Origin of the sequence: Pseudomonas sp. GL-R-19 (assembly GCF_019956375.1) — a bacterium.
Taxonomy (GTDB): Bacteria; Pseudomonadota; Gammaproteobacteria; order Pseudomonadales; family Pseudomonadaceae; genus Aquipseudomonas.
Genome location: NZ_JAHBDJ010000018.1, coordinates 1 through 94,157 on the forward strand (window position 1 = coordinate 1; position 94,157 = coordinate 94,157).

The window sequence follows — 94,157 nt, forward strand, 5'->3', positions numbered from 1 at the left end:
CCATCATCGTCAACAAGCGCTCGATGGCCAGCGGCTATGCCGGTCTGGACAACGAGCTGTTCTACCTGGACAAGACCATGATGGTGTTCGGTGACGCCAAGAAGGTCATCGAAGACATGGTCAAGGCTGTCGAGTAACCCTCTGCGGTACACAGAACGCCCCGACTCGTCGGGGCGTTTTTGTTTGCGCAAATCGTCGGACAAACCATTCTTTTGTTACCGATCCGGTAACGGTGTTTTGCTTGAAAGGCCCGAAATAGACGCCTCGATTGCGACCTTGGTAGCGGGACAGAACTCAGCGCAATTCACTAGACTGCACGTCCTGCTACCTGCTGCCCGAGATAATAATCCATGTACCGTGACCGTATTCGCCTGCCTTCGTTGTTGGACAAAGTGATGAGCGCTGCCGACGCTGCCGCTCTGATTGAGGACGGCATGACCGTCGGCATGAGTGGCTTCACTCGCGCAGGCGAAGCCAAGGCCGTCCCCCAGGCGCTGGCCGAGCGCGCCAAGGTCACGCCGCTGAAGATCAGCCTGATGACCGGCGCAAGCCTGGGCAACGACCTCGACAAGCAGCTGACCGAAGCCGGTGTGTTGTCGCGACGCATGCCGTTTCAGGTCGACAGCACCCTGCGCAAGGCGATCAATGCCGGCGAGGTCATGTTCATCGACCAACACTTGTCGGAAACCGTGGAGCAATTGCGCAACCAGCAATTGAAACTGCCGGACATTGCCGTGATTGAAGCCGTAGCGATCACCGAGCAAGGGCATATCGTGCCAACCACCTCGGTCGGCAACTCGGCCAGCTTCGCGATTTTCGCCAAGCACGTGATCGTCGAGATCAATATGGCACACAACCCGAACCTCGAAGGTCTGCACGACATCTATATTCCGACCTACCGTCCGACCCGCACGCCGATTCCACTGGTCAAGGTCGACGACCGCATTGGCAGCACCGCCATCCCGATTCCAGCGGAAAAGATCGTCGCCATCGTGGTCACCAACCAGGCTGACTCACCCTCCACTGTGCTGGCACCGGACGCCGAGACTCAGGCCATTGCCGACCACCTCATCGACTTCTTCAAACAGGAAGTGGCAGCCGGGCGCATGACCAACAAGCTCGGCCCGCTACAAGCCGGTATCGGCACCATCGCCAACTCGGTGATGTGTGGCCTGATCGACTCGCCGTTCGAAGACCTGACGATGTATTCCGAGGTACTGCAGGATTCGACCTTCGACCTGATCGATGCGGGCAAGCTGAGTTTTGCTTCGGGCAGTTCGATCACCCTGTCGAGCCGGCGCAATGCCGACGTGTTCGGCAATCTGGAGCGCTACAAAGACAAACTGGTCCTGCGCCCGCAGGAGATCTCCAACCACCCTGAAGTCGTGCGCCGCCTCGGCATCATCGGCATCAACACCGCCCTGGAGTTCGACATCTATGGCAACGTCAACTCCACCCATGTCTGCGGTACACGGATGATGAACGGCATCGGTGGCTCGGGCGACTTCGCGCGCAACGCGCACCTGTCCGTGTTCGTGACCAAGTCGATCGCCAAGGGCGGTGCGATCTCCAGCGTGGTGCCGATGGTCAGCCACGTTGACCATACCGAACATGACGTCGACATCCTCGTGACCGAAGTCGGTCTGGCAGACCTGCGAGGCCTGGCACCGCGGGAGCGTGCCCGGATCATCATCGACAAATGCGTGCACCCGGATTACCGCCAGGCGCTGAATGATTACTTCACCGCCGCATGCGCCATCGGCGGGCACACCCCGCACATTCTGCGTGACGCCCTGAGCTGGCACATAAACCTGGAAGAAACCGGGCAAATGCTGGAGAAGTAATTGGTACAGATAGCAGCTGGCGCAAACACAGTTTCGTCAGCTTGCTCTTGCCTCTTCGCAATATGAAAAAAACTGTACTGCTGTACCGGTCATTTCCTAGGGAAAATTCCTACCTCATCGAGCAAAAACAGCAATTTTGCACCTTAATAGTGCGGACAGGTACAGTTGCCTCAAATTAGACCAGTACACCCCCTATAAACAGTTAACTGAGCCCTCACAATACAGATGAACTGTATCTACAGAGACTAGGCAAACGAGAGGATCATGGGCACCAGTTAAACCACTACCTAATCCCGCCATAAGCGGAAGGATGACCACCATGGAACGTACACTCAGTTCCGATCTGTTCTTTCAAGACACTGCTGCAAAAACCCAGGCCTCCCTGCCTCTGCGCGTTATCGCCAACCTGATGCTGTGGCAGCGCCGCATCACCAGCCGCCATCAACTGGCTCGCCTGGATTCGCGTCTGCTGGCTGACGCCGGGATTAGCGAAGCACAACGCTACGAAGAGCTGAGCAAGCCGTTCTGGCGCTAAGTTAGCGTCGCTGGCTCTGACCTGAAGGTCCACCGCCAGCAACCCGAATTGAAAAAACAAGACCCGTCGTGGGAAACCACGACGGGTTTTGTCGTTTTGGCCTGGCAAATCTGCTTTTACAGTAGGGAACCATGAACACCAGTACAGTTTGAAAAAACAACTAACTGGATGAGTACAATATCGTTGTGGTGTGTCTGTAGTGGATTTTCGACCGGTGTCAGCATGATGCTTTCCACTTATCGGCAGAGGGACCGCAGCATGAGTTCTTTACAGGATGTTTCCACCCCATCAACTCAATCGAGACCTTGCTTGCGCTGGGCCAGACACCTGCTGACAGAACTCTTCGCCAGCCTGGAAAGGGCGAGAACACGACGTTTACTGGCTCAACTCGATGATCATCAGCTATCGGATCTTGGCATCAGCCACGCTGAGCGCGTCAATGAACTGGATAAACCGTTCTGGCGTTGACTGCCTGTTTGCATGACGGGCTGTTCGAACTGACACACTCAGGCCTAATATCAAACCAGAACGTGGCGAGCGCCAAGCGCCTGGCGTCTGACTTTGCAGACACTGCGCCATTTTTCAATTGGTTTACCCTAAGGAGTTACCCCATGTCCCGTCTTCGCCTGCTTAGCGCTGCGGCCCTGTTTGCCGTGGCTGCCAGTGCTCAAGCCAGCAGCTTCATCGTGACCACCGACGCTGTTGTCAACGCGCTCAAAGCCACGTCCGATGCGACCTCCGACGTCATCTCGTCTTCGTTCAAGGATGACAAGATCGTCCTCGCGGCCCGTGACGACGCTGCCAGCTTCGTCGCCAGTGAAGGTTCCATCCGCGGCGTGAAGCTGGAAAGCGCCATCGACCACATTCACCGCCAGGCGCCACAGCTGAACGCAACCGACGCCCAACTGGCGCAAGCGATCCTGACAATCTAAACGACTGCACAGACATGGGGCACGCCCGACGTGTCCCAATGTTTCGGCGCTGGCTCTAGAACGGGCCTTGCGCTAGGCTTGGGACTCACGCTCAATTGTCGAGTCTCATGCGTTTCCCTTCAGTTTTATTGATCGCTCCAGTCTTTCTTACCCTTGGCTGCTGCGGATCAGCCCACGCTTATGACGCCTTCAACCTGTCTACCCAAGGCATCGTCGCCAGCGGTTACGCCACAAGTTTGGTGACCAGCGCCCCCTTCGACCATAAACTGCTGCTCGCCGCCCAGGACGACGCGGCGGCATTCATTGCCAGCGACGGCCAACTGAGAGGCGCACGACTGGAGTCGGCCCTGCGGTATCTGCGCCGAACCCAGGCAAAACTTCATGCCAGCGACCTTGAACTGGCACAAGCAATTCTCGTCCAATAGCTATCCCTGTTTTTCTGGAGTCATTCCATGCGTAACCCGCTGATTGCTGCCACCTTAGGCCTGTTACTTTTGGCCGATGTGGCCCAGGCACATACTCTGGTTGCCACCAGTAATATTCTGATCCGTGCTACCCAGCGCACCCTCGATTTCACCTCCGACACCACCACGTCCATTCGCGATTCGAAAATCGTGCGCGAAGCCCAGGACGACGCCGCCAGTTTCGTTGCCAGCAATGGCGACATTCGTGGCGCTCACCTGGAATCCGCTTTCGACTTGCTGCGCACCCGCGTGCCGGAAGCGCGCGACGCCAGTGATCAGGATCTCGCCGAAGCCATCCTCGCACTGTGAAGCGTCCACGCGCCTGGCTGCTGGCCGGGGCCCTGTTGCTGCTCGCCAACACGGCCCACGCAGGCCTTCAGTTACAGCTCAAGACCGAAGGTCTGACGCCCGCACAACAGCAAGCCAGCCAGGCGTTGCTCGATGAAGCCATGCAGGCGCTGCCGCCACGCTTTATCGAGCAACTCGATCGACGCATCGACGTTGGCTGGACCGATGACATGCCACGCAACGCCTACGGTCAGGCATCACTGGTGTCCGAGCTCGATCTGAACCGCAACCTGCTGGCCGGCCTCACCGATGGCAGCGCCGCGACGAGGAAAACCCATCGCCCCCATGGCACCGTGCGCCGGGAAATGCTGGCCACGGTGTTGCACGAGCTGACTCACATCTACGATCGCTCGCGCCTGTGGCCGGATGCCGAACGCAAGCTGATTCAACGCTGCACCCAGCGCAACAACAGCTCAGGGCTGGTTGGCATTCCCGACCAGTGCCGGGGCGAGTCGGATCGGCGTTTTACCCTCAGTGACGATCCACGCCTGCTCGACCTCGCCGGTTGGCAGCAATACGTAGGCCGTCGCGGTGAACGCGAACAGCACAACCGCCAGATTGCCCGCAGTCCGGATATCTACGAGACAAGCAGTCCAAAGGAATTCGTCGCGGTCAACATGGAGTATTTCCTCCTCGACCCGAGCTACGCCTGCCGCCGACCCGCACTGTACCGCTACTACAAGGAACATTTCGGTTGGGCGCCCGCCACCAAAAACACCTGCAGTAAAACCTTCGCGTTCCTCAATGCCGGCAACGACTTCGCCAAGACACCTTTGGGCCAGGTCGATCCGGAGCGGGTGTATGCCGTTGACTATCTGCTGGCCGAAGCTAACCAGAACCTGTTCAGCCGCTGGGGCCACAGCATGTTGCGCCTGGTGATCTGCGCGCCGGGCCGACCACGCGGACCGGATTGTCGACTGGACCTGGACCAGCATCTGGTGCTGTCGTACCGCGCCTTCGTCGGCGACGTACAGCTGTCGAGCTGGGATGGCCTGGTCGGTAAATACCCGTCGCGGCTGTTTATCCTGCCGCTGTCCCAGGTCATTGACGAATACACCAAGACCGAACTGCGCAGCTTGGCCTCCGTACCCCTGAACCTGTCGCGCAGAGAGATTGAAGACGTGGTCGGACGTGCCGCCGAGATGCACTGGAGCTACGACGGCAACTACTTCTTCCTGTCGAACAACTGCGCAGTGGAAGAACTGAAATTGCTGCGCGGCGGGACCAACAACCCACAGTTGGTTGGACTCGACAACATCATGCCCAACGGTTTGCTGGAAGTGCTGAAGGGACGAGGACTGGCGGACACCAGCGTGCTGGACGATCCACGGGAAGCCCTGCGCCTGGGTTATCGTTTCGACTCCTTCCGCGATCGCTATCAAGCCATGTTCGAAGTGCTGAAAAAGCGCTTGCCGATCAAACAGGAAACCGTCGAAGACTGGCTCGACTTGAAAGCCGCGCAGCGTCGGCAATGGTTCGAGCAGGCTGATTTGCGCACCAGTGCGGCGTTGCTTCTGCTGGAGCAAGCGAGTTTCCGCCGGCAGTTGCTGTTGGCCCAGGATGAAGTGAAACAGCGTTATCTGGGCGCCCGAGAACTGAAGAATGGCGGCATGGACAAGGCCAACGAGACGCTCAAGGACATTCTCGCCAACAGTGGCTTCCTCAGCCGGCCGGCGGAGCTGCTGGGCACCAACGGTTATGGCTTGCCACAGTCGAGCGAGTGGGAGCACCTGGAATCGGAAAGCAGCCAGCGCCAGAAGCAGCTCCTGGCGCTGTCCGGGGACCTGGACAAGGAAGTGAGAGCGTTGCTTGAACCGGGCCGTGCCGCCGAAATGGCTGCCAATGAGGCCAACGTGAAACAGATTGGCGAGCACCTGCGCAAATTGCACAAGGCGTCAGGCGGGATAGAGTTGCCTTGATACCGCAACCTTGTGGGAGCGAGCTTGCTCCCACAAGGTTTACAGCGTTTAGGAGCTTCACCCTCAGCTGACGCGGGCCTTACGCACGCCGTCCGCCAACGCCGAGCACAGGCTCAATACACCGTCGACTGCCTGATCCGCTGTTGCCGCATTGGCGATCTGGTCGATCAATGCCGAACCCACCACCACACCGTCAGCCAAGCGAGCGATGGACGCCGCCTGCTCTGGGGTACGGATACCGAAACCGATACTGATCGGCAGGTCGGTATGGCGGCGCAGACGGGCGACCGCTTCCTCGACGTGTTCCAGCGTGGCGGCACCGGCACCGGTCACACCGGCCACCGAGACGTAGTAGACGAAACCGGAGCTGCCGTTGAGAACGGTCGGCAGGCGCACATCGTCGGTGGTTGGCGTGGTCAAGCGGATAAAATCCAGGCCCGCGGCCTGCGCCGGGTCGCACAGCTCGCCGTTATGCTCCGGCGGCAGGTCGACCACGATCAGGCCGTCAACGCCGGCCTCTTTGGCTTCGGCAATGAAGCGCGGTACGCCGTACATGTGGATCGGGTTGAAGTACCCCATCAGCACCAGCGGCGTATCGTTGTTGTCCTGGCGGAACTCGCGAACCATTTGCAGGGTTTTTGCCAGATTCTGCTTGGCACCCAACGCACGGATGTTGGCGAGCTGGATGGCCGGGCCGTCAGCCATCGGGTCGGTGAAGGGCATGCCCAGCTCGATCACGTCGGCACCAGCCGCCGGCAAGCCCTTGAGGATGGCCAGGGACGTGTCGTAGCCCGGGTCGCCGGCGGTCACGAAAGTCACCAGGGCGGCGCGGTTCTGTTCCTTGAGTTCGGCAAAACGCGTTTGCAGGCGGCTCATCAGTGTTTCTCCTGCTTGGATTGCTCGTGTTGAGAGTGTTCCATGTGGTGCATCACGGTCTGCATGTCTTTGTCGCCACGACCGGACAGGTTGACCACCATCAGGTGATCCTTTGGCAGGCTCGGTGCGCGCTTAAATACTTCAGCCAAGGCGTGGGCGCTCTCCAGGGCAGGGATGATCCCTTCCAGGCGGCAGCACTGGTGAAACGCGGCGAGGGCTTCGTCATCGGTCACCGAGGTGTACTGAACGCGGCCAATGTCGTGCAACCAGGCGTGTTCCGGACCGATGCCCGGGTAGTCGAGGCCGGCAGAGATCGAGTGGGCGTCGATGATCTGGCCATCGTCGTCCTGCAGCAGGAAGGTGCGGTTGCCGTGCAACACACCCGGTACGCCGCCGTTCAGGCTGGCCGCATGCTTGCCGGTCTCGATGCCGTAACCGGCAGCTTCAACGCCGATGATTTCGACGCTCTTGTCGTCGAGGAACGGGTGGAACAGGCCCATGGCGTTGGAACCACCGCCAATGCACGCCACCAGGCTATCTGGCAGACGGCCCTCCTGGGCTTGCAGTTGCTCACGGGTTTCCTTGCCGATCACGGCCTGGAAGTCGCGAACCATTGCCGGGTAAGGGTGCGGACCGGCCACGGTGCCGATCAGGTAGAAGGTGCTGTCGACGTTGGTCACCCAGTCACGCAGGGCTTCGTTCATCGCATCCTTCAGCGTGCCGGTGCCGGCCACCACCGGGATAACCTCGGCACCCAGCAGCTTCATGCGAAACACGTTGGCCTGCTGACGTTCGATGTCAGTAGTGCCCATGTAAATCACGCAATCCAGACCGAAACGCGCAGCAACGGTGGCAGTGGCCACACCGTGCATGCCGGCGCCGGTCTCGGCGATGATGCGCTTTTTGCCCATGCGTCGCGCCAGCAGGATCTGGCCGATGCAGTTGTTGATCTTGTGCGCGCCGGTGTGGTTCAGCTCTTCACGCTTGAGGTAGATCTTCGCGCCGCCACAGAATTCGGTCAGGCGCTCGGCGAAGTACAGTGGGCTTGGACGTCCGACGTAGTCGCGCTGGAAGTAGGCCAGTTCCTCCTTGAATGCAGGATCTTCCTTGGCCAGCTCATATTCACGGGCCAGGTCGAGGATCAACGGCATCAGGGTTTCGGCAACGTAGCGACCGCCGAACGCGCCAAACAGGCCGTTGGCATCAGGGCCGTTGCGCAGATTAGTCTGGGTCATTTGGCGCTCCAGTTGAATGCGTGAAGTGATGCATAAAGAGATAGTGGGCTTCACTCTACCCCTGACGCCCCGGCCTGAAAACCGATAAGATCGCCACAACCTGTCAGGAAAACTCACAGATCCCATGAGCCATGACCTTCCTCCGCTGAACGCGCTTCGCGCCTTCGAAGCCACTGCCCGCTTGAACAGCGTCAGTCAGGCGGCCGAACAGTTGCACGTCACCCATGGGGCCGTCAGCCGGCAACTCAAGGTGCTTGAAGAACACCTCGGCGTAAGCTTGTTCGTCAAGGACGGTCGCGGCCTGAAACTCACAGATGCCGGGTTGCGCCTGCGTGATGCCAGCAGCGAGGCCTTCGAGCGTCTGCGCAGCGTTTGCGCTGAACTCACACAAAGCACGGCCGATGCTCCATTCGTGCTCGGTTGCTCGGGAAGCCTGCTGGCGCGCTGGTTTATCCCGCGACTGGGGAGACTCAATGCCGACCTGCCGGACTTGCGCCTGCACCTGTCGGCCGGAGAAGGCGATCTGGATCCGCGAAGACCGGGGCTGGATGCCTTGCTGGTCTTTGCCGAGCCACCATGGCCGGCGGACATGCAGGTTTTTGAGCTGGCCAGCGAACGCATCGGCCCGGTCATGAGCCCGCGGTTCGCCGGCTATGAACGGCTCAAGCAGGCGCCGGAAACCGCGCTGCTGAGCGAACCCTTGCTACACACCACCTCACGCCCACAAGCCTGGCCGAACTGGGCGCAACCACGCGGACTCGACGCCAGGGCGCTGAAGTACGGTCAGGGATTTGAACATTTGTATTACTTGCTGGAAGCCGCCGTCGCGGGTCTGGGCGTGGCGATTGCCCCCGAACCCCTGGTGGCGGAGGACTTGAAGGCCGGTCGCCTGGTTGCACCATGGGGCTTCAGTGAAACCCCGGCAAACCTGGCGTTGTGGCTCCCCAAGCGCGCCGCGGACGGGCGCGCCCGGCAACTGGCGCAGTGGCTCAAGAACGAACTGCGTCGAACGGATTAATCACGCTTGCACAACAGATAAGCGGCCAGCAGGCCTAATGCGCCCACGGCGACACCGGCTGTTGTCCAGGGGTGTTCCTGGGCGTAGTCCCGGGTGGCAATCCCGGTTTCGCGGGTTTTGACCTTGACCTCTTCATAGGCGTCGGCCAGCAAATGGCGCGAGTGCTTCAAGGCATTCTCGGCGTTGCTTTTCAGGGTCTTGAGTGTTTTACGCGACTCGTCCGAGGCGTCGTCCTTCAAGCTTTCCAAAGACTTGAGCAGACTCTCGATCTCGGCTTCCATGCTTTGCAATGAGGCTTTGCGTAACGAGGTGTTGGCCATGGTGACTCTCCTGCATTGGTGATGAGTGGCATGTGTTGGTTGGGACTTCAGGGGTTCGAGAAAGTGCAGAAAACCTGAACTTCATCCACAGAGCGACCAACAGAAAAAATAGGAAAAATCACTGCTAGGCTGTAATTCACACGCCGAGGAGAACGCCATGTCTGACCATCACACCTACAAGAAAGTCGAGCTGGTTGGCTCGTCCACCAGCAGTATCGAAGATGCAATCAACAACGCTCTGACCGAAGCCAGCAAGAGCATCAAGTACATGGAATGGTTTGAAGTGACCGAGACCCGTGGGCACATCAGGGACGGTAAGGCTGCGCACTTTCAGGTGACCTTGAAAGTCGGGTTCCGGATTGCCAGCAGCTGACTTTGGGCTAGTCTTCTGAACTTGCACGCCAGCCGAATGCCATAGGGAATGGCAAAGCACTCCATGAGCGCGTCCGGCTGACGGCTGGTTACCCCTATGATCCGACCAGGGAAAATGCAACCGATGAAGAAGTTTATGTTGGCAGTAGGTTTGTTGAGCCTTGCAGGGACCGCATTGGCGGGCGGCAAGCCATGCGAAGAGCTGAAAGCCGAAATCGCAGCGAAACTTGATGCCAAGGGCGTTTCCGGATATTCGCTGGAGATTGTCGATAAAGGTGCCGCTGCCGGCGGGCAAGTAGTTGGCAAATGCGAAGCAGGCGCCAAAGTGATCGTCTATAAAAAGTAGGCCGATTCCCGCCTGAATGAAAAAGCCGACGCCATGGCGCCGGCTTTTTTATGCCTGCCATTTGAGTATCAGCCTCGCATGACCTGCGCCAGCAACTCGTAGGAATGCACGCGATCCGAATGTTCGTACAGGTCACTGGTGAAAATCAGCTCGTCAGCCTGGGTCTGTTCGATCAGGACCTCGAGTTTGGCGCGGATTTTCTGCGGGCTGCCGATCATGGCCAGGCCAAGGAAATCGTGCACGGCCTCTTTCTCATGGGGCAGCCACAGGCCGTCCATGGTCTTCACCGGTGGACGCTGTACCAGGCTTTGGCCACGCATCAGGGCGAGAATCCGCTGGAACACCGAAGTCGCCAGGTAATCGGCCTGCTCGTCGGTATCGGCTGCCACTAAAGGCACGCCGAGCATCACGTAGGGTTTGTCCAAAACGGCTGACGGCTTGAAGTGATTGCGGTAGACCCGGATCGCTTCATGCATGTAGCGCGGCGCGAAATGCGATGCGAAGGCGTAGGGCAAACCGCGTTCACCGGCCAGCTGAGCGCTGAACAGGCTCGAACCCAACAACCAGACTGGCACATTGGTCCCGGTGCCCGGCATGGCGATGATGCGCTGGTCCGGAGTACGCGGCCCGAGATAGCGCACCAGCTCCGCCACATCTTCCGGGAAATCGTCGGCGCTGCCGGAGCGTTCACGGCGCAGCGCACGTGCGGTCATCTGGTCGGAACCGGGCGCGCGCCCCAGGCCCAGGTCAATGCGGCCCGGATAAAGACTTTCCAGGGTGCCAAACTGCTCGGCAATCACCAACGGTGCGTGGTTGGGCAACATCACCCCACCCGAACCGACTCGAATGGTCGACGTGCCACCGGCCAGGTAACCGAGCAGCACCGACGTCGCGGAACTGGCGATGCCGTCCATATTGTGGTGCTCAGCCACCCAGAAGCGGTTGTAACCGAATTTCTCGACGTGCTGCGCCAGGTCCAGCGAATTGCGCAGCGACTGGGCCGCGCTGCCGTTCTCGCGCACCGGCACCAGATCGAGGGTCGAGAACTTGATATCGGACAGTCGTTTCATAAACCTGCTTCTCCAATTGAGGGCGCAGGTTTGTTTTTGCGAACGCAAACCTGCCGAATCCAAAAGCGTGTTCATGCAATGTGGGCATATACCCGAGTTTCAATAGCCCGGTAAAAAATCCCTCGAAAAAAGCAGGCTGATCGGACAGGGCTGCCCGGTGTCCAACGTGCTGAATGCGAAGATCAGCCAGCAGGCCACACTGGTCGGCCAGATTTTTGTTGAAAACAAAAGATCGCAGCCTTGCGCAATCTGCCGGGATCATTCGGCAAAAAGTGCTCAAGTCTGCGATCTTTTTTGCGTCGCGACAGATTTGCCCGCTAAAACTGTGGTCGAATAAACGACAGCAGCGAAAACCCACGACTGTGCGCGCTGCGTCAAAGGAGCTTCAACATGAAACGTTTTACCCTGGCGGTTATCTGTTGCGCATTGACCACTTCGGCCCTCGCGGCACCTAAACCCTGCGAAGAACTCAAGGCCGAGATCGAAGCCAAGATCCAGGCCAGTGGCGTCACCGCCTACACGCTTGAAATCGTCACCAACGACGAGGTCCACGACCAGAACATGGTCGTTGGCTCGTGCGAAAACGGCACCAAGAAAATCATCTACCAGAAGAACGACCGCTGACACCTCACATCAAGCAGTAAGACTCCCGATCTTCTGCAACGATCTCCCGCTTGGCGTTGTATAGCCTGGCTTCAGGGATGAAGGCAATCGAGCGTCCTTCAAGCACATAACGTTGGCCGGCTTCGAAATGATCGAAGTTGATGGTCAAGTAACATATGCGTTCAGAAGGGCCGCCCATCATGTTCAAGCCCCCGCCACCAGGTACTTCGAAGTCGAAGCGGACGATCAGCTCATGGCTGCCAGGCATAACCTCAAAAAAACGCCCGTCGGCCAAGCGCTGTTTATCCAGACGCTCGGCCATCAGCAACTTATCGTTAGGGAAGGGCGTGGAAAATTCGACCCAGGCCATCTTTGGATTAGCCGTCGGCATCGGGCTCTGACAGCCAGCGACAATGCTGGCAGCCAGCAACAGCATCAACCTGTACATGATGAATGTCCCAAGGGGTTATACATTCAGCATAACGCCGATCAGGTGTGTTGACAGCCCGCAGGCGTGCCTTGACCAATCACTTTTCGCTGTTCATCGTAGAGTTTCGCCCAAGGCCGAAAACCGATGTTCCCCACCTTTAGCCGATAACGCTCGCCCGCGTTGAAGTCGTTGAATTTCACGTTCAACTGGCAATCGCGCCACAACGGTTCGGCATCAGGGCCGATGTTGGTGGGCTGGACCGAGAATTGGTAGCGGACCGTCAGCTCATGGCTACCGGGCTGGACCTGGAAATAGCGTTTGTCGTCGGTGGCCTTGTCATCGACCTCCAGCGCCTGCAGAGTCGTATCTTCTTGCTTCGAGTCCAGGTCGATCCAGGCTTGCGCAGGATCAGGGCGGGGTAGTCCGAAAAAAGCACAGCCGGCCAGCATCAGCAGGCCTCCTGTCAGTATCAACATGCGCATAGCAGAACTCCAGTCAGGCGGGATAATCTTGCGCAAAGACTCTCCAAGGAAGAATTATTGTGTTCAGGCCGCTTCCTAGCCTTGGATTACTTGATCGCGTATTTCGCGTTTTGTTTCCGGGTGCGATGTTTTTGTTGCTCAACGGTTGCGCCGGCGTCAGCTATTACAATCAACTGGCCAGCGGCCAACTGCAGTTGCTGCGGGCGAGGGAGCCGGTTTCCAGCGTGGTTGCCGACCCGGCGCGCGATCAAAAACTGCGTATACACCTGGAGCAATCGCAAAAAGCCCGAACGTTCGCCAGCCAGCAATTGCACCTGCCGGATAACCAAAGTTACCGCTTGTACGCAGACATTGGGCGCCCCTTCGTCGTCTGGAATGTCTTCGCCACGCCGGAGTTTTCCCTCAAACCCGTAAACCACTGCTTCCCCATCGCCGGTTGCGTGGCTTATCGCGGTTACTACAGCCAGAGTGCAGCCCGCGGCGAAGCAGCTTTGCAACGCTTGCAGGGCATGGACGTGTCGATTGGCGGTGTCGAGGCCTATTCGACACTCGGCTGGTTCAACGATCCGATCATCAGTTCGATGATGGGCTGGGGGGACGAGCGACTGGCCACGCTGATCTTTCACGAGCTGGCCCATCAACGCTTCTATGTGAAGGACGACACAGAGTTCAACGAATCCTTCGCCACCTTCGTCGAGCAGGAAGGTACTCGCCAATGGCGCGCCTACCGCCTCCTGCCACCGGATAACAATGCGCAGGCGCGTCAGCGCAACCAATTCACTGCGTTGGTGCTCAAGACCCGCACCCGACTGGAAAAGCTCTACACATTGCCATTGCCAACCGGACAAATGCGCCAGCGCAAGGCTGCCGAGTTCGAGCGCTTGCGCAGCGAATACCGGCAGTTGCGTGACAGTCAGTGGGCCGCAGACAAACGCTACGACACCTGGATCTATGCCCCGATGAACAATGCCCGGCTGTTGCCGTTTGGTTTATACGACCAATGGGTACCGGCATTTGCCGCGCTGTTCCATCAAGTGGATGGCGATTGGCTCAGGTTTTATGCCGCCGTGGAGAAGCTCGGCGCCTTGCCGGCGGGCGAGCGCAAGGCGGCGCTGAAAACATTGGCTGACAGGGCCGATCAACCAAAGAACCAATAGCAAACCCCGATTGCACCCAACACCCCGGCCAGCTCCGCCAGCAATGCACAACCGACGGCATGGCGCGCGCGCTGGATGCCCACGGCGCCGAAGTACACCGCCAGGACATAGAACGTCGTCTCGGTACTGCCCTGGACCGTTGCCGCCACCAGCGCCGGGAAGCTGTCGACGCCCGAGGTCTTCATGGTTTCGATCAGCATCGCCCGGGCAGCGCTACCGGAGAAGGGTTTGACCATCGCCGTCGGCAGCGCATCGACGAATCGCGTGTCCCAGCCGGCCCACGCGACCAGATGGCGAATCCCTTCCAGGCCGAAGTCCAGCGCACCGGAGGCTCGCAATACGCCCACCGCGCAGAGCATCGCCACCAGATAGGGCAGCAAGTTCTTGGCGACGTCGAACCCCTCTTTGGCACCCTCGATGAAGGCCTCGTAGACCTTCACCTTACGCAGCGCGCCGATCAGCAGAAACAGCATGATCAGGCCAAACAGCGTCAGGTTGCCGAGGATCGATGACAGACCGGCCAGCGCGCTCGCGGAAAGGGTCGCCAGTAACGCCATGAACCCACCAAGGGCGAGGGCACCGGGGATCATGTAAGCCAGCACCACGGGGTCCCAGATGCGCAGGCGCTGCATGAACGCCACCGACAGGAAGCCGACAATGGTCGAGCAACTGGTCGCCAACAGGATCGGCAGGAACACCAGCGTCGGGTCGGGCGCGCCTTGCTGGGCGCGATACATGAAGATGGTCACCGGCAGCAGGGTCAGCGAGGAGGCGTTGAGTACCAGGAACAGGATCTGTGCGTTGCTGGCGGCGGTAGCGCTGGGATTGAGTTCTTGCAGCGCTTTCATGGCCTTGAGACCGATCGGCGTGGCGGCGTTGTCCAGGCCCAGGCCGTTGGCGGCGAAGTTCAGGGTGATCAGGCCGATGGCCGGATGACCAGGCGGGACTTCAGGCATCAGGCGCAAAAACAGTGGCCCCAGGGCCTTGGCCAACCATTCGACGATCCCGGCTTTCTCGGCAATGCGCAGAAAGCCCAGCCAGAGGGTGAGGGTGCCAAACAGCAGCACCATGACTTCGACCGACAGCTTGGCCATGGAAAAAATGCTTTCCACCATTGCCGCGAAAATCCCGGCATTACCGCCGATCAGCCACTGCGCCAGCGCCGATACGGCTGCCACGATGAAGAAGCCAAGCCACAGGCCATTGAGCATCAGTCAAATCCCCCAAAAGATCCGCGAATGATAGCGGGGTGGCCAGAAACGACAAACCCCGGATTTCTCCGGGGTTTGTTGTAGGAGCGAGCTTGCTCGCGATGGACGTCAACGATGACGCGGGCATTCTGGATACGCGCGGTGTTCCTGCCACCATCGCGAGCAAGCTCGCTCCTACAGGGGATTTGTGTCAGTTGCTGGAGGTTTCGCCCGCCGGCAGTTTTTCCTTGCTGCGCCAGTGCGGCAGGGAGTTCCAGTAGCGCTGGCCCTTGGCGTCGTCGTACATCCCTTCCCAACGAGCGATAACCAGAACAGCCAGGGCGTTGCCGATCACGTTCAGTGCGGTACGGGCCATGTCCATGACGCGGTCGACACCGGCGATGAACGCCAGGCCTTCCAGAGGAATACCGACGCTGCCCAGGGTAGCCAGCAGCACCACGAAGGACACGCCCGGTACTCCGGCGATGCCTTTGGAGGTGACCATCAGCGTCAGTACCAGCAACAGTTGCTGACTGATCGACAGGTCGATGCCATACAGCTGGGCAATGAAGATCGCCGCGATGCTTTGGTACAGGGTCGAACCGTCGAGGTTGAACGAGTAACCGGTCGGCACCACGAAGCTGCAAATGGCTTTCGGCGCGCCGTAGGCTTCCATCTTCTCGATCACGCGCGGCAGCACGGTTTCGGAACTGGCGGTGGAGTAGGCCAGTACCAGCTCATCCTTGAAGATGCGCATCAGCTTGATCACCGAGAAGCCGAACAGGCGAGCGATCAGGCCCAGGACCACGAAAGCGAAGAAGGCGATGGCGACGTAAACCAGGATCACCAGTTTGGCCAGCGGTATCAGCGAGGCGAAGCCGAAGTTGGCCACGGTTACCGCGATCAGTGCGAACACGCCGATCGGGGCGTAGTTCATGATCATGTGAGTGACCTTGAACATGCTTTCCGATACGCCCTGGAACATCTTCACCAGCGGTTCGCGCAGGTCCGCCTGCAGGCTCGACAAACCGAGACCGAACAATACAGAGAAGAAGATGATCGGCAGCATTTCGCCGCGAACCATGGCCGCAAAGATGTTCGACGGGATCAGGTTGAGGATGGTTTGGACGAACGCGTGTTCATGCTGAACCTCGGCCGCCGTCGCCTGGTACTTGGAAATGTCCACAGTACCCAGGGTGCTCATGTCGATGCCGGCCCCCGGATGGAACAGGTTGGCCAGCAGCAGACCGACCACGATGGCGATGGTGGTGACGATCTCGAAGTAAATGATGGTCTTGAAGCCGATACGCCCCAGCTTCTTGGCGTCACCGACGCCGGCAATGCCGACAATCAGGGAGGAGATGACGATCGGGATTACGATCATCTTGATCAGACGGATAAAGATATCGCCTGCCGGTTGCAGGACGTTGCTGATCCACCAGGCTTTTTCGGCACTGAAATGGTTGAGCAGCGCACCGATTGCAATCCCTAATACCAGACCGATGAGGATCTGCCAGGCGAGGCTGAGCTTTGCCTTCTTCATATCTTTACCCTTAATTGTTGTTTGACTCAGGGAGATGCGCGAACTGGAACGCTTATGGCGAAAAAGTCTAGTGCATCTTCCCCCTGTATAAGGTGCCCCCGGAACCCGTGTTTACACGCTTTCTGGCAGGCGAAAAAAGGCGCAACTATTCCGATGCAAGGGAGCGCCGTCTAATGCCGTAAACGCCTACCCCATGCCGAATCGGCATGGGGGTTTTTTAGTAAAACGCGCGCCCCAACCGGTTCGAATACGACATTTCGGCAGGCATAAGTGCCGTGAACCGGTCATTACAGAGCAGATTGAATGTTTTTTGAGCAGTGGCCGAGGGTTGATTTTTCAGCAGAATCCCGCAGGACGAAGCGAAAAATCGCGGCCAAAAAAAGGTGATTTTTCTCGATATACGGTCGCCGGTGAAACACCGGGAAAAGTATTTTCCGACGTAACAAGGACAAGGAAGCGAAAACGCTGAAGAAACCGAGACGAGCGCTCTATTTCAATGTGTTGCGTGATCAAGCCCTTCGCAAGCCCGTCGAACCATGGCGGTCCGGCGAACTTGCGCAGCAGCTTTCCTGACCCGGCCCTTGCGCAGGCACTCGCTGTACCCGTAGGTCACTCCGCCCCTGAAACAGGCAGAACGTCCCGACCCCTTGGTCATGCGCCAGCCTTCCTCAGGTGACGCAAGTGGAAAGAGGCGCTGTAGCCTCCCTCATGTGCGTACTTCAATACCCGTTCGGATCTTTCTTCGTTTGCTTCATCGCCAAGGCGGCTGCCAGTGCCTTGAACAAACCGCCGATGTCAGCTTTGACCGCGACGGCCAAAGAAGAAGGAAGCAACGAACATCACCAGGAACACGACAAACAGAATCTTGGCGATACCTGTGGCGGTGCCCGCGATACCGCCGAAACCCAGTACGGCAGCGACGATGGCGATAACCAGGAATGTGATTGCCCAACTCAACATGGTAATTCTCCTTACGCTTCTGTTTAGAGGTGCCGCGTTTCCCGGCGCATTGGGTGCACGGAAGTTTTACCTAGAACACCCAATGCTCCCGATAACGAATCTCACCCACAGGACCGACCTGGTCGACATCCATCATGTGCATCGGGGTGCTATCGGCCTGACCGCTGCTGACTGCGCTGAAATGGGTTTGGGTCGGGCGCTGAATCGACAGACGTGGCGCTTCAGGCTGCTGGCCCTGTTCCCAGCGTTGAAACTGCTGGCCGCCGATCAGGGTGATCAACAGCGCCAGTACAGCAAACAGTCCTTGCTGGATATGCACAGGCGAAAGGCGCCGGTGGGCGGCACGTTGAAGGTTCATCCTGGAGCTCCTGCCACTCGGGTCGGTATTCGATAGCGGGCGCTGGATTCTGAATGCCCTGGTCAACCAGACAATTGCAGCCCGCATGCCAGCTTTAACTCGATTTAATTTCCTTTAATTTCAATATCTTAAGACCATAAAAGAAATCACTTCGCACGCATCCTGCACGATGCCACTTGCGCGGTCGTGCGTATTGCACGATTCGTTTGAAGGAAGGCGTAAATTTTTTGAATTGAGAGGAGGGCGCGGATGTCAGAAATACACGCTGGTTTTTGTAAGAAACCGAGCATCCATTAAAGGACCGGCGAAATCAGGTGGCAATGCGATACATGGGATGAAAGCTACCCTGCCATGACAGGAATGGCTCAGAATCAATCATGCAACTTGCCCGATTTCTCTGAGGCTAAATAAAGATTATTCATTAAGGAGCGTAGGAAAATGGAATCAGCCACTGAGCATCAAGGCCGCATTCTGCTGGTGGATGATGAGTCCGCCATCCTGCGTACTTTCCGTTATTGCCTCGAAGACGAAGGCTACAGCGTGGCCACCGCTACCAGCGCCGCGCAGGCAGAAGCACTGTTGCAGCGACAGGTCTTCGACCTGTGCTTCCTCGATTTGCGTCTGGGTGAAGACAACGGCCTCGATGTGCTGGCCCAGATGCGTATTCAGGCGCCCTGGATGCGGGTGGTGATCGTCACTGCGCACTCTGCCGTCGACACCGCAGTGGATGCGATTCAGGCCGGTGCCGCCGACTATCTGGTCAAACCGTGCAGCCCCGATCAATTGCGGCTGGCAACCGCCAAGCAACTGGAAGTGCGGCAACTGTCGGCGCGACTGGAAGCCCTGGAAGGTGAAGTACGCAAGCCCCAGGATGGTCTGGACTCCCACAGCCCGGCCATGAAAGTGGTACTCGAAACCGCCCGTCAGGTTGCCACGACCGATGCCAATATCCTGATTCTTGGTGAATCCGGTACCGGCAAGGGCGAACTGTCCCAAGCCATTCACGGCTGGAGCAAACGCGCGAAGAAATCCTGCATCACGATCAACTGCCCGTCGCTGAACGCTGAACTCATGGAAAGCGAACTTTTCGGCCACAGCCGTGGCGCCTTCACCGGTGCCAGCGAAAGCACCTTGGGCCGAGTCAACCAGGCTGACGGCGGTACGCTGTTTCTCGACGAGATTGGCGACTTTCCCCTGACATTGCAGCCGAAGTTGCTGCGTTTCATTCAGGACAAGGAATATGAGCGTGTCGGTGATCCGGTAACCCGTCGCGCCGATGTGCGCATCCTTGCGGCCACCAACCTCAACCTTGAGGACATGGCCCGCGACGGTCGTTTCCGTGAAGACCTGCTCTACCGCCTGAATGTCATTACCTTGCACCTGCCACCGCTACGCGAACGCCGCGAAGATATTCTCAACCTCGCCGATCGTTTCCTCGCACGCTTCGTCAAGGAATACGCCCGTCCTGCGCGCGCCTTCAGCGACGAGGCGCGGGAAGCACTGCTGGGCTATCGTTGGCCCGGCAACATCCGTGAGCTACGCAACGTGATCGAGCGGGCGAGCATCATCTGTCCGCAGGAGCGGGTCGAGATCAGTCATCTGGGCATGGCCGAAACCCCGGTCCACAACGCACCGCGTATCGGCGCGGCACTGAGCCTGGATGAGCTGGAGAAAGCTCACATCGGCGCGGTCCTCGCCACCGCCGACACCCTGGATCAAGCGGCGAAAATCCTGGGCATCGACGCCTCGACGCTGTACCGCAAACGCAAACAGTACAACTTGTGAGCAACAGCGGATGAAACTGGCGATGAAATTGCGGACCCGGCTGTTCCTGAGCATTTCCGCACTGATGACCATCGCGTTGCTCGGGCTCTTGCTCGGGCTGGTCAGCGTGATGCAGATGGCCGGCAGCCAGGAAATGCCCACCCGCAACAACTTCGTCACTCTGGACCTGGGGCTCAAGCTGCGTCAGGCCCTGGGTGATCAACTGATCATCATGCTCAGCGAGAATCCTGACTCCGCCGCTTTCGCCGCCTCGAAGCAGCATTACTTCGAACTGCTGGAGGAAGGCATCGCCCAGGAACCAGAACAGTCCGGAGGTGAGTACGGCTTCAGAAAAGCCAAGGCCGACTACGAGCGCTTTATCCAGGCTTATGAAACGTCCCCCGCCCCGTCGAATGCGTTCGGCAGCCACGGCAACCTGACGGAAAAATTCAACGCGCTACGCAATGGCCTGTTCGCCGAGCACAAGCGCGCACTGGATAACATCAACGATACCGAGCGTCAGGCCCGGGAGCAGGCGCTGCTGATTGCCGGGTTGCTTGGCCTGGTGGGGCTGGCGGTGCTGATCGTCGGCTTCGTGACCGCGCAGGCCATCGCCCGGCGCTTCGGCGAGCCCATCGAAGCTTTGGTCAAGGCGGCGGACAATATCGGCCAGGGCAATTACGATGTCACCCTGCCGATCTCTTCGGCGGTGGAGCTGAACCAGCTGACCCGGCGTTTCGGGATCATGGCCCAAGCGTTGCGTGAACATCAGGCCACTAACGTCGATGAACTGCTGGCCGGTCAGCAGCGTTTGCAGGCCGTGCTCGACAGCATTGACGATGGACTACTGATGATCGACCGCCAGGGCCATCTGGAACACCTTAACCCTGTGGCCCAGCGTCAGTTGGGCTGGGAATCCGATCGTCTGGGTCTGGGGTTGGGCACGGCGCTGGAGCGCCCCGAACTCGATGAGCAACTGCAACTGGTGCTGCGCGGCGGTACGCTGGAGCGGGCGCCGGAAGACTTGAGCATCGAAGTCGATGGCGAGTCGCGACTGCTGACCTATAGCCTGACCCCGGTAAGCCATACCCAGGGACATATTCTCGGTGCCGTGATGGTGCTGCATGACGTCACGGAACAGCGTGCCTTCGAACGGGTACGCAGCGAATTTGTATTGCGCGCCTCCCATGAGTTGCGCACACCGGTCACCGGCATGCACATGGCTTTCGGATTGTTCCGCGAGCGCGTTCACTTTGTCCCGGATTCCCGGGAAGCCGACCTGCTCGATACCGTGAATGAAGAGATGCAGCGGCTGATGCAGTTGATCAATGACCTGCTGAACTTCTCCCGTTACCAGAACGGTTTGCAGAAACTCAACCTGGCACCGTGTTCCATCGAGGCATTGCTGGAACGGGCTCAATCGCGCTTTGCCACATCGGCCGAAGAGAAGGAAATCAGCCTGCTGGTGGAAGTGCAGGGGCCTTTGCCGCGGTTACAGGCCGACCAGTCACAACTGGACCGGGTACTCGACAACTTGCTCGACAATGCCTTGCGCCACACCGGCTCCGGCGGGCGGATAAGCCTGCAGGCCCGGCGCCACGGCGACCGGGTCATCATCAGTGTCGAGGACAACGGCGAAGGCATCGCCTACGGTCAACAGGGGCGGATCTTCGAGCCGTTCGTACAGGTCGGACGCAAGAAGGGCGGGGCCGGGCTCGGCCTGGCCTTGTGCAAGGAAATCGTGCAATTGCATGGCGGGCGCATGGGCGTCTACTCCCGGCCGGGGCAAGGTACTCAGTTCTACATGGCGCTGACCGTTTAGCTCACCTTCACGCCTCGTCATCCAGACGTCGGCCAGCGCCGGCCAGGCGCCGGCCCCGGGTTATCAGTTCAATGAACTGCACGGCGCTCAGCGCGCGGGCGAACAGCCACCCCTGGCCGAACTTCACGCCTTCACTGCTTAGGAATTCGACCTGGGCCTCATGTTCGATGCCTTCGGCAATCACCTTCAGGTGCAGCGACTGGGCCATGTGAATGATGTGCGGGGCCACACCACTGCTGGCGGCGTCATGGCCCAATGCATCGATGAACGCCTTGTCGATTTTCAGGCAATCCACCGGCAGGGTTTGCAAATAGGCGAGGCTGCAATAGCCGGTGCCGAAGTCATCGATCAACACCTGGTGCCCGACATCCCGTAACGATTGCAGGTTTTCCCGGGCCACCACCACATCCACCAGCCCGCGCTCGGTGACCTCAAAGGCGATTTGCTGCGCAGCGACACGGTGCAGGGTCAGCAGTCGCGCCATCACCTGACCAATCCGCGGAACCATCACATCACACGCCGCGAGATTGACCGAGATGTACAGTTGCGGGTTGGCACGCAGCAACTGGCCGAGTTGCTCGAGCAGGCGTTGCAGGACGAAGTCCGTCATCTGGCGAATCTGCCCGGTGTTCTCCGCCATCGGGATGAACAGGTCGGGACTGGTCAGAGTACCGTCCGGCCTGCGCCAGCGTAGCAACGCTTCAGCCCCGACACAGTTGCGGCTATCGAGGTCGAAGATCGGTTGATACAGCACCTGCAACTCGCCACGGCGAATCGCGCCGGTCAGTTCGGCGTCCAGCGACTGCCGCTGGCGCACCAACAGAAACACCAGGAACCCAACGCATATGCCCAGTGTGAGGCTGGCCGGCAGCAGCCACCACCAGACCGCCGGGATATGCATGCCGCTACGCGGGCTGATCAACACCAATTGATATTCCGGATTGTCGGTGGGCATGCGGTATATCAGGCGTGTATGGGTTATCTGCAGCGCATCACGGTTTCTCGGTGGCCAGGCCTCGGCCGGCGGCCAGACCTGAGAAGCGCCCAGCACCGGAATCGCGCGCGCGCCATGGTCAAGGACCACCAGCAGACTGCTGCCCGGCGACAGGTCGACCATATCGGTCAAATGCCCGCGAGAGGTCGCGACCCGGAAATTCCCGCGCCCGAGCATAAGCGCGGCGCGGTTTTCGTCGGGTTCGGTGGTGGTGTTGAGCCAATAGCTGTAAGTCGGGCCTTTGATGTCTGGCGATCGACTCAGCGACAGCCCTTCCTGGCGAGGGCGATTGGAGCAGATTCGCGAGGAGTCCATATAGGCGGCTTCGTAGACGAAGCGATAATTGAACGTAACCTGTTGCAGGGTCGCGATCATTTCCGCATCGCAGCCGCGCAACGGCTGCGCTTCAAGGTCGTCAAGGCTTTCACGTAGTTGCCCGAAGAGCTGTTCCAGGCGGGCGAGGAAGCGCTCACCCTGAGCATTCATTTCTTCGCTTTCGTTTTGCTCGATCTGGTGAATGGCGACGAACAGGCTGCCGGCCATCAGTAACGTTGCGCTCAAGACAGCAGACATCAGCCCCAGAAACCAGGGGCGATGGAACCAACTACGGAAGGTCTCTCGAGCAGCAGGCATTGTGTAATATCCGAAGGATTACCAATGAGTTATAGCTGCTGATTGGGAAAATGCCCGTACCGTCGGGCGGCGTCATTATTTTGACTGATTCAACACCAAAAGTAGCGCTGCAGTTTGCGCATCCGGAGTGCCGTCGAAGCGCGCCGGACGGAAATGCATCTGGAATGCCGCTATCACATGCCGTGTCGCGACATCGAGCTCGCCGGTTTGTGGCGAGGCATAACCCAAGCGGGTCAACTGCGCCTGAAACCAGCTGATGCTCGGCAACTGCTCGGCGAACAACATTTGCTGGCGCGCCACCGACTGTTCATTCGGCCAGAGGCCCAAGCCTTCGGCGGCCAGACGCTTCCAGGGGAACAGCGGCCCCGGGTCCAGCTTGCGCAACGGCGCAATATCGCTATGGCCGATGATGTCGCGAGGCTTTATGCCGTGACGTTTGCTGATGTCCTTGAGCAACACGATCAACGACTGGACCTGATCTTCGGTGTAGGGATACCACACGCGTCCAGTCGGTGTGTCCTCGAAGCCCGGGTTGACGATTTCGATACCGATGGAACTGGAGTTCAGCCAGGTCCGGCCATTCCACTCGCTCTCCCCGGCGTGCCAGGCGCGCACATTTTCATCCATCAGCTTGTAGATGGTGGCGCCCTTGTCGTCGCCGATCAGGTAATGGCTGCTGACTTCACCGTGGGTAAGCAGTTGCAACGAACGCTCCAGCGAGGCGTTGGTGTAATGCACCACCACGAACTGCACACGGCTGTCGTAATTGGCTGAAGGATGGCTGGTGTCAATACGGGGACCGCTGGCGCAGCCGGCCAGCAGAATCAGTGACGCGATCAGAGCAAAATATTTCATGGCGAAGGCAGTACACACAAGACAATAATGCAACAGTGTAACGTAATGCCTGACGGACAGACGCCAATCAAACAAAATGGAACAATTGACGATCAGCCCGGCTCCACGCGATTGCGGCCGGCATTTTTTGCGCGATACAGCGCCTGATCGGCTCTTTTAAGCGCTTGATCGCCGTGCTCTCCCTGCCTGAACGCCGTCATTCCGATAGACACGGTGATGGTCACCGGCTCTCCCTTGAAGTGGAACGGACAGGCCTCGATGGAGGCACGCAAGCTTTCCAGCAACTTCAACCCCGCCGCCGACACCGTGGATGGCATTAACAGAACAAACTCTTCGCCGCCAAACCGCGCAATGAAATCCGTCCCGCGCAAACGCTTGCACAACACGCTGGCGATGATTTTCAGCACTTTGTCACCGGCCAGGTGCCCGTAGTTATCATTGATACGCTTGAAATGATCGAGGTCCAGCATGGCCAGCAGCAGCGTGTTGCCATGTTGCTGCCATTGTGTGACCTCATGGTCCAGGCGCTCGCTCCAGGCGGCGCGGTTGGGCAGACTGGTCAACGGGTCGATCAATGCCTTCTGACGCTGCTCTTCAAGGTGCTCACGGTAACCCTGGGCCTCCTGCTCCATATGGGCGACCCGCTCGGCCAGGCTGTGCAAGCGCGCAGCGACCTCTTGCTCGCGCTCATCGCGCTGTTTCTGGTGCTGGTCCATGGTGCCCAGCAAGCCTTCGAGATGGTTTTCCAGGACGTGCTTGAGATCTTCCAGGTCCGCGGCTTCCTGCATGCTGCTTTGCAAGCCATCGACCTGTTCGCGGATTTGCGTGTCCATCTGCCGCGCAGCCGAACGGTTGTCGGCGTGCCCTGCGGTGGCGGCCTGCAAGTTGCTCTGGAACGATTCGAGGCGTTCGTTCAATCGTTGTAGATAGGCTTCGAACTCATGCTGGCCGCTGTCGGTAATGGCCAGCATCAACGTGGCGAAGTCGTCGAGAATCGGCAGCAATTCGTACCAGTTCAAACCGTTTTTCAGACGATCGCGCATGGATTCGGCTTGCGGGCGATAACGTTCGGGCAATGTCAGGTCTTCGAGCAGCCCTAGCAGCGTGTCTTCGATATGACTGGCCACCGAACTGTAGGAGGGCTCGGGGGAGTCCGGGAGTGCGTAGAGAATGTCGTGTTCGGAATGTGCCTGATCGGCGACAGCCACTTCCTCCCTCGGAATCGGAGGCAAGGGCGAGTTATCCGGCGACGCTTGCGCGGTCAGCTCGTCGGGGTTTGGTTCCGACTCCGGAGGCGTCGCGATGGTTTCCGGAGCTGGTTGCTCGGCCGATTCGATTTCTGTCGCGGCTGCACTGGCTGGCTGAGGCTCCGCAGCCGGGGGGGCAAAAGCCACGGCTGGCTCAGTCGGCGCGGACTCGTCCTCAGCTCGCTCAACAGCGGGTACCTCGCAGATTGCTGGCTCGATCACGACCGGGGCCGACGCGATAATCGCCGCAGGGCTCTCGGCTACAGGGGCAGCCAGCGCAGGAGAAGTAGCCGTTGAGGCCGCCGTCTCCTGCGCTTCACGACCGCCGAACAACCGCTGCAGCAAGCCAGGCCGATCGGGTTCCGCCGGGGTATCCAGCTGGCTCAGGGCCTTGCCTTGCAAGCCACTCAACTCGCTGAGCAACAACGGTATCTCACGTGCCTGACTGACCCGCGCCTCCAGTTGCTTGGCGAAACGCTTGAGTGGCCGGCTCACATCCCGTGGCAGCGGCAATGTTTGCAGCTGAGTGACCAGCGCAGTCAGGGCGGCACTGGTCTGGTTGACCCGGGTTTCCCGACGCTGTTCAGAATCGAGCACGGCTTTTTCCAGGCGCGGAATCAGCGCGGCCAGGCCGGCGTCCATGTCGTCGGTACGCACGACCTCACGCATTTCCTTCATGCATTGGTCAACGGCGCGGTCGGTACCTTCCGCCGCCAGGGTGCTGCGCACCAGCCCACGACGCAGCAAGTCGAGCCGTGCGTCCCAGCGACGTTCGAGCTTTTCCTGTTGTTCGATGCTTTTGAGGTATTTCTCTTTCCAGCGCTGTGCTTCGTCGCTCATTCATGGGATCCGCGAGGGGCAGGACTCAACGCGGGCAATGCATCGGCCGTGAGCGAACCCGGCAGACGAATCTCTACCGCGACCGGCAGGTGATCGGAAATGGGCTGTGCCAACACCTCGACCTTTTCCAGGGTCAGGCTCGGGCTCAGCAGGATATGATCCAGGCAGCGCTGCGGGCGCCAGCTGGGAAACGTCGCTTCCAGTTGTGGCGCAAGCAGGCCGAGATCGCGCAACGCGGAGTTTTGCAGCAGGTCACTGGCATGGGTATTCATGTCGCCCATCAGTACCTGGTGTTTGTAATCGCCAATCAGATCGCGGATGTAGGCCAGTTGCAGGCTGCGCGCCCGGGCGCCCAAGGCCAGGTGCATCATGACCACCACCAGCGCTTCCGGGCCTTCGCCGAACCGTACCAGAATGGCTCCGCGACCTTTTGGCCCCGGCAACGGATGATCTTCAATGGCCCACGGGCGCAATCGACTGAGCACGCCATTGCTGTGCTGGGCCAGGCGACCAAGGTTGCGATTGAGTTGTTGATACCAGTACGGGAAGGCGCCGAGCTGGGCCAGGTGTTCGACTTGATTGACGTAGCCTGACCGCAGGCTGCCGCCATCGGCTTCCTGCAAGGCGACCAGATCGAAATCGCCCAGCAGATTGCCGATTTTCTGCAGATTGTCGGCACGCCCGTTGTGCGGCAGCAGATGCTGCCAGCCCCGGGTCAGGTAATGCCGATAACGCTCGGTACTGATGCCGACCTGGATATTGAAGCTGAGCAAGCGCAGACGGCTGTCTACGGGCAGGCCCGTGGACTCCAGATGATGCTCGTTGACCCGCGGATCATGCCGGCCAACGACGCGTTCAGTACCCCATCGGCGCATGGCAGTGACTGCCCTCAGTTGGCGGCAGCCTTGTTAGCCGCCCGCTCTTTGTCGATCAGTTTGTCGGCCAGTTGCAGGGCCTGTTCAGCACCGCCGGCAGAACCCACGTCAAACCGGTACTTGCCGTTGACGATCATGGTTGGAACGCCGGTGATTTCATACTTCTTGGCCAGTTCACGCGCCTTGACGATCTGACCTTTGATAGCGAAAGAGTCGAAGGTCGCGAGGAACTTGTCCTTGTCCACGCCTTGGGTAGCGAGGAAGTCGGCCATGTCATCCTTGTCGGTCAGTTTCTTGTGTTCTTTCTGAATCGCATTGAACACCGCGGCATGAACGTTGTGCTCGACACCCATGGCTTCAAGGGTCAGGAACATCTGACCGTGGGCATCCCACGGGCCACCGAACATCGCTGGAATGCGTACGAAATTCACGTCCGTCGGCAGTTTCTCGACCCAGGGATTGATCACTGGCTCGAAGGCGTAGCAATGCGGGCAGCCGTACCAGAACAGCTCTACCACTTCGATCTTGCCAGGCACAGCGACCGGAACCGGATTGCTCAGTTCCACATAAGGTGCGGCGGGGGCTTCAGCAGCCTGGGCGGTCATGCCGAACAGGCTGGCAGCGGCAAAAACGGCGCTGATGATCAGATTACGCATGCTTTACTCCTGGACAAATTTTATCGCCTCGCGCGACTGTTTTCAGACAGATCCTGGCGGGCTTGAGTTCTGTAGTGTAACGGCAGCGGCCACAAAAAAGGGCGGCCAAGGCCACCCTTTTTATACTTGCTGTCACGGATTAATCGAGCGTTAACGTTGCAGGCGATAAGCACCCCGTTCAACGCCCGATCCGTCGGCCTTAGTGCAGGCCTTGAATGTAGCTGGACACCGCGGCGATGTCTTCGTCGCTCAGCTTCTTGGCAATGGTCTGCATGGTTTTGGCATCGCCGTCGTTGTTGCGGCCGCCTTCTTCCTTGCGGAAGTCGGTCAGTTGCTTGGCGATGTATTGAGCGTGCTGGCCGCCGAGGTGCGGGAAACCGGCAGCCGCGTTACCTGCGCCATTTGGCGAATGGCACCCGGTGCAGGCTGGCATCCCCTTGGCCAGGTCACCGCCACGGAACAGGGCTTCACCGCGAGTGACGACTTTCGGATCGGCGGCGCCGACGCTGCCTTTCTGGCTGGCGAAGTAGGCGGCAATGTCCGCCAGGTCCTGATCGCTCAGGTTGGTCAGCAGACCGGTCATTTCCAGAACGGTGCGCTTGCCCGACTTGATGTCGTGCAATTGCTTGGTCAGGTAGCGTTCACCCTGACCCGCCAGTTTTGGAAAGTTTGGCGCCATGCTGTTGCCATCCGGGCCGTGGCAGGCGCCACAGACGGCGGCTTTGGCCTGGCCGGCTTTTGCATCACCCGGTTGTACTGCCTCACCTGCAGCATGGGCCATGCCGGAGATGCCCACGGTCAACAGCAGACTCACGATCAATTTCTTCATCAGCTAATCCAACTACGGCTAAGGGTTAAGAGTTATGGACCGGGCTTACTCGCTCATCCAAAGGATGATGGCTTGGTAATCCTCGGCACTGCAGTCCATGCACAAACCACGCGGCGGCATCGCCTTGAAACCCTGGGTCACGTGTTGCACCAGCGTCTCCATACCTTTCGCCAACCTCGGCGTCCAGGCTTCCTGATCGCCTTTTTTCGGCGCCATGGGGAGTTGGCCGGAATGACAGGCACCACAAACACGGTTGTACACAGCTTGCGGATCCTGTGTAGCCTGAGCGCTGTAAAGCGGCATCAAGACACCGGCAGCTAGCAGCCATTTCGTCATAAAACGACCTTTTCAGGGTTGAGAGCGTGCTGCGTTCTAGTGCGCAATCAAGGTCTGTCGCTCTCGTGAACTTCATCCTACGCTGGGACAAAGCGCACACAAAATCTGCGGCATTATATACTGGCGTCACTGAAACGGAAGCGACACTGCTTGCCGCCCCCATTCCTGGCGCCGCCCACATCGGAAATCCCATGCAACTCAAGAATCCCATCCTCGGTCTGTGCCAACAGTCCACCTTCATGCTCAGCGCCGCCAAAGTCGACCAATGTCCGGATGACGAGGGCTTCGAAGTCGCCTTCGCCGGGCGTTCCAACGCCGGCAAGTCGAGTGCCTTGAACACCCTGACCCACGCCAGCCTGGCGCGCACCTCGAAAACCCCGGGGCGCACGCAACTGTTGAATTTCTTCAAGCTAGACGATGAACGCCGTCTGGTCGACCTGCCGGGCTACGGTTATGCAAAAGTACCGATCCCGCTCAAGCAACACTGGCAGCGTCACCTGGAGGCATATCTGGGTGGTCGCGAGAGTTTGAAAGGTCTGATCCTGATGATGGACATCCGCCATCCGATGACCGATTTCGACCTGCTGATGCTCGACTGGGCCGTGGCTGCCGGCATGCCGATGCACATTCTGCTGACCAAAGCGGACAAGCTGACCTATGGCGCGGCCAAGAACACGCTGCTCAAGGTACAGGCGGAAATCCGCAAGGGCTGGGGCGATCTGGTGACAATCCAGCTGTTTTCGGCCCCAAAACGCATGGGCCTGGAAGATGCCTACACCGTACTGGCTGGATGGATGGAGCTGGCGGACAAGGGTGCCGAGGTAGAAGCTCAGTAAGTGCCGAGAAAACTGCCTGCGGCGCACGCAGGCAGTTTTCTCGAGGCAAAAAAAGTTCTTCACGGAATTCCGGGGGAACACATATAACGAAATATCTGTAGGGGCTGCCGAAGGTTCGGGCCGCGTTCGGACGATCTTTTTGATCTTGATCAACAATCTCCAGATCGCAAAAGCAAGATCAAAAGATCGCGATAGCGGTGGGGATATGGTTGCTTTTGCCCTGGCGCACGCAAAAAAAACCCCGGACTTCATATGGGGAGGGAGAAGTTCCGGGGTTCAAGCTCTAGACCGCTAGGGCGGGGTCCAGATATCTGCCAACACTTAACACAACATAGGAGCATCGAAGGGCTTCACCAGCCATTCAGTAACTCTGAGTGGTGGCTCACAAGATTAGTTCAGATTTTTTTCAAATAGCTTTGAAATAACTCTAAGCGCCTTCCGGACTAAGCGAGTTGCGCCCTTCCGCCGCGGCACTATGCCGCAGCAGAACACGACAATTTTCTGTAGGAGCGAGCTTGCTCCGGGCGGCGTTCCGACGATGGAATTTCAGTCGAAATCGATGTGTCTGACACTCCATCGCGAGCAAGCTCGCTCCTACAAGAAGGCTCAGTGAGCCTCATCCCAGTTATTTCCGACACCCACTTCGACCAGCAACGGGACATCCAGTTTCGCGGCCTCGCTCATGTGTACGCGAATTTCATCGCGAACCTGGTCGACCAGGTCTTCACGCACCTCAAGCACCAGTTCATCGTGCACCTGCAAAATGACTTTGGCGTCGAGGCCAGACGCGGTCAGCCAGTTATCCACTGCAACCATGGCTTTCTTGATGATGTCCGCAGCGGTGCCTTGCATCGGTGCGTTGATCGCCGTGCGTTCCGCGGCGGCGCGCTCTTGCGGCTTGTTGGAGTTGATGTCCGGCAGGTACAGGCGACGTCCGAAGAGTGTCTCCACGTAACCTTGTTCTGCCGCCTGCGCACGGGTGCGTTCCATGTACTGGCGAACGCCGGGATATCGGGTGAAGTAGGTATCGATGTAGGCCTTGGCGGTCTTGGTGTCGACGCCGATGTCCTTGCCGAGCTTCTGCGCCCCCATGCCATAGATCAGTCCGAAGTTGATCGCCTTGGCGCTACGGCGCTGATCGGAGGTCACGTCCGCCAGTTCGACCTTGAACACTTCGGCGGCGGTCGCGGTGTGCACGTCCAGATTGTGGCGGAAGGCGTTCATCAGCCCTTTGTCCCGGGACAGGTGCGCCATGATCCGCAGTTCGATCTGCGAATAGTCCGCCGCCAGCAGCTTGTAACCTGACGGGGCCACGAAGGCCTGGCGAATGCGACGCCCTTCGGCGGTGCGCACTGGAATGTTCTGCAGGTTCGGATCGCTGGAGGACAGCCGCCCGGTAGACGCCACCGCCTGGTGGTACGAGGTATGGATCCGCCCGGTACGCGGGTTGATCTGCTCCGGCAGACGGTCTGTGTAAGTGCTTTTCAGCTTGCTCATGGAGCGGTATTCCATGAGCACTTTGGGCAATCGATAGTCGTCTTCGGCCAGTTTAGCCAACACTTCTTCGGCGGTGGATGGCTGGCCCTTGGCGGTTTTCTTCAATACCGGCAAGCCAAGCTTTTCGTAAAGGATCACGCCCAGTTGCTTGGGCGAACCGAGGTTGAACTCTTCGCCGGCAATCTCGAAGGCTTCACGCTCCAGCGCCACCATCTTGTTGCCCAGTTCGATGCTTTGCACACCCAGCAGGGCAGCGTCGACGAAAGCGCCTTGGCGCTCAATGCGTGCCAGCACCGGCACCAGCGGGATTTCGATGTCGGTCAGCACGCCGACCAGACTTGGAATGGCCGAAAGTTTTTCGAAGAGAGTCTGGTGCAGACGCAAGGTGATATCCGCATCTTCGGCGGCGTAAGGCCCGGCCTGCTCCAGGGCGATCTGATCGAACGTCAGCTGTTTCACGCCTTTGCCGGCGATGTCCTGGAAACTCACCGTGGTGTGGTCCAGGTACTTCTGCGCCAGGCTGTCCATGTCATGGCGCGTGGCCGTGGAGTTGAGCACGTAGGACTCGAGCATGGTATCGAAGGCGATGCCGCGCACGGTAATGCCGTTGTCCTGATCGCCGCCGATGGCGCAGTTGGCCAGGATGTTCATGTCGAACTTGGCGTGCTGGCCGACCTTGAGTTTGTTCGGGTCCTCCAGAATCGGCTTGAGCGCACGCAGGACCGTGTCGCGGTCCAGCTGTTGCGGCACGCCGATGTAGGAATGGGTCAACGGGATGTAGGCCGCTTCGTTGGCCTGAACCGCGAATGACAGGCCCACCAGTCGTGCCTGCTGCGCATCGATGCCGGTGGTTTCGGTGTCGAAGGCAAACAGTTTGGCGTTTTTCAGTTTTTCCAGCCAGGCATCGAAACGCGTTTGATCGAGGATGGTTTCATAGGCGGCTTCAGCAACGGCGGCCGGTGCTTCGGCCTCTGGTTCGCTGAACAGATCGGCGGCCGGTGCTGGCTCGGCGGCAGCGCTCAGTTCCAGGCGTTTGGCGTCGCGATCAAGGTCGTTCAGCCAGCTCTTGAACTCCAGCAGGGTGTACAACTCGTAGAGTTTCGCCGGATCTTCAGGACCCATTTGCAAGTCGTCGAGCCCAACGTCCAGCGGCACGTCGATCTTGATGGTCGCCAACTGATAGGAAAGGAAAGCCATTTCCTTGTGCTCTTCAAGCTTGGCCGGCAAGGTCTTGGCGCCACGAATCGGCAGGGTCGGCACGATATCGAGTTGCGCATAGAGTTCGGTCAGGCCGCCGTTCACACCCACCAGCAGGCCAGACGCGGTCTTGGGACCGATGCCCGGAACGCCCGGAATGTTGTCGGACGAATCGCCCATGAGCGCCAGATAATCGATGATCTGCTCGGGAGCGACGCCGAATTTCTCCTTCACGCCCTCCACATCCATGCTGCTACCGGTCATGGTGTTGACCAAGGTAATGTGACCGTCGACCAATTGCGCCATGTCCTTGTCACCGGTGGAGATGATCACCGGACGATCCGCCGCCGCGCTACTGCGGGCCAGGGTGCCGATCACGTCATCGGCCTCGACGCCTTCGACGCACAGCAGCGGGAAGCCCAGGGCGATCACGCTCTGGTGCAGCGGCTCGATCTGCACGCGCATGTCGTCAGGCATGCTCGGACGGTTGGCCTTGTATTCGGCGTACATGTCATCGCGAAAAGTCCCACCCTTGGCGTCGAACACCACGGCAAACGGACTGTCCGGATACTGCTTGCGCAGGCTCTTGAGCATGTTCAACACGCCCTTGACCGCGCCGGTCGGCAGGCCTTTGGAGGTGGTCAGCGGCGGCAGCGCGTGAAAGGCGCGGTACAGGTAAGAAGAACCGTCCACCAGGACGAGGGGGGCTTGGCTCATGAGCAGGATCAACCTTTTCGGCGGGTCCGGCGCTAGAATAGCGGGACCGTTGACGACAAAGGGACAAGGTTATCATGCGCACACTAAATCGCCTGTTGCTGGCTGGATTGTTTGCAATCGCACCATTGGCCGTCATGGCGGCGGACGATGCGCCAACGCCGGAACCGGATGTCACCATTCGTACGGAAGGGGACAAGCTCATTCAGGAATATCGCCAAAACGGCTTCCTGTATGCGATCAAAGTCACGCCCAAAGGCGGCAAGCCGTATTTCCTGGTGCGCGCGGACGGCTCGGAAGGAAACTTCATCCGCTCCGACTACCCGGATATGCTTATTCCGGCGTGGGAAATTTTTAAGTGGTAAGTCGTCCCTAACTTTAATCGGCGCTGGCTCAACAGCGGCGCCCGTACTGGCAGCTTAAACATGTCTGTGTTCACCCCCCTGGCTCGGCCCGAGCTGGAAGCTTTTCTCGCCCCTTATGGCCTCGGCCGCCTGCTTGATTTCCAGGGGATTGCCGCCGGTAGCGAAAACACCAATTTCTTTATCAGCCTGGAGCAGGGCGAATTTGTACTGACCCTGGTCGAGCGCGGTCCGGTTCAGGAAATGCCGTTCTTCATCGAACTGCTCGACGTGCTGCACGGCGCCGACCTGCCGGTACCTTACGCCCTGCGTACCACAGACGGCGTGGCCTTGCGCGAACTGGCGGGCAAACCTGCGCTGCTGCAACCACGCCTGGCCGGCAAGCATATCAAGCAAGCCAACGCGCAACATTGCGCACAGGTCGGTGAGTTGCTCGGCCATCTGCACCTGGCGACCCAGGCCAATATGATCAAGCGCAAAACCGATCGCGGCCTGGACTGGATGCTGGAAGAGGGCACGCAGTTCCTCTCGCACCTCGGTGCCGAGCAGAAAGACTTGCTGCAACGGGCGCTGGAAGAAATCACCCGGCAGAAAGAAAAAATCCTGGCATTGCCGCGGGCGAACATTCACGCCGACCTGTTCCGCGACAACGCGATGTTCGAAGGCACGCACCTGACCGGGCTGATCGATTTCTACAACGCCTGCTCCGGGCCGATGCTCTACGACGTGGCGATTGCCTTGAACGACTGGTGCTCGGACGACGATGGCGTGATCGATGGACCGCGAGCGCGGGCCTTGCTGGGCGCTTACGCAGCCTTGCGACCGTTCACCGCTGCCGAAGCCGAGTTGTGGCCGACCATGCTGCGGGTGGCTTGCGTACGGTTCTGGTTGTCACGCTTGATCGCCGCGGAGTCGTTCGCCGGGCAGGATGTGTTGATTCACGATCCGATGGAGTTCCAGTTGCGCCTGGCGCAGCGGCAGACGGTCAATACGCCTCTGCCTTTCGCCCTTTAAAAGCTTCGCGAGCAGGCTCGCTCCCACAGGTACACGGTGATCCTTGTGGGAGCGAGCCTGCTCGCGAATGGGGGCGCCACCTTTTTTCGAATTACAACGACTCCAGACACCCTGCCAAATCATTCCCCAGCTTCTCCAGCACCTGCTCATACCCCTGAGCAGTCGCCGGCGTGTACCCGCCCAACGCATCCAGCTCAGCCAGTTTCACTGGCAAACCCGCCACCAACGTTTCCGCCAGACGCGGGCGCAACGGCGGTTCGCTGAACACGCAAGTCTTGCCGACTTCCTGCAAACGCGCGCGCATCGCCGCGACATGCTGGGCACCGGGTTGCACTTCGGCCGCGACGCTGAACACACCCACGTGCTTGAGACCGTAGGCGTCTTCGAAGTAGTCGAAGGCTTCGTGGAAAACGAAGTAGGGCTTGCCCTGAACATCGGCCAGGCGTTTCTTCAGCCGCGCGTCCAACGCATCGAGGCGCTCATCGAAGGCCTTCAGGTTGCTCTGATACCGCGCGGCATTGTCAGGATCGGCGGCACTCAGGTCGGCCGCCATTTTCGTAGCGATGACTCGGGCGTTGACCGGCGACAGCCACAGGTGCGCATCCAGGCTGCCCGGGCGGTGATCGTGGTCGTGTTCGTCAGCTTCTTCGGCGTGGGAGTGGCTATCTTCGGCGAAGCGGCGCAGTTTCATGCCTGACAAATCCTGCACGGCGACGCTCGGCAGCGTACGACCCTTCAGCACGCGTGGCAGGAAACCTTCCATGTCCGGGCCAATCCAGTACAGCAGGTCCACCGATTGCACCTTGCGCACGTCGGAAGGGCGCAACGCATAGTTATGCGGCGATGCACCAGGTGGCAGCAAAACCTCGGGAATCGCCACACCGTCCTGTACCGCCGCGGCGATCAATTGCAGAGGCTTGATGCTGGTAAGGACCTTGACCTCGGCCTGCGCCGAACCGATCAGCAGAAAACTTGCGACAAATGCGACAAAGATAGAAAAAAGTCGGAACACGATGACCACTCGAAGAGGCGAGAACGGGTAACATAATAACGTCTCTCACAAAACTCGTCGCCGCTCATGCTAAAAACACCGATTGCCAGCCGCCCCCACGACCACTCACATTGCGTTCACAGCGCTTTGTCCGAGGCCGATGCCCTGTGCGCACGTCAAGGCCTGCGCCTGACCGCATTGCGCCGGCGGGTGCTGGAACTGGTGTGGCAAAGCCACAAACCCCTGGGGGCCTACGACATTCTCGCGGTCCTCAGCGAGCAGGACGGTCGCCGCGCCGCGCCACCGACGGTGTACCGCGCGCTGGATTTCCTGCTGGAAAACGGCCTGGTCCATCGAATCTCCTCGCTCAACGCCTTCATCGGCTGCAATCACCCGGAACATGCTCACCAGGGTCAGTTCCTGATCTGCCGTGGGTGCCACGCCGCCATCGAGCTCGAACAAAAATCCATCAGCGACGCGATCATCGCCAGCGCCAGGGATGTCGGGTTTATCGTCGAAGGCCAGACCGTTGAAGTGATCGGTCTCTGCTCGGGTTGCCAGGGGGCTTGATGAGCAACGCGCTGATTCGCCTTGAGCAGGTTGCCGTCACGTTCGCCGGGCAACCGGTGCTGGACAACATCGAGCTGAGCGTCGAACCGGGACAGATCGTTACCCTGATCGGCCCCAACGGCGCCGGCAAGACCACACTGGTGCGTGCCGTGCTCGGCCTGTTGAAACCGGACAGCGGCAGCGTATGGCGCAAGCCGAAACTGCGGGTCGGTTACATGCCGCAAAAACTTCACGTCGATCCAACCCTCCCGCTATCGGTCCTGCGCTTCTTGCGCCTGGTGCCGGGCGTGGACCGTGCGATGGCCTTGGCGGCACTCAAGGAGGTCGGTGCCGAACAGGTGATCGACAGCCCGGTGCAAAGCGTTTCCGGTGGCGAAATGCAGCGCGTGTTGCTGGCCCGGGCCTTGTTGCGCGAGCCGGAACTGCTGGTGCTCGACGAACCGGTGCAGGGTGTCGATGTGGCCGGCCAGGCTGAGTTGTACAGCCTGATCACCCGCCTGCGCGACCGTCACGGTTGCGGCGTGCTGATGGTCTCCCACGATTTGCATTTGGTGATGAGCACCACGGACCAGGTGGTTTGCCTCAATCGTCACGTGTGCTGCTCCGGCCATCCCGAGCAGGTCAGCGGCGATCCGGCTTTCGTCGAGCTGTTCGGAAAAAACGCACAAAGCCTGGCGATTTATCACCACCATCACGACCACGCCCACGACCTGCATGGCTCGGTGGTGAAGGCGCCCGCGTCGGGCCAACCCCATGTTCACGGAGATAGCTGCAAGCATGGCTGATTTTCTGCTCTACGCCCTGCTTGCAGGCCTGGCCCTGGCCGTCGTTGCAGGCCCGCTGGGGTCTTTCGTGGTCTGGCGGCGCATGGCCTATTTTGGCGACACCCTGTCCCACGCGGCACTGCTCGGTGTGGCCCTGGGCTTCCTGCTGGATGTCAGCCCGACCGTAGCCGTCACCGTCGGCTGCTTGCTGTTGGCAGTGTTGCTGGTGACCTTGCAACAACGCCAGCCGCTGGCATCCGACACACTTTTGGGGATTCTCGCACCCAGCACGCTCTCGCTGGGCCTGGTGGTACTAAGCTTCATGCACGAAGTGCGGATTGACCTGATGGCCTATCTGTTCGGCGACCTGCTGGCGATCAGTCCAACCGATCTGGCCTGGATTCTTGGCGGTAGTGCTGCGGTACTGGTCTTGCTGGTTACGTTGTGGCGCCCATTGCTGGCGATCACGGTGCATGAAGAACTGGCCAGGGTCGAAGGCCTGCCGGTGGCGGGATTGCGCCTGGCGTTAATGCTGTTGATCGCCGTAGTGATTGCCGTGGCGATGAAAATCGTCGGCGTGTTGTTGATCACTTCGTTGCTGATCATCCCGGCGGCTGCGGCACAACGTCACGCCCGCTCGCCGGAGCAGATGGCACTGGGCGCGAGCCTGCTGGGCATACTCGCCGTGTGTGGCGGGCTGGCGCTGTCCTGGTTCAAGGACACCCCGGCCGGCCCGTCGATTGTGGTGACGGCCGCCATGCTGTTTCTGCTGAGTTTTGTTCTGCCCCGTCGAGGGGTGTAGACTTGCTCGTTTTTTGCGCAAATAGAGAGTCGCAGGAATGAAGTCGTTCGCCTCCCGTTATCTGCTCCTTGTCGCATTTTCTTTGCTGCTGGGCGCCTGCCAAAGCACGCCACCGGCGGCCACCGAGGCCGCTGATGCGCGGGCCACGGCCATCGTACAGCTGGAACAAAACATCGCCAGCGATGAACTGGCCACCGCCGAAGACCAATTGACAGCCCTGCAGGCCGAATCGCCCAACGATGCTTCCCTTGAGCAATACCAGCGGCAACTGGCCGAAGCCTATCTGCGCCGCAGCCAGATCGTGCTGCAAAAGGGTGATGTAGATGCTGCCGCGACCGCCCTTAGTCGTGCCCGCGCATTGATGCCCAAGGCTCCGGCACTGACCGGCGGAGTCAACGGCTCGATTGCCCAGGCGCGCAAGGCCGAGTTGGAAAAAGCCGAGGCCGCCCTCAAGGCTGCCGAAGCCAAGCCAAAGGCGAAGGTCATCGATCTAACGGCTGAAAGCACCACGGTCGAGCTGAATATCAACGATATGGGCAAACTGCGTCGCCAACTGGATGCCATCGCTGCCGATGTGGTGAACTTTCAGTGCGACGTGAGCATTCAGGCACCGCGCACCAATGATTACCCTTGGCTGGCTAATTTGCTGACCAAACGGGTGAACAAGCTCGATCCTGAGTTTGATCTGAAGCTTGAGCGGCAGATTTTGCGCAGTGTTCCGGCGCAGATGGTTCTTAGCCCTCGCAAACCCTGAAAAGCTTCACGGGCAAGCCCGCTCCTATAGGGTTCCAGACATTGTAGGAGCGGGCTTGCCCGCGAAGGCGTCCTGTCTGGCAATAAAAATGCTCAGGCCGAAATCGCCTTGGCCTTTGCCTCCCCCTCCCAAACCCGATACCGACCAATCGCTGGAGTGAGCCTCTTCAGCTGTTCCTTTTTTCTGACCTTTGATCGCGTTATTTCCAAATGACAGGACAAATGCGAAATAAATGCTAAGAACCTCTATACGGACAGGCTAAAATGCGCGCCCGGCTAACCGCTGATCCTTTTCTAACGCGCCCCACAAGGTTCGCTACGTGATCGAGTTTCAAAACGTCCATAAAACCTACCGCGTCGCCGGTAAGGAAATCCCCGCTCTGCATCCGACCAGTCTGACGATTGAGAACGGGCAGGTTTTCGGCTTGATCGGTCATTCCGGTGCAGGAAAAAGTACCCTGCTGCGTCTGATCAATCGCCTGGAAAACGCCAGTGGCGGCAAGATCACCGTCGACGGTGAAGAAGTCACCGCGCTCGACGCCAATGGCCTGCGCCGCTTCCGTCAGCAGGTCGGGATGATTTTCCAGCACTTCAACCTGCTGGCCTCCAAGACTGTCGCCGACAACGTCGCGCTGCCACTGACCCTGGCCGGCGAGCTGTCGCGCAGCGAGATCGACTCGCGCGTGGCCGAGTTGCTGGCGCGGGTCGGTTTGTCCGACCACGCGAAAAAGTACCCGGCGCAATTGTCCGGCGGACAAAAGCAGCGTGTCGGCATTGCCCGCGCCCTGGCGACCAAGCCAAAAATCCTGCTGTGCGATGAAGCCACCAGCGCCCTTGACCCGCAAACCACCGCATCGGTGTTGCAGTTGCTGGCCGAGATCAATCGCGAGCTGAAACTGACCATCGTGTTGATCACCCACGAGATGGACGTGATCCGCCGGGTCTGCGACCAGGTAGCCGTGATGGACGCTGGCGTGATCGTCGAGCAAGGCTCGGTGGCCGAGGTGTTCCTGCATCCGAAGCACCCGACCACCAAGCGCTTCGTGCAGGAAGACGAGCAGATCGACGAAAGCGAACAGCGTGACGACTTCGCTCACGTGCCGGGGCGCATCCTGCGTCTGACCTTCCAGGGCGAAGCGACCTACGCGCCTCTGCTGGGCACTGTCGCCCGGGAAACCGGTGTCGACTACAGCATCCTGGCCGGTCGTATCGACCGCATCAAAGACATCCCTTACGGGCAACTGACCCTGGCCGTGACCGGTGGTGACATGGAAGCGGCCTTCGCCCGCTTCACCGCAGCCGACGTCCACATGGAGGTGCTGCGCTAATGGAAGCCCTGACAAGTTTCTTCGTCAATATCGACTGGTTCGAAATCTGGCTGGCCACCTGCGACACCCTGCTGATGCTCGGCGGTTCGCTGTTGTTCACTGTCCTGCTCGGCTTGCCGTTGGGTGTGCTGCTGTTTCTGTGCAGCCCGCGCCAGTTGCTGGAAGCCAAAGGCGTCTACGCGATGTTGTCGCTGGTGGTGAACGTTCTGCGTTCGTTGCCGTTCATCATCCTGTTGATCGTGATGATTCCGTTCACCGTGTTGATCACTGGCACATCCCTCGGTGTCGCGGGTGCGATCCCGCCGCTGGTGGTGGGTGCCACGCCGTTCTTCGCCCGTCTGGTGGAAACCGCCCTGCGTGAAGTGGATCGCGGCATCATCGAGGCGACCCAGGCCATGGGCGCGACCACGCGGCAGATCATTACCAACGCGTTGCTGCCTGAGGCCCGTCCAGGCATCTTCGCAGCGATTACTGTAACCGCCATTACACTGGTGTCCTACACGGCAATGGCTGGTGTCGTGGGCGCCGGTGGTCTGGGGGACCTGGCGATCCGCTTCGGTTACCAGCGTTTCCAGACCGATGTGATGGTCGTGACGGTGGTGTTGCTGCTGATACTGGTCCAGGTACTGCAAACCGTTGGCGACAAACTGGTTGTGCATTTCTCCCGTAAATAAGACATGAGCCGGCCATTCGCTGGCAGGCGCCGGAAACCGGTGCCGCACAAGGAGTTAGCTGAATGAAAAAACTACTCGTGGCCTTCGCGGCCGTTGCCGCGTTCTCTGCCCATGCGCAATCCCTGACCGTCGCGGCCACCCCGGTACCACACGCCGAGATCCTCGAATTCGTGAAGCCGGCCCTGGCCAAAGAAGGCGTGGACCTGAAGGTCAAGGTATTCACCGACTACATCCAGCCGAACGTGCAGGTCGCGGAAAAACGCCTGGATGCCAACTTCTTCCAGCACCAGCCGTACCTGGATGAGTTCAACAAGGCCAAGGGCACCCACCTGGTTTCCGTGGCCGGTGTGCACCTGGAGCCCCTGGGCGCTTACTCCAGCAAGTACAAGACCATTGCCGAACTGCCTGGCGGTGCCAACGTGGTGATCCCGAACGATGCCACCAACGGCGGCCGTGCGCTGTTGCTGATGGCCAAGGCCGGCCTGATCAAGTTGAAGGATTCGAACAACATCCTGTCGACCGTCAAGGACATCACCGAGAACACCAAGGACCTGAAAATCCGCGAACTGGAAGCCGCGACCATCCCGCGCGTGCTGACCCAGGTCGACCTGGCGCTGATCAACACCAACTACGCGCTGGAAGCCAAGCTCGATCCGTCCAAGGACGCGCTGTTCATCGAAGGCAGCGACTCGCCGTACGTGAACATCCTGGTGGCCCGTCCGGACGACAAGGACAGCGAAGCGATGAAGAAACTGGTGGCTGCCCTGCACAGCCCGGAAGTGAAGGCCTTCATTCTCGAGAAGTACAAAGGCGCGGTAGTGCCAGCGTTCTGACCGAACGGCTGCAACGAAAAAGGGGCGCATCGAATGCGCCCCTTTTTTGTGCCCGAAACACAGCCCCTTGTAGGAGCGAGCTTGCTCGCGAAGGTGTGTCAGCCACTGTGATGTCGACTGACACTCCATCGCGAGCAAGCTCGCTCCTACAGAGGGATTGCGGTGCTTAATTGCGTTTGAGCATCACCGGCAACTGTGCCACCAACTTCGCATTATTCAACGGCGCGCGGATGAAGCCGCGCTGGGTGCCGTCCGGCCCGATCACCGCGAGGTTGCCGCTGTGGTCGACGGTGTAGTTCGGCTTGCTGGTGTCCGCCGGAATGTATGGAATGCTCACCGCGTTGGCGATTTTTTGCAGCTCTTCGGTCGACGCCGGGGTCAGGCCGATGAACTGCGGGTCAAAGTAACCCAGGTACTGCTTGAGCTGCTTGGGCGTATCGCGATTGGGGTCGATGCTGACCAGCACGATTTGCAGTTTATCCACCGCTTCTGGCGGCAACTCGCTCTTGATCTGTCGCAGTTGGGCGAGGGTGGTCGGGCAGATGTCCGGGCAGAAGGTGTAGCCGAAGAACAGCAGGCTCCACTTGCCTTTCAATTCATTGATCGCGACCGGCTGGCCGTCCTGATTGGTCATCGTCACGTCCGGCAGATTACGGCTCTGCGGCAGCAAGATGATTCCGGCGTCGATCAGCGCTGTCGGATCGCCTTGATTCTTCCCGGATAGCACCTTGTTGACGGTCAGGCCCAGGATCAGTGCGACCAGGGCAACGAGAATGAAGACGGTTTTCTGGGTTCGAGTCATAGGTTCAACAGTAAGTAGTGGTCTACGAGCAGGGCGATAAACAGCAGGAACAAGTAGTAAATAGAGTACTTGAACGTGTTGATCGCCGCGTGCGGCCGAGTGCCACGGTACAGCACCACGGCCCATTGCAGAAATCGCGCACCCAGCCCGAGCGCACACACCAGGTACAGCATACCGCTCATGTGGATCACGTAAGGCATCAGGCTGACAGCGAGCAATGCGAAGGTATACAGCAGGATATGAATCTTGGTGTAGTGCACGCCATGGGTGACCGGCAGCATCGGTATGTCGGCCTTGGCGTATTCCTCCTTGCGATGGATCGCCAGTGCCCAGAAGTGCGGCGGGGTCCAGGCGAAGATGATCAGCACCAGCAGCAGCGGTTCGGCGCTGACGTGACCGGTGGCGGCGGTCCAGCCGAGCAACGGCGGCGCAGCACCGGCCAGACCACCGATGACAATGTTCTGCGGGGTCGCGCGCTTGAGAAATCCGGTGTAGATCACCGCGTAGCCGAGCAACGAGGCGAGGGTCAGCCACGCGGTCAGCGGGTTGGTGAACGTCAGCAACATGGCTTGCCCGAGGGCCGCCAATACGAACGCGAACGTCAGCGCGGCGCTTGGTGACACCCGACCTTCGGCGATCGGCCGTTTGTGGGTGCGCGCCATGACTGCGTCGATGCGCCGGTCCACCACATGATTGACCGCCGCCGCGCCACCGGCACACAAAGCGATGCCCAGGTTGCCGAAAATCAGCACCGTCCACGGCACACCGGCACGGGTCGCGAGGAACATCCCCACCAGCGAAGTGATGAGCATCAGCACCACGACTTTGGGTTTGGTCAGCTCCAGGTAGTCACGCCAGATCGCCTGACTGGGACGTTCGCCGATCAGAATCGCCATGGCATCTCTCCTTTTATTGTTATGGGCCCGGCTGAGTGTTTACGCGGGCTGAAGTGCCAGCGCGTTGGCTGCTTGACCCGGACCAGACTGGTTCGGGCGTGGTAATTGACCAGCACCATGGTCAGCAACAGCGCCGCGCCGCCCGCGTTATGCGCGACGGCCACTGGCAGCGGCAGATGGAACAGCACGTTGCTGATGCCCAGTGTGATTTGTGCGCCAAGGGCGATCAGCACCAGGCCTGCCAGGCGCGTCATGCCGACAACTTTCAATTGCCAGGCCAGACCGAGCAACACCAGGGTGACCAGCAACGCACCGATGCGATGGGTCAGGTGAATGGCCGTACGGGCATCGCTGTCCAGTTGCCCGCCGAGATAGTTCGGACCGATGTGTTGGGTCAGGTGAAAGCCATTGGCGAAGTCGGCAGGCGGCAGCCATTGGCCGTGGCAAGTAGGAAAGTCGATACAGGCCACGGCGGCGTAATTGGAACTGACCCAGCCTCCGAGGGCGATTTGCCCGATCACCAGCAGCAGTCCGGCCGTCGCCCAGTGCTGCAGGCGTCGCGGCACGGTCAGCGCCGGCAGTACGCCGGACAGGCGCAAGGTCAGCAGAAACAACAGGCTCAAGGTCGCGAAACCGCCAAGCAAATGCCCGGTAACCACCTGCGGCCAGAGCCTGAGCGTTACTGTCCACATGCCGAACGCAGCCTGGCCAAAAACCACAGCCAACAAAAACAACGGCAACTTCACCGGTTGTCCCGGATGACGGCGATGTAACCACGCGCGACCGGCCAACACCGTGATCAATATCCCCAGCGTGCCGGCGGAGTAGCGGTGGATCATCTCGTTCCAGCCCTTGTGGGCCTCGACCGGAGCGTCCGGGAAATGCAATTCGGCATGGGCCAGCTGGGCTTCGCTTTTCGGCACGCTGATGAAGCCGTAGCAGCCGGGCCAGTCCGGGCAGCCGAGGCCGGCGTGGGTCAGGCGGGTGTAGGCGCCGAGCAACACCACAATCAGTGCCAGCACGGTGGCAAACAGCGCGAGGCGAAATCCAGGTTTGGCCATGACGATGCCCTTATCCGATGTTCGACAGTTTCAGCAGGTGACGCAGGTCGTTGAGCAGGTCCTTACCCTTCACCGACGGGTCATAGCGCAGCACCAGGTTGCCGTGAGGGTCGATGATCCACAGGTGCGGCGCGTCATTGCTCTGAGCACCTTTGGTGTAGGTCGGCAAGTCCAGTGAATAGCGTTGCAACTGCGGGTACTCGCGTTGAAGTTTAGTCTCGTAATCGCTGTTCAGCGTCTGCGCGGCAGCCAATGCATGGCTGGCGCGGGACGCATCGCGGCCGAGGCCGATCTGGACCTGCCGCGCCAGATACACCAGTTGCTGGCAGTCCACCGCACAAGCCTTGGGCGCCGTTACCAGTATCTGCCAGCGATCCTCCTGAGCCTGCACGCCGATGTCGGCACGGGTCTGGCCGTTACCGATCAGTTCGCCGTGATAACTGCGGCCCTCGGGCACCCAGAAATTCAGCTTGTACATGCCGGTGGCAAGGATCATCGGACCGATCACCCCGAGCAGGATCAGCAGCAGTTGCATGCGGCCCTTGCGCCGGTTCACCGACGGTTTCGCCTCAGACATGCTGGGTGGATTCATGGCCGCTCCCATGGTGTTTCTCCTTTGCGTTGTGCCAGCCGAGATAGAGATAAAGGCCGAACAGGGCGATCGTCATGGCGAACCACTGCACGGCATAAGCAATGTGTTTTTCCGGCCCCATCGCCACCACCGGCCAGTCGGCCTGATAAGTGGCGGGGCCGGTTTCGGCGCGTAGCTCAAAGGCAAAGCCTTCGCGGTTCAGCGCAGTCCAGAGCCTGGTTGGCTCAACGGCCGTAATCAGCTTCGGCCATGTCAACGTTGTGGGATCTGCGTGCAATTGGAACGTCGCACCGGGGGAGATGTAGACCCACGCGTCGAGGCTGACCGCTTCGGTGGGTGTCTTGAATTGGGGTGGTGTGCGGCGCTCCGGCCACGGCAGCCAGCCGCGATTGACCAGCAGCCAAAGTCCGGTGGCCTGATCGTGAAACGGTTGCAACAGCTCGACACCAACCCTGCCGTTGCGTTGACTGTTGTCCAGCAGCAGGCTGTGTTCGGCATCGAACCGGCCGTACAGGTGAACCCGACGGAAGGCCGGGTCTGTCGTGTGTTGCAGTTCGGTGCTGGCCATCGGCTCGGCGACACGGCGCTCGGCGTAGGTTTGCAGCAGCGCGCTTTTCTCCGCGCCCCGGCTCAATTGCCAGAACCCCAAAGACACCAGCAGCGGCAGCAACAACGCCACCACCAGCGTTGGCACGATACCTGGCCGAAAGCGCTTCATGGCGTCGCCAGAAAGTTGGTCATCGCGATAGCTATACTCAAATGCATCGCTTCTCCCCCCGGAGTCTCACCATGCTCAAAGCAGCCATCGTCCTGATGCTGATTGCCACGGTTGTCAGCCTGTTCAGCGGCCTGTTTTTTCTGGTCAAGGACGACAGCCGCTCAAACCGCCTCGTCATTGCCTTGAGTGTGCGAGTGACGCTGGCCGCCCTTACCCTCGGTCTGATCGCCTGGGGTTTTTTCAGCGGCCAGTTGGTATCGCATGCCCCTTGGTAGCTGTAGGAGCGAGCTTGCTCCTGCAAGCTGCTTTAAAGCACATAGACGAAAACGAACAGCCCGATCCACACCACATCCACGAAGTGCCAGTACCAGCTCGCCGCTTCGAAGCCGAACTGATGCTCGCTGTCGAAGTGCCCGCGCATGATCCGCATCAGCATCACGAACAGGATGATGGTGCCGATGGTCACGTGGGCGCCGTGGAACCCGGTGAGCATGAAGAATGTCGCGCCGTAGATGCCCGAGCCCAAGGTCAGACCCAGTTCGTGATAGGCGTGAATGTACTCTTCGGCCTGGAAGGTGAGGAACCCACAGCCCAACAGTACGGTGAGCGCCAGCCAGAGTTTCAGTGCGCCGCGATGGCCCTTTTTCAAGGCGTGGTGGGCGATGGTCACGGTTACGCTGGAGCTCACCAGTAACACGGTATTGAGCAGCGGCAGGCCCCAGGGGCTGATGACTTCCTTGGGCGGCGGAAACAATTTCGAGTCGGGGTTGTTCAGCAACGGCCAGACGAATTCGAAGTTCGGCCACAGCATGTGCGCGATGCCTTTGGCGCCCTCACCGCCGAGCGCCGGCCCGGAGATGTGACGCACATAAAACAGCGCGCCGAAAAAGGCGATGAAGAACATCACCTCCGAGAAAATGAACCAGCTCATGCCCCAGCGGAACGAGCGATCCATTTGCGCGCTGTACAAACCACTGCGACTTTCCTTGATCACCGTGCCGAACCAGCCGAACAGCATGTAAGCCACCAACAGGCCACCGACGAAAAAGATCAGTGGCCCGTGGGATTCCGGGCGCGCCGCTTTCAGATCATTGAACCAGGTGGCCAGGCCGTACACGGTGGTGACCATGCCGAGCGTGGCGATGATCGGCCATTTGCTCTGGGCGGGAACGTAATAATGTTCATGAGTTGCCATTTATTGTTCTCCTTATCGGGCACGCTCAGCCGCCAGTGTTTACAGCTACCGGAGGATGTCGGGCGGTGATATCGAACAGCGTGTAAGACAGCGTCAGGTGCTTCACTTCCTTGGGCATGTCACGGTCAACGATGAAACGTACCGGCATCTCGATCCGTTGACCGGGCTGCAGCACTTGCTGGGTAAAGCAGAAGCATTCGGTCTTGTGGAAGTACGCCGCCGCGGTGCTCGGCGCAATGCTCGGCACCGCTTGGGCGCTCATCGGCTTATCGGTGGGGTTGTGGGCGATGAAGATCATTTCGTTCACTGCCCCCGGATGGGCCACCAGTTCCTCGCCCTTGGGATAGAAGTCCCAGGGCATATCGGCGGTGTTGGTCGACAGAAACTGCACGCGCACCTGCCGCGAGGTGTCGACCGTTTGCTCGCCCTCGTACTGCCCGGCGGTCTTGCCGTTGATGCCGAACGCCTTGCACATCACGTCGTAGATCGGCACCAGTGCAAACCCGAACACAAACATCGCCACCACCACGGTCAGCAGGCGCGTGACCAGTTTTTTCAACGAAATAGAGTCAGCCATGACTTCCGCACAACCCTGTAGGAGCGAGCTTGCTCGCGAAAAACTTGAAAGCGCCGTTGTGAGTCAGGCTTCCAGCGTTATCGTTGACGGCCATCGCGAGCAAGTTCGCTCCTACAAGGGTCACAGTGTTCATTTCACTTCCGGCGGCGTGGTGAAGGTGTGATACGGCGCCGGTGACGGGATGCTCCACTCCAGGCCTTCAGCCCCATCCCACGGTTTGGCCGGTGCTGGGGGGCCACCGCGAATGGTCTTGATCACGATGAACAGGAAGAAGATCTGCGTGGCGCCGAACATGAATGCACCGATCGACGACACCATGTTGAAGTCGGCGAATTGCAGGTTGTAGTCCGGAATCCGTCGCGGCATCCCCGCCAGCCCCACGAAGTGCATCGGGAAGAAGGCCATGTTCATGCCGATGAACGACAGCCAGAAATGCAGCTTGCCGAGGGTTTCGTCGTACATGTGGCCAGTCCATTTCGGCAGCCAGTAGTAGGCCGAGGCGAAGATCCCGAAGATCGCCCCCGGCACCAGTACGTAGTGGAAGTGCGCAACCACGAAGTAGGTGTCCTGGTACTGGAAGTCCGCCGGGGCGATGGCCAGCATCAACCCGGAGAATCCGCCGATGGAGAACAGGATCACGAACGCCACGGCAAACAGCATCGGCGTCTCGAACGTCAGCGAGCCTTGCCACATGGTGCTGGCCCAGTTGAACACCTTCACACCCGTTGGCACCGCAATCAGCAGTGTGGCGTACATGAAGAACAGCTCGCCCACCAACGGAATGCCGACCACGAACATGTGGTGCGCCCAGACGATGAACGACAGGAACGCGATACTCGCCGTGGCGTAGACCATCGAGGTGTAGCCGAACAATGGCTTGCGCGAAAAAGCCGGAATGATCGAGCTGACGGCACCGAAGGCCGGCAGGATCATGATGTACACCTCGGGGTGACCGAAAAACCAGAACACATGCTGGAACAGCACCGGGTCACCGCCACCGGCGGCACTGAAGAAGCTGGTGCCGAAATGGATGTCCATCAGCATCATGGTTACGCAGCCCGCCAGTACCGGCATCACCGCAATCAACAGGAACGCGGTGATCAGCCAGGTCCAGACGAACAGCGGCATTTTCATCAATGTCATGCCGGGGGCGCGCAGGTTGAGGATGGTCGCGATCACGTTGATCGCCCCCATGATCGAACTGATCCCCATCAAGTGAATGGCGAAGATGAAGAAGGTCACGCTTTCCGGCGCGTAGGTCGTCGACAGCGGTGCATAGAAGGTCCAGCCGAAGTTCGGCCCGCCGCCGGCGGTGAACAGGGTCGATACCAGCAGCAGGAACGCTGCCGGCAACAGCCAGAAGCTGAAGTTGTTCATCCGCGGCAGGGCCATGTCCGGCGCGCCGATCATCAGCGGGATCATCCAGTTGGCGAGGCCGACGAAAGCCGGCATCACTGCACCGAAGACCATCACCAGACCGTGCATGGTGGTCATCTGGTTGAAGAACTCCGGCTGGACGATTTGCAGCCCCGGCTGGAACAGCTCGGCACGGATCACCATGGCGAACGAGCCGCCAAGCAGGAACATGGAGAATGCAAACCACAGGTACAGCGTGCCAATGTCCTTGTGGTTGGTGGTCAGCACCCAGCGCATCAAGCCTTTGGCGGGGCCGTGGGCGTGGTCGGTGGCGGTATGAACATGTTCATCGATTACAGCAGTCATGTCCTGTCTCCTGCAAACAGATGGGCTGGGCAGGCCGGGGTGCATAGCCCCGACCGGTTCCGTACGTGCGCAATAGACCGGGTCATTTGCTTTCCGCCTGTTTCAGCTCCAGTACTTCTTTAGGCGTGACCATGTCGCCTTTGTTGTTACCCCAGGCATTACGCTCATAGGTCACGACCGCCGCGATATCGACTTCCGATAGTTGCTTGCCGAACGCCGCCATTGCGGTGCCGGGCTTGCCGTGGAAGACAATGCTCAGGTGAGCGTCTTTCGGTCCGGTGGCGATTTTCGAGCCCTTGAGCGCCGGGAACATCGGCGGCAGGCCCTGACCTTCGGCCTGGTGACAGGCCACGCATGTGGTGTGATAGACCTTGTCACCGCGATCCTTGAGTTCGTCGAGCGTCCATTCCTTGCTGGTCAGTTCTTTGAGCTGCGCGGCCTCGACCTTGCGATCGGCCAGCCATTTTTCGTAATCGGCCTTTTCCTTGACCTCGACCACCGTCGGCATGAAACCGTGATCCTTGCCGCACAACTCGGCGCACTGGCCACGGTAGATGCCGGGCTTGTCGATGCGGGTCCAGGCCTCATTGACGAACCCGGGAATCGCATCGCGCTTGACCGCAAAAGCCGGCACCCACCAGGAGTGGATCACGTCGGCGGAGGTCACCAGGAAGCGCACCTTGGTGCCGACCGGCAGCACCAATGGCTTGTCGACTTCGAGCAGGTAGTGCTCGCCCTTGGTTTCCTTGTTGTGGATTTGATCTTGGGGGGTGGTCAGGTTGCTGAAGAACTCGATGTCCTGGCCCAGGTACTTGTAATGCCACTTCCACTGGTAGCCGGTGATCTGTATATCGATCTCCGGCTCGCTGGCGTCGTACATCTTGATCAGGGTTGCGGTAGCGGGAACCGCCATGGCCACCAGGATCAGGAAGGGTACGATGGTCCAGAGGATTTCGACGGTGGTGCTTTCATGAAATTTGGCGGCCACCTGCCCGGTCGAGCGGCGGTGGAGAATCATCGACCAGAACATGGCACCAAAAACGATGATGCCGATCACCACACAGATCCAGAAAATGGTCATGTGCAGGTCGAATACTGCGTGACTGATTTCAGTCGCTCCAGGCGCCATATTCACAGTCCAGGCCGCTTGCGCCTGACTGAAAATCGACCACAACAGGAGGCCCATCCAGACATGTGGATGTCGCATCATTGCGGGTTCCCCTTATCGTTCTTTTTATCCCGCCGGCTTTCACCTGCGGCAAGGGAGCGGCTGCATCAGACTACGAACTTGAGCACCGGGCCTTGCTGCATATGCAGTCGGGCGTCATCAGCTAACTCCATTCAATGGCGAGTATAGACAGCGACTCCGACCACGCAACGCGATGACGTAAATGATCTGAAACAGCGGGGACTTGCGTTCAAGGGCACGATTGGAGAAGGATGCAGACGAGTGGTGGCAAATCGATATAACGCAGATGCATCAAGGATGAAATAATTATGACAAATGCGTCTTAGCATTTTTCGTAAGCCAGCTAAGTTATGTCTTCCCTATTTCATTGCCTTGTTTCCTGGAGTTTTCATGAACACCGCCGCATTGCGCGAGCAGATCCAAAAAGCCCAACAACATGAAGCCGAGACCGGCCTGCTGACGCGTCAGCTGGAAAGTAAACTGCCTCATCTACACCCGACGATCCAATTGCCGGAGACCGATACCAACGGCGTACTGACGCGATTTGTCACCGCCTACATCGAAGAAGTCCCCGATCTGCTGGATGCAGCCAATGAAGTCGCCAGGGAAGCGGGCATTGAGTCACAGATCAAACCGGTGCTGAATATCGCCGAGCAGTACTTCCTCCAGCCGCCAGCCATCATGGCCGGCCATGTCGGGCTCGACAGCCTGCTGGATGAAGCCTACCTGTCGCACCGGTTTGTCGAAGAGGTCAATGACCTGTACATCAAGCATTTCGGCCAGCCACTGATCCCCTTGGACATGACTGTCGCCAACCTGATTGCTCACCAATTGATCGGTGAGGAGTTTGCCAACCAACTGGACGAAGTCGTACATCACGCGTTCGATCAAATGTTGACCGAAGAGAGCTTTGCGCTAGAGTCGGTGGAAGCCTACCGCGACAAGCTCAGCAGCCCGAACACCGGTGCCGCGTGGAAGCGCTGGCCGTGCATGTCGCGCCGTTTGGGCGTGGGCCTGGAGCTGGATCAGCCGGCAGCTTGATCCATCGGTAAACACAATCCCTCTGTAGGAGCGAGCTTGCTCGCGATGGGGCCACGTCATTCAACATCAATGTTGACTGATCCGCCGCCATCGCGAGCAAGCCCGCTCCCACACTGTTATCTACCCGGTCGCGCCGACGCCGGTATTCGTCCGCACCCGCCCCTCAAGCCTGCGCTTCAACCCCCGCGATTCAATCAACAGCTTCGATCCCTTGGCCGCATTCGCCCGACCCCATTCCTCCAGCAACTCCAGACACGAGTGATCGATGTAGCTCAGATTATTGAGCGGCACATGCACCGTCGCGCCTGGTGGAATACTACCCAGCACCTGCGTCAGCGCCGGCACTTTGAGGAAGGTTGCAGCGCCTGTCAGGCGCAATTCCATTTGCCCTTCCTGCGGCAGGTCGATCAGGCTGATTTTCAACCGCGAAGCTTTAAGCGCCAGCTTCACCAGCGTCAGACCGAAGCCAATCAACACGCCAGTCAGCAGGTCCGTGAAAACGATGGCGAGCGCGGTCGCCGCGTAAGTGAACATCGGCGCCCGACCATACCGGCCCAAACCGCGAAAGACCTTGAGGTCCACCAGTTTGAAACCGGTGTACACCAGCACGCCCGCCAGGCTTGCCACCGGAATGCTTTGCAGGACACTGGACAGCAACAGCACGAACGCCAGCAGCCACAGGCCGTGGAAAATGGTCGAAAACCGTGTAGTTGCTCCGGCCTGAACATTCGCCGAACTGCGTACGATAACGCCCGTCATCGGCAACGCCCCAAGCAAGCCGCACAGCATGTTGCCGATACCTTGTGCCGACAGTTCCCGGTCGAAGTCCGAGCGCTGGCCACTGTGCATGCGATCAACCGCGGCGGCCGAGAGCAAGGTTTCGGCGCTGGCGATAAAGGCCACGGCAAACGCGGCGATCAGCAAGGCGGGATCAGCCAGGTTGAGCATGTCCACCGGCTTTAGCCAATCGATGGCCTCCGTCAGGTTGGCCGGTACCTCAACCCGTTTGACCTGCAACGCCAGCACCAGGCTGGCAAGCGTGGCCAAACCGACGCCAAGTAGCGCGCCAGGAACGAAGCGCAGGGATTGTGGACGGAGCTTTTCCCACAGCCACATGACGGCAATCGTCGACAAACCGAGCAAACCGGCTTGCCAGCCAAACGTGGGCAACGCCTGAGCCAGTGCCGCCGGGAAGGCTGCCAGGTTATCCAGGCCCGAGGGTTTGGGCACGGCATCCAGCATCACATGCACCTGAGACAGGATGATCAGCACGCCAATCCCGGCCAGCATGCCGTATACCACCGCAGGTGCCGTCACCCGAAACCAGCAGCCCAGCTTCAAACGGCCAGCCACCAGTTGCAGAAAACCTGCCAGCAACAGTATGGGCCCAAGCATGGCGATGCCGTGCTGGCGGACCAGTTCGAATACCAGAACGGCCAGGCCCGCCGCCGGGCCGCTGACTTGCAGTGGTGAACCGGCCAACCAGCCGACTACCAAGCCACCGATGATGCCGGTGATCAGCCCTTTCGCCGGCGGCAGTCCCGAGGCAATCGCGATGCCCATGCACAGAGGCAGGGCGACCAGAAACACAACCACCGAAGCCAGCAGCTCCCGTGGCAGAACAGCTTTGAGTCGAGCAGCACGCATGGTGAGTCTCCCGAAGTTTTCTTCAGCCATGGCAAAGCCAGGCTGCCTGAACGGCGGCCTCGGCTAAACCACACAACGATTTAGGAGGATTTAGAAGCGCGCTTTTGGCGTCGCCACAGGAATCGGCAGGCTGCCATTTAGCGGCAGGAAACAGCCTTGATCGGCGTCGTACGCTTTGATTTCGCTGGTTTCGATGTTGTAGACCCAGCCGTGGATAAACAGCTGACCGTTGGCCATGCGTGAGGCCACCGACGGATGGGTGCGCAGATGCTGCAATTGGGCGATCACATTCTCTTCGGTGAGAATGTGCATGCTTTCGCTTTCGCTAGAGCAGTTGCAGTTCTCCTGCACCATGGTTTTGGCCACTTCGGCATGACGCAGCCAGGCTTTGACCGTGGGCATTTTTTCCAGACTGTCCGGGTTGAGCACCGCACGCATGGCGCCGCAGTCGGAATGCCCGCAAATGATGATGTGATGCACCCCCAGAGCCAGTACGGCGTACTCGATCGCCGTGGAAACACCGCCGTTCATTTGCCCGTAAGGCGGTACAACGTTGCCGACATTGCGGGTCACGAACAGATCGCCGGGGGAGCTTTGGGTAATCAACTCGGGCACGATGCGCGAATCGGCGCAGGCAATGAACATCGCTCGTGGCCGCTGGGCCGTGGCGAGTTTTTTGAAGAGCTCTTCCTGCTGGGGAAAGACCTCATGATGAAAATGCAAAAAACCGTCAACGATATGCTGCAACGCTGCATCGGCGGTTTCCGCCTCGGGTTCGGGCGATGCCGACGCAGCCAACGGCTGTTTATCCTTGTCACTCATGATTCATCCTCATTGGCGGAGTCAGGAAGTCATCCCGCGTGGTCCGGTGTGAAGCCAGTGGCTGGTAAAAAAACATCCAGGCGAAACATCTCGACCCATCAGTCACTCGATGAACAAGGTAGCGATCGAATCTTAATTGAAACTGAATAAAACGCTCTAGGACGTGTGTTCCAGGTCACAAAAACCGTGACCAGCCTAATGCGTGAGCGCAATCTTCAGTACTCAACCATAGGTCAATTGTCCTCAAATCAACGACATTTGGCGACCCGGCGGACAAAAGGCTTCGCAGTCCAGATTGAACCCCTCCCGGTGATTGAGTCCCAGCCGTTTGATCGCTTTGGCAAAGCGCTGCGCCAGCAAGTCCGCAAGCGGGCCTTCACCGCGCATCCGCGCACCAAAGCGGCTGTCATAAAGCTCGCCGCCACGGCTCTGGCGAATCAGGCTCAGCACATGCGCCGCCCGTTGCGGATAGTGGGTGCCCAGCCATTCCTCGAACAGGGGCGCCACTTCAAGTGGCAAGCGCAGCATCATGTAAGCGGCGCTCTGTGCGCCGGCGCCGTGGGCCTCGGCGAGCAGACTTTCGAGTTCGCTGTCGTTGATCATCGGAATCATCGGTGAACACAACACGCCTACCGGGATGCCTGCATCGCGCATGACCCGGATCGCCCGCAACCGGGCCTTGGGCGCTGCAGCGCGCGGTTCGAGGATGCGTTTGAGTTCGTCGTCCAGGGTGGTCAGGCTGATCATTACCGCCACCAGTCTTTGGCTGGCAAGCTCGGTCAGCAGATCCAGGTCACGAAGAATCAGCGAACCCTTGGTGACGATGGTGACCGGATGGCGGTAGCGCAGCAACACTTCGAGGGTTCGGCGGGTGATTTGGTATTCACGCTCAATCGGTTGATACGGGTCGGTGTTGGAACCGAGGTTGATTGGAGCACATTGATAGCCACGTTTGGACAACTGCTGCTCCAGCACATCCACGGCGTTGGTCTTGGCGATCAGCTTTGTCTCGAAATCCAGCCCCGGCGACATGTCCCAATAGGCGTGACTGGGGCGCGCATAGCAATAAATGCAACCGTGCTCGCAGCCGCGATAGGGATTGATCGAGCGATCGAAGGGCAAGTCCGGCGACGTGTTGCGGGTAATGATGGTTTTCGCCGTTTCGATGCGCACCTCGGTGCCCTGTGTGAGCGGTACTTCCTGGTACCAGCCATCGTCCTCAGCCACCGAATGGCTGGGGGCAAAGCGGTTGTGCGGGTTGGTGGCGGTGCCGCGGCCACGGGGAGGCAATGGCGTGTGCATGGCAAAATCCTGATAACTGTATGCACATACAGTATCGCTAAAAGCGGCAGATCTCCAGTGCCGTTCGGCATCTGCTTTTTTTATATTGAATACATTATATCCAAGCAACCAAGAGACACATATAAAGTCTGGCTGACATGGCAAAGGCGTCGGTACTATTTCCGTTGCAAGAAACTTGAATATTGATATTTCACAAAGGGATTTGCTCATGTCAGTTTTAAACAGTCGCGGTATCTTTTTGCAAAAACTCGGCCCAACATCTGTAGACCCAGACGAAGTACTGGTATCGATGCAGTTTGCATTGAAACAGGAGGGCTGGGATGCGGAAAACTCCGTAGTCACTACTGCCCTGGTGGATTCCACTACGCTTCTGGCAGCCTCGTATGATGGCGGACAAACGTTCAGTATCCGCAATGCCAATAAAGATATCGACGGTGACGGTGATATCGATATAGATGACAAGGCAAAGCTGTTGGCGCTGGCTAAAGCTTATGCAGGTTTCGAAAATCCGTGATCGGTGACTGATCCTCACGTAGAGAAAATAGTAAATCACACTGATCTGCTGCGCTTGGAGATCATGCGCAGCAGACTGAAAAAACAGGGATATTAATATGTGGGCGCCCAGAAATGCAGGCGTATTTTTACAAGAAATACAAATGCCGCAATATAAAGAAATAACGATAAAGTTGATAAGAGAAAACACCGAAAATAATACAACCCCATTCTCCGACAACGTCTACAACAACATAACAACCATGAGCTTGAATTTTAATTACGAGGGAACCGACGAGCATAAACTCGACTTTGATCCGTGGTCCGATATGAATATCAACGGTGATAACAGCATTGATGAGAAGGACGTCGGGGCCATTACCAAACTTGCTCTCGCTTACCACAATCAAACGGTAATTGACTTGGACTCTGGGGTGTTTATTTCTCTGGCCCCTCCCGACCTGGTTGATATTTTTGATCCGGAACAACCCGTTCCGCCCCTCCCGCCTGCGAAAATCTCAGTAAGCATTGAGGTAGTGGACATGGAGGATCGAGATCAACCGGAGCTGGACTTTCACCTGATTGCTTCCTCCCTTGACGATGGTGCGACTTTTCGAACTCGCAGGCTCTACCCTCATTCCCGTCCGATGACCATTACGGGGCTGGACGAACTGGTCAAAACGTTCATCAAGTTCAAATTGTAAATCTGGCTTACTGAAAGCTGTCCAGGCGCTTTGGCACCTCTGCGATCAACCCGGGCGCCGATGTTTCACATTTCATTCACACGACCCTCACAGGCCTTTGACCGGTGAGAGATGATGCTGCTTGTGAATATCCAGACTCTTCCTGAACGGTCACTCGAGCATGTTCCTACCACGCCTTTTCCCCGCACTGTGCCTTTTGCTGGTCGCTCTGTTCAGCCAGACACCAGTGTTTGCCGACGACAGTACTGCGCACCGTCCGGCAGACTGGGCTCAACCTATCGAGAAGCAATACAACCTCTTCCAGATGTCGCCGACGCTTTATCGCAGCGCCCTGCCGGACAAAGGGGCGGTGCCGCTGTTGGAGAAACTCAAGGTCGGCACGGTGATCAACTTCCTGCCTGAAGCGGACTCCAGTTGGTTGTCCACGCCAGGCATCACGCAAGTACAGCTGCCCTATCGCACCAATCATGTGGATGACGCGGATGTACTCAAGGCTTTGCGAGCCATTCAAACCGCCGAAGCCAAAGGCCCGGTGCTGATGCATTGCAAACACGGCTCAGACCGTACTGGCCTGATGGCGGCCATGTACCGGGTTGTCATCCAGGGCTGGAGCAAGGAAGAGGCACTGAACGAAATGACCCAGGGTGGCTTTGGTGACAGCACCCATTTCAAGGACGGTATTCGTTACATGATGCAGGCTGACGTGGACAAGCTTCGCACTGCATTGGCCAACGGCGATTGCAGCACGAGCCCGTTTGCGGCGTGTTCGATGAAGAGCTGGTTCAAGTCCGCTCACATCGAATAATGAAAGCCCCCGCGGCATTGCGCAACGGAGGCTTTTTTTCACTCAGTGTTGTTCGTCAGGCTTTTTCTTCAGTTTCGGGTTCGGGAAAAACTGAACCGCCTGAACCTTGGTGTCGGCTGGTTTGAGTGCGCTGGTGTTAACCCGCGTACCCAACTCCTTGGGCACCGACAACCCTTGTTCATTGAGAGTGTCAGAGTAACCGCAAGCCACACATTCACGATGTGGCACGCTGTCTTCGTTCCACATCATCAACTTGTCCGGCTCGCTGCATGCCGGGCAGACCGCCCCGGCGATAAAGCGTTTTTTCGTAATCACAGGTCCCTCACTCATGCTGCTGCGTCCTCACTCAGGCCGCTGTGGCGCAAGAGTGCGTCAATCGATGGCTCACGACCACGGAAGTCGACGAACAACACCATAGGCTCCTGGGAACCGCCGCGTGCCAGGATCGCTTCACGGAAGGCGCGACCGGTGTCGGCATTGAGCACGCCTTCTTCTTCAAACTTCGAGAACGCATCGGCCGACAGCACTTCGGCCCATTTGTAGCTGTAATAACCCGCGGCATAACCACCGGCGAAGATATGTGCAAAGCTGTTGGGGAAGCGGTTGTAGGCCGGCGGGCGCATCACCGAGACCTCGTCACGCACGCCTTCGAGCACTTGCAGCACGTTGCGGCCGTCGCCGTGGGTCGCGTGCAATTCGAAGTCGAACAGAGAGAACTCCAGTTGACGGACCATCATCAGGCCGGACTGGAAGTTTTTCGCCGCGAGCATTTTCCCGAGCAGGTCCTGAGGCAGCGGTTCGCCGGTTTCATAATGACCGGAAATCAGCGCCAGGCCTTCCGGCTCCCAGCACCAGTTTTCCATGAACTGACTTGGCAGTTCGACGGCATCCCAGGCCACGCCGTTGATGCCGGACACGCCAGCATGCTCGACGCGGGTCAGCAAGTGATGCAGGCCGTGACCGAATTCATGGAACAGGGTGGTGACTTCATCGTGGGTCAGCAGCGCAGGCTTGCCGCTGTCGGCCGGGGTGAAGTTGCACACCAGGTTCGCCACCGGGCTTTGCAGCACGCCGCCAGCGGTACGACGACGGTCCCGGGCACCGTCCATCCAGGCCCCGCCACGCTTGTTGGCACGAGCATACAGGTCGAAGAAGAAGCGGCCGACATGCTGGCCGTTTTCCTTGATCTCGAACAGGCGGACATCCGGGTGCCAGGTGTCGAAGCCATTGAGCTCGGCGATTTCGATGCCGTACAGGCGCTGGACGATGGCGAACAGGCCGCTGAGCACCTTGTCGATCGGGAAGTAGGCGCGCAGGGCTTCCTGGGCCACGCTGTAGCGTTGTTCACGGAGTTTTTCACCGAAGAAACCGCTGTCCCAGCTTTGCAGGTCCGGGCAGCCTTGTTCGGCGGCGTAAGCCTTGAGCTGATCCAGATCCCGGGCGGCGAACGGCTTGCTGCGCTTGGCCAGATCGCGCAGGAAACTCAGCACCTGATCACTGGATTCAGCCATTTTGGTCGCAAGGCTCAGCTCGGAGAAACTGCTGAAACCCAGCAGCTTGGCCAGTTCCTGACGCAGGTCGAGGATTTCTTCCATGACCGGGCCGTTGTCGTTTTGACCGGCATTCGGTCCCTGGTCCGACGCACGGGTGCAGTAAGCCGCGTAGACTTCTTCACGCAGTGCGCGGTCCTGGGCGTAGGTCATCACCGCGTAATAGCTCGGGAATTCCAATGTGATCAGCCAGCCATCCAGGTCCTTCGCCTGGGCCGCGGCGGCCATTTGCGCCTTGGCGGAATCCGTCAGGCCGGTGAGGGCGGCTTCATCGCTGATGTGTTTGGTCCACGCCTGAGTGGCGTCGAGTAACTGGTTGGAGAAACGGCTGCCAAGCTCCGACAGCTTGCTTTGCACTTCGGCGTAACGCTTCTGCTCGGCTTCCGGCAGGTCGATACCCGACAGACGGAAGTCACGCAGGGAGTGTTCCAGGATAGTTTTCTGCGCCACCTCGAAACCGGCCGCTTCCGGGCTGCTGGCCAGGGCTTCGAAGGCCTGGAACAGTTCGCGGTTCTGGCCCAGCTCGGTGGAGTAGGCGCTCAAGGCCGGCAGGCACGACTCGTAGGCTTCACGCAGTTCGGCGCTGTTGCACACGGCATTGAGGTGGCTGACCGGGCTCCAGGCGGCGCCCAGGCGATCGTTGAGCTCGTCCATCGCCAGCACCAGGCCGGCCCACGTTGGCTGTTTGGCCTGGGTCTTGAGGATCTCGACGATGGCGGCACGGTTGTCAGCCAGGATCTGTTCAATGGCCGGTTGTACGTGTTCGGCGCGGATGGCGGAGAACGGCGGCAGGTCGTAGGGCTGCAAAAGAGGGTTGTTCACGCTCACGGTTGATACCTTGGCTGGAGAAACATGCAGCCATCTTAATTACAATCGGCACTCACCGCAGCTATCAGCGACAGAGAGAAACCCTATCGTGAACCTTCGCAAGTATCAGAACCACACGCCGCTGCTCGGCAAAGGCGCTTTTGTAGACGGCTCGGCGGTGGTGATCGGCGACGTTGAAATCGGTGAAGACAGCTCGGTCTGGCCGCTGACGGTGATCCGTGGCGACATGCACCGCATCCGCATCGGCGCGCGCACCAGCGTGCAGGACGGTTGCGTGTTGCACATCACCCACGCCGGTCCGTTCAACCCCGATGGCTTTCCATTGCTGATCGGCGATGACGTGACCATCGCCCACAAAGTCATGCTGCATGGCTGTTCGGTGGGCAGCCGGGTGTTGATCGGCATGGGCAGCATCGTCATGGACGGTGCGCTGGTCGACGATGATGTGATCATTGGTGCCGGCAGCCTGGTGCCGCCGGGCAAGCATCTGCAAAGCGGCTTCCTGTATGTGGGCAGCCCGGTGAAGCAGATCCGCCCGCTGACCGACAAGGAGCGCGGCTTTTTCACCTACAGCGCAGCGAACTACGTGAAGCTCAAGGACCTGCATCTGGCCGAAGGTTACGACCAGCTTTGACCCGGCCCTCTTATTCAGGACTCAACATGCATTACCAAACCGTTTTGTTCGACCTCGATGGCACCCTGACCGACCCACGCGAGGGCATCACCCGTTCGATCCAGTTCGCCCTGGGCAAACTGGGTATCGATGAACCGGACCTGGCCAAACTCGAACACTTCATTGGCCCGCCGCTGCTGCAGGCGTTCATGCAGTTCTACGACTTCGACGAAGCCAAGGCATGGGAGGCGGTGAATTTCTACCGTGAGCGCTTCAAGGTCACCGGCCTCTACGAAAACCGGGTGTTCGATGGTGTCACGCCGCTGCTGGAAACCCTGGGCGGACAAGGCCGGCAACTGTACATCGCCACCTCGAAGCCGTGGGTGTTCGCCCGGGAAATCGCCCGGCATTTCGATTTTGCCAAACACTTCAAGGTGATTTACGGCAGCGAACTGGATGGCACCCGGACCAACAAGGTCGAGCTGATTGCTCACCTGATGGCCGAAGAAAACCTGGACCCGGCCAACACCTTGATGATCGGCGACCGCAAGCACGACCTGATCGGCGCACGCAGCAACGGGCTGGACGCGGCAGCGGTGGGTTACGGGTTCGGCAGCCACGAAGAGTTGAGCGCCGAGGCTCCGGCGTATCACTTTGAAACGCTGGAACAGATGCATCGGGCGTTTTTACAGGGCTGATACGACTTGCCCCTGTGGGAGCGAGCCTGCTCGCGATGACGGTCGCACATTCAAAATAAATGTGTCTGACACACCGCTATCGCTAGCAGGCTCGCTCCCACAGGGGGACGGCGTAAGCCTTCAGGGTCTGGGCGGCGGAGCGAGTTTCTGCCCTTGCTCAACCGCCCAGTTCACCACCTGCGCGGTCAACTGATCGTTCGCCTGACCGAACCCGACCACCACCGCCGGAACCTGCACATCGCTGAGTGGCTGGCGCACTTCAAAACGGCGGCTGGCGAGGATGCGCTGGTCGTAACTGCGCACCAGCAATGCATCCAGACGCACGACCGCGCTGGCATTCGTGCCCTGGTATTCAGTCTGGAACGCCTGCAGCCTGCCGCCCAATTCAAGATCGGTCTGGAAAATGCTGTCATCGGTGCTCAACAACGGCACCCGTCCGTCATGCAGGAAACCTTCCAGCAGGCGATTGCGTACGAGCACCGGTGCCGGGTCGCTCCAGCGTGAACCCTGGTAGTGGCTGATCACATCACCCTGAGGAATCACGGCAATGCTCGGGCTGTTCAACGCTTCGCCGGACTGGAATTTGCTCAGGCGCAACGACCAGCGTTGCGGCGTTCCATGGTTGGCCGATGCGCCTTGGGCCGACGGCAATCGATAGACCTCGAAGGGCTCGGGTTTGGGCAGGATCGAGCACGAACTGATCATCGTGAAGCCAGTGAGGAGGACAATCCGAATCAGCTTCATGGCGTGAATTCCTTGGTCTTTTCACTGCCCAGCAGGTAACCGCTGGGATTGGCTTCCAGGCGTGTGGTAATGGTGCGCAACGAACTCAGGGTTTCGCGCATCTCGCGCACGGCCGGGCCCAGGCCATTGAGGCCTTGCATACCGCTGTTGAGCGAATCCTGATTGGCAGTGATCAGCTTGTTGAGGGTGACGCTGCTCTCCTGCAGCGACTTCATCGCCTGCTCGGCGCTGCCCAGCGCCTCCTTACCATGATCATTGAGCAGCCCATTGGCATTGCGCATCAGCGCCGTGGTCTGCTCCAGCATGGTGTTGGCCTGCTTGCCCACCGACGCCAGTTGCTGCATGGCCTGGCGGATATCGCCGCGCTGCTCGGCAATGGTCCCGGTGGTTTGTTCCAGGTGCTCCAGGGTGTTGCTGATGCGCTCGATGTTTTCCGTGGAGAACATCAGGTTGGCGTTATGCATCAGCGTGGTCACCCCGGCCATCAGGTTTTCGCTGTCATTGAGCAGGCGGGCGATGGGCGAGGGCAAGGCGACAATGGTCGGCAGGTTGCCGTCCTTGCCCTTGAGCGTCGGGCTCTGAGGCGTGCCGCCACTGAGCTGGATGATCGAGGTCCCGGTGACCCCGGTCAGGGCCAGCTTGGCATTGGTGTCTTCCTTGACCGGGGTATCGCCGGCCAAACGAATTCGCGCCAGCACCCGGCGCGGGTCTTTCGGGTCCAGGCGCAGCGAGATCACGTCGCCGACCTTGATCCCGCTGTACTGCACCGAACTGCCCTTGGACAAACCGCTGACCGCCTCGTTGAACACGACTTCGTAGTCTTTGAACTCGGTGTCGACACTGGACTTGGCCAGCCACAGACCGAACAGCAGTGCGGCCGTCACCACAATCACCGTGAACAGGCCGATCAATACATGATGGGCTCGGGTTTCCATGTCAGACCTCGTTGAGCTGTTGGGCGGCTGTCAATGCCGCGCGGCCGCGAGGGCCATGAAAGTATTCGTGAATCCACGCATCGTTGGTTTCCGAGACCTTGTCGATGGCGTCCGCCACCAGCACTTTTTTCTGCGCCAGCACCGCCACCCGGTCAGTGATGGTGTAGAGCGTGTCGAGGTCATGAGTCACCAGGAAAACGCTCAGGCCCAGGGCATCGCGCAGGGTCAGGATCAATTGGTCGAACGCAGCGGCTCCGATCGGATCGAGACCGGCGGTGGGCTCGTCGAGAAACAGGATGTCCGGGTCCAGTGCCAGTGCCCGGGCCAGCGCGGCACGCTTGATCATGCCGCCGGACAGCGACGAGGGGTACTTCTCCGCCGCCGACAGCGGCAATCCGGCCAGGGCCATTTTCACCGCCGCCAGGTGCTCGGCGTCGTTGCGACTCAAGCCGGCGTGTTCGATCAGCGGCAGGGCGACGTTCTCGGTTACGGTCAGCGAGGAAAACAGCGCGCCTTTCTGGAACAGCACGCCGAATCGCCGCTCCACCAGCGAGCGTTCGTGTTCGGACAAGGTTGGCAGGTTCTTGCCGAAGACTTTCACCACGCCTTCGCTGGGCTGGTGCAACCCGACAATACTGCGCAGCAGCACCGATTTGCCGCTGCCGGAGCCGCCGACCACGGCGAGGATCTCGCCTTTGTACAAGTCCAGGTCGAGGTTCTCGTGCACGCTCTGGCGGCCAAAGCGGTTGCACAATCCACGGACTTCAATCACCGCCTCCGAGGGCGCTCGGGGGACACGACTCACCATCCCATCTCCATGAAAAACATCGCGGCTATCGCATCCATCACGATCACCACGAAAATCGACTGCACCACGCTCGACGTGGTGTGGGCACCGACGGACTCGGCGCTGCCACTGACCTTGAAGCCTTCGAGGCAACCAATAGCGGCAATCAGGAAAGCGAAGAACGGTGCTTTGACCATCCCCACCAGAAAGTGCTGAACGCCGATGTCCGTTTGCAGCAGCGACAGGAACATCGCCGGCGAGATATCCAGCGCCACCGCGCAGACCACGGCACCGCCGATAATCCCCGACAGCATCGCCAGAAAGGTCAGCATCGGCAGGGCGATCAGCAACGCCAGGACCCGCGGCACCACCAGCAACTCCACGGGATCCAGGCCCAGCGTACGGATGGCGTCGATTTCTTCGTTGGCCTTCATCGAACCGATTTGCGCCGTGAACGCACTGGCGGTGCGCCCGGCCATCAGGATCGCGGTCAACAGCACACCGAATTCGCGCAAAAAGGCAAACCCCACCAGGTCCACGGTGAAGACGGTGGCACCGAAAGTGGCCAGTACCGTCGACCCGAGAAACGCCACCACGGCGCCCACCAGAAAGGTCAGCAACGCAACAATCGGCGCGGCGTCGAGGCCAGTCTGCTCGATGTGCGCAATCATCGACGTGACGCGCCAGCGTTTGGGCCGGAACAGGCCGCCGGCGATGGTTTCGATGATCAGGCCGACAAAACCCAGCAGTTGCAGGGTGTCCTGCCAGACGATGTCCACAGCGCGACCAATGCGGGTCAGCAACTGAATGGTAACGCTGACTTCCGGTTCCTTGATCGGTACGCAGAAATCGGTCAGCGAGCAGTAGACGGTTTGCAGCAACGCGCGATCGGCAGCGGAGAGCGTGCAATCAGGATGTTCAGCGGAGCGACCGAGGCGCTCGGAGCCGAGCAGCTCTACCAACAGCGAGGCGCCGGCGGTGTCGAGGGCGCCGAGACCGTTGAGGTCGATGGGGGTGTTTGCGTCGTACTGGTCGTGGAGCTTTTCGCTCAACAGCTTGAGGTCAGCGTAATGGGCAAGCGTCCAGTCGCCCGTCACCCGCAACCGCGCAGGGGTAATCGATGTGTCTAATCGGGCGTTGCCGGCCATCGTGCTGCTGATCATAAGCTCCGTGCTTTATTGGAATACTGCTATTTCGTATGAACGTGGCGAGGGAGCAAGCTCCCTCGCCACACGCTACGTAATAGCACGAACCGCACTACTTTTCTTTTATCGCTGTGCTGTCCTTGACTTTGAAGCGCAGCACGCCGATGACCTGGCCATCTTCGGTCAACACCCGAACCTGCCATTTGCCGGCCGGGTTGTCCGGGAAGTTCTGCTTGTGGGTCCAGGCCCGGTAACCTTCCTTGCGCCCGCCGCGAATATCCAGAGGAATGCGGTCGACCTCTTTACCGTTGAACTTCCAGACGTGATAAATCCGCTCGTCCAGGCCACGTGGAGCATTGATCGCGGTGTACGCGTAGAGCCCGCTATTGCGAATCTGCTCGGCGCTGACTTCGTCGAGGCTGGCGCCCGGGGTGCGGTCCTGCATTTGCGTGCTGATGGCCACGTCGGTCATCCACAGCGTCGCCGGCGGCACCCACGAGCGCAGCTCCCAACCGACGAAGCCAATGCCCAGGGTGATACTCAAAATCGCCAACGCACTGCGTACAGTACGAATCGGGAAGATCGACGCCAGGCTCGGGAACGACAACAGCACCGAGATGCCCAGCGCCCATTTGAAACTTTGTGCGGTGGTCAGGTGCATGATCACCGGCAACGCGGTGAGCAGGGCGGCGAACAGGGTCAGGGTGTGCAGGGCCAGAAACGCCCAGCGCCGCGGCGCCAGCCATTTGTAGTAGAGCGGGTCGATGATCGAAATCAGCGCCGCGACGCCCAGCAGCCCGGTGAAAACCAACTGGCCGCTGTTCCACGTCGTGGTGATGAAGAAGAACGGCAGGACAAAAAACAGGCTTTCCTGATGGATCATCTGCGTTGCATAACGCAGCAACGGTTCCGGAATTTCGCGCTTGAAAATGCGCGTGAACAGCTTGGTCAGGCTGTTTTCCAGCATCAGCCAGATCCAGCTGATCAGCATGATGGTAGTGATCCAGCTCGCCAGGCCTTGCTGGCGATCGACCAGAATGAAACTGCCCACCCCGGAGATGAAACCACAGAGTGCAATGACCCCAGGGTAGCGCTTCATCAATTCGAGGATGCGCTGTACGAAAAGGGTCAGGTTTTGCATTCGGCGGGTTCACAGTAGTCGTAGGAAAAAACCTCGACAGGGTACCGTTGGTGCGGCCCTGTGGCGAGGGGGTTTGTCGGATCGCCACAGTTAGTCACTCGCCAGTTGGAATGATTACTGTCGGCGGTGCAAACGCCAGCCCACCAACATCAACACGATCAAGCCCACCCCCCCGACCGCCAACCACATCAACTGGTCATAACTGAACAGTGGCTTCTCGATCCGCAAATACCCCGGCTGCAACAACAGTTCACGCACGGCCTTGTTCGCCTCTTCCAGCGTCACCCCTTGCAGCTCCCGGGCCGGGTTGGTGAATTGGCCGTCCTCGTAATCACCGATGGCGCTCCAGTAGTAGTCGGCCAACGCGCTGTTGCCTTGCACGGCCCAGGCCTGGCGGGCAATCGCGGCCTGCTTCAGGCGGTTGAAGGTGTCGGCATTGAGGCCGTCCTTGAGCAGTCCGGCCTTCAAGTCGTCGAGCACTTGTTCGGCCGCAAGCACGTCGTCGCGTTCAAGGTCGGCATTGAGGCTCATGAAACCCACGCCGCCGAACACCTCGCGTTCTGCCCACGGACCGTAGGACAAACCGTGAGCCAGGCGCAGCTGGCGATAGAGCGCCCAATCCAGATAATCCTTGAGCAAATCGAAGGTTTGATCGTGCCCGTCGTCCAGCACCGGCTCCGGCACCAGCCAGTGCAATTTGGCGCCATTGCCGACCAGACCGTGGGGCAAAGTGCGCTCGTGGGCGGCGCTGGCCTGGATTTGCGGCAGCGGAGGATGCTCACCAGGGGTAATCGCTTCCAGCGCGCCATACGCCTGTTCCAGATAGGCCGGCAGCAACTTGTCGAGGTCGCCGACCACGATCAGGGTCATGTTGTTCGGCGCATACCAGTCCTTGCGCACCTGCTCCAGTTGCTCATGGGTCAGGTCATCGACTTGCGCACGCTCCGGGCATTTGAGGCCCAGCTCCACGGCCAGCTGGTTGCTGGCCGTGTGGCCGAGGTCCTGACGATCGAGCCAGCGTTGCAGGTGCGAGTAGTGGCCGCCGTCTTCACGCTCGACCACTTGCTTGGCCGCGTGGATGGCGTTGTCGTCGAAACGAGTCTGGGTCAGCAGCGCCAGCAGCAGGTCGAGCACCTTGCGCTGGTTTTTCGCCGGCGCTTCGATGACGAAAGTTGTATCGGCATTGCTGGTGAAGGCGTTCCACTCACCGCCCAGGGCTTGCATGCGTTCTTCCAGGCCCCCTTCGCCACTGGCGTCGATGCCGCTGAACAGTAGGTGTTCCAGCAGATGCGGCAATTCCTTTTCTTCGCAATTGAAATCGTCCAGGCCAACGCCGACCACCAGCCGGATCGCCACATGTCCGTGGTCAGTACCGGGTTTGAGCAGCAACTGCAACCCGTTGCGCAGGGTGTAGCCCTCGACCTGGAAGCGATCCAGGGCCAGCGACGGAAAAGAACCAAGCAACAGACAGGCGAACAACAGACAACGCATAACAAGCTTCCGTACGACTGGCGTAAGTTCAACAGACTTCAGGCAACTGTGGACGTTCAGGGTGAATGAGTAATGTCAGCCAAATCGTCGACCACCAGCGCGCCGGTGTCGGATGTTTCCAGCACCACGTAGGCACTGCTGCAAAACAGCGAATTCAGGCGCTTCATGTCGGCAATCAGCTCCAGGTGCAATGAACTGGTTTCGATACTCTGCACGATTTTACGATGCAAGCGACTGACATGGGCATGGGCCAGGCGTCGCTCCTGAGCGCGGAAACGACGTTTTTCACGCACCAGTTGGCGGGCACTTTCCGGGTCGCCACTGAGAAACACCGACATCCCGAGCCGCAGGCTGGAAATCAATTGAGTATGCAGCCCGGTCAATTCGCCCAGCCCGACTTCGGAAAACGACCGGCGCTGCGAGGTTTTCTGCTGCTGGACTTTGCGCAGCATGCGTTCGATCAAGTCGCTGGCGAGTTTCAGGTTGATCGCCAGCTCGATGATTTCCGCCCAGCGTCGGCTGTCCTGATCGCTGAGATCTTCCCGGGGCATTTGCGCCAGATACAATTTGATCGCACTGTAGAGCGCTTCGACATCGTCGGTCAGGCGGCGTATTTCCTGGGTGACGGCGGTTTGCTTACCGCGCAACACGTCGAGCATGGCTTCGAGCATGTTGTCGATCAGGTCGCCCATGCGCAGGGTTTCCCGGGCCGCGTTGGCCAGCGCCAAACCGGGCGTGACCAACGCTGTGGGGTCAAGGTGCCGGGGCTTGGCCGTGCCGTTGACCTGCGGGCGCTCCGGCAGTACCCAGGCACAAAATCTGGCCATCGGCCCGACACTGGGCAGAAGGATCAGGCAGCGTGCGGTGTTGTAGAGCAAGTGAAAGCCAATGACCATTTCCTGAGGGCTGAAATCGAGGCTATCGAGCCAGTGCACCAACGGATCAAGTACCGGAATGATCAATAAAAGACCAATCAGTTTGTACAGCAGGCTGCCCAGCGCCACTTGGCGCCCGGCGGGGTTCTGCATGCTGGTGCTGAGGAAGGCGAGTACGCCGCTGCCGATATTGGCGCCGATCACCAGCCCGATGGCCACCGGCAGGCTGATCACGCTGGCGCCCGCCAGGGTCGCAGTCAGCAGCACAGCGGCCAGGCTGGAATAGGAAACCATCGCGAACAGCGCGCCGATCAGGGCGTCGAGCAGGAGGTCGCCGGTGAGTGAGGCGAAAATCACCTTTACCCCTTTGGCATGGGTAATCGGGTACGCCGCTTCGACAATCAATTGCAGCGCCAGAATAATCAAGCCCAAGCCAATGGCGACGCGACCCATCTGTCCGAGTCGGGTTTGCTTGCGCGACAGAAAGAAAATCACCCCGACAAAAATCAGCAGCGGCGACAGCCACGACAGATCGAACGTCAACACCCGCGCCATCAGCGCCGTACCGACATCGGCACCGAGCATGGTGACCAGCGCCGGCGTAAGCGCCATCAGTCCCTGGCCGACAAACGAAGTGACCAGCATGGCGGTAGCGTTGCTGCTCTGGACCATCGCCGTCACAGCGATCCCGGAGAGGAAAGCCAGCCAGCGGTTGGACATGTTATGGGCAATGACATGGCGCAGATTGGTGCCGTAAACCCGCAGGATGCCGGTTCGGACGATATGCGTGCCCCAGATCAGCAGGGCCACTGCAGAAAGCAAATTGAGCAGGGTGAGCATAATGACCCCCTGTGGTGTAGCGCCCCAAAGGAGCAAGTTGACGGTACCGCGCGACGTTCTACGTTCTACGTTCTGTACATAAGCTGTAGTTGGCTAACGGTCTACGCGCCAGCATCGCATAGCCAAAGAAGGGATTGAAATAAAACTGTCATGAAAACAGATTCATGTACCCAGCCAAAAACAAAGTGGGAGCGAGCCTGCTCGCGATGAGGCCATCAGCTTCAACATTGATGTTGACTGACAGACCGCCATCGCGAGCAGGCTCGCTCCCACATGTTTTGCGTATTTAGCGCCTTCGGGTTACTGGCCCGGAATGTCCTTGCGCAGCTTTACCGGATCCTGCTGTTTCTTTTTTTTCGCGATGGCGGTGCGCATCCTGATGTTGATCGCTTCCACTGCCAGCGAGAACGCCATGGCGAAGTAGACGTAGCCTTTTGGCACGTGCACGTCGAAGGATTCGGCAATCAGCACCGTACCGACGATCAACAGGAACGACAGCGCCAGCATCTTCAGCGATGGGTGCTTGTCGATGAACTCACTGATGGTGCCAGATGCCCACATCATCACCAGCACGGCCACGATGATTGCCGCGACCATGACCGGTACGTGGGAGACCATGCCGACTGCGGTGATCACCGAGTCCAGGGAGAACACGATGTCGATGATTGCGATCTGGATGATGGTGTAGAGGAAGTTGCCGCCCTTGCCAGAAGGTTCGTCGCTGCTTTCATCTTCACCTTCCAGCGCGTGGAACATCTCTTGCGAGCTTTTCCACAGCAGGAACAGACCACCGAAGAACAGGATCAGGTCGCGTCCGGAAATACCCTGGCCGAACACTTCGAACAGATCGGCGGTCAGGCGCATGACCCAGGTGATCGACAGCAGCAAGAGGATCCGCGTGATCATGGCCAGCCCAAGACCGAAAATCCGGGTACGCGCCTGCATGTGCTTGGGCATGCGGCTGACCAGGATCGAAATCATGATGATGTTATCGATACCCAGGACGATTTCCAGGGCGGTCAGGGTGAAGAAGGCAACCCAGATTTCAGGGTTGGTCAGCCATTCCATGTGTATTCCTTTGAGCGATTGTTAAACCACAACGGGCCCGGGCTTCAAACAGCGAAGCCTGGACCCGAAGTGGTGAGTCTTGGGCTTATAGAGTGCTGAACACCGGGAAAGTCCCCAACAGCAGCGCAGCAATCAGTATGCAGGTACAAACCAGCACTGCCCACTTCAGGGTGAAGCGCTGGTGGTCACCGAAATCGATACCGGCCAGGGCCACCAACAGGTAGGTCGATGGAACCAGCGGGCTCAACAGGTGGACGGGCTGACCGACGATCGAGGCACGTGCCATTTCCACCGCGGTTATACCGTAATGGCTCGCGGCTTCGGCAAGTACCGGTAACACGCCGTAATAAAATGCATCGTTCGACATGAAGAAGGTGAACGGCATGCTCACCAGCGCCGTGATCACCGCCAGGTACGGGCCGAGGAAATCCGGAATCACCGCCAGCAGGCTTTTCGACATCGCATCGACCATCCCGGTGCCGGTCAGGATACCGGTGAAGATACCGGCCGCAAAGATCAACCCGACTACCGCCAGCACGCTACCGGCGTGAGCCGCAACGCGATCCTTCTGCTGTTGCAGGCAAGGATAGTTGACGATCATGGCGATACTGAACGCCACCATGAACAGCACCGGCAACGGCAGCAGGCCGGCGATCAGGGTGCCCATCAGGGCCAGGGTCAGGGCGCCGTTGAACCAGATCAGGTTCGGACGACGGGCATCCGGGAACTGCGAAACGCTGATTTCACTGTGGTCGATTTCATCACCCACCAGGTGCAGTTCACCCAGACGAGCACGTTCACGCTTGCCGTAGAAGTAGGCGATGACCAGGATCGCCACCACACCGGCCAGCATCGCAGGAATCATCGGTACGAAGATGTCGGACGGGTCCACGTGCAACGCACTGGCAGCGCGAGCAGTCGGGCCACCCCATGGCGTCATGTTCATCACGCCACCGGCGAGGATGATCAGGCCGGCCATGATCCGCGGGCTCATGCCGATACGGCTGTAGAGCGGCAGCATGGCGGCCACGCAGATCATATAAGTGGTCGCGCCGTCACCATCGAGGGAAACGACGAGCGCCAGTACGGCGGTGCCGACCGAAACTTTCAACGGGTCGCCCTTGACCAGTTTGAGGATCTTGCGCACGGCCGGGTCGAACAGGCCGGAGTCGATCATCAGGGCGAAGTACAGAATAGCGAACATCAGCATCACGCCGGTTGGCGCAAGCTTGGTGATGCCTTCGAGCATCATCGGGCCGATCTTCGGCGAAAATCCACCGAACAGGGCAAAGATGATTGGAATGAGGATCAGGGCGATCAGCGCGGACAGGCGCTTGGTCATGATCAGGAACATGAACGTGATGACCATGGCGAAGCCAAGGAAAGTCAACATGGGAATACTCCAGGCGTAGCGCGACTAGGGAATGGGCAGATCGGGCGGGATCAGCGCAGAACGGGAAGCACGAGACGTACGGGCGGAGTTACAGCGAAGCGGCGGGTAGAAGAGGACATCAGAATCACCATTGTTGTTGTTAAATGGGCTGTGCGAGCGATAAAACGCTGGCATTGGCCAACCGGTCTGTTGCCGGTAGTGGGGGCGATCCTAATCGGGGAAGCTTTCAGCCAGCTTTCGGAAATGAAAGCGTTGACCGGAAGTACAACCGGTCGTCGGACTGGGGCAGGGAGGTGAACCAAGCTACGGCCTTCGCGAGCAGGCTCGCTCCCACAATGGGTCTGAGTCACGCCCGGGTCTTAGGCGACTGAAGATCCACTGTGGGAGCGAGCCTGCTCGCGAAGGCGTCAGTCAATCCACGTCAGGAGGAAACAGCATGGTCGAAGTTCACACCGGCGGCTGCCATTGCGGGCAACTGCGCTATCAATTCAGCGGGCCATTGCACGATATCGCCCACTGCCATTGCTCGATTTGCCGACGGGTCAGCACCGGCCGAGCGACGCATCTGGACCGACAGTCGCTTGCCGTGGCTGCATCTGGACGAACACTTGCCCGGCGAGCCTGAAGAAACACCCTGATCAAAAAATAGACAGATCCAGCGGCCGTATTGCGCCCATCCAGATCGCATGCTCGGTGTGGTCACGCAGATCGTCACCGGTATCAGGGTGCAGAAACACCACCAGGCCCTTGCGGTTGAGCGCCAGCCACGGCAGCACGTCGCCCAACACCTGCGGCTCGAACGCCAACTGGCAACTCCAGTCCGGGTGCGGACCGACCGGGCGCTCGTGCACACGGCCCATTTTCAGTGGGAACAGTTGCGCAGCCTGCTCACACAAGGCCCGCGCCTGATCGATGGTAGTGGCGTCGAAATAGACATGGGCGTGGTAGCCCGTTATGCGTTGCATTTGAAATCCTCTAAATCCGGTCGAGCAGATCATGCGGCACAGGTTGCGATCTTTTCACGTTTCACACTGCAATCGAAGGCAATGACAACCCCGACAACGACTGCGCACTGCCGGCCTGTTCGGCCATCAACCAATCCACAAACTGTTGAATTAACGCTCCGCGTCGTTTGCGCTGGGGCAGGACCACGTAATATCCCAACCTCGACATCGCCGTTTCGGCAATCGGTCGGCACAACAATCCCTGGGCCAGCAGGTTATCCACAAGGTGGCGCCAACCGATGGCCACGCCCTGACCACCAATCGCGGCCTGAATCAGCAAGGTGTAATTGTCAAAGCGCAATTGCCCGGGCGCGGGGGGCGAGGTGATGCCCAGCTCACGGAACACACCGCTCCAGTCGAACCAGTTACTGCTGTGTTCCCCACGCAGGTGCAGCAACGGAAACTCCATCAATGCCTGGGCCGGCAAGGGCAGGGGACGCTCACCCAACAACTGCGGACTGCACACCGGAAACACTTCCTCGTTGAACAGCCAATGGCTTTCACCCTGCTTGAAGCGGCCATCGCCGAACAGCACCGCCACATCGATATCGGTACGTAGCATGTTATGGCTGCGTTCACTGGTGACCAGGCTGACATCCACCTGTGGATTGGCCGCGTGAAAGCGGTGCAGTCGCGGCATCAACCAATAGGCGGCGAAGGCAAAATCCGTGGCAACCTGCAGTACCTCATGCTGTTGCTGTGCGCTGATTGCACTCAATCCTGCGTCGATATTCTGCAAACCGAGCTGAACCTGTTCGAAAAGAATCTGCCCGGCCTCGGTCAGTTCGATACCGCGATAAATGCGATCGAACAAGCGTGTCGCCAGCTGCTCTTCGAGGCGCTTGATCTGCTGGCTGATGGCCGGTTGCGTGGTGCCCAGCTCAACCGCCGCGGCGGTGAAGCTGCGTTGGCGGGCCGCGGCTTCGAAGGCGCGAAGCAGATCAAGAGACAGGTCACCAAGGGCGTCATACATAAGCTGTGCTTATCCTAGTCATTGCCGCGCGTGGGCTTTACCGCAAGGTGCAAGGGTTTCATTCTCGAAGCCAGCACTCTCGCATAAACATCCACTATGGAATGCCGCGATCACATGAAGCGCAAGAACATTCTTTTCATCATGGCCGATCAAATGGCCGCGCCAATGTTGCCGTTCTACGGCCCATCGCCCATCAAGCTGCCCAATCTCAGCCGCCTCGCCGCACAAGGCGTGGTGTTCGACTCCGCTTATTGCAACAGCCCCCTGTGCGCGCCGTCGCGGTTCACCCTGGTAAGCGGCCAGTTGCCGAGCAAGATCGGCGCCTACGACAACGCCGCCGATTTCCCCGCCGACGTACCGACCTACGCCCACTACCTGCGCCGCCTCGGCTACCGCACTGCCCTGTCGGGCAAGATGCATTTCTGCGGACCAGACCAGTTGCATGGCTACGAAGAACGCCTGACCAGTGACATTTACCCGGCCGACTATGGCTGGGCGGTGAACTGGGATGAGCCGGACGTGCGCCCGACCTGGTACCACAACATGTCGTCGGTGCTGCAAGCCGGCCCGTGCGTGCGCACCAATCAGCTGGATTTCGACGAAGAGGTGGTGTTCAAGGCCCAGCAGTACCTGTTCGACCATATCCGCGAAGATGGCGATCAGCCGTTCTGCCTGACTGTTTCCATGACTCACCCACACGATCCGTACACCATTCCCAAGGCTTTCTGGGATTTGTACGACGATGCTGACATCCCGTTGCCTTCGACTCCGGATCAGCATGACCTCGATCCACACTCGCAGCGTTTGCTCAAGGTTTACGACCTATGGGACAAGCCGCTACCTGTGGATAAGATCCGCGACGCCCGCCGCGCCTATTTCGGCGCGTGCAGCTATATCGATAGTAACGTCGGCAAACTCCTGCAAACTCTCGAAGATACCGGGCTGATCGACGACACCATCATCGTGTTCTCCGGTGACCATGGCGACATGCTCGGCGAACGCGGGCTCTGGTACAAAATGCACTGGTACGAAATGGCCTCACGGGTGCCGCTGCTGATCAGCGCGCCAGGGCAATTCGGCGCGGGCCGGGTCAGCGCCAGTGTTTCCACGGCCGATCTGCTGCCGACCTTCGTTGAACTGGCTGGCGGCTCGCTGGAACCGGGCTTGCCGCTGGACGGCCGCTCGCTGGTCCCGCACCTGCAAGGGCAGGGCGGTCACGACGAGGTGTTCGGCGAATACATGGCCGAAGGCACCATCAGCCCGTTGATGATGATCCGCCGCGGCGCCTACAAATTCATCTACAGCGAAGACGACCCTTGCCTGCTCTTCGACGTACTCAATGATCCTCGCGAACTGGAAGAACTCAGTCATTCGCCGCAACATCGCCAACTGTTCGACGATTTTCTCGCCGAAGCGCGGGCCAAATGGAACATTCCGGCGATTCACCAGCAGGTGCTCGCCAGCCAGCGGCGCCGGCGGTTCGTGGCCGAGGCGCTGACCCTCGGCAAGCTGAAGAGCTGGGATCACCAGCCACTGGTGGATGCCAGTCAGCAATACATGCGCAACCACATCGACCTCGACGATCTGGAGCGTAAAGCACGTTATCCACAACCCTGCCAAAACCAATAATCTCAAGGGGAAGTCCATGCAAAGGTTATCCACAGTACTGACGGTCGGGCTCCTGGCTCTGGGCAGTGCATCGGCGTTTGCCGATCAGAGTTGCGAGACCGTGAAAATGGCTGACCCGGGCTGGAGCGACATCGCCGCGACCAATGCCATCGCCGGGTTTTTGCTGGACGGCATGGGCTACAAGGCCAAGGTCGACACCCTCGCGGTGCCGATCACCTTTGGCGGGCTCAAGGATGGCCAGGTCGATGTGTTCCTGGGTAACTGGATGCCGGCGCAGCAGGGCTTCTATGACAAGTTCGTCGCCAACGGCGATGTCACGCAACTGGCGAAGAACCTCGACGGCACCGAATTCACCCTCGCCGTTCCGGATTACGTGTGGGACGCGGGTGTGCATGACTTTGCCGACCTGAACAAATACGCCGACAAGTTCGACCGCAAGATCTACGGCATCGGCTCCGGCGCGCCGGCGAACATCTCACTGCAAGAGATCATCAAGAAAAACGATTTCGACATGGGCCAGTGGAAACTGGTCGAGTCCAGCGAGCAGGCGATGCTGGCCGAGGTGTCCCGCGCAGTGAAGAAACAGAAGTTCGTGACCTTCCTCGGCTGGACCCCGCACCCGATGAACGTGCAGCTGAAAATGCACTATCTGAAGGGTGGCGAGAAATACTTCGGCGACACCGGCAGCGTGCACACCCTGACCCGCAAGGGTTATGCACAGGCCTGCCCGAACGTCGGCAAACTGCTGACCAACCTGAGTTTCACCCAGGACATGGAGAACAGCATCATGGCCGAGGTGGTGAACAAGAAAGTCAGCAATGCTGATGCGGCCAAGGCGTGGATCAAGGCCAACCCGGCGGTGCTGGATAAATGGCTCGATGGCGTGAAGACCGTGGATGGCAAGGATGCGTTGCCGGCGGTCAAAGCCAAGCTTTAAGGTTCAAGGACGCCTTCGCGAGCAGGCTCGCTCCCACAGGTCCGCGCAGTCCCTGTGGGAGCGAGCCTGCTCGCGAATCGATTTATGCCCTTGCGCCATTACATCTGACACACCACCCTGACGTATTTACAGTCATTCACCGAGAGGCCCCATGGCCCTGCCAAGCCGCCATTCACTCTTCCCTTTCCTCACCTGGCTACCACGGCAAACCCGCGCCAGCGTCGGGCGCGACCTGATCGTCGGCCTCAGCGGCGCGATTCTCGCGTTGCCGCAATCCATTGCCTACGCACTGATTGCCGGCCTCCCACCGGAATACGGCCTCTACGCCGCAATCATCCCGGTGTTGATCGCCTGCCTGTGGGGTTCGTCGTGGCATTTGATCTGCGGCCCTACCGCGGCCATCTCGATTGTCCTGTACGCCAGCGTGAGTCCGCTGGCCGTTCCAGCCTCGCAGGATTACGTCATGTTGATCCTGTTGCTGACGTTTCTTGCCGGTATCTTCCAGTGGCTGCTGGGTTTGCTGCGGTTTGGCGCATTGGTGAATTTCGTCTCTCACTCGGTGGTACTCGGCTTCACCCTGGGTGCTGCCGTGGTGATTGCCATCGGTCAATTGCCGAACCTGCTGGGGCTGGATTTGCCCAGCCAGGCCACCGCTCTGGACAGTTTCATCACGTTGTTGCGCCATCTCGGTGAAATGGACAAACCTTCGCTGGCGGTGGGGTTGGCGACGGTGGTGGTGGGCGTGACCCTCAAGCTGTGGTTGCCACGCTGGCCGACGCTGTTGATCACGCTGGTGCTGGGCGCATTGCTGGTCTGGCTTTGGCCATCAATGTTCGGCCATGTGCAACTGGTCAGCGCCTTCACCGGCAAGCTGCCGCCTTTCAGTCCGTTGCCGCTGGATCTCGATCTGATCCTGCGCCTGCTGCCCAGCGCAGTGGCGGTCGGTATGCTCGGGCTGGTCACCAGCCTGTCGATTGCCCGCTCGATCTCAGCGCGTTCGCAACAATTACTCGACGCCAATCAGGAAGTCCGTGCCCAAGGCCTGTCGAACATCGTCGGGGCGTTTTTTTCCGGATCGCTGTCGGCCGGCTCCTTCACTCGTTCAGGCCTGAGCTATGAAGCGGGGGCCTGTTCACCACTGGCCGGGATTTTTTCGGCGTTGTGGGTGGCGCTGTTCGCGATCTTCGGCGCGAGCCTGATCGCGCACATCCCGATCCCGGCCATGGCCGGGAGCATTCTATTGATCGCCTGGGGGCTGGTGGACCACCGCGGCATTCGCGCGTTGTTGCGGGTCAGCCGCGCTGAGTTCGTGGTAATGGCGCTGACCTGCGTCGCCACGCTGCTGCTGGAATTGCAAACGGCGATCTACGCCGGCGTGCTGGCCTCGCTTTTTTTCTACCTCAAGCGCACCTCGCAACCACGGGTACAGCATGTGCGAGATGGCGAGGAAGACATTCTGCGGGTGGGCGGCTCGATCTTTTTCGGTGCCAGCCATTACCTGCAAGTGCGCCTGCAACGCATGCACGGCGCGCGCGTGGTGATCGAGGCGCAGCAGATCAACTTCATCGACTATTCAGGTGTGGAAATGCTGCATCAGGAAGCGCGGCGCCTGCTGCGTCAAGATCGCAGCCTGACCTTGCGCCGGGCACGGCCGCAGGTGGTGGAAGAGTTGAGGAAGCTGGAAGGAGCGGAGAAGTGCCCGATCCGGTTTGAAGATTAATCCGACGTTTCGCAAACCCCTGTAGGAGCGAGCCTGCTCGCGATGACGGAATCACATTCAACATCTCTGCTGACTGTCCCACCGCAATCGCGAGCAGGCTCGCTCCTACAGGGGTTACAGGGCCAGTTGCCGGCGAAGCTCAGCCAATACCGGCGCCGTATCCGGGCGAACACCGCGCCACAGGAAAAACGCTTCCGCCGCTTGCTCGGCCAGCATCCCCAAGCCATCCATCGCCACCGCCGCGCCGTGTTCACTGGCCCAGCGGCAGAACGCGGTCGGTTCCTTGCCGTACATCATGTCGTAGCACACCGTTTTGCCCGGTTCGATCAGGCTGGGCGCAATCGGCGGCACATCGCCCGTCAGGCTCGCGGAGGTCGCATTGATGATCAGGTCCACCGACTCCTGCAACCAGTCGTAGCCACTGGCCGAGATCGGTCCCAGATCACAGAACAGTTCCGCCAGAAGCTCGGCCTTTTCCACTGTGCGGTTGGCGATGATCACGGATGCCGGTTGCTCGGCCAGCAGCGGCTCCAGGGCACCGCGCACCGCACCGCCGGCACCGAGCAACAGGATGCGTTTGCCCTTGAGGCTGAAACCGGCGTTGACCGTCAGGTCCCGCACCAGCCCGGCGCCGTCGGTGTTGTCGCCCAGCAGACCGCCATCGGCCAGTTTGCTCAAGGTATTTACTGCACCCGCCCGCTGCGCCCGCGCCGTCAGGCTGTTGGCCAATCGATAGGCCTCTTCCTTGAACGGCACCGTCACATTGGCACCGCGACCTTCGAGGAAAAACGTCCGGGCACAGGTGGAAAAGTCGTCGAGTGGCGCCAGCAGCGTGTTGTAGTCCAGCTTTTGCGCGGTCTGCTCGGCGAACAGGCGATGGATCAACGGCGACTTGCTGTGGCCAATCGGGTTTCCGAATACGACATAACGGTCCATCAGGTTTCCTCGTTCAGGCGTCGGCCAACCAATCGCGGTCTTGCAGGAAGTACTCGGTCAGGCGCGCTTCTTCGCTGCCAGGCTCGGCCTTCCAGTCGTAACCCCAGCGCACTTGCGGTGGCAGCGACATCAAAATCGACTCGGTCCGCCCACCCGATTGCAGGCCGAACAACGTGCCACGGTCGTAGACCAGATTGAATTCAACGTAGCGGCCACGGCGGAACTCCTGGAACTCGCGCTGCTTGGCCGTGAACGCATCGTTCTTGCGGCGCTGCACGATCGGCAGATAAGCGTCGATATACGCATCGCCGATGGCGCGCATGAAGGCGAAGCTGGTGTCGAAGTCCCACTCGTTCAGGTCGTCGAAAAACAGCCCGCCGATGCCGCGCGGCTCGTGGCGATGCTTGATGTGGAAGTAGCTGTCGCACCAGGCCTTGTAACGCGGGTAAACGTCCGGGCCGAACGGCGCACAGGCCTGCTCGGCGACGCGGTGCCAGTGGATGCAGTCTTCTTCGTTGCCGTAATACGGGGTCAGGTCGAAGCCGCCACCGAACCACCAGACCGGTTCTTCACCTTCTTTTTCAGCGATGAAAAAACGTACGTTGGCGTGGGAAGTCGGCACGTGGGGGTTGTGCGGGTGAATCACCAGCGACACGCCCAGGGCTTCAAAGCCACGGCCCGCCAGTTCCGGTCGATGAGCGCTGGCAGACGGTGGAAGACCGCTGCCGAAGACATGGGAAAAGTTGACGCCGCCCTTTTCAATCACCGCGCCGTTTTCGATCACGCGGGTGCGACCGCCACCGCCGGCAGGCCGGGTCCAGGCGTCTTCGACGAATTGCGTGCCGCCGTCTTCGGCTTCCAGGGCAGCGCAAATGCGCGCTTGCAGGTCGAGCAGGTAGGCTTTTACGGCCTCGGTGCGGGTCGTCATGTCATCACCTTGAATCGGGCAAAACTACGCGGTGCTCCATTGGAGCTCAGCCTGCGCAAATGGGTCCGTAGCATAACATCGCAAGTTACTCCTTCGCAGTTGACGAAGATCAAGCTTAGGAGTCCGATAGGGAGCTTGGTAAAACGACCTATGGAGAGTTCAGATGGCAAAGCGTATCCAGTTCCGCGCCCATGGCGGCCCCGAAGTACTCGAGTATGTGGATTACCAACCCGCCGAGCCAGGCTCCAAGGAAGTGCGCGTGACCAACAAGGCCATCGGCCTGAATTTTATCGACACCTATTACCGCAGCGGTCTGTATCCACCGCCATCCCTGCCATCGGGAGTCGGCTCTGAAGGCGCGGGCGTGGTTGAGGCGGTGGGCAGCGAAGTGACCCGCTTCAAGATCGGTGATCGTGTGGCCTATGGCAGCGGCCCTCTGGGCGCCTACAGCGAAGTTCACGTCTTGCCCGAGGCCAATCTGGTGAAACTGCCGGATGCCATCAGTTTCGAACAGGCCGCCGGGGTGATGCTCAAGGGCCTGACCGTGCAGTACCTGCTGCGTCAGACTTATGAACTCAAGGGTGGCGAAACCATCCTGTTCCACGCCGCGGCCGGTGGTGTCGGTTCACTGGCTTGCCAATGGGCCAGGGCCTTGGGCGTGAAGCTGATCGGCACGGTCAGCTCGGCAGAGAAAGCTGCACTGGCCAAGGCCAACGGTGCCTGGGCGACCATCGACTACAGCCATGAAAACGTCGCCCAACGCGTGCTGGAATTGACTGACGGCAAAAAAGTCCCGGTGGTGTACGACGGCGTCGGCAAGGACACCTGGCTGACTTCACTCGACTGCGCCGCGCCGCGTGGGCTGGTGGTGAGTTTCGGCAATGCGTCCGGCGCGGTCGACGGCGTGAACCTGGGAATCCTGGCGGGCAAAGGCTCGCTGTACGTGACCCGGCCAACCCTCGGCTCTTATGCGAACAACGCCGAAAACCTGCAACGCATGGCCGACGAACTGTTCGAGATGATCATCAGCGGCAAGCTGACCGTGAACATCAGCCAGCGTTATCCACTGGCTGAAGCGGCGAAGGCGCAGACCGAGTTGTCGGCGCGGCGCACGACAGGCTCGGTGGTGTTGTTGCCGTAACCTGTGGCGAGGGGGCTTGCCCCCGCTGGATGGCGAAGCCATCCAAAAATCAGCAACCACGGTGTATCAGGCACACCGCGTTCATTGGTTTTACGATTGCTTCGCAATCGAACGGGGGCAAGCCCCCTCGCCACAGGTCACCTCGGTCTCAATCGGGGCGCACTACCTTGCCGGTCGCCAGATCGCGAATCACGCTCGGGTTCTTGCGCCCGCCCAGATTGCCACCCAGCACCAGATCCACCTGGCCACGGAAATACTGTTCGACGCGAATCCGCGTACGTGCCGCCGGGCGCCCCTGCGGGTTGGCCGACGTCGACACCAGCGGCCCGACCAGTGCGCACAAATCCCGCACCAGCGGGTGATCGCTGACCCGCAGCGCCACGGTTTCATGCACCCCGGTAATCCACTCCGGCAGCAGGTTCTGGTGCGGCACCAGCCAGGTGTTCGGTCCCGGCCAGGTACTGGCCATGCGGTCCATCCACAATTCGGGGAAGTCCTCGAAGAGGAAATCGAACTGACGGATATTGTCGGCGACCAGAATCAGCCCCTTGTCCACAGACCGGCCCTTGATCAGCAGCAAACGCTCCACCGCTTCCTCGTCCCACGGGTCGCAACCCAGGCCCCAGACTGCTTCGGTTGGGTAGGCAATCACCGCCCCGGCGCGAATTGCTTGCGCGGCTTGTTGCACACGCCAACTGTTGACCATGAAAATCACTCCAGAATAAGGCTCTGCGCAGTTTACCGATCTTGTTTATAAAACCTAGCTCACCCGCGCAAACCAGCGTCCGCTTTCGCACACGGCGCTGCCATCCATTTCCAGTTCCGTCAACGCAGCCAGCACTTTCGGCAAGGCCCAGCCGCTTGCGTCGGCCAGCGCTTCACTGGTGAGAGGCGCGGCATGCAGCAGCTTCAGCAGTGGGTGAGTCGTCGCAGGGGTGCAGGTTGGCGTGGATAACGACAGCCGTTGCCAGCCGCGCAAGGCTTCGAGGATATGCTCGATGGTCTCCACCAGCACCGCACCGTCACGGATCAACTGGTGACAGCCTCGGGCGCCGGGGTGATGGATCGACCCGGGCATCGCAAACACCTCGCGCCCCTGTTCCGCCGCCAGCCTCGCGGTGATCAGTGAACCGCTGGCGACACTGGCTTCGACCACCAGCACCCCGAGTGACAAACCACTGATGATCCGGTTGCGTCGAGGGAAGTTGCCGGCGTTGGGGCCGGCATCCAGCGGGAACTCCGAAAGCACTGCGCTGCCCGAAGCGACCATGGCGTCTGCCAGGCGTCTATTTCGCTGTGGATAAAACTTCTCGAGCCCCGTACCGAGCACACCGACCGTTTGCCCGCCGACGTCGAGAGCGGCCTGGTGCGCGGCGGCGTCAATGCCCAGTGCCAGGCCGCTGGTAATGACAAAACCGGCACCGGCCAGGCTGCGGGAAAACGCTGCAGCGGTGTCCATCCCCGGCCGGGACGCGCGCCGGCTGCCCACCATCGCCAGTTGTGGTTTTTCCAGAATGCCTGGATTGCCCGCGACAAATAACAGTGGTGGTGCATCGCTGATTTGTGCCAGCAGTGCCGGGTAGTCCGGCTGGTCCCACATCAGTAAATGCTGGGCCGGGTGCTCTAACCAAGCCAATGCGTGGCTGGCGCCGTCACGAATCTCAGTGCTTCGTCTGGCCTCAGAGCAGGCCAGTGGCAAACCCAGCGAACGCCAGGCACTGGCCGGTGCGCTGATGGCTTTGGATGCCGAGCCGAAGGCTTCGAGCAATTTCTTGAAACGCGCAGGACCGAGTTCCGGCAAACGATGCAGACGTAATCGAGCTTCCAGTTCCGCGGGGGAAACCGGTGTAACAGTAGGCAGCGACATGGATCATCCTTGATCGTAATAAGCACCCGTACAAACGGGAATAAGCTGTGGATAACTCTGTTGGTAACTTGTGAGGCATGCTTACGGATTTCGCACCTTGTCCATCACCGATAGCGAGCGCGTAGCGCTAAGCACCAGCCCATAACTGAGTTTGTCGTAGGTACGGAAAACCATCAGCAGACCAGCGCGCTCATCGGGAATTTTCAACGGCTGGCCGGTGATCCGGTCGCGCACGGTTTCGCCGGTCTTCATCACCGCAAGCAGATTGCCTTCGGCCAGGCCGTCGCGCTGCCCCTTGTTCAGCGTAACCACGTCCAACTCGCCGATCTGCGTGACCCCACGCGGCACATCGATGATCAAACCATTGATTTCGTGGCTCGGTGCATTGGGCGTGAAGGTCGAGTTGATCGCGTGCTCTTCACCGCTGAACAAGCGATCGCCGATACGCACTTCCTGGGTCGTGCGTTGCAAGGCCAGGGTGGCGACGTCTCCTTCGATGGCGACGACCTCACCACCGCCGATGTCGTCAGCGTTGATCCCCAGAATTTCCTTGCTCTGCGGATCGGTGTAGACCTTGCCCTGGCGGAAGATGCCGTACGCCGGTTGCGCCAGATCGAAATGGCCGCGGGCAAAGATGCGGTCACCCGCGCCGCTGAGTACGCGCTCCGCATCGCCGGCGACGATGTAGGGCGCCTTGTCGAAATCCTCGGCCTTGTCGACGATGCGGTTGCTCAGCAGAAAGCTGTTGATCGATTTCAGCGCAATGCCGGGGATAGCCTCGCTCGCCGGGCTGCTGCGCACCTGAGGCGAGAGCTTGATGGTGGGAATGTCTTCCCGAAGTTGCGCTTGCCCATGCGCCCAACCTGCCGAGACCAGGAGCAGCAGGGCGAGTAGTGATTTCCTCATGCGGTGAATCCCTTTATTATGTACGTTCGCGTGAAACGCCAGAGCCCGCAATGGCTCGCTCCCGGCTTGCTTGTCAAAACTTGCTTGTCAACAGAAGGGAGCTACGTTTTACAACGGTAGCCGGCATCTTCGGACCGCCAGGCCATCGACCTGACCTTACTTCACACGTGCAATCATCAAGCTTATGGCCATTTTGAACATCCTCGAATTCCCTGATCCGCGCCTGCGCACTATCGCCAAGCCAGTGGCCGTAGTGGACGCCGAAGTGCGTCAGTTGGTCGACGACATGTTTGAAACAATGTATGAAGCGCCTGGCATCGGCCTCGCCGCTACCCAGGTCAACGTGCACAAACGTATCGTCGTGATGGACCTCTCAGAAGACCGCACCGAACCGCGAGTGTTCATCAACCCCGAGTTCGAACCGTTGACCGACGAGATGGGCCAGTATCAGGAAGGCTGCCTGTCGGTGCCGGGTTTCTACGAAAACGTCGATCGCCCGCAACGGGTCAAGGTCAAGGCGCTGGACCGCGACGGCCAGCCTTACGAACTGATCGCCGAAGATTTGCTCGCCGTGTGCATCCAGCACGAATGCGACCACCTCAACGGAAAATTGTTCGTTGATTACCTGTCCACGCTCAAACGCGACCGCATCAAGAAGAAACTGGAAAAGCTCCATCGCCAGAACGCCTGATGCCCATCTTCAAAGGCTTGCTGCGGCAAGCCTTTTTCTTTTCAAGAGACGTCACCCATGACTGAGCCACTGCGCATTGTCTTTGCCGGCACCCCGGAATTCGCCGCCGAACACCTCAAGGCCCTGCTCGACAGCCCTTACGAGATCGTCGCGGTCTACACCCAACCGGATCGTCCGGCCGGTCGCGGGCAAAAACTGATGCCGAGCCCGGTCAAGCAGCTTGCTCTAGAGAACAACATCCCGGTGCTGCAGCCGCCCACCTTGCGCAACGAAGACGCGCAAGCGGAACTGGCCGCGTTGAAGCCGGACTTGATGGTGGTGGTCGCCTACGGCCTGATCCTGCCGCAAGTGGTGCTGGATATTCCGCGCCTGGGTTGCATCAACAGCCACGCCTCGCTGCTGCCGCGCTGGCGTGGTGCGGCGCCGATCCAGCGCGCCGTGGAAGCGGGCGATGCGCAAAGTGGCGTGACCGTGATGCGCATGGAAGCCGGCCTCGACACCGGGCCGATGCTGCTCAAGGTCACCACCCCGATCAGCGCCGAAGACACCGGCGGCAGCCTGCACGATCGGCTGGCCGAAATGGGCCCTCCGGCCGTGGTCCAGGCGATTGCCGGCCTCGCCGCCGGAACCCTGGAGGGCGAAGTGCAGGACGACAGCCTGGCGACCTACGCGCACAAATTGAACAAGGACGAAGCACGCATCGACTGGACCCGCCCGGCGGTTGAGCTCGAGCGTCTGGTCCGCGCCTTCAACCCGTGGCCGATCACCCACAGCACCTTGAACGACGAAGCCCTGAAAGTGCTGGCCGCGAACCTGGCCGAAGGCAAAGGCACCCCGGGTGAAATCCTCGGCGCCGGCAAGGACGGCCTGATCGTCGCCTGCGGCGAACAGGCCCTGTGCCTGACCCGCCTGCAATTGCCCGGCGGCAAGGCGCTGAACTTCAGCGACCTGTTCAACAGCCGCCGTGAAAAATTCGCCATCGGCACTGTCCTCGGTCAAGCGGCGGATGCTCAATGAACCCGCGTCTGGCCGCCGCCAAGGCACTCGCCGCTGTCCTGAACGGAAAGGCATCGCTCAACAGTTCGCTGCCAACGCAACTGGACAAGGTCGAGGACCGTGATCGCGGCTTCACCCAGGACCTGGCGTTCGGCACCGCGCGCTGGCAGCCACGCTTGTCGGCGCTGGCGGCCAAGCTGCTGCAGAAACCTTTCAAGGCCGCCGATGCCGATGTCGAGGCGCTGTTGCTGGTCGGCCTCTATCAGCTGCTCTACACCCGCGTTCCGGCCCATGCCGCCATTGGTGAGACCGTCGGTTGCGCCGACAAGCTGAAAAAACCTTGGGCAAAGGGTTTGCTCAACGCTGTGCTGCGCAATGCTCAGCGCGACAGCGAAACGATTTTCGCCGAGCTGGAGCGTGATCCGGTGGTGCGCACCGCTCACCCGCGCTGGCTGCAGAAATCCCTGAAGGCGTTCTGGCCGGAGCAATGGGAAGCCATCTGCGCCGCCAACAACGCGCATCCGCCGATGATCCTGCGGGTCAACCGTCGCCATCACAGTCGCGATACCTACCTCGGTTTGCTGACAGATGCTGGTATCTCCGCCATGCCGTGTGTCTACAGCCGCGACGGCATCGTGCTCGAAGCCGCCGCCGATGTGCGCAGCCTGCCGGGTTTCGCCGAAGGCTGGATCAGCGTGCAGGACGAAGCCGCCCAACTGGCCGCCGATCTGCTCGACCTGGCCCCCGGTCAACGGGTGTTGGACGCCTGCTGTGCACCGGGCGGCAAGACCTGCCATATTCTCGAAGCCGAGCCAAAACTGGCCGGCGTCGTGGCGGTAGACCTGGAGGCCAAGCGCCTGGTGCGGGTGCGGGAAAACCTCGAACGCCTGAAACTGAGCGCCGAACTGATTGCCGCCGACGGTCGCGACACTCAGGTGTGGTGGGACGGCAAGCCGTTCCAGCGCATCCTGCTGGACGCGCCATGCTCGGCCACCGGCGTGATCCGTCGTCACCCGGACATCAAGCTGACCCGCCAACCCGACGACATCGCCGCGCTGGCGCTGCTGCAGGGCGAGTTGCTCGACGCCATGTGGAACACGCTGGAGGTGGGCGGCATCCTGCTGTACGCCACCTGTTCCACGCTGCCGACCGAAAACACCGAAGTCATCGAAGCCTTCCTCGCCCGCACGCCGGGCGCCCGCGAACTGGACCTCGCCACGGCGGCCGGCATCAAGCAGCCCCATGGTCGCCAGTTGCTGGCCCAGGAAGGCGGCCACGACGGTTTCTACTACGCCAAGCTGATCAAGATCGCCGCCGCTCGCGGTTAAATGGATTCAATGGAGTGACTGGATGAAAATCATCATCCTCGGCGCAGGGCAGGTCGGCGGTTCGCTGGCGGAACACCTGGCCAGCGAAGCCAACGATATTACTGTGGTCGACACCGATGGCGAACGCCTGCGCGACCTTGGCGACCGCCTGGACATCCGCACCGTTCAAGGTCGCGGTTCGTTCCCGACGGTGTTGCGCCAGGCTGGAGCCGATGACGCCGACATGCTGGTCGCCGTGACCAACAGCGATGAAACCAACATGGTCGCCTGCCAGGTCGCCCACACCCTGTTCCACACCCCGACCAAAATCGCCCGGGTTCGCGAAGCCGCCTACCTGACCCGCGAAGAGCAGTTGTTCCAGAACGAAGCGATTCCGGTGGACGTACTGATCAGCCCGGAACAAGTGGTTACCAACTACATCAAGCGCCTGATCCAGCATCCGGGCGCCTTGCAGGTGATCGATTTCGCCGAAGGCAAGGCACAACTGGTGGCGGTGCGGGCGTACTACGGCGGGCCACTGGTGGGTCAGCAACTTCGGCAGTTGCGCGAGCACATGCCGAACGTTGAAACCCGTGTCGCGGCGATTTTCCGTCGCGACCGACCGATCCTGCCCCAGGGCGACACGGTGATCGAGGCCGACGACGAAGTATTTTTCATTGCCGCCAAAGCGAACATTCGCGCGGTCATGAGCGAAATGCGCCGTCTCGACGAGACCTATAAACGCATCGTCATCGCCGGTGGCGGGCAAATCGGCGAGCGTTTGGCCGAGGCCATCGAAAGCCGTTATCAGGTAAAGATCATCGAGATGAATCCGGCCCGTTGCCGTCATCTCTCGGACCACCTCGACAGCACCGTGGTGCTGCAGGGCAGCGCCTCGGACCGCGACCTGCTGCTGGAGGAGAACATCGCCGACGCGGATCTGTTCCTCGCCCTGACCAACGACGACGAAGCCAACATCATGTCGTCTCTACTTGCCAAGCGCCTGGGTGCGAAGAAGGTGATGACCATCATCAACAACCCGGCCTATGTCGATCTGATCCAGGGTGGCGACATCGACATCGCCATCAGCCCTCAACTCGCCACCATCGGCACCTTGCTGGCTCACGTGCGCCGGGGCGACATCGTCAGCGTGCACTCACTGCGCCGGGGCGCGGCGGAGGCCATCGAGGCGATTGCCCATGGCGATGCGAAATCGAGCAAGGTGATCGGAAAGGCCATCGAGAACATCGGCCTGCCGCCGGGTACCACCATCGGTGCGATCATTCGCGACGAAGAAGTGATCATTGCCCATGACGACACCGTGATCGAAACGGGCGACCATGTAATTTTGTTCCTTGTGGATAAAAAGCATATTCGCGATGTGGAAAAGCTGTTCCATGTGGGGTTGAGCTTCTTCTGATCCTTTAGGCCGCCTTCGCTGGCAAGCCAGCGAAGGCGATTTCGAAAACGACAACCATTCGGAAACTCCCCCATGATCGAATCCCTGGAAAAAATGCTCGCCAAAGGTGTGGATAACGCTTTGCTACGCTTCGGCTTGGGCAAGGGCTATCTGGATCTGGGGGAGAACGCCAAGGCAGTGGAGCATTTTCAACGTTGCGTCGAATTCGATCCGAAGTATTCGGCGGCGTGGAAACTACTGGGCAAGGCCCACCTGGCGCTGTCGGACTTTGCGGCCGCGCGCCAAGCCTGGGAGCAAGGCCTGGAAGCTGCTCGTGGCCATGGTGACAAACAGGCCGAAAAGGAAATGACGGTGTTCCTGAAGAAGCTCGAGCGTCAGGCGCACTGATCAGAGATAACGCAGCCTGTGGGAAGCCCTTGTAGGAGCTGCCGAAGGCTGCGATCTTTTGATTTTTATCAAAGCAAGATCAAAAGATCGCAGCCTGCGGCAGCTCCTATGGGGTTATCCACAGCGTCAATACCAGCGAGCTTCACCTGGCGGACGCTTCTTGAAGCGCTTCATGCTCCACATGTACTGGCTCGGGTACGCCCGCACATAGCGCTCGACCACCTGGCTCATGGCCGCGCACGAGGTCTCGGTATCGGTGCTATACATGGCTTCGGGCGCGGCTTCCAGGATTACCTTGTATCCTGAACCGTCCGGCAGCCGCAGGGCGTGCAGGAATACGCCGACCGCTTTGCCGCCAGCGAGCATGTTCGGCACGAACTTGCTGGTCAGCGCCTGAGTGGCGAAGAACGGCACGAAGATCCCGGCGGATTCGGCCGGTTCCGGGTCAGCGGGAATGCCCACTGCACCACCTTTGCGCACTTCCTTGATGACACTGAGGATGCCTTCCTTGGTGGAAGCAGCGACCTTGTTACCCAGTTGCACCCGCTGCTTTTGCAGCAATTCATCCACCGCCTTCAATTTGGGCGGACGGTAAAAAATGATCGGTTTGCACTGGCTGCAATAGAAGTGGTTGAGCACTTCCCAGTTGCCCAGGTGGCTGGTGATGCCGACCACGCCTTTGCCGGAGGCGAGGGCGTCCTTCAATATGTCGAGGCCCTCGACCTCGCGCACCAGGTCAATGGAGCGCTGGGCCGGCCAGATCCAGGCGCAGGCGCTCTCTGTCAGGGACTTGCCGATGTCCTTCAGGCTCTGGCCCACCAGGCGTTCACGCTCGGCAGGGTCCATGTCCGGAAAGCACTTGGACAGATTGATCCGTACCACGTCGCGGGAACGGTTCGGGGTTTTCCACATGACCCAGCCAATCGCCGAGCCCACGGCCTGCACGGCCCGCCACGGAAGCAGGGCAAACAGCCGCAGAGCGCCTACCAGCAAGGCGCCTTTCAACTTATCCACAGGTCACTCCTGATCTTGTGCTGTGCGCGAGGCGGCCATTCTAACCGCCGTTCGCCAGTTGCGCGTAGCGGTCGCAATCACGAGTGTGATCCATGACCATGCCCGAGGCCTGCATCAGCGCGTAGCAAATAGTCGGCCCGACGAAGGTGAAACCGGCTTTTTTCAAGCCCTTGCTCATTTCCACGGCGGTCGGCGTCACGGCCGGGACTTCGCTGCGATCCTCGAAATGATTGATCACAGGCATGCCACCGACGAACGACCAGAGAAATTCCACCGGGTCCTCCAGCGCCAGCCAGGCCTGGGCATTGCGCCGGGCCGCGTTGAGCTTGAGGCGGTTGCGGATGATGCCCGGATCGAGCATCAACTCGTCGATTTCGGCATCGCTCATCTGCGCTACGCGCTGCACGTCAAAGCCGAACATCACCTGACGATAATGCTCGCGTTTGCGCAGCACGGTGATCCAGGAGAGGCCGGCCTGGAACCCTTCGAGCAAAAGCAACTCGAACAATCCCTGCGCATCGCGTAGCGGCGTGCCCCACTCCTGATCGTGATATGCCATGTACAGCGGATCTTCGGAACACCAAAAGCAGCGTGGCATAAGGCTCCAGGGGGCGTGCGCAGCCATGAATCGGGTATACTCCCGCTCTTTAAATCGCAGCCCAAGAAACAGGTGAATTTCGTGAGCCAGCCTACGCCAGCCGTGCGTACCTTCCAAGACTTGATCCTCGCCCTCCAGCAATACTGGGCCGAGCAAGGTTGTGTGGTACTTCAGCCCTACGATATGGAAGTAGGCGCCGGCACTTTCCACACTGCTACATTCCTGCGCGCCATCGGCCCGGAAACCTGGAACGCCGCCTACGTGCAGCCAAGCCGCCGTCCGACTGACGGCCGCTACGGCGAAAACCCGAACCGTCTGCAGCACTACTACCAGTTCCAGGTCGTCCTGAAGCCGAACCCGGACAACTTCCAGGAACTGTACCTGGGCTCCCTCAAGCACGTCGGTCTGGACCCGCTGGTCCACGACATCCGCTTCGTCGAAGACAACTGGGAATCGCCGACCCTCGGGGCCTGGGGTCTGGGCTGGGAAGTCTGGCTCAACGGCATGGAAGTAACCCAGTTCACCTACTTCCAGCAAGCGGGCGGCATCGAGTGCTACCCGGTGACCGGCGAAATCACTTACGGTCTCGAGCGTCTGGCCATGTACCTGCAAGGCGTGGACTCGGTCTACGACCTGGTCTGGGCTGACGGCCCGTTCGGCAAAGTGACCTACGGCGACGTGTTCCACCAGAACGAAGTGGAACAGTCGACCTACAACTTCGAACACGCCAACGTCGACAAGCTGTTCGAACTGTTCGATTTCTACGAAAGCGAAGCCAAGCGCCTGATCGAACTCGACCAGCCGCTGCCGTTGCCGAGCTACGAAATGGTGTTGAAGGCCTCCCATACCTTCAACCTGCTGGATGCGCGCCGGGCAATTTCCGTGACTGCGCGTCAGCAATACATCCTGCGTGTACGCACCCTGGCGCGTTCCGTTGCGCAAGCCTACCTGCTGGCTCGCGCCAAGCTGGGCTTCCCGATGGCGACCCCGGACCTGCGTGATGAAGTACTGGCCAAGCTGGAGGCTGCACAATGAGTGCTCTGGATTTTCTGGTTGAACTGGGCACTGAAGAACTGCCACCCAAAGCCCTGAACACCCTGGCCGAGGCGTTCCTCGCCGGTATCGACAAGGGCCTGCAAGCTGCCGGCCTGAACTACGAGACCAAAACCGTTTATGCCGCGCCGCGCCGCCTGGCTGTGCTGATCACCTCGCTGGCCACCCAGCAGCCGGATCGCAGCATCAACCTCGACGGCCCGCCACGTCAGGCCGCGTTCGATGCCGAAGGCAACCCGACCCAGGCGGCACTGGGCTTCGCCAAGAAGTGCGGCGTCGACCTGAGCGAAATCGATCAGAGCGGCCCGAAACTGCGCTACAGCCAGAGCATTGCCGGCAAGGCGACCGCGAGCCTGCTGCCGACCATCGTCGAAGACTCCCTGAACGACCTGCCGATCCCGAAACGCATGCGTTGGGGCGCGCGCAAGGAAGAGTTCGTTCGTCCGACCCAATGGCTGGTGATGCTGCTCGGTGACCAGGTCATCGACTGCACCATCCTCGCCCAGAAGGCCGGCCGTGACTCCCGTGGTCACCGCTTCCATCACCCGGAAAGCGTGCGCATCGGTTCGCCATCCAGCTACCTGGCCGACCTGCGTGCCGCCTACGTGCTGGCTGACGCCAACGAGCGTCGCGAGATCATCAGCAAGCGCACCGAAGAGCTGGCCACCCGTCAGGAAGGCACGGCAATCGTTCCGCCAGCCCTGCTCGATGAAGTGACCGCGCTGGTCGAATGGCCGGTGCCGCTGGTGTGCTCGTTCGAGGAACGCTTCCTCGACGTGCCACAAGAAGCACTGATCACCACCATGCAGGACAACCAGAAGTACTTCTGCCTGCTGGACGCCGACGGCAAGTTGCTGCCACGTTTCATTACCGTGGCCAACATCGAAAGCAAAGACCCGCAGCAGATCATCGCCGGTAACGAGAAGGTGGTTCGCCCACGCCTGACCGACGCCGAGTTCTTCTTCAAGCAAGACAAGAAGCAGAAACTCGAAGACTTCAACCAGCGCCTGCAAAACGTGGTGTTCCAGGAAAAACTCGGCAGCGTCTACGACAAGGCCGAGCGCGTTTCCAGACTCGCCGCCTACATCGCCGCGCGCATTGGCGGCGACGCTTCGTGGGCTGCTCGTGCGGGCCTGCTGTCGAAGTGCGACCTGTCGACCGAAATGGTCGGCGAGTTCCCGGAGATGCAAGGTGTCGCCGGTTACTACTACGCCCTCAACGATGGCGAGCCGGAAGATGTCGCACTGGCGCTGAACGAGCAGTACATGCCGCGCGGTGCCGGCGCTGAACTGCCGAGCACCCTGACCGGTGCGGCCGTGGCCATTGCCGACAAGCTCGACACCCTCGTGGGTATCTTCGGTATCGGCATGCTGCCGACCGGCAGCAAAGACCCGTACGCCCTGCGCCGTGCCGCACTGGGCGTGTTGCGTATCCTGATCGAGAAGCAACTGGACCTGGACCTGAACGACGCCGTGGCCTTCGCCGTGAATGCATTCGGGACCAAGGTCAAGGCTGCCGGCCTGAACGAATCGGTGCTGGAGTTCATCTTCGACCGCCTGCGTGCCCGTTACGAAGACGAAGGCGTCGATGTTGCGACCTACCTGTCGGTGCGTGCCTTGAAGCCAGGCTCGGCCCTGGACTTCGATCAGCGCGTGCAAGCGGTAGAGGCCTTCCGCAAATTGCCGGAAGCCGCTGCCCTGGCCGCGGTGAACAAGCGAGTGTCGAACCTGCTGAGCAAGGTCGAAGGCTCGGTGCCTACCGTCGTGGAAGCCAAGTACTTCGACAATGCCAACGAGTTCTCCCTGTACTCGGCGATCCAGCAGGCTGACCAGGCTGTACAGCCAATGGCCGCCTCGCGTCAGTACAGCGAATCCCTGGCACGCCTGGCTGCACTGCGTGAGCCCGTGGATGCGTTCTTCGAAGCTGTGATGGTCAACGCAGAGGACGCAAAAGTCCGCGCCAACCGTTATGCGTTGCTGGCGCGGCTGCGTGGGTTGTTCCTCGGCGTCGCCGACATTTCGCTGCTGGGTTGAGGGACTGCTGTTGAAACTGCTGATTCTCGATCGGGACGGAGTGATCAATTACGACTCCGACGCTTACATCAAGTCGGTGGAGGAGTGGATTCCGCTCCCCGGATCGATCGAGGCCATCGCGCAGTTGAGCAAGGTCGGCTGGACGGTAGCGGTCGCTACCAACCAGTCGGGCATCGCTCGCGGTTATTACGACCTCGCCACCCTGGATGCCATGCACGAGCGCTTGCGCGCGCTGGTGGCGGAGCAGGGCGGTGAAGTCGGCCTGATCGTCTATTGCCCCCACGGGCCGGACGAAGGCTGCGATTGCCGCAAGCCGAAACCCGGGATGTTGAAAACCATCGCCGCTCATTACAACGTGTCGCTGACCAATCTCTGGTTCGTCGGCGACAGCCTTGGTGACCTGGAAGCCGCCAAAGCCGTCGATTCACAGCCAGTTTTGGTAAAGACCGGGAAAGGCGAAAAGACTCAGGGCTTGCCCCTTCCGGCAGGCACATTGATTTTTGACGATCTTGCGGCGATTGCCGCAGAACTTATTCACAAATGCCCTTGAGTAAGTGTGCGCTTCGATTGGTCCTGACCAGGGATGAAAGGGAAGTGCGCTTTATATAGGACGGGCAATTCCCGCAACGGTAAACGTCACCATGTCGATATTGCAGGCCATCAGAACCTTCCTCTTTTACCTGCTGCTGGGCACCAGTTCCTTGCTGTGGTGCAGCCTGAGTTTTTTCATCGCGCCGTTTCTGCCATTCAAGGCACGCTACCGCTTTATCAACGTGTACTGGTGCCGCTGCGCCTTGTGGCTGAGCAAAGTGTTTCTGGGTATCCGCTACGAAGTGAAGGGTGCCGAGAACGTACCTGAAAGGCCTTGTGTCATTCAGTCGAACCACCAGAGCACGTGGGAGACGTTCTTTCTCTCTGCCTACTTTTCACCGCTGAGCCAGGTGCTCAAACGCGAATTGCTCTATGTGCCGTTCTTTGGCTGGGCCATGGCCATGCTGCGACCGATCGCCATCGATCGCGACAACCCGAAAGCCGCACTCAAGCATGTCGCAAAGAAGGGCGATGAACTGCTCAAGGACAATGTCTGGGTGCTGATCTTCCCTGAAGGCACGCGCGTTCCTTTCGGCACCGTCGGAAAGTTCTCGCGCGGTGGCAGCGCCTTGGCGGTCAACGCCGAATTGCCCGTGCTGCCGATTGCGCACAACGCAGGCAAGTTCTGGCCGAAAACCGGTTGGGCGAAGAAGCAGGGCGTCATCACTGTGATCATTGGCGAACCGATGTATGCCGCAGGCACAGGACCGCGAGCCATTGCTGAATTGAACGACCGGGTCCAGGCGTGGAACGAGCAGATGCAACGGGAAATGGGCTCGCTGCCACCGGCTCCGCAAGCGCCGGTTTCAAACGATCAGGTGGCTGTCTGAGATTCTGTGGATAACCTGTGTACCGTTTCATTGAAAAACGTCGTTTCTTGTACGTAACTTTATGATTTGTTTACATATTTTTTTGAATGATAAAAACCATAAAAACGTGCATAAGTTTTTTTCGGACGTAAAAAAGCCGGCTGATATAGCCGGTTTTTTTATGCCCGGAACAATTGCTAAGAGTTGCTCCGGCGAGCGAGTAAAACGCTGTCTAGTCCTGAAATAGGTTTACACCTGTTTCAGCCTCAAAACGCCCGATGCACCGCATCGGGCGTTTTGTATTTCAGCGACAGATGAGGCCGCTCGTTGTTATAGATCTGCACCGACTCGTCCAC

The 94,157-nt window shown here is 59.6% G+C and carries 97 protein-coding genes and 2 pseudogenes; 47 read left to right on the top strand and 52 right to left on the bottom strand.

What is annotated here, in order from left to right:
- The 8 genes from KGA83_RS10800 to KGA83_RS10835 all read left to right on the top strand — a co-directional run.
- Nucleotides 1–137, top strand: a 137-nt coding sequence (locus KGA83_RS10800) for an NAD(P)(+) transhydrogenase (Re/Si-specific) subunit beta (RefSeq protein WP_218429155.1), incomplete at its 5' end; no start/stop codon positions are given.
- 213 nt (nt 138–350) lie between these two features.
- Entirely contained in the window at nt 351–1,844 is a 1,494-nt protein-coding gene (locus tag KGA83_RS10805; RefSeq protein ID WP_223529707.1) for an acetyl-CoA hydrolase/transferase family protein, read from the top strand.
- Nucleotides 1,845–2,163: 319 nt separating this feature from the next.
- The gene (locus tag KGA83_RS10810) at nt 2,164–2,379 is read left to right on the top strand and encodes a DUF1127 domain-containing protein (protein WP_108218709.1); all 216 of its coding nucleotides are present in this window, start codon (nt 2,164–2,166) and stop codon (nt 2,377–2,379) included.
- Between the two features lie 258 nt (nt 2,380–2,637).
- Nucleotides 2,638–2,847, top strand: a complete 210-nt coding sequence (locus tag KGA83_RS10815; protein WP_108218877.1) for a DUF1127 domain-containing protein — start codon at nt 2,638–2,640, stop codon at nt 2,845–2,847.
- Between the two features lie 143 nt (nt 2,848–2,990).
- Nucleotides 2,991–3,311 (top strand): DUF2388 domain-containing protein, encoded by a 321-nt coding sequence (locus KGA83_RS10820; protein WP_108218710.1) that lies wholly within the window; start codon nt 2,991–2,993, stop codon nt 3,309–3,311.
- A 107-nt stretch (nt 3,312–3,418) separates the two neighbouring features.
- Nucleotides 3,419–3,736 carry a DUF2388 domain-containing protein gene (locus KGA83_RS10825; RefSeq protein ID WP_108218711.1) on the top strand — a complete coding sequence of 106 codons (318 nt, stop codon included), beginning with the start codon at nt 3,419–3,421 and terminating at the stop codon, nt 3,734–3,736.
- A gap of 27 nt (nt 3,737–3,763) precedes the next feature.
- Nucleotides 3,764–4,084 carry a DUF2388 domain-containing protein gene (locus KGA83_RS10830; protein WP_057712574.1) on the top strand — a complete coding sequence of 107 codons (321 nt, stop codon included), beginning with the start codon at nt 3,764–3,766 and terminating at the stop codon, nt 4,082–4,084.
- On the top strand, nt 4,081–6,042 hold the full coding sequence (locus KGA83_RS10835) for a DUF4105 domain-containing protein (RefSeq protein WP_223529708.1): 1,962 nt from the start codon (nt 4,081–4,083) through the stop codon (nt 6,040–6,042). Before KGA83_RS10830 ends, KGA83_RS10835 begins: the two co-directional genes overlap by 4 nt.
- Before the next feature lie 63 nt (nt 6,043–6,105).
- Here the strand turns inward: KGA83_RS10835 and trpA are convergent, their stop codons facing one another.
- The gene (trpA, locus tag KGA83_RS10840) at nt 6,106–6,918 is read right to left on the bottom strand and encodes a tryptophan synthase subunit alpha (protein ID WP_108218713.1); all 813 of its coding nucleotides are present in this window, start codon (nt 6,916–6,918) and stop codon (nt 6,106–6,108) included.
- Complete coding sequence (gene trpB, locus KGA83_RS10845; RefSeq protein WP_108218714.1) at nt 6,918–8,153, bottom strand: tryptophan synthase subunit beta; 1,236 nt, start codon at nt 8,151–8,153, stop codon at nt 6,918–6,920. The genes trpA and trpB overlap by 1 nt, the downstream gene beginning before the upstream one ends.
- 124 nt (nt 8,154–8,277) lie before the next feature.
- Between trpB and KGA83_RS10850 the strand changes: the two genes are divergently transcribed.
- Entirely contained in the window at nt 8,278–9,171 is an 894-nt protein-coding gene (locus KGA83_RS10850) for a LysR family transcriptional regulator (RefSeq protein ID WP_223529709.1), read from the top strand.
- On the opposite strand, the gene KGA83_RS10855 is transcribed toward KGA83_RS10850, so the two are convergent.
- Nucleotides 9,168–9,491: a YqjD family protein gene (locus tag KGA83_RS10855; RefSeq protein ID WP_007969764.1), complete on the bottom strand. Its 324-nt coding sequence runs from the start codon at nt 9,489–9,491 to the stop codon at nt 9,168–9,170. The genes KGA83_RS10850 and KGA83_RS10855 overlap by 4 nt on opposite strands.
- 157 nt (nt 9,492–9,648) lie before the next feature.
- On the opposite strand from KGA83_RS10855, the gene KGA83_RS10860 reads away from it, so the two are divergent.
- Together KGA83_RS10860 and KGA83_RS10865 are read left to right on the top strand one after the other, a co-directional pair.
- Nucleotides 9,649–9,864: a dodecin gene (locus KGA83_RS10860; RefSeq protein ID WP_015092929.1), complete on the top strand. Its 216-nt coding sequence runs from the start codon at nt 9,649–9,651 to the stop codon at nt 9,862–9,864.
- A 123-nt stretch (nt 9,865–9,987) separates the two neighbouring features.
- Entirely contained in the window at nt 9,988–10,209 is a 222-nt protein-coding gene (locus KGA83_RS10865; protein ID WP_108218717.1) for a DUF1161 domain-containing protein, read from the top strand.
- A gap of 68 nt (nt 10,210–10,277) precedes the next feature.
- Here KGA83_RS10865 and KGA83_RS10870 read toward each other — a convergent pair whose 3' ends face one another.
- The gene (locus KGA83_RS10870) at nt 10,278–11,279 is read right to left on the bottom strand and encodes an LLM class flavin-dependent oxidoreductase (RefSeq protein ID WP_108218718.1); all 1,002 of its coding nucleotides are present in this window, start codon (nt 11,277–11,279) and stop codon (nt 10,278–10,280) included.
- Nucleotides 11,280–11,436: 157 nt separating this feature from the next.
- Between KGA83_RS10870 and KGA83_RS10875 the strand changes: the two genes are divergently transcribed.
- A complete protein-coding gene (locus KGA83_RS10875; RefSeq protein ID WP_223529710.1) occupies nt 11,437–11,616 on the top strand; it encodes a hypothetical protein in 180 nt (59 codons plus the stop codon).
- Between the two features lie 53 nt (nt 11,617–11,669).
- Entirely contained in the window at nt 11,670–11,903 is a 234-nt protein-coding gene (locus KGA83_RS10880; protein WP_108218719.1) for a DUF1161 domain-containing protein, read from the top strand.
- 4 nt (nt 11,904–11,907) lie between these two features.
- Here the strand turns inward: KGA83_RS10880 and KGA83_RS10885 are convergent, their stop codons facing one another.
- Together KGA83_RS10885 and KGA83_RS10890 are read right to left on the bottom strand one after the other, a co-directional pair.
- Complete coding sequence (locus KGA83_RS10885) at nt 11,908–12,330, bottom strand: hypothetical protein (RefSeq protein WP_108218720.1); 423 nt, start codon at nt 12,328–12,330, stop codon at nt 11,908–11,910.
- 41 nt (nt 12,331–12,371) lie between these two features.
- Nucleotides 12,372–12,794 carry a hypothetical protein gene (locus tag KGA83_RS10890; RefSeq protein ID WP_223529740.1) on the bottom strand — a complete coding sequence of 141 codons (423 nt, stop codon included), beginning with the start codon at nt 12,792–12,794 and terminating at the stop codon, nt 12,372–12,374.
- Nucleotides 12,795–12,853: 59 nt separating this feature from the next.
- Between KGA83_RS10890 and KGA83_RS10895 the strand changes: the two genes are divergently transcribed.
- A complete protein-coding gene (locus KGA83_RS10895) occupies nt 12,854–13,951 on the top strand; it encodes an aminopeptidase (protein ID WP_223529712.1) in 1,098 nt (365 codons plus the stop codon).
- Here KGA83_RS10895 and KGA83_RS10900 read toward each other — a convergent pair.
- From KGA83_RS10900 to KGA83_RS10915, 4 genes are all read right to left on the bottom strand, one after another.
- Nucleotides 13,933–15,162 carry a nucleoside recognition domain-containing protein gene (locus tag KGA83_RS10900; protein WP_108218723.1) on the bottom strand — a complete coding sequence of 410 codons (1,230 nt, stop codon included), beginning with the start codon at nt 15,160–15,162 and terminating at the stop codon, nt 13,933–13,935. The genes KGA83_RS10895 and KGA83_RS10900 overlap by 19 nt on opposite strands.
- Nucleotides 15,163–15,352: 190 nt before the next feature.
- On the bottom strand, nt 15,353–16,684 hold the full coding sequence (gene gltP / locus KGA83_RS10905; RefSeq protein WP_108218725.1) for a glutamate/aspartate:proton symporter GltP: 1,332 nt from the start codon (nt 16,682–16,684) through the stop codon (nt 15,353–15,355).
- Between the two features lie 795 nt (nt 16,685–17,479).
- Nucleotides 17,480–17,644 (bottom strand): DUF1328 domain-containing protein, encoded by a 165-nt coding sequence (locus KGA83_RS10910; protein ID WP_108218726.1) that lies wholly within the window; start codon nt 17,642–17,644, stop codon nt 17,480–17,482.
- A 70-nt stretch (nt 17,645–17,714) separates the two neighbouring features.
- Nucleotides 17,715–18,002 (bottom strand): hypothetical protein, encoded by a 288-nt coding sequence (locus KGA83_RS10915; RefSeq protein WP_223529713.1) that lies wholly within the window; start codon nt 18,000–18,002, stop codon nt 17,715–17,717.
- Nucleotides 18,003–18,440: 438 nt separating this feature from the next.
- Here KGA83_RS10915 and algB point away from each other — a divergent pair, with 438 nt between their 5' ends.
- Together algB and KGA83_RS10925 are read left to right on the top strand one after the other, a co-directional pair.
- A complete protein-coding gene (algB, locus tag KGA83_RS10920; RefSeq protein WP_223529714.1) occupies nt 18,441–19,787 on the top strand; it encodes a sigma-54-dependent response regulator transcription factor AlgB in 1,347 nt (448 codons plus the stop codon).
- A gap of 10 nt (nt 19,788–19,797) precedes the next feature.
- Nucleotides 19,798–21,588, top strand: coding sequence for an ATP-binding protein (locus KGA83_RS10925; RefSeq protein ID WP_223529715.1), 1,791 nt, complete (start codon nt 19,798–19,800; stop codon nt 21,586–21,588).
- A 7-nt stretch (nt 21,589–21,595) separates the two neighbouring features.
- Here KGA83_RS10925 and KGA83_RS10930 read toward each other — a convergent pair whose 3' ends face one another.
- From KGA83_RS10930 to KGA83_RS10960, 7 genes are all read right to left on the bottom strand, one after another.
- Nucleotides 21,596–23,215: an EAL domain-containing protein gene (locus tag KGA83_RS10930; RefSeq protein ID WP_108218730.1), complete on the bottom strand. Its 1,620-nt coding sequence runs from the start codon at nt 23,213–23,215 to the stop codon at nt 21,596–21,598.
- Nucleotides 23,216–23,290: 75 nt separating this feature from the next.
- Nucleotides 23,291–24,070 (bottom strand): N-acetylmuramoyl-L-alanine amidase, encoded by a 780-nt coding sequence (locus KGA83_RS10935; RefSeq protein WP_108218731.1) that lies wholly within the window; start codon nt 24,068–24,070, stop codon nt 23,291–23,293.
- Between the two features lie 92 nt (nt 24,071–24,162).
- Nucleotides 24,163–26,157 (bottom strand): GGDEF domain-containing protein, encoded by a 1,995-nt coding sequence (locus KGA83_RS10940; RefSeq protein WP_108218732.1) that lies wholly within the window; start codon nt 26,155–26,157, stop codon nt 24,163–24,165.
- Nucleotides 26,154–27,032, bottom strand: coding sequence for an endonuclease/exonuclease/phosphatase family protein (locus KGA83_RS10945; protein WP_108218733.1), 879 nt, complete (start codon nt 27,030–27,032; stop codon nt 26,154–26,156). The genes KGA83_RS10940 and KGA83_RS10945 overlap by 4 nt, the downstream gene beginning before the upstream one ends.
- 14 nt (nt 27,033–27,046) lie before the next feature.
- Nucleotides 27,047–27,688: a thiol:disulfide interchange protein DsbA/DsbL gene (locus KGA83_RS10950; RefSeq protein ID WP_108218734.1), complete on the bottom strand. Its 642-nt coding sequence runs from the start codon at nt 27,686–27,688 to the stop codon at nt 27,047–27,049.
- 199 nt (nt 27,689–27,887) lie between these two features.
- Nucleotides 27,888–28,517 carry a c-type cytochrome gene (locus KGA83_RS10955; protein ID WP_108218735.1) on the bottom strand — a complete coding sequence of 210 codons (630 nt, stop codon included), beginning with the start codon at nt 28,515–28,517 and terminating at the stop codon, nt 27,888–27,890.
- 45 nt (nt 28,518–28,562) lie between these two features.
- Nucleotides 28,563–28,853, bottom strand: a complete 291-nt coding sequence (locus tag KGA83_RS10960) for a c-type cytochrome (RefSeq protein ID WP_095942973.1) — start codon at nt 28,851–28,853, stop codon at nt 28,563–28,565.
- Between the two features lie 191 nt (nt 28,854–29,044).
- On the opposite strand from KGA83_RS10960, the gene yihA reads away from it, so the two are divergent.
- Nucleotides 29,045–29,689, top strand: a complete 645-nt coding sequence (yihA, locus tag KGA83_RS10965; RefSeq protein ID WP_008002192.1) for a ribosome biogenesis GTP-binding protein YihA/YsxC — start codon at nt 29,045–29,047, stop codon at nt 29,687–29,689.
- Nucleotides 29,690–30,295: 606 nt separating this feature from the next.
- Here yihA and polA read toward each other — a convergent pair.
- Entirely contained in the window at nt 30,296–33,100 is a 2,805-nt protein-coding gene (gene polA / locus KGA83_RS10970; protein ID WP_223529716.1) for a DNA polymerase I, read from the bottom strand.
- A gap of 74 nt (nt 33,101–33,174) precedes the next feature.
- Here polA and KGA83_RS10975 point away from each other — a divergent pair, with 74 nt between their 5' ends.
- On the top strand, nt 33,175–33,462 hold the full coding sequence (locus KGA83_RS10975; protein WP_104450417.1) for a DUF2782 domain-containing protein: 288 nt from the start codon (nt 33,175–33,177) through the stop codon (nt 33,460–33,462).
- Nucleotides 33,463–33,522: 60 nt separating this feature from the next.
- Nucleotides 33,523–34,473: a homoserine kinase gene (locus KGA83_RS10980; protein WP_007989412.1), complete on the top strand. Its 951-nt coding sequence runs from the start codon at nt 33,523–33,525 to the stop codon at nt 34,471–34,473.
- A 91-nt stretch (nt 34,474–34,564) separates the two neighbouring features.
- Here the strand turns inward: KGA83_RS10980 and znuA are convergent, their stop codons facing one another.
- A complete protein-coding gene (gene znuA, locus KGA83_RS10985; protein WP_108218738.1) occupies nt 34,565–35,494 on the bottom strand; it encodes a zinc ABC transporter substrate-binding protein ZnuA in 930 nt (309 codons plus the stop codon).
- 57 nt (nt 35,495–35,551) lie between these two features.
- Between znuA and zur the strand changes: the two genes are divergently transcribed.
- The 7 genes from zur to KGA83_RS11020 all read left to right on the top strand — a co-directional run bounded on the left by zur (nt 35,552) and on the right by KGA83_RS11020 (nt 41,188).
- The gene (gene zur / locus KGA83_RS10990) at nt 35,552–36,034 is read left to right on the top strand and encodes a zinc uptake transcriptional repressor Zur (RefSeq protein ID WP_108218739.1); all 483 of its coding nucleotides are present in this window, start codon (nt 35,552–35,554) and stop codon (nt 36,032–36,034) included.
- Nucleotides 36,034–36,819: a zinc ABC transporter ATP-binding protein ZnuC gene (znuC, locus tag KGA83_RS10995; protein ID WP_007989407.1), complete on the top strand. Its 786-nt coding sequence runs from the start codon at nt 36,034–36,036 to the stop codon at nt 36,817–36,819. Before zur ends, znuC begins: the two co-directional genes overlap by 1 nt.
- Complete coding sequence (gene znuB / locus KGA83_RS11000) at nt 36,812–37,600, top strand: zinc ABC transporter permease subunit ZnuB (RefSeq protein ID WP_108218740.1); 789 nt, start codon at nt 36,812–36,814, stop codon at nt 37,598–37,600. Before znuC ends, znuB begins: the two co-directional genes overlap by 8 nt.
- A 37-nt stretch (nt 37,601–37,637) precedes the next feature.
- Nucleotides 37,638–38,354 (top strand): PA5502 family lipoprotein, encoded by a 717-nt coding sequence (locus KGA83_RS11005; RefSeq protein ID WP_108218741.1) that lies wholly within the window; start codon nt 37,638–37,640, stop codon nt 38,352–38,354.
- A gap of 319 nt (nt 38,355–38,673) precedes the next feature.
- Nucleotides 38,674–39,681 carry a methionine ABC transporter ATP-binding protein gene (locus KGA83_RS11010; protein ID WP_007986164.1) on the top strand — a complete coding sequence of 336 codons (1,008 nt, stop codon included), beginning with the start codon at nt 38,674–38,676 and terminating at the stop codon, nt 39,679–39,681.
- On the top strand, nt 39,681–40,355 hold the full coding sequence (locus tag KGA83_RS11015; protein WP_108218742.1) for a methionine ABC transporter permease: 675 nt from the start codon (nt 39,681–39,683) through the stop codon (nt 40,353–40,355). Before KGA83_RS11010 ends, KGA83_RS11015 begins: the two co-directional genes overlap by 1 nt.
- 62 nt (nt 40,356–40,417) lie before the next feature.
- Entirely contained in the window at nt 40,418–41,188 is a 771-nt protein-coding gene (locus tag KGA83_RS11020) for a MetQ/NlpA family ABC transporter substrate-binding protein (protein WP_108218743.1), read from the top strand.
- A 166-nt stretch (nt 41,189–41,354) separates the two neighbouring features.
- Here KGA83_RS11020 and KGA83_RS11025 read toward each other — a convergent pair whose 3' ends face one another.
- Genes KGA83_RS11025 through KGA83_RS11045 form a run of 5 tightly spaced genes read right to left on the bottom strand, consistent with a single transcriptional unit; the run spans nt 41,355 to nt 45,257 of the window.
- The gene (locus tag KGA83_RS11025; RefSeq protein WP_108218744.1) at nt 41,355–41,990 is read right to left on the bottom strand and encodes an SCO family protein; all 636 of its coding nucleotides are present in this window, start codon (nt 41,988–41,990) and stop codon (nt 41,355–41,357) included.
- Nucleotides 41,987–42,886, bottom strand: coding sequence for a heme o synthase (gene cyoE / locus KGA83_RS11030; RefSeq protein WP_108218745.1), 900 nt, complete (start codon nt 42,884–42,886; stop codon nt 41,987–41,989). Before cyoE ends, KGA83_RS11025 begins: the two co-directional genes overlap by 4 nt.
- Complete coding sequence (locus tag KGA83_RS11035) at nt 42,874–43,947, bottom strand: COX15/CtaA family protein (protein WP_223529717.1); 1,074 nt, start codon at nt 43,945–43,947, stop codon at nt 42,874–42,876. Before KGA83_RS11035 ends, cyoE begins: the two co-directional genes overlap by 13 nt.
- Before the next feature lie 10 nt (nt 43,948–43,957).
- A complete protein-coding gene (locus tag KGA83_RS11040) occupies nt 43,958–44,551 on the bottom strand; it encodes a hypothetical protein (protein ID WP_108218747.1) in 594 nt (197 codons plus the stop codon).
- Nucleotides 44,517–45,257: an SURF1 family protein gene (locus tag KGA83_RS11045; RefSeq protein WP_223529719.1), complete on the bottom strand. Its 741-nt coding sequence runs from the start codon at nt 45,255–45,257 to the stop codon at nt 44,517–44,519. Before KGA83_RS11045 ends, KGA83_RS11040 begins: the two co-directional genes overlap by 35 nt.
- A gap of 71 nt (nt 45,258–45,328) precedes the next feature.
- Here KGA83_RS11045 and KGA83_RS11050 point away from each other — a divergent pair, with 71 nt between their 5' ends.
- Nucleotides 45,329–45,532: a twin transmembrane helix small protein gene (locus KGA83_RS11050; RefSeq protein ID WP_108218749.1), complete on the top strand. Its 204-nt coding sequence runs from the start codon at nt 45,329–45,331 to the stop codon at nt 45,530–45,532.
- A gap of 32 nt (nt 45,533–45,564) precedes the next feature.
- Here the strand turns inward: KGA83_RS11050 and KGA83_RS11055 are convergent, their stop codons facing one another.
- The 4 genes from KGA83_RS11055 to coxB form a co-directional block, all read right to left on the bottom strand.
- Entirely contained in the window at nt 45,565–46,452 is an 888-nt protein-coding gene (locus KGA83_RS11055) for a cytochrome c oxidase subunit 3 (RefSeq protein WP_108218750.1), read from the bottom strand.
- Between the two features lie 25 nt (nt 46,453–46,477).
- Nucleotides 46,478–47,029 (bottom strand): cytochrome c oxidase assembly protein, encoded by a 552-nt coding sequence (locus KGA83_RS11060; protein ID WP_108218751.1) that lies wholly within the window; start codon nt 47,027–47,029, stop codon nt 46,478–46,480.
- A 129-nt stretch (nt 47,030–47,158) separates the two neighbouring features.
- Nucleotides 47,159–48,751 (bottom strand): cytochrome c oxidase subunit I, encoded by a 1,593-nt coding sequence (ctaD, locus tag KGA83_RS11065; protein ID WP_103397925.1) that lies wholly within the window; start codon nt 48,749–48,751, stop codon nt 47,159–47,161.
- 82 nt (nt 48,752–48,833) lie between these two features.
- Nucleotides 48,834–49,961: a cytochrome c oxidase subunit II gene (coxB, locus tag KGA83_RS11070; protein ID WP_108218752.1), complete on the bottom strand. Its 1,128-nt coding sequence runs from the start codon at nt 49,959–49,961 to the stop codon at nt 48,834–48,836.
- Nucleotides 49,962–50,330: 369 nt separating this feature from the next.
- On the opposite strand from coxB, the gene KGA83_RS11075 reads away from it, so the two are divergent.
- Complete coding sequence (locus KGA83_RS11075) at nt 50,331–50,981, top strand: hypothetical protein (protein WP_108218753.1); 651 nt, start codon at nt 50,331–50,333, stop codon at nt 50,979–50,981.
- Nucleotides 50,982–51,101: 120 nt separating this feature from the next.
- Here the strand turns inward: KGA83_RS11075 and KGA83_RS11080 are convergent, their stop codons facing one another.
- The 3 genes from KGA83_RS11080 to KGA83_RS11090 all read right to left on the bottom strand — a co-directional run bounded on the left by KGA83_RS11080 (nt 51,102) and on the right by KGA83_RS11090 (nt 54,752).
- A complete protein-coding gene (locus KGA83_RS11080) occupies nt 51,102–52,628 on the bottom strand; it encodes a SulP family inorganic anion transporter (protein WP_108218754.1) in 1,527 nt (508 codons plus the stop codon).
- A gap of 90 nt (nt 52,629–52,718) precedes the next feature.
- Nucleotides 52,719–53,450, bottom strand: a complete 732-nt coding sequence (locus KGA83_RS11085) for a carbonic anhydrase (protein WP_108218755.1) — start codon at nt 53,448–53,450, stop codon at nt 52,719–52,721.
- Between the two features lie 243 nt (nt 53,451–53,693).
- On the bottom strand, nt 53,694–54,752 hold the full coding sequence (locus tag KGA83_RS11090; protein ID WP_108218756.1) for a PA0069 family radical SAM protein: 1,059 nt from the start codon (nt 54,750–54,752) through the stop codon (nt 53,694–53,696).
- A gap of 208 nt (nt 54,753–54,960) precedes the next feature.
- Between KGA83_RS11090 and KGA83_RS11095 the strand changes: the two genes are divergently transcribed.
- The 3 genes from KGA83_RS11095 (at nt 54,961) to KGA83_RS11105 (ending at nt 56,753) form a co-directional block, all read left to right on the top strand.
- Entirely contained in the window at nt 54,961–55,266 is a 306-nt protein-coding gene (locus KGA83_RS11095; protein WP_108218757.1) for a hypothetical protein, read from the top strand.
- A 97-nt stretch (nt 55,267–55,363) separates the two neighbouring features.
- Nucleotides 55,364–55,948: a hypothetical protein gene (locus KGA83_RS11100; protein ID WP_223529720.1), complete on the top strand. Its 585-nt coding sequence runs from the start codon at nt 55,364–55,366 to the stop codon at nt 55,946–55,948.
- Nucleotides 55,949–56,108: 160 nt separating this feature from the next.
- On the top strand, nt 56,109–56,753 hold the full coding sequence (locus KGA83_RS11105; RefSeq protein WP_108218759.1) for a dual specificity protein phosphatase family protein: 645 nt from the start codon (nt 56,109–56,111) through the stop codon (nt 56,751–56,753).
- A 42-nt stretch (nt 56,754–56,795) separates the two neighbouring features.
- Here KGA83_RS11105 and KGA83_RS11110 read toward each other — a convergent pair whose 3' ends face one another.
- On the bottom strand, nt 56,796–57,083 hold the full coding sequence (locus KGA83_RS11110) for a YheV family putative zinc ribbon protein (protein WP_108218760.1): 288 nt from the start codon (nt 57,081–57,083) through the stop codon (nt 56,796–56,798).
- Complete coding sequence (prlC, locus tag KGA83_RS11115) at nt 57,080–59,131, bottom strand: oligopeptidase A (RefSeq protein ID WP_108218761.1); 2,052 nt, start codon at nt 59,129–59,131, stop codon at nt 57,080–57,082. Before prlC ends, KGA83_RS11110 begins: the two co-directional genes overlap by 4 nt.
- A gap of 88 nt (nt 59,132–59,219) precedes the next feature.
- On the opposite strand from prlC, the gene KGA83_RS11120 reads away from it, so the two are divergent.
- Together KGA83_RS11120 and KGA83_RS11125 are read left to right on the top strand one after the other, a co-directional pair.
- Nucleotides 59,220–59,765, top strand: a complete 546-nt coding sequence (locus KGA83_RS11120; RefSeq protein WP_108218762.1) for a gamma carbonic anhydrase family protein — start codon at nt 59,220–59,222, stop codon at nt 59,763–59,765.
- A gap of 26 nt (nt 59,766–59,791) precedes the next feature.
- A complete protein-coding gene (locus KGA83_RS11125; protein WP_108218763.1) occupies nt 59,792–60,442 on the top strand; it encodes an HAD family hydrolase in 651 nt (216 codons plus the stop codon).
- Between the two features lie 120 nt (nt 60,443–60,562).
- On the opposite strand, the gene KGA83_RS11130 is transcribed toward KGA83_RS11125, so the two are convergent.
- The 9 genes from KGA83_RS11130 to KGA83_RS11170 form a co-directional block, all read right to left on the bottom strand.
- Complete coding sequence (locus KGA83_RS11130; RefSeq protein WP_223529722.1) at nt 60,563–61,186, bottom strand: ABC-type transport auxiliary lipoprotein family protein; 624 nt, start codon at nt 61,184–61,186, stop codon at nt 60,563–60,565.
- The gene (locus tag KGA83_RS11135; protein WP_108218765.1) at nt 61,183–62,121 is read right to left on the bottom strand and encodes an MlaD family protein; all 939 of its coding nucleotides are present in this window, start codon (nt 62,119–62,121) and stop codon (nt 61,183–61,185) included. Before KGA83_RS11135 ends, KGA83_RS11130 begins: the two co-directional genes overlap by 4 nt.
- Nucleotide 62,122: 1 nt before the next feature.
- Nucleotides 62,123–62,929 carry an ABC transporter ATP-binding protein gene (locus KGA83_RS11140; protein WP_177413292.1) on the bottom strand — a complete coding sequence of 269 codons (807 nt, stop codon included), beginning with the start codon at nt 62,927–62,929 and terminating at the stop codon, nt 62,123–62,125.
- Entirely contained in the window at nt 62,923–64,071 is a 1,149-nt protein-coding gene (locus KGA83_RS11145) for an ABC transporter permease (protein WP_108218766.1), read from the bottom strand. Before KGA83_RS11145 ends, KGA83_RS11140 begins: the two co-directional genes overlap by 7 nt.
- Before the next feature lie 94 nt (nt 64,072–64,165).
- A complete protein-coding gene (locus KGA83_RS11150; protein WP_223529724.1) occupies nt 64,166–65,194 on the bottom strand; it encodes a DUF5924 family protein in 1,029 nt (342 codons plus the stop codon).
- Nucleotides 65,195–65,308: 114 nt separating this feature from the next.
- Nucleotides 65,309–66,685: a M16 family metallopeptidase gene (locus tag KGA83_RS11155; RefSeq protein ID WP_223529726.1), complete on the bottom strand. Its 1,377-nt coding sequence runs from the start codon at nt 66,683–66,685 to the stop codon at nt 65,309–65,311.
- Nucleotides 66,686–66,741: 56 nt separating this feature from the next.
- Nucleotides 66,742–68,400: a Na/Pi cotransporter family protein gene (locus tag KGA83_RS11160; protein ID WP_223529728.1), complete on the bottom strand. Its 1,659-nt coding sequence runs from the start codon at nt 68,398–68,400 to the stop codon at nt 66,742–66,744.
- Nucleotides 68,401–68,700: 300 nt separating this feature from the next.
- Nucleotides 68,701–69,468, bottom strand: a complete 768-nt coding sequence (locus KGA83_RS11165; RefSeq protein ID WP_108218770.1) for a TerC family protein — start codon at nt 69,466–69,468, stop codon at nt 68,701–68,703.
- An 85-nt stretch (nt 69,469–69,553) separates the two neighbouring features.
- A complete protein-coding gene (locus KGA83_RS11170; RefSeq protein ID WP_108218771.1) occupies nt 69,554–70,861 on the bottom strand; it encodes a CitMHS family transporter in 1,308 nt (435 codons plus the stop codon).
- Between the two features lie 436 nt (nt 70,862–71,297).
- On the opposite strand from KGA83_RS11170, the pseudogene KGA83_RS11175 reads away from it, so the two are divergent.
- Nucleotides 71,298–71,499, top strand: a pseudogene (locus KGA83_RS11175) (GFA family protein).
- Here the strand turns inward: KGA83_RS11175 and KGA83_RS11180 are convergent.
- Nucleotides 71,500–71,826, bottom strand: coding sequence for a DOPA 4,5-dioxygenase family protein (locus KGA83_RS11180; protein WP_223529729.1), 327 nt, complete (start codon nt 71,824–71,826; stop codon nt 71,500–71,502).
- 61 nt (nt 71,827–71,887) lie between these two features.
- Nucleotides 71,888–72,838 (bottom strand): choline sulfate utilization transcriptional regulator, encoded by a 951-nt coding sequence (locus tag KGA83_RS11185; protein ID WP_108218773.1) that lies wholly within the window; start codon nt 72,836–72,838, stop codon nt 71,888–71,890.
- Nucleotides 72,839–72,952: 114 nt separating this feature from the next.
- Here KGA83_RS11185 and betC point away from each other — a divergent pair, with 114 nt between their 5' ends.
- The 3 genes from betC to KGA83_RS11200 all read left to right on the top strand — a co-directional run bounded on the left by betC (nt 72,953) and on the right by KGA83_RS11200 (nt 77,124).
- Nucleotides 72,953–74,467 (top strand): choline-sulfatase, encoded by a 1,515-nt coding sequence (gene betC / locus KGA83_RS11190; RefSeq protein WP_108218774.1) that lies wholly within the window; start codon nt 72,953–72,955, stop codon nt 74,465–74,467.
- A gap of 16 nt (nt 74,468–74,483) precedes the next feature.
- Complete coding sequence (choX, locus tag KGA83_RS11195) at nt 74,484–75,404, top strand: choline ABC transporter substrate-binding protein (protein WP_108218775.1); 921 nt, start codon at nt 74,484–74,486, stop codon at nt 75,402–75,404.
- A gap of 151 nt (nt 75,405–75,555) precedes the next feature.
- Nucleotides 75,556–77,124 carry a SulP family inorganic anion transporter gene (locus KGA83_RS11200; protein WP_223529731.1) on the top strand — a complete coding sequence of 523 codons (1,569 nt, stop codon included), beginning with the start codon at nt 75,556–75,558 and terminating at the stop codon, nt 77,122–77,124.
- Between the two features lie 114 nt (nt 77,125–77,238).
- Here KGA83_RS11200 and aroE read toward each other — a convergent pair whose 3' ends face one another.
- The gene (aroE, locus tag KGA83_RS11205) at nt 77,239–78,060 is read right to left on the bottom strand and encodes a shikimate dehydrogenase (protein ID WP_108218777.1); all 822 of its coding nucleotides are present in this window, start codon (nt 78,058–78,060) and stop codon (nt 77,239–77,241) included.
- Between the two features lie 13 nt (nt 78,061–78,073).
- The gene (hemF, locus tag KGA83_RS11210) at nt 78,074–78,988 is read right to left on the bottom strand and encodes an oxygen-dependent coproporphyrinogen oxidase (protein ID WP_115948100.1); all 915 of its coding nucleotides are present in this window, start codon (nt 78,986–78,988) and stop codon (nt 78,074–78,076) included.
- Between the two features lie 163 nt (nt 78,989–79,151).
- On the opposite strand from hemF, the gene KGA83_RS11215 reads away from it, so the two are divergent.
- Entirely contained in the window at nt 79,152–80,129 is a 978-nt protein-coding gene (locus KGA83_RS11215) for an NADPH:quinone reductase (protein ID WP_223529732.1), read from the top strand.
- Nucleotides 80,130–80,277: 148 nt separating this feature from the next.
- On the opposite strand, the gene KGA83_RS11220 is transcribed toward KGA83_RS11215, so the two are convergent.
- The 3 genes and pseudogenes from KGA83_RS11220 to KGA83_RS11230 form a co-directional block, all read right to left on the bottom strand.
- Nucleotides 80,278–80,835 carry an L-threonylcarbamoyladenylate synthase gene (locus KGA83_RS11220; RefSeq protein WP_057397341.1) on the bottom strand — a complete coding sequence of 186 codons (558 nt, stop codon included), beginning with the start codon at nt 80,833–80,835 and terminating at the stop codon, nt 80,278–80,280.
- A gap of 54 nt (nt 80,836–80,889) precedes the next feature.
- Nucleotides 80,890–81,996, bottom strand: a complete 1,107-nt coding sequence (gene dprA / locus KGA83_RS11225; RefSeq protein WP_108218780.1) for a DNA-processing protein DprA — start codon at nt 81,994–81,996, stop codon at nt 80,890–80,892.
- 81 nt (nt 81,997–82,077) lie between these two features.
- Nucleotides 82,078–82,818, bottom strand: a pseudogene (locus KGA83_RS11230) (peptidoglycan-binding protein); the annotation flags it as partial.
- A 268-nt stretch (nt 82,819–83,086) separates the two neighbouring features.
- Between KGA83_RS11230 and def the strand changes: the two are divergent.
- The 5 genes from def (at nt 83,087) to KGA83_RS11255 (ending at nt 87,703) form a co-directional block, all read left to right on the top strand.
- Nucleotides 83,087–83,593, top strand: a complete 507-nt coding sequence (gene def / locus KGA83_RS11235) for a peptide deformylase (protein ID WP_108218782.1) — start codon at nt 83,087–83,089, stop codon at nt 83,591–83,593.
- 57 nt (nt 83,594–83,650) lie between these two features.
- Nucleotides 83,651–84,610, top strand: coding sequence for a methionyl-tRNA formyltransferase (gene fmt, locus KGA83_RS11240; RefSeq protein WP_108218783.1), 960 nt, complete (start codon nt 83,651–83,653; stop codon nt 84,608–84,610).
- A complete protein-coding gene (gene rsmB, locus KGA83_RS11245) occupies nt 84,607–85,917 on the top strand; it encodes a 16S rRNA (cytosine(967)-C(5))-methyltransferase RsmB (RefSeq protein ID WP_223529734.1) in 1,311 nt (436 codons plus the stop codon). Before fmt ends, rsmB begins: the two co-directional genes overlap by 4 nt.
- A gap of 22 nt (nt 85,918–85,939) precedes the next feature.
- On the top strand, nt 85,940–87,316 hold the full coding sequence (gene trkA, locus KGA83_RS11250; RefSeq protein ID WP_104450374.1) for a Trk system potassium transporter TrkA: 1,377 nt from the start codon (nt 85,940–85,942) through the stop codon (nt 87,314–87,316).
- A gap of 72 nt (nt 87,317–87,388) precedes the next feature.
- The gene (locus tag KGA83_RS11255; protein WP_223529736.1) at nt 87,389–87,703 is read left to right on the top strand and encodes a tetratricopeptide repeat protein; all 315 of its coding nucleotides are present in this window, start codon (nt 87,389–87,391) and stop codon (nt 87,701–87,703) included.
- A 126-nt stretch (nt 87,704–87,829) separates the two neighbouring features.
- On the opposite strand, the gene KGA83_RS11260 is transcribed toward KGA83_RS11255, so the two are convergent.
- Nucleotides 87,830–88,717 carry a lysophospholipid acyltransferase gene (locus KGA83_RS11260; protein WP_108218786.1) on the bottom strand — a complete coding sequence of 296 codons (888 nt, stop codon included), beginning with the start codon at nt 88,715–88,717 and terminating at the stop codon, nt 87,830–87,832.
- Nucleotides 88,718–88,757: 40 nt separating this feature from the next.
- A complete protein-coding gene (tag, locus tag KGA83_RS11265; RefSeq protein WP_108218787.1) occupies nt 88,758–89,315 on the bottom strand; it encodes a DNA-3-methyladenine glycosylase I in 558 nt (185 codons plus the stop codon).
- Nucleotides 89,316–89,396: 81 nt separating this feature from the next.
- Here tag and glyQ point away from each other — a divergent pair, with 81 nt between their 5' ends.
- From glyQ to KGA83_RS11285, 4 genes are all read left to right on the top strand, one after another.
- Complete coding sequence (glyQ, locus tag KGA83_RS11270; protein WP_003187265.1) at nt 89,397–90,350, top strand: glycine--tRNA ligase subunit alpha; 954 nt, start codon at nt 89,397–89,399, stop codon at nt 90,348–90,350.
- A complete protein-coding gene (gene glyS, locus KGA83_RS11275; protein ID WP_223529738.1) occupies nt 90,347–92,401 on the top strand; it encodes a glycine--tRNA ligase subunit beta in 2,055 nt (684 codons plus the stop codon). Before glyQ ends, glyS begins: the two co-directional genes overlap by 4 nt.
- Before the next feature lie 4 nt (nt 92,402–92,405).
- Nucleotides 92,406–92,951, top strand: a complete 546-nt coding sequence (gene gmhB, locus KGA83_RS11280) for a D-glycero-beta-D-manno-heptose 1,7-bisphosphate 7-phosphatase (protein ID WP_223529742.1) — start codon at nt 92,406–92,408, stop codon at nt 92,949–92,951.
- A gap of 91 nt (nt 92,952–93,042) precedes the next feature.
- A complete protein-coding gene (locus tag KGA83_RS11285; RefSeq protein WP_108218790.1) occupies nt 93,043–93,822 on the top strand; it encodes a lysophospholipid acyltransferase family protein in 780 nt (259 codons plus the stop codon).
- A gap of 245 nt (nt 93,823–94,067) precedes the next feature.
- Here KGA83_RS11285 and KGA83_RS11290 read toward each other — a convergent pair.
- On the bottom strand, nt 94,068–94,157 hold a 90-nt coding region (locus tag KGA83_RS11290; RefSeq protein ID WP_146615305.1), incomplete at its 5' end, for an integrase core domain-containing protein.

Coding starts and splice junctions, on each gene's coding strand:
- KGA83_RS11090 (WP_108218756.1), bottom strand. CDS start 54,752: ATGCACACGCCATTGCCTCCCCGTGGCCGCGGCACCGCCACCAACCCG.
- KGA83_RS11105 (WP_108218759.1), top strand. CDS start 56,109: ATGTTCCTACCACGCCTTTTCCCCGCACTGTGCCTTTTGCTGGTCGCT.
- KGA83_RS10860 (WP_015092929.1), top strand. CDS start 9,649: ATGTCTGACCATCACACCTACAAGAAAGTCGAGCTGGTTGGCTCGTCC.
- KGA83_RS10950 (WP_108218734.1), bottom strand. CDS start 27,688: ATGCGTAATCTGATCATCAGCGCCGTTTTTGCCGCTGCCAGCCTGTTC.
- KGA83_RS10980 (WP_007989412.1), top strand. CDS start 33,523: ATGTCTGTGTTCACCCCCCTGGCTCGGCCCGAGCTGGAAGCTTTTCTC.
- KGA83_RS11020 (WP_108218743.1), top strand. CDS start 40,418: ATGAAAAAACTACTCGTGGCCTTCGCGGCCGTTGCCGCGTTCTCTGCC.
- KGA83_RS11130 (WP_223529722.1), bottom strand. CDS start 61,186: ATGAAGCTGATTCGGATTGTCCTCCTCACTGGCTTCACGATGATCAGT.
- KGA83_RS10885 (WP_108218720.1), bottom strand. CDS start 12,330: ATGTACAGGTTGATGCTGTTGCTGGCTGCCAGCATTGTCGCTGGCTGT.
- KGA83_RS10830 (WP_057712574.1), top strand. CDS start 3,764: ATGCGTAACCCGCTGATTGCTGCCACCTTAGGCCTGTTACTTTTGGCC.
- KGA83_RS11215 (WP_223529732.1), top strand. CDS start 79,152: ATGGCAAAGCGTATCCAGTTCCGCGCCCATGGCGGCCCCGAAGTACTC.
- KGA83_RS10820 (WP_108218710.1), top strand. CDS start 2,991: ATGTCCCGTCTTCGCCTGCTTAGCGCTGCGGCCCTGTTTGCCGTGGCT.
- KGA83_RS10865 (WP_108218717.1), top strand. CDS start 9,988: ATGAAGAAGTTTATGTTGGCAGTAGGTTTGTTGAGCCTTGCAGGGACC.
- KGA83_RS11080 (WP_108218754.1), bottom strand. CDS start 52,628: ATGCGTGCTGCTCGACTCAAAGCTGTTCTGCCACGGGAGCTGCTGGCT.
- cyoE (WP_108218745.1), bottom strand. CDS start 42,886: ATGGCGATTCTGATCGGCGAACGTCCCAGTCAGGCGATCTGGCGTGAC.
- choX (WP_108218775.1), top strand. CDS start 74,484: ATGCAAAGGTTATCCACAGTACTGACGGTCGGGCTCCTGGCTCTGGGC.
- KGA83_RS10910 (WP_108218726.1), bottom strand. CDS start 17,644: ATGTTGAGTTGGGCAATCACATTCCTGGTTATCGCCATCGTCGCTGCC.
- KGA83_RS10900 (WP_108218723.1), bottom strand. CDS start 15,162: ATGCTCAATGGCCTGTGGCTTGGCTTCTTCATCGTGGCAGCCGTATCG.
- KGA83_RS10880 (WP_108218719.1), top strand. CDS start 11,670: ATGAAACGTTTTACCCTGGCGGTTATCTGTTGCGCATTGACCACTTCG.
- KGA83_RS11060 (WP_108218751.1), bottom strand. CDS start 47,029: ATGGCTGACTCTATTTCGTTGAAAAAACTGGTCACGCGCCTGCTGACC.
- KGA83_RS11035 (WP_223529717.1), bottom strand. CDS start 43,947: ATGGCCAAACCTGGATTTCGCCTCGCGCTGTTTGCCACCGTGCTGGCA.
- yihA (WP_008002192.1), top strand. CDS start 29,045: ATGCAACTCAAGAATCCCATCCTCGGTCTGTGCCAACAGTCCACCTTC.
- KGA83_RS11165 (WP_108218770.1), bottom strand. CDS start 69,468: ATGGAATGGCTGACCAACCCTGAAATCTGGGTTGCCTTCTTCACCCTG.
- KGA83_RS11160 (WP_223529728.1), bottom strand. CDS start 68,400: ATGCTCACCCTGCTCAATTTGCTTTCTGCAGTGGCCCTGCTGATCTGG.
- KGA83_RS11150 (WP_223529724.1), bottom strand. CDS start 65,194: ATGCAAAACCTGACCCTTTTCGTACAGCGCATCCTCGAATTGATGAAG.
- rsmB (WP_223529734.1), top strand. CDS start 84,607: ATGAACCCGCGTCTGGCCGCCGCCAAGGCACTCGCCGCTGTCCTGAAC.
- KGA83_RS11200 (WP_223529731.1), top strand. CDS start 75,556: ATGGCCCTGCCAAGCCGCCATTCACTCTTCCCTTTCCTCACCTGGCTA.
- KGA83_RS10810 (WP_108218709.1), top strand. CDS start 2,164: ATGGAACGTACACTCAGTTCCGATCTGTTCTTTCAAGACACTGCTGCA.
- def (WP_108218782.1), top strand. CDS start 83,087: ATGGCCATTTTGAACATCCTCGAATTCCCTGATCCGCGCCTGCGCACT.
- KGA83_RS11025 (WP_108218744.1), bottom strand. CDS start 41,990: ATGACTCGAACCCAGAAAACCGTCTTCATTCTCGTTGCCCTGGTCGCA.
- polA (WP_223529716.1), bottom strand. CDS start 33,100: ATGAGCCAAGCCCCCCTCGTCCTGGTGGACGGTTCTTCTTACCTGTAC.
- KGA83_RS10925 (WP_223529715.1), top strand. CDS start 19,798: ATGAAACTGGCGATGAAATTGCGGACCCGGCTGTTCCTGAGCATTTCC.
- KGA83_RS11005 (WP_108218741.1), top strand. CDS start 37,638: ATGAAGTCGTTCGCCTCCCGTTATCTGCTCCTTGTCGCATTTTCTTTG.
- KGA83_RS11015 (WP_108218742.1), top strand. CDS start 39,681: ATGGAAGCCCTGACAAGTTTCTTCGTCAATATCGACTGGTTCGAAATC.
- glyS (WP_223529738.1), top strand. CDS start 90,347: ATGAGTGCTCTGGATTTTCTGGTTGAACTGGGCACTGAAGAACTGCCA.
- znuB (WP_108218740.1), top strand. CDS start 36,812: ATGGCTGATTTTCTGCTCTACGCCCTGCTTGCAGGCCTGGCCCTGGCC.
- tag (WP_108218787.1), bottom strand. CDS start 89,315: ATGCCACGCTGCTTTTGGTGTTCCGAAGATCCGCTGTACATGGCATAT.
- gltP (WP_108218725.1), bottom strand. CDS start 16,684: ATGAAGAAGGCAAAGCTCAGCCTCGCCTGGCAGATCCTCATCGGTCTG.
- trpA (WP_108218713.1), bottom strand. CDS start 6,918: ATGAGCCGCCTGCAAACGCGTTTTGCCGAACTCAAGGAACAGAACCGC.
- KGA83_RS11155 (WP_223529726.1), bottom strand. CDS start 66,685: ATGCGTTGTCTGTTGTTCGCCTGTCTGTTGCTTGGTTCTTTTCCGTCG.
- KGA83_RS11110 (WP_108218760.1), bottom strand. CDS start 57,083: ATGAGTGAGGGACCTGTGATTACGAAAAAACGCTTTATCGCCGGGGCG.
- KGA83_RS11040 (WP_108218747.1), bottom strand. CDS start 44,551: ATGGGAGCGGCCATGAATCCACCCAGCATGTCTGAGGCGAAACCGTCG.
- KGA83_RS11145 (WP_108218766.1), bottom strand. CDS start 64,071: ATGATCAGCAGCACGATGGCCGGCAACGCCCGATTAGACACATCGATT.
- KGA83_RS10850 (WP_223529709.1), top strand. CDS start 8,278: ATGAGCCATGACCTTCCTCCGCTGAACGCGCTTCGCGCCTTCGAAGCC.
- KGA83_RS10915 (WP_223529713.1), bottom strand. CDS start 18,002: ATGAACCTTCAACGTGCCGCCCACCGGCGCCTTTCGCCTGTGCATATC.
- KGA83_RS11125 (WP_108218763.1), top strand. CDS start 59,792: ATGCATTACCAAACCGTTTTGTTCGACCTCGATGGCACCCTGACCGAC.
- hemF (WP_115948100.1), bottom strand. CDS start 78,988: ATGACGACCCGCACCGAGGCCGTAAAAGCCTACCTGCTCGACCTGCAA.
- trkA (WP_104450374.1), top strand. CDS start 85,940: ATGAAAATCATCATCCTCGGCGCAGGGCAGGTCGGCGGTTCGCTGGCG.
- KGA83_RS10815 (WP_108218877.1), top strand. CDS start 2,638: ATGAGTTCTTTACAGGATGTTTCCACCCCATCAACTCAATCGAGACCT.
- coxB (WP_108218752.1), bottom strand. CDS start 49,961: ATGATGCGACATCCACATGTCTGGATGGGCCTCCTGTTGTGGTCGATT.
- KGA83_RS11220 (WP_057397341.1), bottom strand. CDS start 80,835: ATGGTCAACAGTTGGCGTGTGCAACAAGCCGCGCAAGCAATTCGCGCC.
- KGA83_RS11095 (WP_108218757.1), top strand. CDS start 54,961: ATGTCAGTTTTAAACAGTCGCGGTATCTTTTTGCAAAAACTCGGCCCA.
- KGA83_RS10955 (WP_108218735.1), bottom strand. CDS start 28,517: ATGAAGAAATTGATCGTGAGTCTGCTGTTGACCGTGGGCATCTCCGGC.
- KGA83_RS10960 (WP_095942973.1), bottom strand. CDS start 28,853: ATGACGAAATGGCTGCTAGCTGCCGGTGTCTTGATGCCGCTTTACAGC.
- KGA83_RS11135 (WP_108218765.1), bottom strand. CDS start 62,121: ATGGAAACCCGAGCCCATCATGTATTGATCGGCCTGTTCACGGTGATT.
- aroE (WP_108218777.1), bottom strand. CDS start 78,060: ATGGACCGTTATGTCGTATTCGGAAACCCGATTGGCCACAGCAAGTCG.
- KGA83_RS10825 (WP_108218711.1), top strand. CDS start 3,419: ATGCGTTTCCCTTCAGTTTTATTGATCGCTCCAGTCTTTCTTACCCTT.
- KGA83_RS10890 (WP_223529740.1), bottom strand. CDS start 12,794: ATGCGCATGTTGATACTGACAGGAGGCCTGCTGATGCTGGCCGGCTGT.
- zur (WP_108218739.1), top strand. CDS start 35,552: ATGCTAAAAACACCGATTGCCAGCCGCCCCCACGACCACTCACATTGC.
- algB (WP_223529714.1), top strand. CDS start 18,441: ATGGAATCAGCCACTGAGCATCAAGGCCGCATTCTGCTGGTGGATGAT.
- KGA83_RS11055 (WP_108218750.1), bottom strand. CDS start 46,452: ATGGCAACTCATGAACATTATTACGTTCCCGCCCAGAGCAAATGGCCG.
- KGA83_RS10940 (WP_108218732.1), bottom strand. CDS start 26,157: ATGAGCGACGAAGCACAGCGCTGGAAAGAGAAATACCTCAAAAGCATC.
- KGA83_RS11255 (WP_223529736.1), top strand. CDS start 87,389: ATGATCGAATCCCTGGAAAAAATGCTCGCCAAAGGTGTGGATAACGCT.
- KGA83_RS10935 (WP_108218731.1), bottom strand. CDS start 24,070: ATGAAATATTTTGCTCTGATCGCGTCACTGATTCTGCTGGCCGGCTGC.
- KGA83_RS11045 (WP_223529719.1), bottom strand. CDS start 45,257: ATGAAGCGCTTTCGGCCAGGTATCGTGCCAACGCTGGTGGTGGCGTTG.
- betC (WP_108218774.1), top strand. CDS start 72,953: ATGAAGCGCAAGAACATTCTTTTCATCATGGCCGATCAAATGGCCGCG.
- trpB (WP_108218714.1), bottom strand. CDS start 8,153: ATGACCCAGACTAATCTGCGCAACGGCCCTGATGCCAACGGCCTGTTT.
- KGA83_RS11140 (WP_177413292.1), bottom strand. CDS start 62,929: ATGGTGAGTCGTGTCCCCCGAGCGCCCTCGGAGGCGGTGATTGAAGTC.
- KGA83_RS11185 (WP_108218773.1), bottom strand. CDS start 72,838: ATGTATGACGCCCTTGGTGACCTGTCTCTTGATCTGCTTCGCGCCTTC.
- fmt (WP_108218783.1), top strand. CDS start 83,651: ATGACTGAGCCACTGCGCATTGTCTTTGCCGGCACCCCGGAATTCGCC.
- KGA83_RS11075 (WP_108218753.1), top strand. CDS start 50,331: ATGAACACCGCCGCATTGCGCGAGCAGATCCAAAAAGCCCAACAACAT.
- KGA83_RS10870 (WP_108218718.1), bottom strand. CDS start 11,279: ATGAAACGACTGTCCGATATCAAGTTCTCGACCCTCGATCTGGTGCCG.
- dprA (WP_108218780.1), bottom strand. CDS start 81,996: ATGTCGCTGCCTACTGTTACACCGGTTTCCCCCGCGGAACTGGAAGCT.
- KGA83_RS10945 (WP_108218733.1), bottom strand. CDS start 27,032: ATGCGCCGATGGGGTACTGAACGCGTCGTTGGCCGGCATGATCCGCGG.
- KGA83_RS10930 (WP_108218730.1), bottom strand. CDS start 23,215: ATGCCTGCTGCTCGAGAGACCTTCCGTAGTTGGTTCCATCGCCCCTGG.
- ctaD (WP_103397925.1), bottom strand. CDS start 48,751: ATGACTGCTGTAATCGATGAACATGTTCATACCGCCACCGACCACGCC.
- KGA83_RS11285 (WP_108218790.1), top strand. CDS start 93,043: ATGTCGATATTGCAGGCCATCAGAACCTTCCTCTTTTACCTGCTGCTG.
- KGA83_RS11050 (WP_108218749.1), top strand. CDS start 45,329: ATGCTCAAAGCAGCCATCGTCCTGATGCTGATTGCCACGGTTGTCAGC.
- znuC (WP_007989407.1), top strand. CDS start 36,034: ATGAGCAACGCGCTGATTCGCCTTGAGCAGGTTGCCGTCACGTTCGCC.
- KGA83_RS10855 (WP_007969764.1), bottom strand. CDS start 9,491: ATGGCCAACACCTCGTTACGCAAAGCCTCATTGCAAAGCATGGAAGCC.
- KGA83_RS10805 (WP_223529707.1), top strand. CDS start 351: ATGTACCGTGACCGTATTCGCCTGCCTTCGTTGTTGGACAAAGTGATG.
- KGA83_RS11085 (WP_108218755.1), bottom strand. CDS start 53,450: ATGAGTGACAAGGATAAACAGCCGTTGGCTGCGTCGGCATCGCCCGAA.
- KGA83_RS10975 (WP_104450417.1), top strand. CDS start 33,175: ATGCGCACACTAAATCGCCTGTTGCTGGCTGGATTGTTTGCAATCGCA.
- KGA83_RS11100 (WP_223529720.1), top strand. CDS start 55,364: ATGTGGGCGCCCAGAAATGCAGGCGTATTTTTACAAGAAATACAAATG.
- KGA83_RS11170 (WP_108218771.1), bottom strand. CDS start 70,861: ATGTTGACTTTCCTTGGCTTCGCCATGGTCATCACGTTCATGTTCCTG.
- KGA83_RS11180 (WP_223529729.1), bottom strand. CDS start 71,826: ATGCAACGCATAACGGGCTACCACGCCCATGTCTATTTCGACGCCACT.